Below are 110274 nucleotides of genomic sequence, written 5' to 3' on the forward strand. Positions count from 1 at the left end.
GGCCCCCACGACCAGAGTCGCAACCCCTTTTTTGTAAAAAACAGAAGTTTTTTCAAAAATATCAGTTTCCTCAACAAACAACGGTTATCGAGGGAAGGTTGTGTCTCGAAAGTGGTGGAAATTGATTTCAGGCACCTCCGAGCGGGTTGAGTTATGCGCCGGTCAGGCGGCTTGGTCAAGGGTTGCGTCGGCGACGGGCTGAGCGAGCGTTTCCCAGCCATCGACCTTTCGCATGACGATCTGCCCCGAGGCCATCAGAGCCCAAAGCAGCATCGGCACGGTCTCGGCGCATGGCAGCACGGTCTGGGTCTTGATGCGGCGGCGGAATTCCTCGTTCAGGCGTTCGATCGCATTTGTCGTTCTGGCCGATTTCCACTGGCCTTGTGGCAGACGCGTGAAGGTGAAAAGCTTATCTCCTGCTTCTTCCAAGCTGTCAGCGACGGCCTTGCATTTCAGCCGCCATTTTCGCAGAAATGCCTTGCGGCGGGTGGCGATTTCCTCGGGTGTTTTGGCGTAGATCATGTCGCGGTAATCTTCTGTCAACTCATCATGCATACGCTTGGGTGCCTTGGCCAGAAGGTTGCGGTGCTTGTGCACCGTGCACCTCTGGATCGGCAGATCTTCACCCCAGAGTGTGAATCGGCGTGCAAAACTGACCCACTTGGGTGGGTTATGAGCGAGTAAAATTGACCCACCTGTTTCGTTAACATCCGCGCAAAATTGTGCGGAGGAAAGAGCAGGTGATATTGATGGAAAGCGTATCGAAGATCCGGCGCTGGGTGCTGGTTGAAGGGCGCAGCATCCGGTCTGTGGCGCGGGCGACGGGACTGTCGCGGAACACGATCAAGAAGTATTTGAAGGACGAGAATCCGCCGAGCTACCAGCGCCATGCGCCGCCAGTTCGGCACAAACTGTGCAATGGGTTTGATCTTCGGCTGCAGGAACTGTTTGATCAGGACTCGAGGCGACCACGCCGGGAGCGGCGGACGGCCCAGAAGCTATACGAGCAGCTTGTGGCAGAGGGCTATACCGGGTCCTATTCGCCGGTTCAGCGTTTTGTTCGTGAGTTGAAGCGCGCCGGGGCCTGTTCGGGAGATGCGTTTATCCCGCTGCATTTTGCGGCGGGTGACGCGCTGCAATTTGACTGGAGCGAAGAACGGGTCGTACTGGGTGGTGTCGAGCAGAAGGTGAAGGTCGCTCATTTCCGCCTGTGTCACAGCCGCAAGCCTTTCGTGATTGCCTATCCCGGTGAAGCCCAGGAGATGGTGCTGGATGCTTTCGTGCAGGCGCTGTCCTTTTACGGAGGCGTTCCGCGCAGGGTGATCATCGACAACCCCAAGACCATGGTGACCTACGTTTCGCGCTCGAAGGAGCGGATATTCCATCCCCGGTTCCTGGCCTTGATGAACCACTATGTGATGGAGCCGGTGGCCTGCACGCCCGCTGCGGGCTGGGAGAAGGGACAGGTCGAGAACCAGGTCCAGTTCTTGCGGGGCCGGTTGTTCGTTCCCGAACCGGCCTTTGATGATCTCGAGGCGCTGAACGCGTGGCTGCGTCTGCGTTGCGAAGATCTGGCAGAGCGTCCCCATCCCGAGCAGCAGGATCGCACGATTACCGAAGTGTTCGAAGACGAGCGCGCCGAACTGCGCCCCCTGGGTCGGGCCTTCGACGGCTACGTGGAAAAGACCGTCCGTGTCCGCTCCACCTGCCTGGTTCAATATGCCAGCAATCGCTACAGCGTGCCCTCCCGCTTTGCCGGGCATCATGTGTCGCTACGCGCCTATGCCGGCCGGATCGTGGTGGTCTCCGGTCAGGATGTGATTGCCGAGCACAGGCGTCATTTTACCCGCAATATCAGCTATTTCGAGCCCTGGCATTACGTTCCCCTGCTGGACCGCAAGCCTGGTGCCCTGCGCAATGGCGCCCCCTTTGTGGGCTGGGAACTGCCCGAGGCCATGCATCGGATCAGGGAACATTACATGGCTGGTAAAGGCGGGGATCGGGAGTTCGTCGACCTGCTCCTGCTGGCACAGGATCACGGGATCGAGGTGGTCGAGACGGCCTGCAATCTGGCGGTGGCACAAAACACCCTGCGGCTGCCCGCCATCATCAATCTGATCAACCAGTTGGTGGAACCGGTCATCACACCGCTCAGCGATGCCTGCGCTTATCCGCAGCTGACCTTGCGGCCCGAAGCCGATTGCAAACGCTATGAGACCCTGTGCTCGGCTGAGGAGGTTGCCGTATGAATGCCTTGATCGACCAACTGACAGCCCTCAGGTTGCATGGAATGGCAGCTTGCGCCCATGATCTGCTGTCCGCGCGCAAGCCGCCAAGTCTGACCACAGCGATAAGGCAACTGATCGACGCCGAGACTGTAGAGCGCCGGGTGCGCTCCATCCAGTATCAAATGAGGGTTGCGAAGTTCCCCCATCACAAGGACTTCGCCACCTTCGATTACAGCGCCGCCGCCCTCACCCAGGCCCAGATCGAACCATTCTGCACCGGCCAGTTCACAGAGGAGGCCCATAACCTCATCCTGGTGGGCGGAACCGGCACGGGCAAAACCCACATCGCCATCGCGCTGGGAACGACGCTGATCAACAACGGCAAGAAGGCGCGCTTCTTCAACGCCGTCGATCTGATCAACGCCCTGATCAAGGAACAGGCCGACGGCAATGCAGGGAAGATCATCCGGCAGCTCTCGGCTTTGGACTGCGTCATCATCGACGAGCTGGGCTACATCCCGTTTCCCAAATCCGGTGGCGCGTTGCTCTTCCATCTGATCAGCAAGCTCTACGAGAAGACCAGCATCATCATCACAACCAACCTTGAGTTCGGTGAATGGGTCTCGGTCTTCGGGGATGCCAAGATGACAACCGCCCTTCTGGATCGCGTCACTCATCACTGCAACATCATCGAAACCGGCAATACCTCATACCGGTTCGCCCAGAGTAAACGCCGTAGAAAAAACTAGCCGTTCCGCAAGCAAAGCCCCCAGACGGACTCGCTACATGAAGGCGGCCCGACTGGGGGCTTTGCGCCACAAAGGGGGGGGCAAATTTAAATGCCGAAACCGGGTCAGTTTTAAATGCTCATTGACACTGCAAAAGAAGCCGGGGAAATTTTGAAAGGTAGTGTCGCGAGTTTGGTGGAAATTCGAGGACGGCGTAATCTCCGGGTGCATCGAAGCCACCCAACCGGCGGCTGGAACCGCCAAGGAGATCACGCCATGACAAAGAATACAGCAACATCGACATCCGCGCTACTGGCCAATGAAGCAGGCTATGACCCGATTGAAGACCGGCTGCGCCAGAACATCCGCGCGACGATCGAGGCGGTTTTCGAAGAGGAGCTGGAGCAGTTTCTGGGCCGTTGCCGGTATGGCCGCAGCGGCGGGGCAAAGGCCGGATACCGCCACGGGCATCGCGAGCGGCAACTGGTCGGAACATTTGGAACCGAAACGGTGCGCGTGCCGCGTGCGCGGATCACAGGCGAGGCCGGCAAGGCCAGAGAATGGCGCTCGAAGGCATTGCCCCGCTACCAGCGGCTGACGAAGAAGGCCGAGGCGCTGATCGCTGCTGTCTACCTTTCGGGCACCAACACACGGCGGGTAAAACGCGCCCTGTTCGGCCTGTTTCAGGGGGCGGTCAGCAAGGATGTGGTGAGCCGCGCCTGGCGCAAGGTGAAGGTGGACTGGCAGGCGTGGTGCGCCCGCAGCCTTGCGGATGAAGACATCGTGCGGCTGATCCTGGACGGCACCGTGATCAAAACGCGGATTGACAGGAAGGCCACCAATATCTCGGTTCTGGCCGCGATTGGCGTGCGCCGGGATGGGCAGAAGGTCTTGTTATCACTGATGAACATGGGCGGCGAAAGCACCTCCGCCTGGCGTCAGTTCATCAACGATCTGGATGCGCGCGGGTTGAAACGGCCCGAATTTGTCATCGTGGACGGGGCACCGGGACTTGAGGTCGCTCTCATTGCCCTCTGGGGTGAAGATCTGCCGATCCAGAGGTGCACGGTGCACAAGCACCGCAACCTTCTGGCCAAGGCACCCAAGCGTATGCATGATGAGTTGACAGAAGATTACCGCGACATGATCTACGCCAAAACACCCGAGGAAATCGCCACCCGCCGCAAGGCATTTCTGCGAAAATGGCGGCTGAAATGCAAGGCCGTCGCTGACAGCTTGGAAGAAGCAGGAGATAAGCTTTTCACCTTCACGCGTCTGCCACAAGGCCAGTGGAAATCGGCCAGAACGACAAATGCGATCGAACGCCTGAACGAGGAATTCCGCCGCCGCATCAAGACCCAGACCGTGCTGCCATGCGCCGAGACCGTGCCGATGCTGCTTTGGGCTCTGATGGCCTCGGGGCAGATCGTCATGCGAAAGGTCGATGGCTGGGAAACGCTCGCTCAGCCCGTCGCCGACGCAACCCTTGACCAAGCCGCCTGACCGGCGCATAACTCAACCCGCTCGGAGGTGCCTGAAATCAATTTCCACCACTTTCGAGACACAACCCAAATCTTTGCCGGAATGTAGATTATTGAGTGTAAGACGATCAACTTTGATCGATTACGCCAATTGGAAAACTATTGCGGATAAATCGGTCTGATTGCGTGCATTACCCCGGCAAATGTCTCGATTATGATCAAAGCGACTATTGCCCGCAATCGATTCTCACCCCCCCTAATGCAGCACCGCCCTCACCAGATACCCCTCGACCATCTCCTCGCCCAGCGCCTTTAGCGCCTCCAGCCGGTGCAGACCTTCGATCAGCACATAACCGTCCTTGGATTTGCGTTCCCGGATGGGCGTGGTCTGGCCCTCTTCCAGCATGCTTTCGGCGATTTGCTGCACCTTGGCGGCATCCAGCGTTTTGGCGCGTTTGACCGGCACGCGGATTTGGGCAACGGGGAAGAGTTCTTTTACTAACATATGGGGCCTCCTGCATAACAGTCTGACCACATTTCCACCTTGCGCAACCCCAAACATTGCTGAATGCTGTTCCCCTATGCGCACACCCGAATTCAACGCCTATATTGCCCCCGCCCGTCTGTATCCGCAAATCTGGCGGCTGGTCCTTGGCATCCTGCTGATCCTGTTTGTTTACTTCGGTTTCATTGCACTGGTGCTCTGGGCCGGGGTTATCGCCAACTTTCCGATGGGGTCTTTGCGCTGGGCCAACGCGGTGCTGACGGTGCAAGGCGCGGTGCCGACCCTGATCATGCTGTTTACCTTTACCGGCATGGCGCTGGGCCCGATCATCGCCGCCCCTGCCTGCCATATGCGCGGGCCGGGTACGTTGTTTGGCCCGCTGGATGTGACATTGCGCGGGTTTGTGACGGCGACCATCACGGTGTTGCTGATCATGGCCGCCTATAGCGCGGTTACGCTGTGGTTCCAGCCGGTGCAGCCCAACCTGCCGATGGAGGAATGGCTGCGCTACCTGCCCTATGCCATCCCGCTGATCCTGATCCAGACCAGCGCCGAGGAACTGATCTTTCGTGGTTATCTGCAACAACAGCTGGCTGCGCGGTTCAAATCGCCACTTGTCTGGATGATCCTGCCCGCTGCCCTGTTTGCCGCACTGCATTGGGATCCGGAGATGGGCAGCAACAAATGGCTGGTGGTCGGGGTGACCTTTGCGATGGCCCTGATTGCATCCGATCTGGTGCAAAGAACCGGCAGTCTGGGCGCCGCGATTGGCCTGCATTTTGCCAACAACATCTTTGCGCTGTTGTTTGTATCGGTTCAGAACACCATCACGGGGCTGGCCCTGTATGTGACACCGTTTGACAAGGCGGATACGGCCGAACTGCCTTTGGCGCTGGGCATGGATTTGCTTTTATTGCTGGTTATCTGGCGGATTTTGCGCATTGCGCTTGACCGCTGATTGCAATTTCCCCAAACGCAGCTTATCTCGGAAGTTAACAAAAACACTGCATAGGTGCCGACCCGATGAACTGGATCAACAACTACGTTCGCCCCACGATCAACTCGCTGTTTTCGCGTCGCGAAACGCCGGACAACCTGTGGACCAAATGCCCCGAATGCGGCACCATGCTGTTTCACCGCGAACTGAAGGAAAACCAGCAGGTATGTGGCGAATGTGGCCATCATATGCTGATTACACCGCGCGAACGGTTCGAACATCTGTTCGATGGCGGGATTTTTACCGAAATCGAAGTGCCGGATGTGCCGCTGGACCCGCTGACGTTCAAGGATCAGAAGAAATACCCCGAACGCATGAAGGCCGCGCAGAAAAAGACCGGTGAAAAGGATGCGATTCTGGTGGCCGAGGGCGAAATCGGCCGCACCCCCGTTGTCGCTGCCGCGCAGGATTTCAGCTTTATGGGTGGCTCGATGGGGATGTATGTCGGCAACGCCATCATCGCCGCTGCCGAACGCGCCGTGGCCACCAAGCGCCCCTTTATCCTGTTCTCCGCCGCCGGTGGTGCGCGGATGCAAGAGGGCATCCTGTCCCTGATGCAGATGCCCCGCACCACGGTCGCCGTGCAAATGCTGCGCGAGGCAGGTCTGCCCTATATCGTCGTGCTGACCCATCCGACCACCGGCGGTGTGACCGCGTCTTATGCGATGCTGGGGGATGTGCAGATTGCCGAACCCAACGCCCTGATCGGTTTTGCCGGTGCGCGGGTGATTGAACAGACCATCGGGGAAAAACTGCCCGAAGGCTTCCAGCGCTCGGAATACCTGCTGGACCACGGTATGCTGGATCGCGTGACCCACCGTAAGGATATGCGCGACGAACTGGTCACCATCGTGCGGATGCTGATGGGGATGAGCCCGCCTGTGATGGGCGATCTGCCCGCCCCTAAAGAAACCGCCGAAACCCCCGACCAACCTGCGGAAGAAAAGTGAGCACGCCGACCTCGGACATCATCCTCGAGCGGATGATGACGCTGCACCCCAAGGTCATCGACCTGACGTTTGACCGTATTGATCCGCTACTGGCCACCCTTGGCCATCCCGAACGCAACCTGCCCCCCGTGATCCACATCGCGGGCACCAATGGCAAGGGGTCAACCCAAGCGATGATCCGCGCGGGGCTGGAGGGGGCTGGGAAATCGGTCCACGCCTATATCTCGCCGCATCTGGCGCGGTTTCATGAACGCATCACGCTTGCAGGCAAACATATCACCGAACCCGCACTGACCGATCTGCTGGATCGCTGTTATACTGCCAACAACGGCGACACGATCACCTATTTCGAAATCACCACCGCCGCTGCCCTGCTGGCTTTTGCCGAAACACCTGCCGATTACACCCTGCTCGAAGTCGGCCTTGGCGGCAAGATGGACGCCACAAACGTGGTGGGCAAACCCGCGTTGACGGTGATCACGCCGGTGTCCATCGACCACACCCAGTTTCTGGGCGATACCCTGACCGAAATCGCGGGTGAAAAGGCGGGCATCATAAAACGCAGTGTGCCCTGCATTGTCGGACCGCAGCCGGACGAGGCCCTGGAGGTGATCGAGGTCACTGCTAACCGCCTTGGTGCACCGCTGATGGTGCATGGCCAGCACTGGCACGTCTGGGAAGAACGCGGTCGTTTGATCTATCAGGATGAAACCGGCCTGCTGGACCTGCCCCTGCCCGCCCTGATCGGCGCGCACCAGATCCAGAATGCCGGTATCGCCGTCGCCGCCCTGCGCCAGCTTAGCTTTGACGATACCGCCTGCGAGGCCGCTGTCACAAACGCCAAATGGCCCGCCCGCCTGCAACGCCTGCATCACGGCCCGCTGGTGGACGCCGCTGACACAGCCGAACTCTGGCTGGACGGCGGCCACAACCCCGCCGCCGGACATGCCCTGTCCGAGGCCCTGACCCGCCTGCCAACCCGCCCGCTGCACCTGATCTGCGGTATGCTGAATACCAAAGACATCACCGGTTATTTGCGCCCGCTGGCACAACATGCCAAATCCCTGCATGCGGTTTCCATCCCCGGCGAGGCCGCAACCCTGCCCGCCGCCGAAACCGCCAAAGCGGCAAAGCAGGTGGGCATGGAAACGCATATTGCTGACAACGTGCAATCCGCCATTGCCGACATCATCCAGACAGACCCGAACGCCCGCATCCTGATCTGCGGTTCGCTCTATCTGGCGGGAAATATCCTGCGCGAAAACGGATAGTATCCGTCTTAATCAAGCGCCATTTTTGTCCAAATTCGGTTCTGCTTAATCAGCAAGTTTGCCAACAAGATCAACTTACGCATGATAGCAGTAAACGCAACTTTTGCAGGTTTCCCTGAATTGATGAGTCTGTCGTAAAATTGCTTCATATCCGGATTGTGCCGCGCAGCAACAACCGCAGGCATATATAACGCATCCCGCAAATGCTTCCCGCCGCCTTAAATGAAGGCTTTACCCGTCCATCGCCCTGACTGGCGTGTCATTGGAGCAAGGCCCGCCAAACTAGCAACCTATTTCTCCTGTAGTGTTCCAAGTTCGGGCATTTCAATATGAAGAGCCGCAGCGCTGATCTTAGAGAGGCCTGGAGATTGGCAGAGAGGTGGTCCCACTTTTTTGACCAGTCAGCAGCCAGTTTAAGATGGATCAGGGTTTCATTTAGGCTGCCAAACTCATTGGTTTTGTTTTTCTGTCATAGGCTTCATCCGGGGTCAATATTCCGTGGGTGGAATGCGGGCGCTCGGTGTTGTAGTAAGCCAACCATTTCCCGATCCCGGCGCGGGTCTGCGAACCCGTTTCAAATGCGTTGAGGTAAATGCATTCGTATTTCAAGGATCGCCAAAGCCGCTCGATCATCCGGTTATCGACCCAGCGACCTTTGCCATCCATCGAGATTTTCACGTCGGCTTCTTTCAGCGCCTGCGTCCATTCAAACCCGGTGAACTGGCTGCCCTGGTCGCTGTTCATGATATCGGGCTTGCCGTATTTGGCCATAGCCTCTTTCAGGGCTTCAACGCAAAAATCTGCCTCCATGCTGTTTGACAATCTCCAGCTCAAAACCTTGCGGCTGTGCCAGTCCATGATCGCGACCAAATAGAGGAACCCGCGCTGCATCGGAATGTAGGTGATATCTACGCACCACACATGGTTTGGACGATCAATCGTCAGGTCTCGCAGCAGATACGGGTAGATCTTATGCTGCGGATGTTTCTTGCTCGTGTTGGGCGTCTGGTAGATCGGAACCAACCGCATCAGCCGCATCAAACGGCGGACCCTGTGGCGACCACACTTGTAACCTTGGCGCTGCATGTGCCGGGCCATTTGCCGTGATCCATACCACGGCGTCTGCAAGAATTGCTTGTCGATTATTGTCATGAACCGCAAATTTTCAGCACTTTCGCCTTTTGGCTGGTAATACAGGTTCGAGCGCGCCAGAGAAAGTAGCCCGCATTGTCGTCGCACACTCAGATCATGCTCACGGCTCACCATTTTTTGCCTCGCTTCCCGAGCAACTGTTGCGAGGCGTTGGCTAAAAAATCCCGTTCCACGACCAGCTGACCAATCTTGGAGTGCAGCTTCTCAATCTGGGCTTCATCAACCCGATCAGGATCACGGCCCCGTCTGGAAAATGCCGTGGCCATGTTTTCAATCGCTGCTCGTTTCCATGTGCCAATCTGGGTTGGATGCACACCATACTTCTTCGACAGCTCCGCCATCGTCATTTCCTCGCGGATTGCTTCAAGCGCAACGCGGGCTTTGAATTCGGGAGAATGGTTCTTTCGTTTCGTCATTTTGAATCGTCTTTCTCATAAGTCGATCCACCTTAACAACTGGTCCGAATTTCCGCGACCACCTCTTCCGTGTCCTATGCTTGTGAGCTATGCCCAAAAGTTGGTGACGCAGTAATCAGGCGGCATGTTTTTCCTGCTTGATCCCGTCCTTAAATTCAACCCCTTCGATGATTTCCGGCAATCGGAATGCGCCGTCGAGTTTACGCCATTTCTTCTTTGCCGACATCATCAGGCGGAAGGTCATTGCCAAGGCGGTCTTGCGCCCGAGGCAGCCTTTGGTCTTCTTCGTTCGGTGCCGCACGGTGGCAAATATGCTTTCGATGGGGTTGGATGTGCGGATGTGTTTCCAGTGCTCGGCAGGGAAGTCGTAGAAGGTCAGCAGCACGTCCCGGTCCTTGGTCAGCTTCCCCACGGCACGCTCGTATTTCACGCCATAGGCTTCGATGAAGAAATTGAACGCGGCCTCGGCGTCCCGTTTGTTCTCGGCCATCCAGATGTCCTGTAGATGGCCCTTGGCTTTGGCTTGCAGCGACTTCGGCATGGCATTCAGGACGTTGCCGGTTTTATGCACCCAGCAGCGCTGCTCCCGGGTCTCACCGAACACCTCCCGCAAGGCGTTCCAGAAGCCGAGCGCGCCATCACCAACGGCCAGATCAGGGGCTTTTCTGAGGCCACGACGTTGCAAGTCCAGCAGCAGTTCACGCCAGCTCTGGCTGCTTTCTCGATACCCGTCCACGAGGCCCAGAACATCCTTGTTACCCCACTCGTCCGCGCCGATGATCACCAGCATGCATTGCTTGTCAGCATCCGTGCGCGGCTTGAAATAAACCCCGTCGGCCCAGAAATACACATAGCGTTTGGCCGACAGGTCACGCCGGTTCCAACGCTCGTATTCTGCCCACCACTCCGCCTTCAGGCGCGAAATCGTGCTCGATGTCAAACCACCCGCATCAGGCCCCAGAAGGGCCGCCAGTGCTTCGCCGAAATCACCCGTGGAAATACCTTTGAGATAGAGCCAGGGCAACAACTCCTCGACCGACTTTGCCCGGCGCAGATACGGCGGCAGAAGCGTCGAGGTGAACCTGATCTTCTCCGCCCCCGTGCCACGATCACGCACCCGAGGCACATTCACCGGGACAGGGCCGATCCCCGTCATCACCTCGCGCTCCGGCAGGTATCCGTGGCGAACAAGGCGCTGGCGACCGGCCGAATCCCTCAAATGCGCGTGTTGCGCCATCAGATCACAAACCTCGGCCTCGACCGCCTGTGCCAACAGATCCCGCGCGCCTTTGCGCAAGATATCCGTCAGCGGATCAGGTGAAATTCCGGCTGGATCGGTAAACTCCAAAATAGTATCGTCTTCCATGTGGCATATCCTTTTCTCTCTGAGAATCGCGGCGCGTCAACACCGCCATGATATGCCACCCAATCACCCCATCACCAACTTTCGGGCATTACTCAACGGTGGTGACGTGAGACCAGAAGATCACGAAGAGGCAGGCCCGAGCCAAGCGCCCCTTTTGTGATCCTGACCGGTGCAAGTTCCGGATTGTCGCGTAATTTTGAAACCGGACAATTGCGCGCCCATAACCAGCGGATTTTCTGTGGACCATTGTCTTTGGTCATAACCGGATCACCGGGGCGCAAGTGTTCTATCCGGCGTGGGCCATCAGGTGTTTCAAACAACGTGCCCTGGGTGAAACAGACATTTGTGGTGCCCGGTGTCGGGGTGAGGTTGTGTCTCGAAAGTGGTGGAAATTGATTTCAGGCACCTCCGAGCGGGTTGAGTTATGCGCCGGTCAGGCGGCTTGGTCAAGGGTTGCGTCGGCGACGGGCTGAGCGAGCGTTTCCCAGCCATCGACCTTTCGCATGACGATCTGCCCCGAGGCCATCAGAGCCCAAAGCAGCATCGGCACGGTCTCGGCGCATGGCAGCACGGTCTGGGTCTTGATGCGGCGGCGGAATTCCTCGTTCAGGCGTTCGATCGCATTTGTCGTTCTGGCCGATTTCCACTGGCCTTGTGGCAGACGCGTGAAGGTGAAAAGCTTATCTCCTGCTTCTTCCAAGCTGTCAGCGACGGCCTTGCATTTCAGCCGCCATTTTCGCAGAAATGCCTTGCGGCGGGTGGCGATTTCCTCGGGTGTTTTGGCGTAGATCATGTCGCGGTAATCTTCTGTCAACTCATCATGCATACGCTTGGGTGCCTTGGCCAGAAGGTTGCGGTGCTTGTGCACCGTGCACCTCTGGATCGGCAGATCTTCACCCCAGAGGGCAATGAGAGCGACCTCAAGTCCCGGTGCCCCGTCCACGATGACAAATTCGGGCCGTTTCAACCCGCGCGCATCCAGATCGTTGATGAACTGACGCCAGGCGGAGGTGCTTTCGCCGCCCATGTTCATCAGTGATAACAAGACCTTCTGCCCATCCCGGCGCACGCCAATCGCGGCCAGAACCGAGATATTGGTGGCCTTCCTGTCAATCCGCGTTTTGATCACGGTGCCGTCCAGGATCAGCCGCACGATGTCTTCATCCGCAAGGCTGCGGGCGCACCACGCCTGCCAGTCCACCTTCACCTTGCGCCAGGCGCGGCTCACCACATCCTTGCTGACCGCCCCCTGAAACAGGCCGAACAGGGCGCGTTTTACCCGCCGTGTGTTGGTGCCCGAAAGGTAGACAGCAGCGATCAGCGCCTCGGCCTTCTTCGTCAGCCGCTGGTAGCGGGGCAATGCCTTCGAGCGCCATTCTCTGGCCTTGCCGGCCTCGCCTGTGATCCGCGCACGCGGCACGCGCACCGTTTCGGTTCCAAATGTTCCGACCAGTTGCCGCTCGCGATGCCCGTGGCGGTATCCGGCCTTTGCCCCGCCGCTGCGGCCATACCGGCAACGGCCCAGAAACTGCTCCAGCTCCTCTTCGAAAACCGCCTCGATCGTCGCGCGGATGTTCTGGCGCAGCCGGTCTTCAATCGGGTCATAGCCTGCTTCATTGGCCAGTAGCGCGGATGTCGATGTTGCTGTATTCTTTGTCATGGCGTGATCTCCTTGGCGGTTCCAGCCGCCGGTTGGGTGGCTTCGATGCACCCGGAGATTACGCCGTCCTCGAATTTCCACCAAACTCGCGACACTACCACTATTCCACCTTAGATGGTCCATCCTATAAGTGCTCGTTAGTCAATTGGCAATTCACTGACTCGCACTAGATCCGCCAAGAACCTATTAAACATCTGTGGCGAGACTATGGCGTCCATAACAGCCATCTCAACCTCGGGTCCACGCGTCAATTCGCCCCCCGTTTTCTGCCACTCAGTGTATGCTTTAAGACTGTGCTTTTCGTCCGCAGCAACTCTCAATGCGATCAAAATGTCATTTTCCCCGATTGCATCAGGATCCAACAAAATCGATCGATTTGGCGCGGCCTCTTTCAAAACCTGCTCCATAGCATCACACAATTTTTGCCGATTTGGCGTCTGATCAGGACAAGACAGGATAATCCTGTTTGACGGGGTTATTTCCGGTGTACTGCTCATAGCAACTGTTCCTTGTATTAAACCGATTTGGAGCGATGCAAATACGGCTAATCCCAAAATTTTCCGGGCCATTGTCAGCTCCTGTTTTTGTGCATTCCTGCATCTTTTACTTCGCTATTGATCCAACTAAACACTCGGTCTCCGAAATCAACCGTTTCTGGTTTGCATCTACAACCCCATGACCACACATTAGGAACACGCAAGGCCTATTTGACGTTGTTTACAGCATCATACCTTCAGATATCCATTGGAATCGGGATTTACAGGAACTCTCTTGAATGGGCCACCTAAGCATAATACTGCCTTTGCAATCCGGCAAAACACCGCTTAAATGTTCCTTCGGGTCGGCAAGAATAGCAGATGTTGAATTCTGTATCATTCATGGCGATCTTTGTATCAATTGCTGCCATCCATATCCTGACACCAGGCGGGGCATACGTAACAGAGTAAAGAGGATACCACGTATATGAAATCTGTCGTTGACCGGTTACTGGCTTTACTCTTGCTTGGCCCTGCGATGTTTCTTTGCATACCCGCAATGATCGCAATTCGTATTGAAAGTCGCGGGAATCCGTTATTTCTGCAAACCCGTGTCGGACGAAATCAAAAACCGTTCACCCTGTTTAAACTGCGAACAATGGCTCACGGAACAGGCGACAGGGGCAGTCACGAAGTTTCTGCTGCACAGGTCACTAGAATTGGGCAGCTGTTACGGCGCACCAAAGTCGATGAACTGCCCCAGATTATCAATGTGTTGATCGGGAACATGAGTTTCGTTGGTCCAAGACCCTGCTTGCCGAATCAATCCGAATTGATCGCCGAGCGGGATGCAAGGAATGTATTTTCTGTCCTGCCGGGGATTACCGGCCCTGCCCAGTTATCAGGGATAGACATGTCCACCCCGCGCGAACTGGCAATAGCAGATGCAGCATATATTTCAGAACGTTCACTACGAATGGATCTTGAGCTATGCCCAAAAGTTGGTGACGCAGTAATCAGGCGGCATGTTTTTCCTGCTTGATCCCGTCCTTAAATTCAACCCCTTCGATGATTTCCGGCAATCGGAATGCGCCGTCGAGTTTACGCCATTTCTTCTTTGCCGACATCATCAGGCGGAAGGTCATTGCCAAGGCGGTCTTGCGCCCGAGGCAGCCTTTGGTCTTCTTCGTTCGGTGCCGCACGGTGGCAAATATGCTTTCGATGGGGTTGGATGTGCGGATGTGTTTCCAGTGCTCGGCAGGGAAGTCGTAGAAGGTCAGCAGCACGTCCCGGTCCTTGGTCAGCTTCCCCACGGCACGCTCGTATTTCACGCCATAGGCTTCGATGAAGAAATTGAACGCGGCCTCGGCGTCCCGTTTGTTCTCGGCCATCCAGATGTCCTGTAGATGGCCCTTGGCTTTGGCTTGCAGCGACTTCGGCATGGCATTCAGGACGTTGCCGGTTTTATGCACCCAGCAGCGCTGCTCCCGGGTCTCACCGAACACCTCCCGCAAGGCGTTCCAGAAGCCGAGCGCGCCATCACCAACGGCCAGATCAGGGGCTTTTCTGAGGCCACGACGTTGCAAGTCCAGCAGCAGTTCACGCCAGCTCTGGCTGCTTTCTCGATACCCGTCCACGAGGCCCAGAACATCCTTGTTACCCCACTCGTCCGCGCCGATGATCACCAGCATGCATTGCTTGTCAGCATCCGTGCGCGGCTTGAAATAAACCCCGTCGGCCCAGAAATACACATAGCGTTTGGCCGACAGGTCACGCCGGTTCCAACGCTCGTATTCTGCCCACCACTCCGCCTTCAGGCGCGAAATCGTGCTCGATGTCAAACCACCCGCATCAGGCCCCAGAAGGGCCGCCAGTGCTTCGCCGAAATCACCCGTGGAAATACCTTTGAGATAGAGCCAGGGCAACAACTCCTCGACCGACTTTGCCCGGCGCAGATACGGCGGCAGAAGCGTCGAGGTGAACCTGATCTTCTCCGCCCCCGTGCCACGATCACGCACCCGAGGCACATTCACCGGGACAGGGCCGATCCCCGTCATCACCTCGCGCTCCGGCAGGTATCCGTGGCGAACAAGGCGCTGGCGACCGGCCGAATCCCTCAAATGCGCGTGTTGCGCCATCAGATCACAAACCTCGGCCTCGACCGCCTGTGCCAACAGATCCCGCGCGCCTTTGCGCAAGATATCCGTCAGCGGATCAGGTGAAATTCCGGCTGGATCGGTAAACTCCAAAATAGTATCGTCTTCCATGTGGCATATCCTTTTCTCTCTGAGAATCGCGGCGCGTCAACACCGCCATGATATGCCACCCAATCACCCCATCACCAACTTTCGGGCATTACTCCGGGCGGCATGGGTGGCGCGCACAAAGCTGTTGATCAACAAGATCGAGGGCAAGACAATCCTGCTGTGGTTTTCCGACCGTTCGCCGGACAGTCCACCGGTGCCAAACGGGCTGGGGCGTGATCCGCTGTTCGTCGATCGCAGCATGGTCGAGGAAATCCGCCCGCATGTATCCGAAGTGGTCGAAGTTGTGCCAGACACGCTGACGCTGGCCAAAGGGACCGAGGGGATGATCTATTCCCCGCTGGACGAATTGGCCGCCCGCGAGCTGATGGGGGTTGGTGCCCATGAACAAGTGGCCGCTGCATTGGTCGAACTACTGAAACATCTACTGTAAACAAAAAGGCCCGCCGGGAAGGGCGGGCCTTTCAGGTGATTTATTAATCGCTTACTGCGCGTCGATCAGCGCCGGAACCGCTTCGAACAGGTCGGCAACAAGCCCGTAATCGGCAACCTGGAAAATCGGCGCCTCTTCGTCCTTGTTGATGGCGACGATGATCTTGCTGTCTTTCATGCCGGCCAGATGCTGGATCGCACCGGAAATGCCAACTGCGATATATAGTTCGGGCGCAACCACCTTGCCGGTCTGGCCAACCTGCCAGTCGTTCGGGGCATAGCCCGAGTCAACCGCCGCACGGGACGCGCCAACGGCAGCGCCCAGTTTGTCGGCCAGTTTTTCGATCAGCGCAAAGTCGTCTTCCGACCCGACACCACGACCACCGGAAACCACGATACCGGCCGAGGTCAGCTCGGGACGGTCGCTTTCGGCTACCTTGTCTTCAACCCATTCGGACAGGCCGGGGTTGGCAACAGCAGGCGCTGCTTCGACTGGGGCCGAGCCACCTTCGCCAGCAACGTCAAAGGTTGTGGTGCGAACTGTCAGAACCTTTTTGCCATCGGTGGATTTCACCGTCTGGATCGCATTGCCCGCATAGATCGGGCGTTCAAAGGTATCGCCATCCACCACGCCGGAAATATCGGTGATCACCATCACATCCAGCAGGGCTGCAACCCGTGGCATCACGTTTTTCGCAGATGCCGTAGCGGGGGCGACGATGTGGTCGTAATCGCCAGCCAGCGCCACGATCAGATCGGCAACCGGTTCGGCCAGATCATGCCCATAGGCGGCATCATCGGCGCACAGCACCTTGGATACGCCGTCCAGTTTTGCCGCTGCCTCGGCCGCACCGGAACAACCGGCACCAGCGCACAGGATGGTCACATCGCCCAGCATTTTTGCTGCCGTCAGGGTTTTCGCAGTTGCATCAACAGCCAATTCGCCGCCGTTCACTTCTGCCAACAGTAATACAGCCATCAGACAACCCCCGCTTCTTTGAGTTTCGCAACAAGTTCGGCCACATCCGCCACCTTGACACCCGCAGCGCGGGCCTCGGGTTCGCCGGTTTTCACAACGGTCAGACGCGGGGTTACATCGACGCCGTAATCGGCGGCGGTTTTTTCATCCAGCGGCTTTTTCTTGGCCTTCATGATGTTGGGCAAGGATGCGTAGCGTGGTTCGTTCAAACGCAGATCAACGGTGATGATGGTAGGCATCTTGACCTTGATCGTCTGCAAACCGCCGTCCACCTCGCGGGTGACGGTGGCATGATCGCCGTCGATATCCACCTCGGATGCAAAGGTGGCCTGTGACCAACCCAGCAGCGCGGCCAGCATCTGGCCGGTGGCGTTCATGTCGTTATCGATCGCCTGTTTGCCTGCCAGAACCAGATCGGGCTTTTCTTCATCCACGATGGCCTTCAGGATTTTGGCAACGGCCAGCGGCTCGATGTCCTGATGCACATCATCGGCGGCAATCACCAGAATGGCACGGTCAGCGCCCATCGCCAAAGCGGTGCGCAGGGTTTCCTGTGCCTGTTTGACACCGATGGAAACGGCCACCACTTCTTCGACCTTGCCTGCTTCGCGCAGGCGGATCGCTTCTTCTACCGCGATTTCGTCAAAAGGGTTCATCGACATTTTGACATTGGCGAGATCAACACCCGATCCGTCCGCTTTGACGCGAACCTTCACGTTGTAGTCGATCACGCGCTTGACTGGCACTAGCACCTTCATCAGCGTATCTCTCCTATTAATTCCCCCACAAAGGGCGGAGTTGTCCAAGCTCTCGAAAGGTTGTTAGCCGAGTGTCACGGCGAAAAACAGAGCAAAATCGACATGAACAGTCATGGCGACGCCGCGTTTTGTGTTTTTCAGGGAATTATAGCGTCTCGCACCTGTTCGATTCGAGCATTTGCCGACCGACCGAGGCAGCGTTCGCATAAGCGAATGCGTTCGGTTGGTCGGCGAATTCGATTTGGTGCGACATGCTCTAACGGTTGGCGCCGGGTACCCAAAGCACATCTTTTGCACCGTTTTCATTGGCAACACGGCTGGCGACAAAGAACCAGTCGGACAGACGATTCAGATATTTCACCGCAGCCGGATTGACAGATTCGCCGGTGGCCAGTTCCACTGCCATCCGTTCGGCCCGGCGTGAAACGGTGCGGCACAGATGCAAATGCGCGGCCAGCGGGCTGCCGCCGGGCAGGATGAAAGAGCGCAGCGTGGCAAGATTGGCATTCATCGCGTCGATCTCGCCTTCCAGCCGCTCGACCTGAGATGCGGCCAGCCGCAGGGGCGGGTATTCGGCGTCTTTGTCTTTGTCCATTTCGGGGCGGCACAGATCGGCCCCCAGATCGAACAGATCATTCTGGATCAGCGCCAGCATATCGTCCATGTCGCCATTGGCGTGCAGGCGGGCAAGGCCGACAGTGGCGTTTACCTCGTCCACAGTGCCATATGCCGCCACACGCGGCGATGTTTTGGAAACACGCACACCGTTGCCCAGCGCGGTTTCGCCAGCATCGCCGGTTTTGGTGTAAATCTTGTTCAGAACGACCATGATCTAGCCTTTGCTACGGATATAGAGAAACAGCAGTAACAGCACCACGGCAATGGCCTGTGCATAGATGCGATACCGCATCAGCCGGTTGGCGTGTTTGCGGTTGAATTCACCGCCCTTGGCAAAGCCACCAATGCCCAGCATCAGGATAATCACCACCACCAGACAGGCAGCGGCAAGGGTCAGAAATAGAGGGTCTTGAAGCATGTCGCGTTTCCTTATGCTGCCGGTTTAGCCCTTTAGCAGGATCCAGTCAAAGGCGCGGGTCGACAGGATACGACGAAAGAAACCGGACAGATAGGTCGGCACGGTGACGTAATAACGCGGCTTCGGGCGTCTGGATTCCAGCGCGTGGATCAGCTTTTTCGTTACCGCCGATGGGGGCAGTTCGAATTTGTCAGGTTCGCCACTGGTATCATACAGGCGCGGACGCAGGCCGAATTCGTATAGTTTGCGCAGGGCCGAATTTTCCCAGTCGATCCACTTTTCAAAATGCGGTTGGGCATTGACGCGGATTTTCGTGGTGATCGGGCCGGGTTCGATCAGGATCACGTCGATCGGCTGGCTGTGCATTTCAAGGCGCAGCACATCGGTCAGCCCCTCCAGCGCGAATTTGGTCGAGACATAAGCCCCGCGAAACCGCAACCCGGCCATCCCCAGAACCGAGGAACAATTGATGATCCGCCCGTGCCCCTGCGCCCGCATCACCGGAATCACCTGATTGGTCAGATCGTGATAGCCGAACAGATTAACCTCGAATATCGCGCGCAGGGCGTCGCGGGGCAAATCCTCGACCGCGCCGGGGATGGCATAGGCGCCGTTATTATAAAGCGCATCCAGGGTGCCACCGGTGCGCGACAGGGTTTCGGTGACGGCGGCCTTGATCGAAGCCTCGTCAGCGTAATCCAGAACAAAGCTTTCCAGCCCTTCGCCGCGCAGACGTTCACAGACGGATTCCTGCCGGCAGGTGGCAAACACCCGCCAGCCGCGTTTGTGCAACGTGTGCGCCGCGTCATAACCGATGCCCGAAGAACACCCGGTGATCAGAATGGATTTTTTGCTCATTTTCCTGCCTTGTTATTATTCTGTGGGCGGTCCTAATCCTAGAAGTTAACCGTAACCCCTGGCAAATTCAGCGCCTTCATTAATTCGCGTAGTTCCTGACGGGCGGCGACATTGGAAATATTCATCTGCCCTTTGACGCCGATATCGCGTAAATCCAACAAGGTCAGGCCGCGCGGGAACAGTTCGCGGAAAATGACCCGCTCGCCAAAGCCGGGTGCGATGCGAAAACCGATGCGTTTTGACAGGGCATTCAGGGCCTGCTCCATCTTTTCCTTATTGTGCATCCGCTGTGCGGCCAGCCGGTTGCGCACCACAACCCAGTCAATAGAGGGCAATCCGGCCTGCGCCCGCAATTGCCGCGCGTTCCAGACCATTTCGGAATAGACCGAGGGGCTGAGGATTTTACCGCTGTCCGGATCCATATGTGCCAGCAGGTCGAAATCGACAAAACTGTCGTTCAGCGGGGTGATCAAAGTGTCGGCCAGTGAATGGGCCACCTGCGACAGACGAGTGTGTGACCCAGGGCAGTCGATCAGGATGAAATCATTATCCGGCTCTAGCGTGGCCACGGCGGCAGACAGGCGATGGTCATAGACATTTTCACCGGGCTTCAGCTTGGCACGGTCTACATCCGGCAGATCGTGGTAATCGGGCATTGGCAATTTGACGTCATGGGTTTCGCAATAGGTGCGACGGTTTTCAACGTAACGGCCAAAGGTGCGTTGCCGCAAATCCAGATCCAGCGCGCCGACGCTATGACCCATCCGGACCAGTGCCGTTGCCACATGCATCGAGGTGGTCGATTTGCCCGAGCCACCCTTTTCGTTCCCCACAACAATAATATGCGCCAAAACAATACACCCCGTTCATTCGCTAATACTGCGCCCCAGTGCGCTGAGGGCACTATATGCAGTGGCAATGCTTATGGGAAGCCGTGAATAGTGTCTGAAAACTTCAACTTGAAAAATCGGTACCGGGACATTTGATGGTAGTGTCGCGAGTTTGGTGGAAATTCGAGGACGGCGTAATCTCCGGGTGCATCGAAGCCACCCAACCGGCGGCTGGAACCGCCAAGGAGATCACGCCATGACAAAGAATACAGCAACATCGACATCCGCGCTACTGGCCAATGAAGCAGGCTATGACCCGATTGAAGACCGGCTGCGCCAGAACATCCGCGCGACGATCGAGGCGGTTTTCGAAGAGGAGCTGGAGCAGTTTCTGGGCCGTTGCCGGTATGGCCGCAGCGGCGGGGCAAAGGCCGGATACCGCCACGGGCATCGCGAGCGGCAACTGGTCGGAACATTTGGAACCGAAACGGTGCGCGTGCCGCGTGCGCGGATCACAGGCGAGGCCGGCAAGGCCAGAGAATGGCGCTCGAAGGCATTGCCCCGCTACCAGCGGCTGACGAAGAAGGCCGAGGCGCTGATCGCTGCTGTCTACCTTTCGGGCACCAACACACGGCGGGTAAAACGCGCCCTGTTCGGCCTGTTTCAGGGGGCGGTCAGCAAGGATGTGGTGAGCCGCGCCTGGCGCAAGGTGAAGGTGGACTGGCAGGCGTGGTGCGCCCGCAGCCTTGCGGATGAAGACATCGTGCGGCTGATCCTGGACGGCACCGTGATCAAAACGCGGATTGACAGGAAGGCCACCAATATCTCGGTTCTGGCCGCGATTGGCGTGCGCCGGGATGGGCAGAAGGTCTTGTTATCACTGATGAACATGGGCGGCGAAAGCACCTCCGCCTGGCGTCAGTTCATCAACGATCTGGATGCGCGCGGGTTGAAACGGCCCGAATTTGTCATCGTGGACGGGGCACCGGGACTTGAGGTCGCTCTCATTGCCCTCTGGGGTGAAGATCTGCCGATCCAGAGGTGCACGGTGCACAAGCACCGCAACCTTCTGGCCAAGGCACCCAAGCGTATGCATGATGAGTTGACAGAAGATTACCGCGACATGATCTACGCCAAAACACCCGAGGAAATCGCCACCCGCCGCAAGGCATTTCTGCGAAAATGGCGGCTGAAATGCAAGGCCGTCGCTGACAGCTTGGAAGAAGCAGGAGATAAGCTTTTCACCTTCACGCGTCTGCCACAAGGCCAGTGGAAATCGGCCAGAACGACAAATGCGATCGAACGCCTGAACGAGGAATTCCGCCGCCGCATCAAGACCCAGACCGTGCTGCCATGCGCCGAGACCGTGCCGATGCTGCTTTGGGCTCTGATGGCCTCGGGGCAGATCGTCATGCGAAAGGTCGATGGCTGGGAAACGCTCGCTCAGCCCGTCGCCGACGCAACCCTTGACCAAGCCGCCTGACCGGCGCATAACTCAACCCGCTCGGAGGTGCCTGAAATCAATTTCCACCACTTTCGAGACACAACCTCATCCCCCAATGCTTCTTTCACTTTTGCGACATTTACACCAATACCGGTGGTGCCCCACATGTAATTGACTGAATATTCGTTTCCGGGATCATATTGCGCGGTGCGTTCCTTGATCACGTCCCACAGGTTTACGGCATTGGGCAGTTTCGAGTAGTCCAGCTTCTGGAAGGCACCTGCTTGAATTTGACGCTGCAAAAAGCCGGCCGTCGGCACCACAACATCATAGCCCGACCCGCCAGCCAGCATTTTGGTTTCCAGCAATTCGTTTGAATCGAACACGTCATAAATCAGCGTAATGCCGGTTTCTTCCTGAAACTTGGTCAGCAGGCTTTCGTCGATGTAATCGGACCAGTTGTAAACATGCACTTCCTCGGCGATTGCCGCGCCCGCCCCAAGGGCCAGCACCGCTGTCATTGTCAGCAAATTCGTTTTCATTGATTGTTCTCCCATTGGTCGGGAGTCTTGGCTCCCGTCAAAATATTTGATCAAAAAAATTGACACAAAGCAATAAAAAGTTTCCACTAACAGCATCCGGACCGCTGTCATAATAGGGAATAACGTGGATAATTCGCCGCAAAACCTGCCTGTTCACGAGGTGGTCTATCGCCAGATCCGCGAAATGATCCTGCTGGGCGAATTTGCCCTAGGCCAGTCGGTCACCATTCAGGGGCTGGTGCAGGAGCTGGGCGTCGGCATGACGCCGGTGCGCGAGGCCATCCGCCGCCTGACCGCCGAAGGGGCGCTGGAATTTCAGGGTAACCGGCGGATCATACTGCCGCAAATGACACTGGCACAACTGGACGAAATCGCCTTTGCCCGCCTGTCAATCGAACCCCGATTGGCCTATTTGGCGACCAGCCGCATGTCAGGCGCCGACTATCAGGGGCTATATGACACTGATCAGGCCCTGAACGAGGCCATTGCGAAGGGCGATGTCGCGAATTATCTGAAATACAACTATCGGTTTCACCACGACCTGTATCAACTGTCCGAGGCCCACATCCTGCTGTCTATGGCGGCTTCGCTCTGGTTGCGGATCGGCCCGTCGTTGCGGGTGGTTCTGGGGCGGTACGGCACCGCCAACCTGCCTGACAAACACAAAGAAGCGCTGCAAGCTATGCGCGACGGCGACCCGCAAGCGGTGGCACAGGCGATAAAGGAAGACCTGCATCAGGGGCACGAGGCAATCCGTCAGTCGCTAGAAAAAGCATAAACGCAGCAATTCCATTTGACAGGAAATAATTTGATCATATTCTGCATCAAACCCGCTTCATCAGGAGATGCGTCATGAACATGATCACCAACCACCCGCCCACCAAAGAGCTTCAGAAACTTGATGCCGCGCATCATATGCACCCGTTTACCGCCGGCGCCGAACTGGCCGCCAAGGGTGCGCGGGTGATCACATCGGCCAAGGGTGTGACGCTGACCGATTCCGAAGGTGTGGAACTGCTGGACGCAATGGCGGGTCTGTGGTGCGTCAACATAGGTTATGGCCGTAACGAACTGGCCGAAGCCGCCGCGCGGTAAATGCGCGAACTGCCTTATTACAACACCTTTTTCCAGACCACCCATGTGCCCGCCGTGGCACTGGCTACCAAGCTGGCCGAACTGGTGCCTGGTGATCTGAACCAGGTATTTTTTGGCTGTTCGGGATCGGATGCAAACGACACCAACATACGCCTTGTGCGCCACTATTGGGCGGCCAAAGGCAAGCCCGACAAAAAGGTGATCATATCGCGCAAGAACGCCTACCACGGCTCGACCGTTGCGGCTGCCAGCCTTGGCGGAATGACAGCAATGCATGCACAAGGCGGGCTACCGATCCCCGATATCCACCATATAGACGAACCCAACTGGTATGCCCAAGGCGGTGATCTGTCGCCCGAGGAATTCGGTCTGGAACGCGCCCGCCAACTGGAGCAGGCGATTGCCGAAATCGGCGAAGACCGTGTCGCCGCCTTTATCGCCGAACCGATTCAGGGCGCGGGCGGGGTGATCATTCCACCCGAAACCTACTGGCCGGAAATCCAGCGGATTTGCGATGCGCATGAAATCCTGCTGATCGCGGACGAAGTGATCTGCGGCTTTGGGCGCACCGGCAACTGGTTCGGCTGCGATACCTTCAACATCCGTCCCGACATTATGACCATCGCCAAGGGTCTGTCCTCGGGCTATGCGCCGATCGGTGGCTCTATGGTGTCAGACGAGGTGGCCGAAGTGATCGCCAACGCCGGTGATTTTAACCACGGCTATACCTATTCCGCCCATCCGGTTTCCGCCGCCGTGGCACTGGAAAATCTGCGGATCATGGAAGAAGAAAAGATCGTCGACACCGTGCGCGATGTCACCGCCCCCTATCTGGCCAAACGCTGGGCCGAACTGGCGGATCACCCGATGGTCGGAGAAGCAAGCATCTGCGGTATGGTCGCTTCGGTCGCTATGTCCCCGGACAAGGCCAACCGGGCCCCGTTCGAGGCGCCCGCCGGCACCATCGGTCTGATGTGCCGTGATCGCTGTTTTGAAAACAAACTGGTGATGCGCCATGTGGGGGACCGGATGATCATCTCGCCACCGTTGATCCTGACCAAAGACGACATCGACACACTGATGGACCGCGCTTACCGCTCGATTGACGAGGCCTATCTGCAAGCCAAAAAGGAAGGGCTGTTCAAATAGCATTCAACCCCGTTCATCAGCGCCCATCCTGCGTTCCAGCCAACGCACAAAGGCGCTGATGATCAACACCAGCAGCAGATATTCGACGATCAGCAGGGTATTAATCTCCAGCGGCCGGTATTCCGTCACCACCAGTTCATTGGCGCGGCGCGTCAGTTCCTGCATACCGATGACCGAGGCAAAGGCCGACATTTTCACGATATAGATGAACTGGTTAGCCAGCGGCGGGAGGATGCGCCGGATTGCTTGGGGCAGGATCACGTAACGCATGTTTTGCGCGTTGGTCAGGCCGATGGTTTGCCCTGCCTCGACTTGCCCTTTCGGGATCGACTGAATCCCCGCACGATAGATTTCGGCGGTAAAGGCGCTGTCGGACACGGCCAAGGCGATGATCGCACCCCAGAACGGATCAATGCTGATTTTGATCCCCATCGATTTCAGCACAACCGGCAACCCGTAGAACACCCAGAACAGCATCGGCAGCAGGGGCACCGCCCGCACCAGCTCGATATAAACCCGTGACGGGATGCGCAGCCATCGACGCGGCGACATGCCCGGCAGGGCCACGATCAGCCCCAGCACCATCGACAATCCAGCCGCGATCAGGGATAGCAGAATGGTTGATCCAAACCCGCCCAGCAGGAATTTGATGTTGATCCAGCCCGCAGGCGTGCGCGGGTCAATCACGTACCAACCCCAGATGTTGGACTGACCACAGCCCGCGATAAGCAGGGGCAAAGACAGCAGGATCAGGGTTTTCAGTTTCATCACGCCCCCTAGTGCTGCAATATCTGGTTCAGGAACTTACGGCACCGCGCGGTTTTTGGTGCGGTAAAGAATTCCTCGGGCGGGGCGGATTCCAGTATCTCGCCCTTGTCCATAAACACCATCCGGTCGGCGGCCTTGCGGGCAAAGCCCATTTCATGGGTCACCACAACCATCGTCATCCCCTCATTGGCCAGATCAAGGATCACATCCAGAACCTCGGCAATCATTTCAGGATCCAGCGCCGAGGTGGGTTCGTCAAACAGCATCAGCTTGGGTTCCAGACACAGGCAACGGGCAATCGCCACCCGCTGTTGCTGCCCGCCCGACAGTTGGCCGGGCTTTTTGTCGGCCTGTTCGGGGATGTGCACCCGTTCCAGATAATGCATCGCGCGGGCTTCGGCCTCGGCCCGTGACAACCCGCGTGCCTTGATCGGTCCAAGGGTCAGGTTTTCCAGCACCGTCAGATGCGGAAACAGGTTGAACTGCTGAAACACCATGCCGATTTCCGAGCGGACCTGCGCGATGCTTGCCGCATCCTCGGTCAACTCGATCCCGTCGACCACAATCCGCCCCGTATCATGCGCTTCCAGCCGGTCGATACAACGCACCAGCGTGGATTTACCCGAACCGGACGGCCCGCAAATCACCAGTTTTTCACCAAATGGCACTGTCAGGGTAATATCCTTAAGCGCCTGATAATCGCCAAACCATTTACCCACACCGCTGATTTCAATCGCGTTTGCGCTGCCCTGCATCCTGCCTGCCCTGCCCGTTTCCCGTTCAACTTATTATTACCTGACCATCTATAAGGATCGGCTCGAAATGGTCGAAATCCTCGGGCAGCTGGTCAAATTCGAAGTTCTCGGGAATGCCGTCCATCCCCCAGGGCTTGGCATTCGGCTCAAATGCCCCCAGCAGAAACTTGCCCGCGTCTTCCTTGTAATAGGCGCATTCGTCCGGCACCCGCAGCACCGGCAGTTGCTCCAGCCCCTTGATCGGCTCGGTAACGATATAGAAATGCTCGCAGGCCTGTAGCGGCACATTTACCCCCGCCATGCGGCCCACTTCATGCCCCCACATACCGGCACAGTTCACCACATGATCAGCGGCAATAAACCCCTGCCCCGCATCCGTTTCCCATTCAACACCGGTTGCGCGCCCGCCCTCGGTGCGTATCCCCGCAACCCGCACCCGTTCCAGCACCTGTGCCCCGCGCATCCGTGCGCCCTTGGCCAGTGCCAGCGCGATGTTGGCAGGATCGCCCTGCCCGTCATCACGGATAAACACCCCGGCCAATACATCGTCAATATTCAGGTGCGGATAGCGGGTCTTCACCTCCTGCGCCGTGATTTCCTCGGCCGCCACCCCGAACGCCCGCGCCATGGCCGCGCCGCGAAACAGTTCCTCGCGCCGGTCTTCGGTCAGTGCAACCGAGATTGATCCGCAGGTTCGCAGCCCCGTCGCCACGCCGGTTTCTTCCTCCAGCGAGGCATATAAATCACGACTGTATTTTGCCAGCTTCGTCATATTGCTGGACGACCGCAATTGCCCGATCAGCCCCGCCGCATGCCATGTCGTACCGCTGGTCAGTTGTTTGCGCTCCAGCAGAACCACATCCTGCCAGCCCAGTTTCGCCAGATGATATGCAACCGAGCAACCGATGATCCCGCCGCCAATAATGACAACCCGTGCTTTCGTTGGGATTTCAGCCATAATCTGCTCCTTGTTAATAGACCGGCGGGGCAATCACCCAGATCGCCACGGCAGGCTCGTCATAGGGGTTGGACCAGCGGTGCATCTCGCCTTTGATGCGGAAACTATCGCCGGGGTGGATGGTGAATTTCCGGCCAGCAATCCATATATCCAGCATGCCGGATACCAGATAACCAACCTCCTGAGTGGAACGCGCAATGGCCTCTTTGGCCTTGGAACGGGGCTCAAAGGTGGAATGAACCACCTCGAAATCATTGGTCAGATCGGGCGAAAGCAGTTCCTCGACCAGTCCCGCCTCGCGGTTGCCAATACTGCGGCGCGCATGCTTTCGCACGACATAACCTTCTTCGCCCGCAGGGGCGGCGGCATGGGAAAACAGCATCGAGATTGGCACATCCAGCGCCGCGGAGATTTTGCGCAAATCATCAACAGACGGGTCCGACAAATCCCGCTCGACCTGTGACAACCAGCCGACAGATCGACCCAGCCGTTCCGCCAAATCCGTCAAGGTCACCCCGCGCGCCTTGCGGATCGCCCGCAGGTCTGCACCAAGGGTTTTTGCCCGTAACGGGTCGCTGTGTAACATTCGTGAAATACCTTATGAAATTTTCACATCTATTTTCACCATTGCCCGTAGGGAACCTCTAAAAATCCCCCAAAATCCGGCCTGACGGGGTAGAATCGTCATCAGGATGAAAATGATTCGACCGACGGGGTTTTGTCATGGGTCAGATGGGATTTTTTGATCTTTCCAGCCGATACGCGGGACTGGACAAATCTGGTGATCCGCTGGTGTTGCTCAACGACATGGTGCCGTTCGAGGATTACCGGGACGAGCTGAAGGCCATATGGCGCACGCCGCCCGAACAGCGCAAATCCAACGCTGGCCGCCCGCCTTGGGATGAGGTGCTGATATTCAAGACGATGGTTTTGCAGCAGCTCTACAACCTCTCTGACGATCAGATCGAGTATCAGATCCGCGACCGCCTGTCGTTCATGCGGTTTCTCGGCCTTGGCATTGAAGACAGCGTACCTGACGCCAAGACCATCTGGGCCTACCGTGAAAGGCTGGCCGGGGCCGGGAAGATGAAGGAGCTGTTTGACAAGTTCGATGCCTTTCTGCGCGAAAAGGGCTATCTGGCGATGGGCGGGCAGATTGTTGATGCGAGCATCGTTCCGGCGCCGCGCCAGCACAACAAAAGGGACGAGAACGAGAAAATCAAGGCGGGCGAAACGCCTGAAGAGTGGGAGGAAAAACCCCACAAGAAGCGCCAGAAGGACGTGGATGCGCGCTGGACGAAGAAGCACGGCAAGAGCTATTACGGCTACAAGAACCACATCAATGTCGACCGGCGGCACAAATTCATCCGCGCTTATGATGTCACCGATGCCGCCGTGCATGACAGCCAGGCGCTTGCCGGTCTGATTGATGCGAGCAACACCTCATCGGACCTGTGGGCCGACAGCGCCTATCGCTCGCAAAAGATCGAAAGCGAGCTGGAAGAGCGGGGGCTTCACAGCCATATCCATCACAAGGGCAGGCGCGGCAAGCCGCTTGGCGAGCGCCAGCAAAAGGCCAACCGGAGGCGCTCGAAAGTGCGGGTCCGGGTCGAGCATGTATTCGCTTTTCAGGAGCGCTCCATGGGCGGCAAGCTGATCCGCTCCATCGGCCTGAAGCGGGCGCGATTTCGCATCGGGATGATGAACCTGGTCTACAACATGAAGCGCTTCGTCCAGTTCGAATGCGGCCTGGCGGCGCCGGGATAAGGGTTCATGGGGTGAGGTGTGCCTGAAATACCCAAAACCGGCTTGAAACCGGTGAAAATGGGTTTATGATCCGAAGCAATCAGGCGGGACAGGCGAAAAACCGTCCACCCCGCCGCGAAGAAGGCGAAAACGGGAATTTACAGAGGTTCCCATGGGTCAGATGGGATTTTTTGATCTTTCCAGCCGATACGCGGGACTGGACAAATCTGGTGATCCGCTGGTGTTGCTCAACGACATGGTGCCGTTCGAGGATTACCGGGACGAGCTGAAGGCCATATGGCGCACGCCGCCCGAACAGCGCAAATCCAACGCTGGCCGCCCGCCTTGGGATGAGGTGCTGATATTCAAGACGATGGTTTTGCAGCAGCTCTACAACCTCTCTGACGATCAGATCGAGTATCAGATCCGCGACCGCCTGTCGTTCATGCGGTTTCTCGGCCTTGGCATTGAAGACAGCGTACCTGACGCCAAGACCATCTGGGCCTACCGTGAAAGGCTGGCCGGGGCCGGGAAGATGAAGGAGCTGTTTGACAAGTTCGATGCCTTTCTGCGCGAAAAGGGCTATCTGGCGATGGGCGGGCAGATTGTTGATGCGAGCATCGTTCCGGCGCCGCGCCAGCACAACAAAAGGGACGAGAACGAGAAAATCAAGGCGGGCGAAACGCCTGAAGAGTGGGAGGAAAAACCCCACAAGAAGCGCCAGAAGGACGTGGATGCGCGCTGGACGAAGAAGCACGGCAAGAGCTATTACGGCTACAAGAACCACATCAATGTCGACCGGCGGCACAAATTCATCCGCGCTTATGATGTCACCGATGCCGCCGTGCATGACAGCCAGGCGCTTGCCGGTCTGATTGATGCGAGCAACACCTCATCGGACCTGTGGGCCGACAGCGCCTATCGCTCGCAAAAGATCGAAAGCGAGCTGGAAGAGCGGGGGCTTCACAGCCATATCCATCACAAGGGCAGGCGCGGCAAGCCGCTTGGCGAGCGCCAGCAAAAGGCCAACCGGAGGCGCTCGAAAGTGCGGGTCCGGGTCGAGCATGTATTCGCTTTTCAGGAGCGCTCCATGGGCGGCAAGCTGATCCGCTCCATCGGCCTGAAGCGGGCGCGATTTCGCATCGGGATGATGAACCTGGTCTACAACATGAAGCGCTTCGTCCAGTTCGAATGCGGCCTGGCGGCGCCGGGATAAGGGTTCATGGGGTGAGGTGTGCCTGAAATACCCAAAACCGGCTTGAAACCGGTGAAAATGGGTTTATGATCCGAAGCAATCAGGCGGGACAGGCGAAAAACCGTCCACCCCGCCGCGAAGAAGGCGAAAACGGGAATTTACAGAGGTTCCCTATAGATGGAAATAGCCACGGTTGTGTCTCGAAAGTGGTGGAAATTGATTTCAGGCACCTCCGAGCGGGTTGAGTTATGCGCCGGTCAGGCGGCTTGGTCAAGGGTTGCGTCGGCGACGGGCTGAGCGAGCGTTTCCCAGCCATCGACCTTTCGCATGACGATCTGCCCCGAGGCCATCAGAGCCCAAAGCAGCATCGGCACGGTCTCGGCGCATGGCAGCACGGTCTGGGTCTTGATGCGGCGGCGGAATTCCTCGTTCAGGCGTTCGATCGCATTTGTCGTTCTGGCCGATTTCCACTGGCCTTGTGGCAGACGCGTGAAGGTGAAAAGCTTATCTCCTGCTTCTTCCAAGCTGTCAGCGACGGCCTTGCATTTCAGCCGCCATTTTCGCAGAAATGCCTTGCGGCGGGTGGCGATTTCCTCGGGTGTTTTGGCGTAGATCATGTCGCGGTAATCTTCTGTCAACTCATCATGCATACGCTTGGGTGCCTTGGCCAGAAGGTTGCGGTGCTTGTGCACCGTGCACCTCTGGATCGGCAGATCTTCACCCCAGAGGGCAATGAGAGCGACCTCAAGTCCCGGTGCCCCGTCCACGATGACAAATTCGGGCCGTTTCAACCCGCGCGCATCCAGATCGTTGATGAACTGACGCCAGGCGGAGGTGCTTTCGCCGCCCATGTTCATCAGTGATAACAAGACCTTCTGCCCATCCCGGCGCACGCCAATCGCGGCCAGAACCGAGATATTGGTGGCCTTCCTGTCAATCCGCGTTTTGATCACGGTGCCGTCCAGGATCAGCCGCACGATGTCTTCATCCGCAAGGCTGCGGGCGCACCACGCCTGCCAGTCCACCTTCACCTTGCGCCAGGCGCGGCTCACCACATCCTTGCTGACCGCCCCCTGAAACAGGCCGAACAGGGCGCGTTTTACCCGCCGTGTGTTGGTGCCCGAAAGGTAGACAGCAGCGATCAGCGCCTCGGCCTTCTTCGTCAGCCGCTGGTAGCGGGGCAATGCCTTCGAGCGCCATTCTCTGGCCTTGCCGGCCTCGCCTGTGATCCGCGCACGCGGCACGCGCACCGTTTCGGTTCCAAATGTTCCGACCAGTTGCCGCTCGCGATGCCCGTGGCGGTATCCGGCCTTTGCCCCGCCGCTGCGGCCATACCGGCAACGGCCCAGAAACTGCTCCAGCTCCTCTTCGAAAACCGCCTCGATCGTCGCGCGGATGTTCTGGCGCAGCCGGTCTTCAATCGGGTCATAGCCTGCTTCATTGGCCAGTAGCGCGGATGTCGATGTTGCTGTATTCTTTGTCATGGCGTGATCTCCTTGGCGGTTCCAGCCGCCGGTTGGGTGGCTTCGATGCACCCGGAGATTACGCCGTCCTCGAATTTCCACCAAACTCGCGACACTACCCTCAGTTATTGCAGCTAAGACAATGGGTTAAGCGTTACTTGAAGTAGTTATCTGGGTCAGCCCCCTCTGTTATTAAGTTAGCGATGTCAATTTGGTAGTGCATCTAGAAGAAATGGCAGTATCTTCAAGCTGCTGGATGAGAACCGTTCTCTTTGCTTTTGTTCGTAACAGAAAGATAATACATGACCGAAACACGCGCGGGCTTTGTTGCCCTGATAGGTGAGCCGAACGCCGGAAAGTCGACGCTGCTGAACCGGATGGTGGGGGCCAAGGTGTCCATTGTGACGCATAAGGTGCAGACTACCCGCGCCCGTATTCGCGGTGTCGCGATCGAGGGCGACACCCAGCTGGTGTTCGTCGACACCCCCGGCCTGTTCGCCCCGCGCCGCCGCCTGGACCGCGCCATGGTGGCTGCGGCGTGGAGCGGTGCTGCGGATGCCGATATCGTGGTTCTGCTGGTCGAGGCACACCGTGGCGTGACCGCCGGGGTCAAGGTTATTCTGGAGGCGCTGAACGAACGCGCCGGTGGCCGCCCCGTGGCGCTGGCCATCAACAAGATCGACAAGGTAAAGGCCGACAGATTGCTGGTGTTGACCAAGGAACTGAACGATCTTTATGATTTCACCGAAACCTTTATGATATCCGCCGAAAAGGGCCACGGTGTTGATACGTTGCGCAAATGGTTGGCAGCGGAATTGCCCAAAGGCCCGTGGTTGTACCCCGAAGACCAGATTGCCGATCTGCCGCTGCGCATGATCGCCGCCGAAATCACCCGCGAAAAGCTGACGTTGCGCCTGCATCAGGAATTGCCCTACCAGCTGACGGTCGAAACCGAAAACTGGGAGGATCGCAAGGATGGCTCGGTCAAGATTGACCAGCTGATCTATGTGATGCGCGACGGGCACAAGGGGATCTTGCTGGGTCACAAGGGTGAAACCATCAAGGGCGTGGGCAAAGCCGCCCGCGAGGAACTTGAGGAATTTCTGGGCCGCAAGGTGCATCTGTTCCTGCAAGTCAAAGTGCGCCCCAACTGGCTGAACGAGGCCGAGCGCTATTCCGAAATGGGGCTGAATTTCAAGGACGGCAATAAGTGACGCGGCTGACCACAGAATTCTGGGTTCAGGCCTATTTGCAACGGTTAAATCTGGCGAATATACCTGCGTTTGTCACCCAAAAGGGCGATCTGACAGCAGGGGCGGTGATCGTCAAGCTGAACACACTGGATGGCGATGCACAGGCGTTTGAACGCTCGTTCGATCTGGAAAAAGGGCAACGCGCGTGGATCGGTATGGCAGTCGGTTGCGAGGCCGAGGTGGATATGTCGATCCAGCGGCAGAAATCGTTCGATCCCGATCTATGGGTGATCGAGGTCGAGGACAAACAGGGCCGTCACCTGCTGGACGAACCGGGGCTGGCGTAATACGGTTCGCATATGGAATGGCGTGACCAAGGGGTTTTGCAGGCGGTGCGCAAGCACGGCGAAAACTCGGCTATCATCGAAGTATTCACCGCCGAACACGGGCGGCATGCGGGCGTTGTGCGCGGGGCATCCTCGCGCAAAATGGCGCCTGTATTGCAACCCGGTGCGCAACTGGCCGTCACATGGCGCGCCCGCCTTGCCGACCATCTGGGCAGTTACACCGTGGAACCCCTGCGCAGCCGTGCGGCGGCGGTGATGGCGGACCGGCTGACACTGTCGGCGCTGAATTCCATCTGTGCCCTGCTGGCCTTTGCCCTGCCCGAACGCGAGGCGCACCCGCTGCTGTACCAGCGCTCTGTCACCCTGTTCGATCTGCTGGGCAATACCGAAGGCTGGCCGCTGGCCTACTTGCGCTGGGAACTGGCGCTGCTCGAGGATCTGGGCTTTGGTCTTGATCTGCGCCGTTGCGCAGTGAACGGCAGCCGCGATGATCTGGCCTATGTTTCCCCCAAATCCGGCCGTGCGGTCAGTGCCGAAGGGGCAGGTGAATGGGCCGACCGTCTGCTGCCCCTGCCGCTGTGCCTGCTGGGCCAGGGTCCGGCGCCCGACAGCGAGATCATCGACGGGCTGCGACTAACAGGGCATTTTCTGACCCACTGGCTGGCCTATTCGCTGGGCAACAAACCTCTACCTGCCGCACGACAACGGTTTGTGGACGCCTATGTGCGGCATACTTAAGGCACCGCATTGAACACCATCTCGCGACCCGTATCATTGGACAAAACCAATACGTTCCCCAACACATCCATCAGAGTCATTTCCTCCAGTGCCTTGAAAAACTGCTGCTCTGCCGCCAGATCGGAGCAGGCCATTTTGGTGGATATCACCGGCCCCGCCTCGAACCACGGGCGCGGGGCGGACTGGGTGGCGGAATAGCGGTTGCAGGGGGCCTGGCCCGTGATTTTCCCCTTGGCTGGAAAGGCAATGGTTGCGCGGGCCGGAAAGGGTTTGCCATCCAGTTCGACCAGTGCCCATTCCGCCCGCTGATCCACATAGCCGGATATGGTTTCATCATATTTGCACCCCGTCAGGGTGAACATCAGCAGGGCAATCAGAAACCGCATCAAGGGGCCTTTCGGGGGTTACGGGTGTCCGGTGATGATATACACTCGGCAACAGATGTAAAATCACAAGAAAGCCAACACTATGCCCGCCACCCCTTTGTTGCTAATCTCGGGTCTGGCCTGCACGGATACCCTGTTCGCCGCGCAAACCCCTGTTTTGGCGCAGGACCGGCAGGTGATCATAGGCGACCACATGCAGCACGACAGCATGTCGGATATAGCCGCGCATATTCTGGTGGGGGCACCGGAGCGGTTCGCCCTGGCCGGTCTGTCGATGGGCGGCTATCTGTGCTTTGAAATCATGCGTCAGGCCCCCGAACGGGTGGAACGGCTGGCGCTGCTTGATACATCCGCCCGCCCAGATACGCCCGAAAAAACTGCGCTGCGGGTTGAGGCGCTGGAACTGGTGGCAGCGGGGAAATTCATGGCTGTATGTCATGCCACGCTGGACCTGAGCATCGCCAAATCGCGACACGATGATACCGTGCTGAAACAGGCGATCATTGATATGGCGGTGGATACGGGGCCGGATGTCTGGGCGCAACAAATCCACGCCATTATGGGGCGGGCGGAATCGGTGCCGATGCTTGAAAAAATCACCTGCCCGACACTGGTTGTTGTCGGGGAGGAAGATCAGTTAACCCCGCCCGATCTGGCTCAGGAGATGGTGGCAGGTATCCCCGATGCGCGACTGGAGGTGATCCCAGACTGCGGCCACATGTCGACAATGGAAAAGCCTGATCAGTTGACCGTGCTTTTGCAGGACTGGCTTGCGGGCTAATTGCTGCCCATCGCCTCGGGTGAGCCTTCGACAACGAATTTGTTGCCCGCATGGCACGCGGTGCAATTCAGCATCAGGTCGGCCAATCCTTTTTGCACCGCGACCGGATCGCCGCCCTGGGCTGTTTTGCCCAGCTCGGTGAACAGATCATGGGTGGCAAATCCAAGGCTTTTGAATTCGATCGGCAACTTGCCCATAAGCGAGGCCGACATATCCGGTTTTTGCGCGCCCGTTTCGGTCGCCAGTTCGGCAACGGTTTTCAGATCGCCCTCGGCGGTTGCCTCGACAATTCCCTGAACGGCCTCGAGGAATCCGCGCATTTCCCCAAGAATCATAATGCGTTCATCCGAGGTGACCAGAATGGCGGTGCGATCATCCTTGCTGGGGATGGTGTTGCCGGCAATGATGAATTTATTGGTCAGAAAGCCAAGTGCGGCCAGCAGGACCAGAATGACAAGCCAAAGGAATTTCGGGGATTTCAGCATGGGTGGGCCACCTTTTCAATTTCAATGCGCGTATCCTGCTTGGTATCGGCATCTGCCTGCATGGTCAACGTTCTGCGCCGGAAGGTTGGAACAGCCTACCCCAGCAACCGCCGTGCAATCACCTGCGCCTGAATTTCTGCGGCTCCCTCGAAAATGTTCAAAATGCGGGCGTCGCACAGGATGCGGCTGATCTGGTATTCCAGCGCAAAACCGTTGCCGCCGTGGATTTGCAGCGCGTTGTCGGCGGCTGCCCAGGCCACCCGTGCACCCAGCAGTTTGGCCATGCCGGCCTCCAGATCGCAACGCTGGTCGTGGTCCTTTTCCCATGCCGCGAAATAGGCCATCTGGCGGGCGATCATGATTTCCACCGCCATCATTGCCAGCTTGCCCGCAACGCGCGGGAAATGGATCAGGGATTTGCCGAATTGTTTGCGGTCGTTGGCGTATTGCATTCCGACCTCAAGCGCGTTTTGCGCCACGCCGATCGCGCGGGCGGCGGTCTGGATGCGGGCGGATTCAAAGGTCTGCATCAACTGCTTGAAGCCTTGTCCTTCGGCCCCGCCCAGCAGGTTTTCACCCTTTACCTTGAAACTGTCAAATCCCAGCTCGTATTCCTTCATGCCGCGATAGCCCAGAACCTCGATTTCGCCGCCGCTCATGCCAGGGGTCGGGAAGGGGTTTTCGTCGGTGCCCGGTGTCTTTTCGGCCAGAAACATCGATAGGCCCTTATAGTCGGTGGTGTCTGGATCGGTGCGGGCCAGCAAGGTCATCACATGGGTGCGGGCGGCGTGGGTGATCCATGTTTTGTTACCGGTGATGGTGTAATCATCGCCATTTTTCACAGCACGGGTGCGCAGTGACCCCAGATCGGACCCTGTATTGGGTTCGGTAAACACGGCTGTGGGCAGGATTTCGGCGCTGGCGATTTTCGGCAGCCAGTGTTGTTTCTGCTCTTCGGTTCCGCCACAAATAATCAGTTCCGCCGCGATCTCCGAACGCGTGCCCAGCGACCCAACCCCGATATAGCCGCGCGACAGTTCTTCGGACACCACGCACATGGATGCCTTGGACAGGCCGAACCCGCCGTATTCCTCGGGGATGGTCAGGCCGAACACGCCAAGGTCTGCCATTTCGGTGATGATCTCCATCGGGATCAATTCATCCTTCAGGTGCCATTCATGGGCGTTGGGCACCACGCGGTCATCGGCAAAACGGCGGAATTGTTCGCGGATCATTTCCAATTCGTCATCCAGCCCCGTCGCGCCAAAAGTGGCGTGGCCCGCGTTGTCCTGCATCAGGGCGATCAGATCCATGCGGGCCTCGGAGGTATTCCCTTCGGCCATCAAGGTGGCGATCTCGGACGTATCGGGCATGGTCAGTCCGAAATCCTGAAGGCGGGCAATTTCGCCCTGCGACATCGGGATACCGCCAGCGATCTGCGACAGGTATTCACCAAAGCCGATCTGCAGGATCAGCTGCTCCATCTGACCCAGCTTACCGTCGCTGTTCAGCCGATCGGCCCACGCGGCCATTTGGTGCAGCGCTTGCGAATAGGTCGCCAGCCAAGAAAGCGCGTGCGCTGCGTCCTGATGCAGCTCCAGCAGCGCGCCCGAAACCCGCCCGTCCGCAACCACCTTTTCCCGCAGGTTCGCGGTGGCATCATCCAGCAGGGTTTGCACCGCTGGCAGGGTGGATTTGGCAAGGGTCAGGATGTCGGAAATGGGCATGGCTTACGTCCTTTTGTCTGTCAGGATCGGCATAGGCGGAATAAGGCGGCCGCGCAACAAAAATACGTCAGAGTAGAGAAATTTGAACAAATATGACGCAAGGAAAAATACCTAGAGCATGTCGCACCAAATCGAATTCACCGCCCGACCGAACGCATTCGCTTACGCAAACGCTGCCTCGGTCGGGGCGGTGAATACTCGAATCTGGTCAGGCGCGACACGCTCTAACTGGTATAGGCATCGATATTGCACAGCTCTTTCAGATAGGTTGGCGCGTCCTCGGGGGCGATTACGTCAAATGAGATCCGGTAAAGCAGGGTGTCCCCCTGATAGGCCGCCAACGTCCATATGCCCGTGACCAGTTCCGAGGGCAGGTCAAAGGAATAGAGCTGTGCGGACAGGCGGTTTGCATCGATAAACCCTTGCCAGCTTTGTTTGGTTGTACCGGTTCCTATCAATGGCGGGTGGGTAACGTGGAAGATTACATCGTCAAGGTTAACATCGCCCATTGCGCGGGTTTTCACGCCAAAGGACAGGCCGGGGATGACCGGAACCAGGGTGCCGCTGGTTGAAAACTCGATCGTGCCTGAAATGATGTTGATTTCGCCGATGTCTGTATCGGGCTCTTTTGCCGAGCCGACAACATTTGTATCGCACACCAGACCATATTCGAACCCGTCGATCAGATCGGGGTTGGTATAAATATTATCCTGTGCCGCAGCAAAGGTTCCGGCGAAAGCGAGGGCCAGTATGAACCACAATATCGCTTTCGCCGGAGCTGTTATCATCCGATGACCACGGCTTTTACGTCGTCATCAACATAATCCATGTATTGGCCAAAGTTTTCGGCAAACATGCCAACCAGTTTTTGCGCCTGTGCGTCATAGGCATCTTTGTCGGCCCATGTATCACGCGGGTTCAGCAGGCTGTTGTCGACATCATGCACCGCAACCGGCACTTCAAAGCCGAAATTCGGATCCTTACGGAATTCGACGTCGTTAAGTGATCCGTCAAGCGCCACCGTCAGCAAGCCGCGGGTTGCCTTGATCGGCATACGTTTGCCAGTGCCATAGGCGCCGCCGGTCCAGCCGGTGTTGACCAGCCAGCAGGTGGCGTCATGATGGGCGATCTTGTCGCGCAGCAGATTGCCGTAGGCTTCGGGGCGGCGCGGCATGAAAGGGGCGCCGAAACAGGTTGAAAATGTCGGCTCCGGCTCGGTCACGCCGCGTTCTGTGCCGGCCACTTTGGCCGTAAAGCCGGACAGGAAGTGATACATCGCCTGCGCCGGTGTCAGGCGGGCAATCGGAGGCAGCACGCCGAATGAATCACAGGTCAGCATGATGATGTTTTTCGGATGCCCCGCCATCGAGGTTTCGGAAGCATTCGAGATATAATGCAGCGGATAGGCACACCGCATGTTGGCGGTCAGGCTGTCGTCGGTGAAATCCAGTTCGCGGGTTTCTTCGTCATAGACCATATTCTCGATGATGGTCGCGAATTTGGTTGTGGTGGCGTAGATTTCCGGCTCGGCTTCGGGGGACAGGTTGATGGTTTTGGCGTAACAGCCGCCCTCGAAGTTGAAAATACCGTTATCGGACCAGCCATGTTCATCATCGCCGATCAGGGTGCGTGACGGATCGGCCGACAGGGTGGTTTTACCGGTGCCCGACAGACCAAAAAACACGGCCGCATCATCGGGGTTGCCGTTGGCGTGGTTGGCCGAACAGTGCATCGCCATGATACCTTTGCCGGGCAGGATATAGTTCAGCAGGGTGAACACACCCTTTTTGATTTCACCGGCATATTCGGTATTGCCGATCAGGATCAGCTTCTTGTCGAAATTCAGCGCGATCACCGTTTCCGTGCGACAGCCGTGGCGGGCCGGATCGGCCTTGAAACTGGGGCTGGCGATGATGGTGAATTCCGCCTCGTATGTATCCAGTGCGGCGCGCTCGGGGCGGCGCAGCATGGTGCGGGAAAACAGGCTTTGCCAGGCCAGTTCGGTGATCACGCGCACATTCAGGCGGTTTGCCGGGTCGGCACCACCAAACAGGTCCTGTACGAAATAATCGCGGCCTTTCATGTGTTCCAGCATGTCGGCATGCAAAACATCAAACGCAGCCGCATCCATCGGCTGGTTGTTTTCCCACCAGATATGATCTTCTACCGAGGGGGTGCGAACGATGAATTTATCGTTGGGAGAGCGGCCGGTATATTGGCCGGTGCTAACCATAAAGGTGCCGCCGTTGCCAATGTGCCCTTCTTTGCGTAACACGGCCTGTTCAATCAGGTCGGGTTCCAGAATGTTGTAATATACGTTGCCCAGACCGGTGATCCCTTGATCTTCCAGTCTTTTGGCGGGGTTCACCCGTCCAGTCATCATTTGCAAGCTCCTGTTGCCGCCTGTCAGCGGCCATTGCGATGTGGAATTCGGCGCGAAAAGGCCAGCAACGCACCGGTCAGCGTTTGGCTGACAAAGGGGTCTTAACATGGGGTCCGGTTGAAAAAACAGGGCGGTTTGGCACAGTTAGCGCAACCAATTGCAATTAATGTGACAAGATTTGCCCCTTATGTGAGACATATTAGCCATTGGTGGCCTTTTTTGGCTGGAATAGAGGCAGGTCCAGCCAGCGATTCGCAGTTTACAGTTGAATTGAAAAGAAAGACGCGTGATTGTAATGTAAAAAAGGGGTTGACCCAGATAACTACTTCAAGTAACGCTTAACCCATTGTCTTAGCTGCAATAACTGAGCTGAAGGGTCACTGTTGTTGAAACGCCACTCGCATTCCTTCAAATATAGCCCAAATTGGGCCTTGGGGACACCGTTAAATCGGCGCATGTGGCGCTTGGCTTGGTTCCAGAAATTCTCGATGCCATTGATGTGGTTGTGACGGTCTGCAAAGAGCTTGGAATGGTTGATGCGAAAGTGGTGGAAGTCTGACACATCCAGCACATTATAACCGCGCCAACAATCGGAATAGACGATGGAATCCGGCACGACTTTGCGCTCTATGATCGGGATCAGAGTGGCGGATTTGGCGTCCGGGATGATCTTGGTGTAAACCTTCCCACCCCTTTTTAATATACCAAAAACGGGAATTTTACCTGCCGCACCACGCCCGCGTTTACCTTTGCGTTTGCCGCCAAAGTAGCTTTCGTCCACTTCTATTTCTCCGCCGAACATAGCTTGGCTTTCCGCCTCCAGCTCATAGGCGATTATCTCGCGCAGGCGTAGAAAATAAAACGCTGCGGTCTTGCGGTTTACACCACACAAACTGGCTGCTGTTCGTGCTGTCGATCCCGAAACAAAATGCTCCGTAAGACGGTCTTGCTTGTAGTGGCTCAGGCGACTCTTTCTCATGCTTCCCATCATAACCTCTTTTTAGGTTATCTGGGTCAGCCCCCTCTCTATTATATGGCCCATGCAAAGGAATATATATCGGGTAGACCACTTACACAGGATGTGTGGATTGCGGATGTTGTAGCCGAAAACTTAAGGGTTATTGCCATTGACCGCACTGAGACACCTGTTCCAGATCAACCATATGTTTGGAGGATGGTTCGGTTGGAAATAAACCCCCGAGATCGTATCGAGCGCATACGGAATACAGCCATTTTGTATGCCCCTTTAAGGGTTCCAGGCGCTAAATCTTCTATTGCTGAACGCACGATTGGGCTGACAGGTGATTACCCGCCAAACATTTGTGGTGACTGCATTGTTCTTTCTTGGGCGGATTATAAAGCCAAATATGAGCATGAGTGTAGCATCAGAATCAACAAAGGCGGCGAGGTGGTTGACCAGATTATTTCATGCCCGGATAAGTAGAAAATACATGCCTCTACTTCGCCTTGATCATATCCGCGATCTCTTTGGCCCATTCGCCGACAATCGGGATAAAGTCGATGTTGGATAGCGAATAAACCAGCAGATAGACAAGGAACGTCGCCCCGATCACCGAGCCAAGGCCGAAGGCCAGCCCGCGGATGAACTGGAACTGCACCAGCCGCCATGCGGAATTGTGGATGCGCACGAAACGGTGGGTGTTCAGGCGGTGCAGTTCCTGTTTCAGCTCCGCAATTTCGGTCTGAAGGTCGGGGGTTTTGTCATCTTCCGGAATACTGTCGGGCATCAATTACCTTGCGATTTTACTGTCGTTACCCGTCCCATAGCACAGGTTGCACCGCATAGGCGATATAAAGCGGGTGTTTGGGGTGGCCCGCTTTGGACAGCCCAAGGTGATAGAGCGGCAGGCCGGTGCCACGCATCAGGGTTTCGACCTGCGGGCCGCGTTTCAAATGTTCGCCGTGGGTGCCCCATGCGCAGATGATCTGATCGGCCCACTCACACCCCTCAAGGATAGCCGCGTCATTGGCGGGGCCAACGGGATCGGGTGCCTTGCGCATCTTGCGCGGGTCGGTGTCGCGCCATGCGAAAATATTGGCCACGCGAAACGCCCCGAAGCCCAGCGTGCGGGCACGGCGTTCGCAACGCTCGACAGTGGGATCGTTCTGCACCTCGGTCGCGGTCGAGGGGTTGAGCATGACAAAGAACGCCTTCTTCCCCTTTGGTTCCCAAATGCGGGTCAGGGAATAGCGGTATTTCTCGCAATCCGAATAGATGGCGGTCGAGTGGGCGTCGCCTTTTTGAAAGCTGCGGGTGATCATTCGCCGTATGGAACCCAGATGTTTTTGACTTCGGTCGCCTGTTGCAGGAATTCGCGCCCTTCACCGGCCTTGCCAAACCAGTCGCGCGCACGCGCATTGTTGACCCATGTGCGTTTCAGGTTGCCAGCCGAGGCATGTTCGATCTGCGCCGACAAGTCGGTCGAGGAAAAGCTCCAGACCGCATCCACGTCCAGATGCCCCGCCAACGGCCCTGCCAGATCGGCGTGATCGCCGGTCAGGATGTTGACCACGCCTGCCGGCACGTCCGAGGTGTCCAGTACCTGATAGAAATCGGTCGCTGCCAGAGGCGCGGCCTGACTTGCCGCAAGCACACAGGTGTTGCCCATTGCGATTGCGGGGGTCATGACGGAAATCAGGCCCAGCAAGGGGGCTTCATCAGGGCAGAGCGCGCCGATCACGCCAACGGGTTCTTTCATCGCCAGCGCGATGCCGCGAATGGGGACGCCATGCGCCTGACCGTCGTATTTATCGGCCCAGGCGGCATACGTGAACAGGCGGGACAGACTTGCATCCACCTCTTTTCGCCCGCCGGTTTTGCCGCTCATCTCGTTCAAACGATGGGCAAATTCGTCGCCCCGTGCCGACAGGTTTTCTGCAATGTAATACAGGATCTGCGCCCGCAAATGACCAGTGGTTTTGGCCCAGCCTTTGGCAGCGTGGGCAGCCTCGACCGCGTTGCGCACATCCTTGCGCGATCCTTGACCGACATGGCCCAGCAGCTTGCCTTTGGGCGACCAGATGGCGGTGGAATAGCCGCTGTCGGGTCGTGCCTGTTTGCCGCCGATATACATCTTGGCGGTGCGGTCCAGTTCGGCGATCTGTGCGTCCTTGGGGGCAGATACCGGTGCGACGGGATGCAGCGGTTTGCTGGCGGTTTTCGGTCTGGTATAGGCCGATAGCCCTTCCCAGCCGCCTTCGCGCCCAAAGCCGCTTTCGCGCACACCGCCAAAACCGGCCGCCGCGTCAAACAGGTTGGTCGCGTTGACCCAGACGATGCCCGCAACCAGTTTGGGCGCAATGTCCAGCGCAAGGTTCACATTCTCGCTCCAGACGCTCGCGGCCAGACCATAGCGGGTGTTGTTGGCCAGTAGCACGGCCTCGGCCGGGGTGCGGAAGGTGGTCGAGACCAGCACGGGGCCAAAGATTTCTTCCTGCATCAGAAAGGCAGCGGAATGCAGGCCGGTGATCAGGGTTGGCGGGTAATAGCAGCCCTGATTGGGCAGCTTGCATTTGGCGTGGTAAACCTCGCCCTCATGCCCGCCTTTAGCCACCATATCGGTGACGGTGGCGTGCTGCACTGGGTCCACCAGCGCGCCGATGTCGATGCATTTGTCCAATGGGTCGCCCATGCGCAAACCATCCATGCGCGCCTTTAGCTTGGCGTAGAATTCTTCGGCAATGCCTTCCTGCACCAGCAGGCGCGAGCCGGCACAGCAGACCTGCCCCTGATTGAACCAGATCGCATCAACCAGCCCTTCAACCGCGCTGTCGATATCGGCGTCTTCAAACACGATGTAGGGGGATTTGCCGCCCAGTTCCAGCGTCAGCGCCTTGCCGGACCCGGCGGTGGCTTCGCGGATGCGGCGGCCAACTGCGGTCGAGCCGGTAAAGGCGATTTTGTCAATGTCTTCGTGGGTGACGATCATTTCACCCACCGCGCCATTGCCGGTGACGATGTTGACAACGCCCTTTGGCAGCCCCGCCTGAACGCAGATTTCCGCAAACAGCAGCGCGGTTAGCGAGGTATATTCCGCCGGTTTCAGCACACAGGTGTTACCGGTGGAAATCGCAGGGGCGATTTTCCACGCCAGCATCAACAGCGGGAAGTTCCACGGGATGATCTGGCCGCAAACGCCCAGCGGCTCGGCGTCGGGCAGTTCGGACTCCATCAGTTGCGCCATGCCCGCGTGGTAATAGAAATGCCGCTGCACCAGCGGGATGACGATGTCGCGGCTTTCGCGGATCGGTTTGCCATTGTCCATTGTTTCCAGCACCGCAAACAACCGGCTGTGTTTTTGCAGCAGACGGGCGATGGCGTATAGCACCTTGGCCCGTTCATGGCCCGATGTGCGCGCCCATTTCTTTTGTGCCTTTGTGGCGGCGGTAACGGCGGCATCCACATCATCGCCACTGGCCTGTGTGACCAGCGCCAGAATTTCGCCGGTGGCTGGATTGCGGGATTCAAAGCCGTCGTGATGCGGGGTGAATTCGCCGTTGATGAACAGGCCGAATTTGCCGTCATGCTTGGCAATCCACGCCATCGCTTCGGATGTGCTTTCGGGGGCGGGGCCATAGTCCATGGTCTCGAAGATATCTTTTACAGTCATGTCAGACCTCTGTGAAAAGCGGCGATTTGGAGAAATGGCAGCGCCCGACCTGGGGGCGCATGGTGCCACATGGGATGGGGTTCCGGCCCTGGATGCAAATTGCGGCCTTGGCCGATGAAACGACCCTTGCAAAAGCGCCCTCCATGGGGAGGTCGGGCGCTGCCATTTTTTCAAAATGGCGGGGGTTTGGTGAAACCATGTTCATACTGCCCTATCCAATCGCGTGGCGGTAAGAGGCAGAGTAGTTGCCGGTCACATGGTGTTCCAGCTGGCGTTCCAGATCGCCCAGCAGGGACGAAGCACCGAAACGGAACATATCGGGCGAAAGCCAGCGGTCGCCCAATTCGTCCTTGAGCAGGGTCAGATAGGTGACCGCATCCTTGGCCTTGGAGATCCCGCCCGCCGGTTTATAGCCAACGCGGAATCCCGTGCGGGTGTGGTAGTCGCGAATGGCACGCATCATCACCAGTGAAACGGGCAGGGTGGCGTTGACAGCTTCCTTACCGGTCGAGGTTTTGATGAAATCGGCACCGGCCATCATGCACACCAATGACGCGCGGGCCACATTGCGCAGACTGCCCAATTCGCCGGTGGCAAGGATCGCCTTGACATGGGCATCGCCACAAGCGGCGCGGAATTCGCGCATTTCATTATAAAGGGCCTGCCAGTTGCCGGTCAGCACATGGCGCCGCGATATCACGATGTCGATTTCCGAGGCCCCTGCCTTCACGCTCTCGCCGATCTCGGCGACGCGCAGGTGGTAGGGGGACAGACCGGCAGGAAAACCGGTGGAAACAGCCGCCACGGGAATACCGGTGCCTTCCAGCGCGGCCACGGCGGTTTCGACCATCTCGTGATAGACGCAAACCGCGCCGGTGGTGATGCCTTCAACCCCCAATGCTTCCAATATATCGGCGCGCACGGGGTGGCGGGCCTTGGCGCACAGGCGGCGCACGCGGCCCGGTGTGTCGTCGCCCGACAGGGTGGTCAGGTCAATCATGGTGATTGCTTTCAGCATCCACGCTGCCTGATAATCCTTTTTCACCGACCGGCGACCGGGCAGCGATTTAACGCGGCGTTCAATGGCGGATGTGTTGGCCTGCGCCCCCATCACCCAGTCCATATCCAGTTCCATTCCGGAATTGCGCGGTTCATGCACCTGCGGCAGACCGGCGGTTTTTACGGGGGTGGAAACGGGCTGTGTTTTGCTTTGCAACTGTCTGGCTCCTTGATCACCTTGCAAGGTCTCACGTTCAGGGGGGTATTTGCAAGTTTTACCAAATGATCAAGAGGGAAATGATGCGGCCAATTGGTCAGGCCGCATCATTTGGCCGGATTTGGCCTACAGCGCTTTGCGTTTCATTTGAAACAAGCACCGGCAGGACCACCGAGGCAGCGATTGCCAGAGCAATGGCGTTCGGTGGGCCTGCCGGTTCAGATCAAACGCAAAGCGCTTTAAAGGCCCCATTTTTCGGCGGTTTGGGCAAAGAAGCCCTTGGCCTGCTTTAGCTTGATCCAGTTGTTCACATAATTGATCCAGACCTGATCATCCTGCGGCAGGATCATCGCGATCGGGGTGGGCGATTTGGCCTGCTTGACCGCGATCTGGTGCACATTGGGGAATTTGGCAATCAGGGTCGCCCCTTCGATGTTCGAGGTGATGAACACATCGGCACGTCCGGCCAGAACCTCTTGATAGCCACGGGCGGGGGCCTCGACCACTTTGATTTGTGCGTCGGGGAACCAGTCCTTGACCAGTTTTTCAAAGGTGGTGCCAAGGGTTGTTGCCACCACCACGCCGGGGTCGTTTATGGTGTCCCAGCCATCGAAACGGCCCAGTTTGTCGTCAGTGGTGAACGGGAAAATCTGCACCGACAGATAGCTTTCGGAAAATCCTGCCGCCTTCATCCGCGCCGGACTGATCGAGGCAGAGCCGGTGATGTGGTAATTCCCAGCCACCACGCCGTTAACCAGCGTTTTCCAGTCGGTCGGGACCAGTTCCAGTTCCACGCCCAGATCCTTGGCCAGTTCGGTCATGATGTCGATATCATAGCCCTTGTAGCTGTTGGTTGCCGGATCGCGCACCGACATCGGGTTCCAGTCACCGGTGGTGCCGACCTTGAGTGTGCCGGACGACAGGATGTCGTTTAGCGCCGATTGCGCAGTGGCGGGCAGGCCCAAAAGGGCGGTCAGAAAGGTTGCGATTGCGAATACTCTGAAAAATCTCATTTTTTGCGTTCCCTGCGAATTTACTGTTGTAACGGTCTTTTGTTTTAGCCCGCAGTGGTGGCTATGGTAGTGTCGCGAGTTTGGTGGAAATTCGAGGACGGCGTAATCTCCGGGTGCATCGAAGCCACCCAACCGGCGGCTGGAACCGCCAAGGAGATCACGCCATGACAAAGAATACAGCAACATCGACATCCGCGCTACTGGCCAATGAAGCAGGCTATGACCCGATTGAAGACCGGCTGCGCCAGAACATCCGCGCGACGATCGAGGCGGTTTTCGAAGAGGAGCTGGAGCAGTTTCTGGGCCGTTGCCGGTATGGCCGCAGCGGCGGGGCAAAGGCCGGATACCGCCACGGGCATCGCGAGCGGCAACTGGTCGGAACATTTGGAACCGAAACGGTGCGCGTGCCGCGTGCGCGGATCACAGGCGAGGCCGGCAAGGCCAGAGAATGGCGCTCGAAGGCATTGCCCCGCTACCAGCGGCTGACGAAGAAGGCCGAGGCGCTGATCGCTGCTGTCTACCTTTCGGGCACCAACACACGGCGGGTAAAACGCGCCCTGTTCGGCCTGTTTCAGGGGGCGGTCAGCAAGGATGTGGTGAGCCGCGCCTGGCGCAAGGTGAAGGTGGACTGGCAGGCGTGGTGCGCCCGCAGCCTTGCGGATGAAGACATCGTGCGGCTGATCCTGGACGGCACCGTGATCAAAACGCGGATTGACAGGAAGGCCACCAATATCTCGGTTCTGGCCGCGATTGGCGTGCGCCGGGATGGGCAGAAGGTCTTGTTATCACTGATGAACATGGGCGGCGAAAGCACCTCCGCCTGGCGTCAGTTCATCAACGATCTGGATGCGCGCGGGTTGAAACGGCCCGAATTTGTCATCGTGGACGGGGCACCGGGACTTGAGGTCGCTCTCATTGCCCTCTGGGGTGAAGATCTGCCGATCCAGAGGTGCACGGTGCACAAGCACCGCAACCTTCTGGCCAAGGCACCCAAGCGTATGCATGATGAGTTGACAGAAGATTACCGCGACATGATCTACGCCAAAACACCCGAGGAAATCGCCACCCGCCGCAAGGCATTTCTGCGAAAATGGCGGCTGAAATGCAAGGCCGTCGCTGACAGCTTGGAAGAAGCAGGAGATAAGCTTTTCACCTTCACGCGTCTGCCACAAGGCCAGTGGAAATCGGCCAGAACGACAAATGCGATCGAACGCCTGAACGAGGAATTCCGCCGCCGCATCAAGACCCAGACCGTGCTGCCATGCGCCGAGACCGTGCCGATGCTGCTTTGGGCTCTGATGGCCTCGGGGCAGATCGTCATGCGAAAGGTCGATGGCTGGGAAACGCTCGCTCAGCCCGTCGCCGACGCAACCCTTGACCAAGCCGCCTGACCGGCGCATAACTCAACCCGCTCGGAGGTGCCTGAAATCAATTTCCACCACTTTCGAGACACAACCGAATATTTGAAAGATTATTGGGAACCTCTGTAAATTCCCGTTTTCGCCTTCTTCGCGGCGGGGTGGACTTCGCGGCGGGGTGGACGGTTTTTCGCCTGTCCCGCCTGATTGCTTCGGATCATAAACCCATTTTCACCGGTTTCAAGCCGGTTTTGGGTATTTCAGGCACACCTCACCCCATGAACCCTTATCCCGGCGCCGCCAGGCCGCATTCGAACTGGACGAAGCGCTTCATGTTGTAGACCAGGTTCATCATCCCGATGCGAAATCGCGCCCGCTTCAGGCCGATGGAGCGGATCAGCTTGCCGCCCATGGAGCGCTCCTGAAAAGCGAATACATGCTCGACCCGGACCCGCACTTTCGAGCGCCTCCGGTTGGCCTTTTGCTGGCGCTCGCCAAGCGGCTTGCCGCGCCTGCCCTTGTGATGGATATGGCTGTGAAGCCCCCGCTCTTCCAGCTCGCTTTCGATCTTTTGCGAGCGATAGGCGCTGTCGGCCCACAGGTCCGATGAGGTGTTGCTCGCATCAATCAGACCGGCAAGCGCCTGGCTGTCATGCACGGCGGCATCGGTGACATCATAAGCGCGGATGAATTTGTGCCGCCGGTCGACATTGATGTGGTTCTTGTAGCCGTAATAGCTCTTGCCGTGCTTCTTCGTCCAGCGCGCATCCACGTCCTTCTGGCGCTTCTTGTGGGGTTTTTCCTCCCACTCTTCAGGCGTTTCGCCCGCCTTGATTTTCTCGTTCTCGTCCCTTTTGTTGTGCTGGCGCGGCGCCGGAACGATGCTCGCATCAACAATCTGCCCGCCCATCGCCAGATAGCCCTTTTCGCGCAGAAAGGCATCGAACTTGTCAAACAGCTCCTTCATCTTCCCGGCCCCGGCCAGCCTTTCACGGTAGGCCCAGATGGTCTTGGCGTCAGGTACGCTGTCTTCAATGCCAAGGCCGAGAAACCGCATGAACGACAGGCGGTCGCGGATCTGATACTCGATCTGATCGTCAGAGAGGTTGTAGAGCTGCTGCAAAACCATCGTCTTGAATATCAGCACCTCATCCCAAGGCGGGCGGCCAGCGTTGGATTTGCGCTGTTCGGGCGGCGTGCGCCATATGGCCTTCAGCTCGTCCCGGTAATCCTCGAACGGCACCATGTCGTTGAGCAACACCAGCGGATCACCAGATTTGTCCAGTCCCGCGTATCGGCTGGAAAGATCAAAAAATCCCATCTGACCCATGACAAAACCCCGTCGGTCGAATCATTTTCATCCTGATGACGATTCTACCCCGTCAGGCCGGATTTTGGGGGATTTTTAGAGGTTCCCGTTATCGAAACATGAAACACACGAGGTAATGTCATGAAACGCAATACAGCTCTTTCTCTTGGTCTTGTCGCCGCAATTGCAATGGGGGCCGCGATCTCGACACCTCTGTTTGCAGGTAGTGACCATGGTCAGCAAACCGGCAAAACCCAACAAGGTGCCATGATGGGAAATCAGGGCGGAATGATGGGTGGTAAATCCGGCATGATGGGTGGCCAGCAAGGCCATCAGGGCATGATGAAAATGATGATGAAAATGCACGGCCAGATGATGGGCGGCGGTCAGGGTATGATGGGCGGCGGAATGATGGGTGGCGGCCAAATGGGTGGCATGGGCTATTTGAAAGACATGGATGCCGATGGTGACGGAACCGTATCGCCGGATGAAATGCGCGCCGGTCTGGACGCCAAGATGAAGGAATTCGATGCCAATGGCGATGGCACCCTTTCAATTGGCGAATTCGAAGCCCTGCACAGTGCTGCAATCCGTGAGAAAATGGTCGACCGCTTCCAGATGCTGGACAGTGACGGCGACGGCATGGTGACCGCCGATGAAATGGCTGCCCCCGCAGACCGCATGGCAAAAATGATGGCAAAGCGTCAGGCCGCAATGGGTGCCGGTGGCGGCATGGGCATGGGGGCTGGTAACGGCACCATGATGCAAGACCAGGACAACTAGGGTCACGACCCTGACCCTCACATTCAAAGGAGTATCGAAATGATGGGCAATCAACTTGAAACCGGCATGGGTTATGGCATGGGCTGGGGCATGGGACTGGGCGGCATTGGAATGCTGCTGGTCGCCGCTGTCTTTGTTCTGGGGATCATCGCCCTGCTGAAATACATTCGCAGCTGACGGGTAAAGGAAACCGACAATGACTTATACAATCAACCGCTTGATCAAGGACGCCGATATTGACGCCGTCGAGGCCCGCGTCCGCGCTGCTTTGACGGGAAAAGGCTTTGGCGTTCTGACCGAGATCGACGTCAAGGCAACGATGAAGAAAAAGATCGATGTGGATATGGATCCTTACCGCATTCTCGGGGCTTGCAATCCGAAGATGGCCTATCACGCCATCGGGGTGGAACCACGGGTCGGGGCAATGTTGCCCTGCAATGTGATCCTGCGTCAGGTGGACGGCGGGATCGAGGTAAGTGCCATAAATCCGGTGGCCTCGATGCAGGCGATCGACAATGACGAATTGAAATCGGTTGCAGGCAAAGTTCGTGATCTGCTGGCTGAAGCCGTTAAAGCAGTCTAAATGGACACGCTGCGCCACTGGCGCCTTGCGCTATTGATTGCCGCCGCAATAGGTATTGCGGCGGCAGTTCTGTTTTTCCCGGGTTGGATCGCGGATCTGTTTAGCTGGGTTAACCGGGACCAAATCGCCCTGATGAGCCACCAGGCAGGCATTTGGGGACCGGTCCTGATCGTTACACTGATGCTTGCGGCGGTTGTTTTCAGCCCAATTCCCAGCGAGTAATGCCCGAAAGTTGGTGATGGGGTGATTGGGTGGCATATCATGGCGGTGTTGACGCGCCGCGATTCTCAGAGAGAAAAGGATATGCCACATGGAAGACGATACTATTTTGGAGTTTACCGATCCAGCCGGAATTTCACCTGATCCGCTGACGGATATCTTGCGCAAAGGCGCGCGGGATCTGTTGGCACAGGCGGTCGAGGCCGAGGTTTGTGATCTGATGGCGCAACACGCGCATTTGAGGGATTCGGCCGGTCGCCAGCGCCTTGTTCGCCACGGATACCTGCCGGAGCGCGAGGTGATGACGGGGATCGGCCCTGTCCCGGTGAATGTGCCTCGGGTGCGTGATCGTGGCACGGGGGCGGAGAAGATCAGGTTCACCTCGACGCTTCTGCCGCCGTATCTGCGCCGGGCAAAGTCGGTCGAGGAGTTGTTGCCCTGGCTCTATCTCAAAGGTATTTCCACGGGTGATTTCGGCGAAGCACTGGCGGCCCTTCTGGGGCCTGATGCGGGTGGTTTGACATCGAGCACGATTTCGCGCCTGAAGGCGGAGTGGTGGGCAGAATACGAGCGTTGGAACCGGCGTGACCTGTCGGCCAAACGCTATGTGTATTTCTGGGCCGACGGGGTTTATTTCAAGCCGCGCACGGATGCTGACAAGCAATGCATGCTGGTGATCATCGGCGCGGACGAGTGGGGTAACAAGGATGTTCTGGGCCTCGTGGACGGGTATCGAGAAAGCAGCCAGAGCTGGCGTGAACTGCTGCTGGACTTGCAACGTCGTGGCCTCAGAAAAGCCCCTGATCTGGCCGTTGGTGATGGCGCGCTCGGCTTCTGGAACGCCTTGCGGGAGGTGTTCGGTGAGACCCGGGAGCAGCGCTGCTGGGTGCATAAAACCGGCAACGTCCTGAATGCCATGCCGAAGTCGCTGCAAGCCAAAGCCAAGGGCCATCTACAGGACATCTGGATGGCCGAGAACAAACGGGACGCCGAGGCCGCGTTCAATTTCTTCATCGAAGCCTATGGCGTGAAATACGAGCGTGCCGTGGGGAAGCTGACCAAGGACCGGGACGTGCTGCTGACCTTCTACGACTTCCCTGCCGAGCACTGGAAACACATCCGCACATCCAACCCCATCGAAAGCATATTTGCCACCGTGCGGCACCGAACGAAGAAGACCAAAGGCTGCCTCGGGCGCAAGACCGCCTTGGCAATGACCTTCCGCCTGATGATGTCGGCAAAGAAGAAATGGCGTAAACTCGACGGCGCATTCCGATTGCCGGAAATCATCGAAGGGGTTGAATTTAAGGACGGGATCAAGCAGGAAAAACATGCCGCCTGATTACTGCGTCACCAACTTTTGGGCATAGCTCATTCCCAGCGCCCCGATCGCGCTGGCAGCGGGGGCAACATACGGTCACTATCTGGGGGCTGTGTATATCGTTATCGGGGCCGAAGCAGGTGCATTGATTGCCTTCGGACTGGCCCGAAAACTGGGACGAAACACTATTCGCAGATGGTTCGGAGACAGGCTGTCGCCAATAAAGCTCCTTGGATCGCAAGGTGTCCTGATGTGGGCCGTTTTTGCCAGCCGGTTGATGCCTTTCGTTTCGTTTGATCTGGTCAGTTATGCGGCGGGTCTAAGCAATTTGACATTCTGGCGTTTCGCTTTGGCAACTCTCGCAGGGATCATTCCGGCCAGTTTCTTGCTGGCGCATTTCGGGGGCGAGATGGCGAATGGGAAACTCGGCAATGCTGCCTGGATTGCTTTGGGGTTGGGTATCATGACCGGTACATCAATTCTTTGGGCGGTACGGCAAGGCAAGAGAAAACGCCCTCATGTCTTTTCTGATGAAAGCCGCGATGGCCCCTAATATCATTACGCCATGTACACACCCAGGAATGCTATAATAGGCTGAAATATTTATATAATTCATGATTTCACAACAAATGTCACGCAGGCCTTGACCTTCCAGTTACTAGAAGGATTAGGTTAAGGACAGACGCCAACCCAAGAGGGAACAAAATGTCAAACGCGCATAACCCGGATACAAATTCTTCGCCCCATGATCATCACAACCACAGCCATGGAAAATCGAAAATTCCAATTGACGGCAACGTCGCCGTTGATCCGGTTTGCGGTATGCAGGTGGCGATGGACGCGGGCAAGCCAACGGAATTCTGGCAGGATCAGACGTTTCATTTTTGTAGCGACAAATGTCATGGGAAATTTACCGGTGATCCGTATTTCTATGCGTCCGGCAACAGTCAACTTAAGAAAGACGAAGTTAGCCAAACAATTGACTACACCTGCCCGATGCATCCCGAGATCGTGCAACAAGGCCCAGGCGCTTGCCCGATCTGCGGCATGGCACTGGAGCCGATTACAGCAACCGGCGAGGAAAAGAACGAGGAGCTTGAGGATTTCACCCGCCGTATGTGGATCAGCGCTGCTGCTGCCGTGCCATTGGTGATTATGACAATGGGGCCGCTGGTTGGCCTGCCGGTGCGCGAATGGATCGGCGAAAGGGCGTCTGTCTATCTGGAATTTATCCTTGCCACCCCCATTGTGCTGTGGGCGGCCCAACCCTTTTTTGTGCGTGGCTGGAATTCGATCCGCACCATGAACCCCAATATGTGGACGCTGATTTCGCTGGGGGTGGCGGCGGCCTATATCTATAGCCTGGTGGCAACCTTCCTGCCCGGGGTGTTCCCCGAGGCCTATAGCGAAGGTGGCAATGTCGGCACCTATTACGAGGCCGCTGTGGTGATCGTTACCCTGATCTTTGTCGGGCAGGTGCTGGAGCTGCGCGCCCGCGAACGGACCGGTGACGCGATCAAGGCCTTGCTGGATCTGGCCCCCAAAACCGCGCGGCGCATTCTGTCAAATGGCGATGAATACGATGCCCCGCTTGAAAATATCCTTGAAGGTGATTTGCTGCGAGTGCGCCCCGGTGATGCGGTGCCGGTGGACGGTGTGGTGATCGAGGGCACAACCGCAATTGACGAAAGCATGCTGACGGGGGAATCCCTGCCGGTTACCAAAGGGCCGGATGATCCGGTGACAGGCGGCACGATCAACAAGAACGGCTCGCTTGTGATCAAAGCCGCCCGCGTGGGGGCCGATACGGTGCTGTCGCAGATCGTGGAAATGGTGGCCGGGGCCAAACGGTCACGCGCGCCCATTCAGGGGATGGCGGACAAGGTTTCGTCGATCTTTGTACCGCTGGTGGTGCTGATTGCGATCACGGCCTTTGTCGTCTGGTTTTTCTTCGGCCCCGACCCTGCGCTGATCTTTGCCGTGGCCTCGGCCGTTTCGGTGCTGATCATCGCCTGCCCCTGTGCCTTGGGTCTGGCGACCCCCATCTCCATCACCACAGCCGCCGGCCGCGGGGCACAGGCGGGCGTGTTGATCAAGGATGCCGAAGCACTGGAACGCATGGCCGGTGTGGATACGCTGATTGTCGACAAAACCGGCACCCTGACCGAAGGCAAGCCAAAGCTGACCGATACGCTGGCGCTGGGGGATGTGAAAGAAGATGAACTGCTGTCCCTTGCCGCAGCGCTTGAAAAAGGGTCGGAACATCCCCTGGCCGAAGCCATCGTGGCCGGTGCACAGGACAAGGGGCTTGAGGTTGGCAAAATTGCCGATTTTGAAGCGATCACGGGCAAAGGTGTTCAAGGCGTGATCGGCAAGCGCAAGGTGGCCCTTGGCAACAAGGCGATGATGGCCGCTATCGGCCTGACAACCGAAACTGCCGACGCACAGGCCGACACCCTGCGCGCCGAGGGTAAAACCGCAATGTATGTGGCAGTTGATAGCGAACTTGCAGGCATTGTGGCCGTGGCCGACCCGATCAAGGGCAATGTCGCCGACACCATCAAGGCACTGCATGGCGTGGGTTTGCGGATCATCATGGCCACCGGCGATAACGAACGCACAGCGCAGGCCGTAGCATCCCAACTGGGCATTGACGAAGTGCGCGCCGGGGTGATGCCCGAAGACAAAAAGGATCTGGTCGAGGAGTTGCGCAGGGCTGGCCATTCCATTGCCATGGCCGGTGACGGGGTAAACGACGCCCCCGCCCTTGCGGCTGCAGATGTGGGGATTGCCATGGGCACCGGTGCGGATGTGGCGGTTGAAAGTGCCGGCATCACCCTGCTGGGCGGTGATCTGTCGGGGATTGTGCGGGCGCGCAAACTGGCCAAGGCCACGCTGCGCAATATCAAACAGAACCTGTTCTTTGCCTTTGCCTATAATGCGGCTGGTGTGCCTGTGGCGGCCGGTATCCTTTACCCGCTGACAGGCACCCTGCTGTCACCAATGATCGCGGCCGCGGCGATGAGCCTTTCATCGGTATCGGTGATCAGCAATGCGTTGCGGCTAAGGAAGGTTGGGTTTTGAATGCGCGTCCATCCTTGGTCTGGCGGCTGTTTCGACGGGCCATGTATGCAACGCTGAAACGCGCGGCTGGGCGTGTGCTACTGTCGCGCAACTTCGGAACCTCGGATGGTACAACGCGCTGGTTGCGGGCCGATTTTCACCATTTTGATATGCTCATGCGAGAAGAACTGCTCCGGCTGCGCCCGATTGCCAAATTGCATAAGCTGACAAAGCTGGGCAACCGAATCATGGTCGAATTGGGTGATGGCGGTGAACTCAAGGCCTTTTTGAAAGCTGGCACACATATGACTGGCCCGGCGCCGATATCATTGCGGGAGACGGAATGCGGAACCATTCCCAACGCAATAGCACACTTTCGAAGGGTGATCAGTATTGTCATATGTGCTGGAAGTCATCCAACCCCAACAGTCGCGTCTGAAAAAACATAAAAAGGACAATGGCGCCCTTTCAAGAAGATTTTATGCAAGATCGACTATTCCTGAACCGTCAGAACCATCCCTTCGGAATTACGGTATTTATTGCCGCCAAGATGTTCAAAGGTTACACAGGTTTCGCCTTTTCTCGGACCATTTGTCATATTCATGCAAATCCCGTCATCGCTGTATTTCCAGGTACCGCCGCCGCCTGACATTATAAATGCTTTCATCCGCACGGTGCCGTCGGTGTTATACTGAAGGTGCACCGTCATTCCCTTGCGCGATGTGGTCAGGGTTTTACCCACAATTTCCTTTGCGATTCTGTCTTGGGACATAATTTCGGCCGTGGCCGGAAGGGCTGTTACAGTCATTGCGGCGATCGAAATGGCGGCGGCTGTGGTGAATTTTCGCATAGCAAGTCTCCTGATGGGTTTAAGCGGGTAGAATTATTCCATTGCTTTGCTTGAATTAAGTTATTGTCCTATTACTTGCAAGGTGTGATTAAGAAAACAACGTAAAATCGAGGGATCACCATGAAGATCAGTTTTCTAGGAGCCGCCCGCGAAGTCACGGGATCATGTTATCTGGTTGAAACCGGTACCGGCCGTTTTCTGGTGGATTGCGGCATGGTTCAAGGAAGTCGTGAAGCGATGGCGCGCAACCGCGAACCCTTTGCTTTTGATGTGGGCACGATTGATTTCGTGCTGCTGACCCATGCCCATATCGACCACAGCGGGCTGTTGCCCAAACTGGCCCGCGATGGGTACGAGGGGCCAATCTATACCACCGCTGCCACAGTGGATCTGTTGCAGGTTCTGCTGCCCGACAGCGCCTATATTCAGGAATCCGATGCCAAACGCGCGCGGCGCCATGCCCATGGCAAAAAGGTGGATGACGCCACCCCCGCCTATACCATCGATGATGCCAAATCCGCGCTGACCCTGTTGCAGCCGGTGGATTACGACACCGAAGTCACCCCACGCAGCGATGTGCGTTGCCGCTACCATGATTCCGGGCATATTCTGGGCTCGGCCATTATCGAGGTCTGGGTGACCGAGGGTGACAAAGAAACCAAAATCTTGTTCAGCGGCGATCTGGGCCAACCCCACCGCCCGATCCTGCGCGACCCTACCCCGATCGAAGATGCCGACATCCTGTTTATCGAATCCACTTACGGCAACCGGATGCACAAAAGCCATGATGATACCCTGAAAGAACTGGCCGAGGTGGTGGACAACACGCTGAACGTCAAAGGCGGCAATGTAATCGTGCCTGCCTTTGCCGTGGGACGCACGCAGGAGATCCTGTATCACCTGCACCGCCTGACCCGTCAGAGCCGCCTGCATGATCTGAAGATATTTGTCGACAGTCCGATGGCCTCGAAGGCGACCGAAATCACCAAAAAGCATTTCGAGCTGTTTGACGAACAAGCCCGCGATCTGGTCGGCTGGCATGACGAGGGCGCAGACCTGCCCTATCTGCATTTCACAGCCAGCGTTGATGAATCCAAAGCCCTGAACCAGATCCGTTCCGGCGCGATCATCATTTCCGCCAGCGGCATGTGCAACGCGGGGCGCATCCGCCACCACCTGCGCAATAATCTGGCGCGACCACAGTGCAGCATACTGATCACCGGTTATCAGGCCGAGGGCACTTTGGGCCGCCGGTTGGTCGATGGCGCCCCGTTTGTGCGCATTTTCGGTGATGAGATTCCGGTCAATGCCAGCATCCACACCCTGAACGGCTTTTCCGCCCATGCGGATCAGGCGGCGTTGCTGGAATGGGCCAGCTATTTCAAAGCCGCACCCAAACAGGTCTTTGTGGTGCATGGCGAGGCCAAAGCCGCCGAGGAATTTTCCGGTCTGCTGAAAAACCGCTATGGTTGGAAAACACTGGTCCCAGAACACGGGCAGACCGTTACGTGGAATCCGCAAACTTAAAGGCTTGAATCATGAGCTACAGTGACTGGAGCAAAGCGCTGCAAGAGGAAATCATGCAGAACCCGTCTTACAAGCTGGCCTATGAGGATATAGACCTGTTGGCCGACGATGATCTGCGCCCGCTGCGCCTGCAACTTGAACTGCTGAAGCCCGAACGTGGGCTGCATGAACACGGGATCACTTCAACCGTGGTTGTGTTTGGCAGCGCCCGCACCCTGCCCTTGCAAGAGGCAAAACAGCGCCTTGAGCAGGCCGAGCAATCCAGTGCTGCGGATCCCGACAATCCTACAAAGAAAAACACGCTGAACGTGGCCATCCGCCAACACCGTCAGGCCGGGTATTATGAGCAGGCCCGCGAATTTGCCACGCTGGTTTCCAAACGGTTCCAGCAGGAAAAACGGCGCGATTTCGTGGTGATCACCGGCGGCGGCCCCGGCATTATGGAGGCCGCCAACCTTGGCGCCTACGAGGCCGAGGCGCGATCAATCGGGCTGAACATCACCCTGCCCCGTGAACAAAAGCCAAACCCGTTCATCACCCCCGATTTGGCGTTCCGGTTCCACTATTTCGCCATCCGCAAGATGCATTTCCTGATGCGGGCCAAGGCGCTTGTCGCCTTTCCCGGCGGCTTTGGCACTTTTGACGAATTGTTCGAGGCCCTGACCCTGATCCAGACCCGCAAGATGCAGCGTGTGCCGGTGGTGCTGTTTGGTGCGGAATTCTGGCAACGGGCGGTTGATTTCGACTTTTTGATTTCCGAAGGGGTGATAGCACCCGAAGACCGCGATCTGTTCGCTTTCGTCGAAAGCGCCGAACAGGCCGTTCAGGTTCTGCACGATTTCTATCAGGGGAAGCCGCCAAAATGATGACCCGCCCCCAAAGCAACACGCCCCAAGGAGTAACACCATGACCCGCAAATTTTCCGTCTTTCTGGTCCTCGCCGTGATTGCGGCGTTCATGGGCTATGCCGCCTGGAAGGTGCTGCTGGCCCCGAGTGATCTACCCCCCGAAGGGTTCGCCCGCGGCAATGGCCGGATCGAGGCCGATCTGATCGACGTGTCCGCCCGCCTGCCCGGACGGGTCAAAACCATCAATGTGCGCGAAGGCGACATGGTAAAACCCAGTGATTTACTTGCGATAATGGACACTGCCGAACTGGAAGCGCAGCGGTTGCGTTCGTTGGCAGCTGTTGCCAGCGCCCAAGCCGCTGTGGCCGTGGCCGAGGCAGGCGTTTCGCAAGCCGAAGCCAAGCTGGCCCTTGCCAAAAGCGAGGTGAAGCGGTCCGAAGAGTTGAACCGCAAGGGTGTGGTTTCACAAGAAGCGCTGGACATCAAACGCACCGAGGCCCAACTGTCCGAGGCCGGTCTGGCCGCCGCCAAGGCCGGTGTCGAGGCCCAGAAACGTGCTGTGGACGCTGAAAAGGCCGCATTGCAACAGATCGAAACCCAGATTGCCGACAGCACGCTTTATGCCCCCGCTGTTGGCCGTGTTCTGTATCGTCTGGCCCAGCCGGACGAAGTGGTGGGCAGTGGTGGCAAGGTGCTGACGCTGGTTAGTCTGGAAGATGTCTATATGGAATTCTTCCTGCCCGCGAGTGCCGCGGTCCGCCTTAAACTGGGGGATCAGGCGCGGATTGTGGTGGATGTCATGCCCGACGTTTCAATTCCTGCCGTGGTGACTTTTGTCGCCCCGCAGGCGCAGTTCACCCCGAAACAGGTGGAAACGCTGGCAGAACGCGAAAGCCTGATGTTCCGCATCCGTGTGCGCATCCCGCCCGAACTGGTTCAAAACCAGATCGACCGTGTGAAAACCGGCGTGCGTGGCGTGGCGTGGGTGCGGCTTGCCTCCAAGGCCGGTCTGCCCGACTGGCCCGAAGGGCTTACCCCGCCATTGATGAGCGAACTGCCTGATCCGGCTGCCGGAGGCACAAGCAATTGACCCAAGCCCCGACCCAGTCGCAAGCCGCGGCAAAGCTGACATCGGTCAGTCACGCCTATGGCAAGGTGATGGCGTTGCAGGACGTCACCCTGACTCTGCCCGCCGGTAAAATGGTTGGCTTGCTGGGGCCGGACGGGGTGGGGAAATCCACCCTGATGGGACTTGTGGCCGGCGCCAAGCGGCTGCAAAGCGGTGCGATTGAAACGCTGGGCGGGGATATGTCCAATGCCCGCCATCGCACACAGATCGGCCGCCGGCTGGCCTTTATGCCGCAAGGGTTGGGGCGCAACCTGTATCACGATCTCAGCCTGCTGGAAAATCTTGAATTCTTTGGAAAACTTTTCGGTCTGGACGCAGCTGAACGCAAATCCCGCATCACTCGTCTAACCCGCGCAACGGGCCTTCATCCGTTCCTTGACCGTCCCGCCGGCAAACTGTCGGGCGGGATGAAACAAAAGGTGGGCCTGTGTGCCGCGCTGATCCATGATCCCGATTTCCTGCTGCTGGATGAACCCACCACCGGCGTTGATCCGCTGTCGCGCCGACAGTTCTGGGATCTGATCGACAACATCCGCGCCGACCGTCCGCAAATGAGCGTGCTGGTGTCCACCGCATATATGGAAGAAGCCGCATTGTTCGACCATCTGTTTGCGATGAACGAGGGCCGCGTGCTGGCACAGGCCAGCCCCGCCGATCTGATGGCGCAAACCGGCACCGACACGGTCGAGGCCGCCTATGTGTCCCTGCTGACCGGGGATGAGCCACAAGACGAGGCCGCCAAACCCGCCGTTGCCCCGCCTGCTGCCACCCCCCTGCCTGCCGGTGCAGAACCCGCCATCCGCGCCCGCAACCTAACCCGCCGCTTTGGCGATTTTACCGCCGTTGACAACGTCAGTTTCGACATTGCCAAGGGCGAAATCTTTGGCTTTCTCGGCTCGAACGGCTGCGGCAAAACCACCACGATGAAAATGCTGACCGGCCTGCTGCCCGCCTCGGATGGCGAAGCATGGATTTTCGGCAATCCAGTCGATGCGCAGGACATCAGCACCCGCAACCGCGTCGGCTTTATGTCGCAATCCTTTTCCCTGTATGGCGAACTGACGGTACGCGAAAATCTGGTGCTGCACGCGCGTCTGTTCCATCTGGGCGCAGCGAAAACCAAACGGCGCATGGATGAACTGGTGCCGCGGTTCGGGCTGGGGCCCTATATGGATCAACGGGCATCCGAACTACCGCTGGGCCTGCGCCAGCGCCTGTCGCTGGCCGTGGCGGTGATTCACGAGCCTGAGATCCTGATTTTGGACGAACCCACCTCGGGCGTGGACCCGCAAGCGCGCGATGCCTTTTGGGATCTGCTGCTGGAACTGGCGCGGCGCGACGGGGTGACGATCTTTATCTCGACCCACTTTATGGACGAAGGCATGCGTTGTGACCGTATTTCCCTGATGCACGCGGGTCAGGTTCTGGTCACGGACGAGCCGCAAAAACTGATCGAAAAACGCGGTGCCGATAATCTGGAAGAGGCGTTCATCGCCTATATCACAGACGTTCTGCCACCCGAAGACACCAGCGACGAAGGCCTGCTGAACAGCGCCGAGGATAGCGAAAACAAAGCCCCCGAAAGCGGCTTTAGCCTGCGCCGCCTGCTGGCCTATACCTCGCGCGAGGCGATGCAGGTGCGGCGCGATCCGGTGCGGCTGGCCTTTTCCTTTATCGGCAGTGCCATCCTGTTGCTGATCATGTCGTTCGGAATCTCGCAAGAGGTGCGCAGCATTCCCTATGCGGTCTATGATCTGGACCAGACCCCCGAAAGCCGCGCCTATCTGTCCACCTTTGGCGACACCGGCTGGTTTGAAAAACATGCCCCGATCTATAGTGCTGACGAGCTGGGCCAACGCATGAAAAGCGGGGAACTGGCACTGGCGCTGCAAATCCCGCCCGATTTCGGCCGCAGCCTGCGACGCGGGGAAACCGCGCAGGTTTCGGCGCGGATCGACGGCACCGATACCCAGCGGGCTGGCACGGTGGAAAGTTACGTCAGCGGGGCGCATGGCCATGTTCTGGCTCAGGGATACGACGGTGCGCTGGCGCTGGATGTGATCGCTGTGCCGCGCAGCCCTGACGCAAAATTGCCAGCCCAACTGGTGCCGCGATTCCGCTATAATCCGGCAATGGAGAGCCTGCCGGCCATCGGCCCATCCATCCCGCCGCTGTTGTTGTTGCTGTTTCCCGCCATCCTGATGGCGGTCAGCGTGGCGCGGGAAAAGGAAATCGGCACCATCACCAATTTCTATGTCACCCCCACCAGCCGGATCGAATTTCTAGTTGGCAAACAGCTGGTCTATATCGCCATCACCCTGCTGAATTTTGCCATCATGACCGCGCTGGTGGTCACGGTGCTGGGCGTGCCCCTGCGCGGGGATCCGATGGCGCTGGTATTCGGCGCGCTGCTCTATGCGGTGGCGGCTACAGGATACGGGCTAATCATATCCACTCTGGCCAAAACACAGGTCACTGCCGTCTTCGCCGCCGCTATCCTTTCGGTCATGCCCACCTTGCAGTTTTCCGGCATGATCACCCCCGTTTCGTCGCTTGAGGGGGCTGCGCATATCATGGGCACCCTGTGGCCGACCACATGGTATATGGGCGTCAGTGTGGGCGTGTTCACCAAGGGTCTGGGGCTGGCGGAACTGTCGGGCCACATCGCGCGGCTAGCGCTGTTTGGCCCCATCCTGACCGGCATCGCTGTGCTGGCCCTGCGCAAACAGGAGAAATGATCATGCGGCGGCTGACAAATATTTTCTGGCTTTCGGGCAAAGAGCTAAAAAGCGTGCTGGGTGATCCGGTGATGGTGATCCTGATCATGTGGTCCTTTGTGGTTGCAGTGTTGCTTGAGGCCAGCGGCGCGGGAGATACCGTTTATAATGCGGCAATCGCCATTCTGGACGAGGACAATTCAACCCTGACCCGCCATCTGGCCGGGGCCTTGGGGCCGCCGTGGTTCCAACTGCCGGTGATGATCACCCCCGATCAGGTTACACCGGAAATGGACGCCGGACGGATTATGTTCGTGCTGGGCTTTCCGCCAAATTTCGAGGCCGATGTGATCGCGGGCCTGTCCCCCGTGGTGCAGCTCGAGGTGGACGCCACCGCCGTGTCCCAAGCCCAATTGGGCACCGATTACATCGCCAACATCCTGCAAGCCGAATCCCGCGCCTTTCTGACAGGCACCCCATTGGGGCCCGAGCCTCCGATCACGCTGGAACTTCGCCAAGCCTTTAACCCGAACGCCAATCCGGTCTGGTTCAAATCGGTGTCATCCCTGTTGAATCAGCTATCGCTACTGACCATCGCCCTGACCGGTGCGGCCATGCTGCGGGAACGGGAAATGGGCACGATTGAACACCTGATGGTGATGCCCCTGACCCCGATTGAAATTGCCCTATCCAAGGTGACAGCCAATATCGTGGTGGTGCTTGTGGCCTTTACCCTGTCGCTGATGTTCGTGGTGCAGGGGCTGTTGAAGGTGCCGGTCACGGGTTCAATCCCGCTGTTGCTGTTTGGCACGGCGACTTATCTGGCGGCGGCGGCGGCGATTGGCATGTTGATGGGCACACTGGCCCGCAGCATGGCGCAATTCGCGCTGCTGGTAATCATGGTGATCATCCCGATCATCATGCTGTCCGGCGGCATGGGCGCGATCGAAAGCCAACCCGATGTTGTGCGCAAACTGACCAATATCCTGCCTTCGCGCCACTTTCTGGCCTTCGCCAAGGCGGTGGTGTTCCGCGGGGCGGGCATTGATACCGTCTGGCCGCAACTGGCGCTGATGGCCGGTCTGGGGGCGACGTTCTTTGCCGCCAGCCTTGCACTGTTTCGCCGTTCGATGAGCCTGTAGCGTAAGCTATTTGGGAAATTCATACGGACCCAACAATGGAGGTGACTGCAGGGCCAGCGCTTTGCGGCGGTTTGATCCAGTAACCGCTCTTGGCCCAATCATTCCGTCAGTTCAAAGTTGTGATGCAATAAGTCAAACATGCTTGGTGTTTTGTATGAAAGGGTAATGGTGCACCCGGCACGATTCGAACGTGCGACCCCCTGATTCGTAGTCAGGTACTCTATCCAGCTGAGCTACGGGTGCATAACCAGTGCGGATTTAGCGACCCTTGCGATGGTTTGCAAGCGCTATTCACACTGAAAGTGTATCTAAATCGATTTCGCCCTTGGGCAGGCAGATTTCAAACTGTGTTCCGGTATCATCCGTGCGCTTCAGGTCCAGCCGCCCGCCATGACCGCGCACCAGTTCGGCGGCAATCGACAGGCCCAGCCCCGTGCCCCCCTTACGCACCCCGCCCTGAAACGGCGTGAACAGATGTTCGCGCGCCTTGGGGGGCAGGCCCGGGCCGGTGTCGGTGATGGTGATGATCCAGTTATCCTCGTCCTCGCGGGCGCGGATGTTGATTTCACCTTCCTTACCGGTTGCGACAATCGCCTGACGTGCATTGCGCACGATGTTGGAAACCACACGATAAAGCTGTTCAGGATCCGCCCGCAGTGTCAGCCCTGCCGGTATGTCCTCGCTATAGCTGATGTCGCTGTCACCGGCCGCCAGACGCTCGCCGTCGATCACATCGTTGACGATGCCCACCAGCGGCACACGGGTCAGGGCCGGGGCGGATTCTTCGGCTTTACCAAAGGCCAGCGTGCTTTCGCACAGGTTTACGGCGCGCGACATGGAGGCCACCAGTTTGGGCGCGGCGCGTTGCACCATCGGGTCATTGCTGCCTTCCATCCGGTCGACGAACAATTGCGTCGTGGTCAGGATATTGCGCAAATCGTGACTGATCTTGGCCACCGCACCGCCCATCTGGGCCAGGTGTTCTTTTTGCTTTAGCGATCCGGTTAGCTGGGTTTGCATGGATTGCAGCGCCTCTTCGGCTTCGCGCAGCTCCAGAACGCTGGCGTTTGGCTCGATGATGCGGCGGGCGTCTTCGGGGGCTTCGGCGTAGGATTTGATGTGCCGGATAACACGGTGGATCGGTTTTAACAGGAACCCCCGCACGGCCAGAAACAGCAACACCGCCGTGATCACGGAAATCACCGCCGACAGCAGCAAAATCCGCAAACCGTAGTCCACCATTGCATCGCGCAGGGGCATCGTGGGCATGGTCACCTCGATCAACAACCCAGCCCCGCGCACCGGCTCGCCAATCACGCGGATCACGCGATCCTCGGTGTCCAGAAGGCGCAGCACAGCGTCACGGATCAATTCATACGGGGTGGAGCTGCGCAGGTCGTAGGTGTCAGAGATCATATCCGGGAGGGGGGATGATAACATCAGTTGGCGCATTTCATCGCGGCGCAGCACCACATTATACACGCCGGCATTTTTCAACAGTTCGCTTTCCAGATCATTGTCGATCATATCATCCGCCAACAGCGCCAACGCGGCAATCTGCGATTTCTCAAGACGCAACAGCAGGTAATCCTCGCGGAACCGCGCAACGGAGGGGACGAAGATCAACACCTCGGCCAGCATGACGAACACCGTCGTCAGCACCAGAAACCGGCCAGAAAGCGAATTCATAAACATATCAACCCTTTCAATGCCCGATCATGGCAGGAACCGCTGAACAAAGCCAACCACGCGTTTGACATTGGCGTTTTCAAACAGTCTGGGGGTAAAATAGGCACCAGCCGCGCGTTTGTTAACCTCGTTCACTGTGGGATAGGGCAAAACCGTCGCGGCGATCTGGCCCATCTTCAGGTTGTTGGCCAGCGCCATCGCCCAGAACCCGATCAACTCGCCCGCTAACGGGCCTGCAATCGAGACCCCCACAGGCCGCCCCTTGGCCACCATCAGTTTGATCAACCCCTTGGCCTTGCCCTCGGCAATCAGGCGGTCATTGCCCGCGAAATCGAACCGGATCACTTCCAGCTTGCCGCCATGTTGTTCGCGCGCTTGCGCTTCGGTCAGGCCGACCTGCGCCAGTTCGGGGTCCGTATAGGTGGCCCAGGGGATATGTGCGGTTTTTGCCTTGGAGGGCAGGCCGAACAGCATGGATTTGATCACCACACCGGCGTGGTATCCGGCCACATGGGTAAATTGCAACCCGCCGGCCACATCGCCCACCGCATAGACCCGCCGGTTGGTGCTGCGCAGGTTGGTGCCCACTTTGACGCCTGTGCGATCATGCTCAACGCCTGCCACCTCCAGATTCAGCCGATCAATATTCGGTTTGCGCCCAACCGCCATCAACAGATGGCTGCCCTTGAACACCCGTCCGTCCTGCACCTCGATTTCAATCGCCCCCTTCTTGCCGCGAACCTCCTTGGCCATCGCGTCTTCGGCAATCTCGATGCCCTCGACCCGCAGGTTTTCCAGCACAATTGCGGCCAATTCCGGATCATCCTTGCCCAGCGCCTTCATGCCTTCGATCACGGTTACCTCGCAGCCCAGCCGCCGGTGCGCCTGCGCCATTTCCATACCGATTGGACCACCACCAACCACCAGCAGGTGCTTTGGTTTCATGCGGTTTTCGAAAATCGTTTCGTTGGTGTCATATGGCACCGTATCCAGCCCCGGAATTGGCGGCACAAAGGGGGACGAGCCAGTGGCGATCACAAAACGGCGCGCGGTGATTACAGTGTCGCCCGCCTGCACCTCAGTCGGGGAAATGAAATGACCGTATTCGGTGATAACCTGCACCCCCAGCCCCTCGAACCGCTCGACGCTGTCATGCGGGGCGATGGTGTCAATCGCGCTTTGCACATGGTCCTTGGCCTTGCCGAATGCCAACCCCATCTTGCCCGCCGCCAGCAGCGCCTTTGAGGGCACGCAGCCGTAGTTCAGGCAATCGCCGCCCATCTTGTGCCCTTCCAACAGCACCACTTTGGCGCCCATCTGCACCGCACCGGCGGCAATCGACAACCCGCCTGATCCTGCACCGATGATGCAGATGTCTGTTTTGATCTTGTTCATGGGGGAATGTCCTATTTCTTAAACAGTTTCAGCACCATCGGTAATGCGGCCAGCGCGCACAAGCCAAGGATGGGGAGCAATATCTGTGGCTCGAATATAATGCCAAGGTTCGGAGTTTCACCACGGGCAAACACATCGCCAAGGCCAGCGCCGACCGATGTGTAAACCACCGCGCCCGGAATGATCCCCAGAAAGGTGGAAATCACGAAACGGTGCATCGGCACACCCACCATCGCGGGCACCAGATTGGCAACAAAGAATGGCACAGCAGGGACCAAACGGATCAGAAACAGCATCGACCACTGGTTTTCATCAATCCCGTCTTTGATCTTTTTCACCGCCCCGTCGGATGCTTCCATCTTGGCTGCCAGTTTTTCACCCATGCCCCAGCGGGCCGCCAGAAAGATCAGCGTCGCGCCCATCGTAGCGGCAGCGATGTTGAACAGCGCACCAGGGAAAGTGGCAAACAGGAACCCGCCGGTAATCGAGGCAATCGCTGCCCCCGGCAATGAAAAGGTGACAATCGCGGTATAGGCGGCGATGAACACCAGCACCGTCAGCAGGTAGTTGTTATCCCGAAAGGCAATCAGCGCCTCGCGATTATCGCGCAGCGCCTAGAACGACAGGTAATCACGCAGGGTAAAGGCCCCGATCACCGCCGCCGTGAAAATCGCGATCAGCGGCAGATATCGCACCAGCCCGCTTTTCCGTGTCTCTGTCATGTCGCTCATCTTGCCTTTGTCCGTTCTTGCACCCCGCACCAACAACATGCCTATGATTGGCGCGCAGGCATACCCCGATCACGCCGCCTTGATCACCGGTGATGGGATGTTTCACTTTGAACAGGGGTTCGGGGCGGTTTTGAAACATATCAACCGGCAATTTCCCCCGAATGTTGCACTTTTGGCGCGAATGATGAATTGACTTACCCTGACCAAGCGCCTAAATCACGGGCTTCGAACACATATGACCTACGAATCCTTTTCGGGTGCAGGTCCAAACCAGACGGAGACGGGCGATGAAACGCACATTCCAACCATCGAACTTGGTTCGCAAACACCGCCACGGTTTTCGTGCGCGTATGGCCACCAAAGCAGGCCGCAAGATTCTGAACGCACGTCGTGCCAAGGGTCGTGCCAAACTCAGCGCTTAATACCCGCTGCTATCAGGTGAATAGATATGACACCGCCGGAGGCACCCGTGACAGGCAATACGCCAGAGGTCACGCGCGGGCCACCGGCGGTTTTCGCATGTCCGATGACATTAACCAAACGCGCCGATTTCCTGCGGGCCGCGCGGGCAAAACGGCAGGCGACCAAAGGGTTGATCCTGCAGGCGCGCAAACGTGCCAGTGGCGAGGCCAGCCCCGATCTGATCCGCGTTGGCTATACCTGTTCCAAAAAGGTGGGCAATGCCGTGAAACGCAACCGTGCCAAACGCCGCCTGCGCGCCATCGCCCGCGAATTGCTCTGCGCCAAGGGGCAGCCGGGCTGGGACTATGTGCTGATCGGCCGCGCTGGTGCGACGGTGGATCGACCCTATATAGATCTGGTGGGCGATCTGGCCTACGCGCTGAAAGTAATCCACGGGAAACGCAAATGACTCCGCTTGCCCATATCGTTGCCGTTCCGGTGCGCCTGTATCGGCTGCTGTTTTCGCCGTGGGTCGGCAATTCCTGCCGCTATCAACCCACATGCAGCGCCTATGCAATGGAAGCGCTGGAAAAACACGGCGCGATCAAAGGCAGCTGGATGGCCGCCAAACGCATTGGCCGCTGTAACCCGTGGGGCGGCTGTGGCTATGATCCGGTCGAGGGCTCCGATTGCGACCACGACCATTCCCATGATGAGCAGGCCTGAGCGCATGTCCGACGCCCCCCTTGATGACATCCACCCGCTATTCCACGGCGCACCTTCGACCACCGAGTTCAAGAAACTGCGCAAGCGCATCGTGCGCTATACCCGCGAGGCAATCGAGCAATACGGCATGATCGAGCGCGGCGCGCGCTGGCTAGTTTGCCTGTCCGGCGGCAAGGATAGCTATACCTTGCTGGCGGTTCTGTATGAATTGAAATGGCGCGGCTTGCTGCCTGTTGAACTGGTCGCCTGCAATCTGGATCAGGGACAGCCGAATTTTCCGGCCACCGTGATCCCCGAGTTTCTGGAACGTATGCAGGTCCCACACCGGATCGAATACGAGGACACCTATTCCATCGTCACCGACAAAATCCCCGAGGGGCGAACCTTTTGTTCCCTGTGTTCACGCCTGCGTCGTGGCAACCTCTATCGTATCGCCCGCGAGGAAGGTTGTTCCGCCATCGTGCTGGGGCATCACCGCGACGATATTCTGGAAACCTTTTTTATGAACCTGTTTCACGGCGGGCGGCTGGCCACCATGCCACCAAAACTGTTGAACGAAGAGGGCGATCTGTTCGTCTATCGCCCCCTTGCCCATGTGGCCGAGGCCGATTGCGAAAAATTCGCCAAGGCGATGAACTACCCCATTATCCCCTGCGATCTGTGTGGCTCGCAAGATGGGTTACAACGCCAACAGGTCAAAGCGATTCTGGATGGCTGGGAAAAGAATGCACCGGGTCGGCGGCAGGTGATGTTCCGCGCCCTAATGAATGCGCGGCCCAGTCATCTGCTGGACCCGAAACTATATGATTTTGCTGGATTAATGCGTGATCCAAAGGCAGATACAGACAATTCTAAGCAAATTCCCGTGCTGCGTTAATACTCCAATAGGCTTCGCGATTTAGCGTCCTGCTGAACCCTGTGTGGCCCTGGCCGCGCACAGCAAAAGGATGCCCCGCAATGCCGCCACTGGCCGGATTTTCCAACGCCCTGTCCCGCCGGACCATCCTGAATATCTTCAATGGGCCACAGGCATTGGCATTCCTGCCTGCCCTGACTTTGGCCAGCTTCTGGATTGGTGGCGAAGGGGCGTTATTGGGCCTTGCCCTGTTGTTGCCAGCCGTGGTTGCGCTGGCCGGACAAAAGGAACTTGCAAGCGGTGCGCATCCCCCGGCGGAAACCAACGGGTTGGGGCAACGGGCGCGGCTGGAAAAGACGCTGGACAACATTTTGCAGATTGCCCGTCCGAATGGGCGCACAACCGCTTGCATGGTGGTTGAGCTGGATGACTATGCCATGCTATTGGCGCGGCTGGGTCATAAGGCCGCCGATGATATCCTACGCCGCACTGTCGACAGGCTGCGCGGTGTTCTGCGGGACAATGATCTGATCGTACGTCTGGACGGAGCCGAATTTGCCATTGCCCTTGCGCCGGTGCGGCGGGCCGATCTGGAATCCCTAATCCAGATCTCGGCGCGGCTGCAATCAGCGGTTTCCGAGCCGGTCAGTCTGGACACAACCACCGTCTATGTGTCCTGTTCGATCGGGTTTTGCCTGAGCACCCGTGCGCCCGATATAACTGGCGAGGCCATGCTGGAAGCCGCCGAGCAAGCCCTGAACAACGCCAAAGAAGATGGCCCTGGCACCATTCGCGGCTATTCCCCTGAAATGCAGCACAAGGCCAAGGCGCAAAACGCCTTGATTCAGGATGTAACACAGGCGCTTGAGGACGGGCATATTATTCCGTGGTTCCAGCCGCAAATCTCGACCGACACGGGCGAGGTTTCGGGGTTCGAGGCGATGGCACGCTGGCACCACCCTGAACGCGGTATGATCTCTCCTGGCGATTTTTTACCAGCAATCGAGCAGGCGGGCATGTTCGAACGTCTGGGGGAAGTGATCCTTTACCATTCCCTTACATGCTTGAAAAAATGGGACAAAGCCGGGTTCAAAGTGCCGCAGGTCGGGGTGAATTTTTCAGAGCATGAACTGCGCAACCCTAAACTTGTTGATAAAATCCGCTGGGAACTGGACCGGTTTGACTTGGCCCCCAACCGTCTGAATGTTGAAATTCTGGATACCGTAATTGCCGAGGCAGATGATGATGTCATCACCCGCAACATTGCCGGTCTGGCCACCCTTGGCTGCGCTATTGATCTGGACGATTTCGGCACCGGACATGCTTCGATCTCGAATATCCGCCGGTTTGCCGTGGAACGGATCAAGATTGACCGCTCGTTTGTGACGAAAGTCGACACGGATCCCGAACAACAGCGCATGGTTTCAGCCATTTTGACGATGGCGGAACAGTTGAATCTGAAAACTCTTGGTGAGGGGGTGGAGACCGCAGGAGAACACGCCATGCTGGCACAATTGGGCTGCACCCATGTGCAGGGGTTTGGCCTTGGGCGGCCTATGCCCTATGCCGATACGCTGAACTGGATGCAAAAACATCGTGAAAAACTGGCTGAAACCCCGAAAATCGGCCGCGGCATAGGGTAGTTTTCACCTTGAAAAACAGGAAAACCGCTTGACCTTTGGCCCCCCGCCCTGTTGAACCACTTTGACCAATTTCAGTGACAGGGTGTGTCCCACATGGACGATCAGAACAAGAACCTCATTCTTGCAGTTTTTCTCAGCGGCATGGTAATGCTGGTCTGGAGCATATGGTTCCAGCCCCCGCCACCCCAGCCTGACCTGACCCTGCCGCCTGATGCAGTACAAACCGCCGACGGTACTGGCGTGGCCACACCTCCTGCGGCGACGACAGGTTCGGCGAGCCAGTCCGCCCCCGCTGTGCCGACCAGTTCCCACGCCGAGGCGCTGGAAAAAGCGCCGCGCGTCACAATCGATACCCCCAAGCTGAGTGGCTCGTTCTCGTTGATGGGTGGTCGTATTGATGATCTGAAACTCAAGGCCTATCGCGAAACGCTTGATCCCGATTCCCCGCTTGTCACCTTGCTGACCCCGTTTGGTGGCGAAAATCCCTATTACACCATCTATGGCTGGGGTCGCACCGGCGATATGCCCGCCGATTCTGTACCTGGCCCCGACACCATGTGGACCGTGGAAAGCGGTGATACCCTGACACCCGCCACACCTGTAACCCTGCGTTGGGACAATGGTGACGGCCTGATTTTCCGCCGCACGATCTCGGTTGATGACCACTATATGTTCTCGGTCAAGCAGTCGGTAGAAAACGCCGGCACCACCGCACGCCGCCTGTTCCCATACAGTATTGTTGCGCGTTACGGCCAACCCAAAACACGCGGGTTCTTTATTCTGCACGAAGGTATCGTGCGGATGTCGGATGGCGAATTGCAGGAAATCAAATACAAAAAGATCCCCGGTCTGGATGTTGTCGCCACCGAGGGCGCCAATGCCGAATTGATTGACGTAAAAGAGAACGGCTGGATCGGTTTTACCGACAAATACTGGATGACAAGTATCATTCCCGCCAACGGCCAGCCTTTCACTTCGGTCGCCAAGTACATTCCCGGCAGCGATATCTACACCGCCGAAACCCGGATGCCGATCCAGACGGTCGAACCCGGAGCAACAAATGATATCACAACCCGCGTTTTCGCTGGTGCCAAGGAATGGGAAACCATCCGCATGTACCAGAACGAAGAAGGCGTGGACCGTTTTGTCGATTCGATCGACTGGGGCTGGTTTTTCTTCCTGACCAAACCGATCTTCTGGTTGCTGCACACCCTGAAAGGCCTGATCGGGAACATGGGCTTTGCCATTATCGCCCTGACGGTGATCCTGAAAGCATTGCTGTTGCCACTGGCCTACAAATCCTATGTTTCCATGGCAAAAATGAAGGCGTTACAGCCAGAAATGGAAGCCCTGAAAGAACGCTGTGGTGATGACAAACAACGCCAGCAAAAGGAAATGATGGCGCTTTACAAGAAGGAAAAGGTCAATCCTGCCGCAGGGTGTTTGCCGATCCTGATGCAGATCCCGATCTTTTTCTCGCTCTATAAAGTTATCTTTGTAACGCTGGAATTGCGCCATGCGCCATGGATCGGTTGGATTCGCGATCTGTCGGCACCTGATCCGTCATCCATCCTGAATCTGTTTGGCCTACTCCCGTTTGCAGCTCCCGGTCCGGATTCATTCCTTTCCATCATTTCACTAGGCCTGTTGCCGATCCTGCTGGGCATTTCAATGTGGCTGCAGCAAAAGCTGAACCCGACCCCAACAGACCCGACCCAGAAAATGATCATGACGTGGATGCCATGGGTGTTTATGTTCATGTTGGGCCGGTTTGCCTCGGGTCTGGTGCTGTACTGGATCACCAACAACACAATTACCTTTACCCAGCAGTATATGATCATGCGCAGCCAAGGCGCCAAACCGGATGTGTTTGGTAACATCATCGCCGGTTTCAAGCGCAAGAAACCGGATGATAAATGACCAGCCACCTGACCCATATCTGGCGCCACCCGATCAAGGCGCACGGGGTCGAGGCGTTGCAAACTGTTGATCTGTGGACAGGCAAAACCCTGCCGTGGGATCGTGCCTGGGCCGTGGCGCATGAATTGTCACAGGTGGACGGGTCCGAGTGGGTGCCTTGCGGGAATTTCTCGCGCGGGGCCAAGGCACCGTCATTGATGGCGCTAAAAGCCATACTGGACGAGGCAACGGGGAAGATCACCATGACCCACCCCGACCTGCCCGACATCACCTTTAATCCCGACACGGATTCGGATGTCTTTATCGACTGGGTGCGCCCGATCATGCCGCCTGAGCGCACCCCATCGGCGCGTATCGTGCGTGCGCAGGCCCGTGGTATGACCGACACGGATTTCCCGTCGATCAGCCTGAACAATCTGGCAACCAACCGTGCGCTGGGTGAAAAGATGGGTGCGGACCTGTCGCCACTGCGCTGGCGTGGCAATCTGTGGTTTGACGGGCTAAAGCCATGGCAGGAATTCGACTGGGTCGGCAAACAGCTGCGCATTGGCGGGGCTGTTTTGGAGATTCGCGAACGCATCACCCGCTGTATGGCTACCACGGTTAACCCTGATACCGGCAAACGCGACGCCGCCACGCTGGACACGTTACAGGATAATTGGGGCCACAAACAGTTCGGGGTTTATGGTGTAGTTGTCAAAGACGGGCAAATCGCCCTTGGTGATGAAATCGAGGTGCTATGATGGAAATTCCATTTACAATTGCCGAAGATCCCGATGCGGATGCCAAAGAGCGCGGTCGCAAGCTGTTTGCAGGCAATACCGAATTTCTGAAAGGCGTGGTGGCCATGGATGGCCTGCCGCCCCCCGACCGGCTGGAAGTATGTTTCGCGGGCCGCTCGAACGTGGGGAAATCCACCCTGATCAATGCGCTGACCGGCCGCAAGGGGCTGGCGCGGGCATCCAACACGCCGGGCCGCACGCAGGAAATCAACTATTTCACCACGCTGAACGGTCCCTATCTGGTTGATCTACCCGGCTATGGCTATGCCAATGCGCCGCTGCCGGTGGTGGAAAAATGGCAGCGTCTGCTAAAGAATTACCTGTCGGGTCGCCAAACCCTGCGCCGCGCTTTTGTGCTGATTGATGCTCGTCACGGGGTGAAAGACGTGGACGAGGAAATCCTGAAACTGCTGGACCGGTCAGCGGTGACTTTTCAGGTGGTGATGACCAAGCTGGACAAGGTCAAGGACAAGGACCGCACAAAAGTGCTGGAACAGGTGCGCAAAGCCATTTCCAAACACCCTGCGGCCTATCCCGAACTGGTGCTGACGTCGTCCGAAAAGGGCGAAGGCATTCCGATCCTGCGCAGTATCATCGCCGATCTGGTTTAATTCCTAAACGTGCTGTGCGCCGTTCACTTCCAGTTCGGTGCCGGAAATATAGGACGATTCGTCCGAACACAGGAAATAGATCGCCGCAGCCACCTCTTCCGGCTGGCCCAGCCGGCGCAGCGGCAGTTGGTCGACAATTTTCTCGGTGCCGGGGCTAAGGATTGCTGTTTCCACCTCGCCCGGTGCGATCGCGTTTACCCGAACACCTAACGGTCCGAAATCATGCGCCATTTCGCGCGTCAGGGCCGCCAGCGCCGCCTTGGAGGTGGCATAGGCCGCGCCTGCGAACGGATGCACCCGCACGCCCGCAATCGACGTTACATTCACAACCGAGCCTTTGGCCGCTGCCAATTCGTCCTTTAGACCACGCGCGAGCACAACCGAGGCAAAGAAATTCACATGGAACACATGGCCCCATGTGGCCAGATCCGTATCAAGCGTGTTCAACCGCTCGCCATTCGGTCCTTTTGGGGAAATACCGGCGTTGTTCACCAGCGCATCCAGCTTGCCATCCAGTTTGGTGCGGATTTCCTCAATTGCCTCGATGGTTTTGCGCGGGTCGGCCAGATCAATCTGCACATGGTTTTCCTGACCACCACCCCAAGGGCATTTTTCCGGAAACGGATGGCGTGAACAGGTGATCACCCGCCAGCCCTTGGCGCTGAAATATTGCACGGTTGCATGGCCGATGCCACGGCTGGCACCGGTCAGCAGCATGGTTTTGCGTCTGTCATTCTTGGCCATTTTGATCCCCGATCATTGCTTGCCTTGAACCTATGCACAGCAGCCAAGAAATACAATCACTTGGCACAGCCGCGCCCAGCGATTAACACGGTATGGAACGAGGGATAAATCAGATGAAGAAACAAGACGCCATGAACCGTGACTGGATTGCCACCGCCCGCACCCTTTCCCATGCGCTGCCGTTGTTGCAACGCTATGGCGGGGCCACTGTCGTTGTGAAATTCGGCGGTCATGCGATGGGCGATGATGAGGAAATGGATAGTTTCGCCCGTGACATCGTACTGATGCAGCAGGTCGGGGTGAACCCCGTGATCGTGCATGGCGGCGGGCCGATGATCAACCAGATGCTGGAACGGCTGGGCGTCAAATCGGATTTTGTCGATGGCAAACGGGTGACCGATGCCGCCACTGTCGAAGTTGTGGAAATGGTGCTGTCGGGCCGTGTGAATAAACGTATTGTGCAGGCGATCAACGATCAGGGTGGCAAGGCCGTGGGCCTGTCGGGCAAGGATGCGGGCCTGATCACTTGCGAGCAGACCAATCCGGCGCTTGGCTTTGTCGGCACCCCGACGCAGGTCGATCCCAGCGTGCTGCATACCCTGTTTGCCGCCGATACCATTCCAGTGATTGCGCCGCTTGGGGCCGGTCGCAAGGGGGAAACCTTCAACATCAACGGCGATACAGCGGCGGGCGCGATTGCGACGGCGCTAAAGGCAGATCGTTTGTTGCTGTTGACCGATGTCGCCGGCGTCAAGGATGCAGGTGGCGAGGTGCTGACAGAGCTGACCCCTGAGCAAATCCGCAATCTGACCGATGACGGGGTGATTGCGGGCGGTATGATCCCGAAAACCGAAACCGCGCTGGCCGCGATTGATGGTGGTGTTCGCGGGGTGGTTATTCTGGACGGGCGCGCACCGAATGCCTGTTTGCTGGAACTTTATACCGACCACGGTGCAGGGTCGTTGATCCGTGCCGAACGGCCCGCCACCTGACACGATTGTGCACCCTGCGGGGTTTACAACGCGGATGCGTGTCGGTTTAGGTTTACGTCATGGAAAACGAAGCACAAATCCGACTGGGCATCTTTATCGCCCTGTTCCTGATCTTTGCGGCTATCGAGACTGTCGTCCCACGCCGCCCCCGCACTGAAACACGGCAGCGGCGCTGGTTCACAAATTGGGCGATTGTCATCATCGATTCCCTGACGCTGAAACTTATGGCAATTGCCATGCCATTACTGGCCGTCGGGGCCGCGATTGATGCAGGGCGACTTGGATGGGGATTGTTCAACCATCTGGACTGGCCATTCTGGCTGGAAACCCTGCTGACAGTTCTACTGCTGGATTTTGCCATCTGGCTGCAACATCTGATCACCCACAAAATCCCGATCCTGTGGCGCCTGCACCGCGTTCACCATGCAGACCGTGACATAGACGTGACCACCGCCATCCGGTTTCACCCCGTCGAAATCGCCCTGTCGATGCTGCTGAAAGTTGGGCTGGTTTACCTGCTTGGGCCATCCGCCTTTGCCGTGATCCTGTTTGAAATCATCCTGAACGGCACCGCGATGTTCAACCACGCCAATATCAAACTGCCGCTGAAACTGGATGCGATTGTGCGCAAGGTTCTGGTCACCCCCGACATGCACCGCGTGCATCATTCCGACATTCGCGAGGAACACGACAGCAACTATGGCTTTGCCTTGTCGATCTGGGACCGGTTGTTTGGCACTTACATTGCACAGCCGAAAAAGGGCCACGATGATATGACCATCGGATTGCAATGGCAGGATGATCGCCCGTCCAACCTTGCCTGGATACTGGCGCTTACGTTCTTTCGAAAATGAGTTACACAGAGCTGCAATCCTCGTTGCAAGAGCAGCATCTGGATATCTTCGGGGCCTTCCACCCCACGCCGCAGGATCAGGCGCCAGAGGGCTGCAAAACCCTGTTGCTGATCGGCCCGTATAAGCCGGGTTTCTGGGGCACCTTCAAAGCCTCGCCCGAATTTTCTGACGGGTTGCCCGACCCGCTAGATCGCTGGTCAAAACGTATCATCACGCCATGGGCCACAGCCCGGAATTCAACTGCATTGTTCCCCTCGAACGGGCCGCCCTATGCGCCGTTTCTGGATTGGGCCCAAAGCGGGCGGGCGTGGGTATCGCCCGTCGGGATGCTGGTACATGACCTCGCAGGCCTGTTCATATCCTATCGCGCTGCCATTGCCCTTCCCGTGAAAATCACCCTGCCCCATACCGGACCGAACACCTGTGACAGCTGTGATGCCCGCCCTTGCCTTGCGGCTTGTCCAGTCGATGCGTTGTCTGACACCTATGATGTATCCACATGCGAAGCCTATCTAAACACCCCAAACGGGCGCGATTGCATGGAAACAGGTTGTTTAGTGCGCCGCACTTGCCCAGCAGGGCACAACTATGCCAGACTGCCGGAACAATCCGCATTTCATATGGCTGCATTTAACCCGTAATGACCCTTCGTTTAATCCTTACCCGCCACGCAAAATCCAGTTGGGACAACCCGGCGCTTGATGATCACGACCGCCCGTTAAACCCGCGCGGATATGCGGCAGCCAAGGCGATTGGCGGATGGCTCAAAAAACATGACTATTGCCCTGAAAGCGTAATTTCATCGACAGCACGGCGCACCGCCCAAACATGGGCAGAAATCGCACCAGCCTGCGCTGATACCGACAAGGTGCAATTCACCTCGGCGCTTTATATGGCCTCGCCACAACGGATGATGACCATCCTGCAAGGGTGCCGCGCGCAATCAACTATGCTGCTGTCCCACAATCCCGGCACAGCCATGCTGGCTGAGGAACTGGTTAGCGTACCTCCCAAGCATCCAAAGTTTCACCAATACCCATCAGCGGCCACAACCGTAATCAGTTTTGACGCCGATAGCTGGGCGGACATCACCCCGAATTCAGGACAGGTCGAAGCCTTTGTGGTGCCAAAAGATCTGATATAGAGCGCATCCAATCTAATACTGTCGGAATTCGTAAGGGCCATCCATATCACGGACCGCCACCGCATGGGTGATCAACGTTTTTTCCGGTGTCCAGTGATGCAATAGATATCCTGGATCTGTCAGGCAAAATCGAGATGGCCGTGCCTGCGTCAGATCCAGCGTTAACTGCATCCCCATGCTGGGGGCCGTTGTGACCACAGTGCCGTTCCAGCGGGCGTGGGTCAGCAGATGAATATGGCCACACAGGATGCGCTGAATGTTGGGATAGTCAGCCACAATCGCGCCCAGCATATCCGCCCCGTCAAATCCGTCGTGATCAGTTTCCGGTACACCGCATTTAAGTGGCGGGTGGTGCATGAAAATGATGGTGGGCTGATCACCCCCCTCTGCCAGTGTGGTCCGTAGCCATGCCGCGCGAGTTTTGCAAAATGCCCCGCCGGATTGCCCTTGCGCCACCGTATCCAACGCAATGATACGCAAGTCGGGACCATCTATCACATAGTTGACAAACCCGTCCGCGCGAGCCGGAATGGCACCGCCACCAAACACATCCCACAACACATCACGGTCATCATGATTGCCTGGAACCAGATATAGCGGGCTGTGCAAACCGGTCAGAATTTCGGCTGCGCGCTGTGCCTCGTCACGGGTGAGATCATTGGTTACATCACCGGACAACAAAACCAAATCTGGACGCATTGTCAGTGCGTTAATAGCCGTCACACAACGTTCCAGATTTTCCGCCATTGGTGCGATACCGTTGGTTTTCAAACCCGGGCCCGCAATATGCGTATCGCTAATATGGGCAATAAGCATCCCCGTCCCCCTTCGCGGTCAGGGTCACCGCAACCGGTGACCCCTTAGCTTAGTTGCCTTCATCATTATCCAGATTGGTCGGGGCAAATACACCACCAAAGGCGCCACTGCCACCCGAAGGTTTTTCCGCTTCAGGCTCTTCGGTATCCGCATCATCAGACAGGTTGCCCGGAGCGAACACACCACCAAAAGCACCACTGGGTTTGCCACCGGTGTCTTCTTCAGGTGCACCAAAAATATCCGGCCCTTGGCGCGCTTCGGATTGCGACTTGATCAGGCGTTGTTCTTGCAGCTCTTTGATGCGCCGCTGGATTTCGGCCTGTTTAGCCTCGCGCACCTGGATCTTGCACTCTTCGGGGCTGTATTTCTGGGCAGTACCAATCATGACAATCGCCACAAAGGCCAGCAGAACAAATACAATTGCCGCAGGATTGCCCGTCATGAAGGACGGCAGGATGCCACCGGATTTCACCTTGGCCTTGCCCTGTTTTACCGCTTCCTGGCGTGCCTGATTGCGGCGGTAGGCCTCGAATGCCAGAGCAGCGAACACCGTCAGGGTGATGATGATAAACGCCAAAGCCGAAATTGACGGGTTGATCCCCAATCGCACTTTTTGCGCCAGAACTACCGTCAGAGTTTTATAGTCAAGAATGGTAAAGGTGGTGGTGTTATAGTTCTCGAACGAGGCCAGAAACGCCAGCACGGAAGCCGAAGCGATCGCTGGCCGCATGAACGGCAACAGGATTTTGCGGAACGCCTGTGTGTGGGTCGCCCCAAGGTCCAACGCAGCCTCGGTCAGGCCGGGATCGAACCGCTGCAGACGGGCAACGAACACCAGCATCGCATAAGATGCAATAAACGAGGACTGGCCAAGGATGGTCAGAAAAATCCCGTTGTGGAAAAGTTTACCCAGCATCGATCCATCGCCGGCCCCCAGAAATGCGCCAAACCGGTCCCAAAACACCAGTGTGGAAATTCCCAGAACAACGCCGGGCACCAGAATTGGTGCGATGATCAGCGTGTAATATGTGGATCTGAATTTCGCCCAAACCTGTGTCAGCACAATTGATGCGGCCAGGCCCATCGAAACAGACAGGGCAACCGTACCAAGGCCGATAATCACACTATAAAAGATACCTTCGCGGATGGCGCTGTCATTCCACAACACATTGAACCACTCAAAGGTAAAACAGGCCCATGGGGAAACCGACGGAAAGCCGGATGAGTTGAAGGCGGTCAGACTCATCACCACCAGCGGTCCCAGAAGGTAGCTGAAGAAGATGATCAGATAGACGCCAAAGGCGATGCGGATAAGGGATTTCGAGGTCATTTGCCGATATCCCCCATATTCACTTTGAAGATGCGCATCACCGTCAGAACGATGATAATGGTGGAAACCAGCAGAACAATCGCATAGGCCGCCCCCTGATGCCAGTTAAGCGACTGGAAGAACCACTGGTAAACCAGCTGGGTAAACCACAGGCTGCTTGGCCCGCCCAGAATTTGTGGCGCGGCCAGCGCACCGGCGGACAGCATAAACACCATTGTGGCGCCTGAAACAATGCCCGGTTTGGCGTGTGGAATTACGATCCGGCGGTGGATACGCGGCCAACTTGCCCCCATATCGCGCGCTGCCTCGATCTGGTTACGGTCCAGGCTTTCGATCACGTTATACATCGGAAACAGCATCAGCAGGATATAGGCATAGCCCAGACCGGCATAAAGCGCGATATCCTGACGGATAAAATCAATCGGTTCTCTGGTCAGATGCAGGAACATCAGGGCTTCGTTCAGCAACCCGCTGTCGCCAAAGATAATCCGCAGCGCAAAGGCGCGCAGGATTTCGTTGATCCAGTAAGGGATGATAAGCAGCACAACCAACAGCCGGACAAACCCCGAACCTTTGGATTGCCCCAGAAAGTATGCCAGCGGATAACATAGGAAGATATTGAAGATCGTTACAGCCATTGCGGCAATAATCGTGCGCACGAACACCATCAAATCAACCGTGTTATAGGTCTGATGCGTCGCATCGGATCCGTATATCAGATGCTGATAGTTGCTAAGTGTGTAGACATCCTTTGGACCGCCCACATCGGCAGGAGGAAGGTTGAATTTAAATGAATAGTCGAGCATCGAAAGCTGTGGCAGGATCACCAGAAAGATCAGCCAGAACCCGACCAGCCCCATTAATAGGCTACCCATCACAACACCGTTGTTCCTGAAGAACTCGGAAAAGATCATTTTCTTTTTCATGATGCGCCCCTATTCCGACGCCAGTTCGCCAGCAGGCATAACCACTGCGTTATTCACATCGTAATGCAGCGACAGATTTTCACCCCTGCCCGTAATATGGTCCTGCCCGACATTGGGAACCGCCATTTTGATCAGCTTGCCGCCGTCCCCTTCCAGGAACACGCTAAAGGAATTCCCCTCGAATTCTTCGTTCACCACATTGGCGGATATTGTGGTTTTGTCGTTCCCGGTCGCCACACCCAGCTCCAGCGCCTCGGGGCGGATGAACATCATCGCCTCATCGCCAACGCCCAGTTTGCCCACTTGTGTCGGGGTAACCCGCGCCAGCAAATCGCCAGAGCGGTTGGTGCTGATGATAGCTTCTTCGCCACTTATGGATTTAATCGTGCCGCGGAACACGTTGTTCTCGCCCACAAAGGAGGCAACAAACGGGGTTGACGGATTGTCGTAAACATTGTGACCCGTGTCGATCTGGTCAATCACACCGGCTTTCATCACCGCAACACTATCCGACATGGTCAAGGCCTCGCCCTGGTCATGGGTGATATAGATAAAGGTAATGCCAACCCGCTGCTGGATTTCCCGCAGCTCGGTGCGCATGTGCTGGCGCAGCTTCAGGTCAAGCGCAGACAAAGGCTCGTCCAGCAACAAAACATCGGGGTTGGCGCACAAAGCACGGGCAATCGCCACACGCTGTTTCTGACCGCCCGACAATTCGCTTGGCAGCTTGTCGCCCTGCCCGTCCAGCGCGATCATGTCCAGCAATTCGTCCGCCCGCTTGCGGCGCTCTTTGGCGCTTGCACCGGTCACTTCCATTGAAAAGGAAATGTTTTCCCAGACCTTCATCAATGGAAACAGCGCTAGGTTTTGAAAGATCAGCGCGGTTGGGCGTTTGTTCGGACCGATACCCGCCATATCATTCCCACCAATCATGACGCGACCGTCGGACGGTTCGAGAAAGCCGGAGACCGCACGCAGGATGGTGGTTTTCCCGCAGCCCGAAGGACCAAGGAACGAGAAGAATTCACCGCCGTTGATGTGAACATTTGCCTCGCGAACCGCGACAAAATCTCCGAATTTGATCCAGACATTTTCCAGATCAACAGCTACACCAGAACTCATGTGATTATCCCCGTTTTGAATTCATTAATTGGACCACTTCGGGCCCTTTATGTCAGGCGCAAGCCTGAAAATAGGTGCCCGGCCACACATAGTGCAGCCGGACAAGATTTTCATATCGCTTACGAGCTTTGGAACTTGTTCACAAACTCGGTGCGGATGTTGGCATACCAAGGGGCCTCGGCAGGCCATGCATTCAGGTTTGCCAGCGCATCGCCAGGATAGGCCTCGGAGAAGTTTTTGGCATAATTTGCAGAAGCAAACTTGTCAGCGCCCAGAATCGGAGAGTTGTAGCCATGCTTGTCGATTGCCTTACCGGCATTCTCGGGGTTGTAGGCGAACTTGATCAGTTCATAAACCTGATCAATGTTCTTGGCGCCCTTGGGCATTGCCAAGCCATCAACCCAAGCCATCGCACCTTCGGCAGGTGCCTGATAGGTTACCGGCTCGCCAGCAGTTTTCAGCGCCAGCGGCGGGCCATCCCAGGTCTGACCAACAACAACACCATCATTCAACAGGCCGTTCTTCTGGCTGTCGGCGTCGTTCCAGATCAGTTTCAGGTTGCCTTTGCGGGCGATACACCAATCGGTGATCTTGGCCCATGTCTTGCGCATGTTCTCTTCGGACTCGTATGCAGCCCAAACCGAACCAGGATCCATCTGACCGGATGCTTCCATGAACAGACCGGCACACAGCATACCCGAGTGCGCGCGAATCATGGTTTTGCCAGCATTGGCATCATCCCATATTTCGCCATAGGACGGTACACCGGATGCATCGGCGGGTGCCCATTTGTCAACACGCCACGCCATGCCTTCTGTACCCCAGATGTGCGGGATCCATGTGTTGCCTTTGCCGCCAAAGTCCCATGCGTCAGGACCGATTTTGGCCATAGCTGGGTTCGCAGCGTCAATGTTGATGCGGCTCATGTCAAAGGGCTGCACCAGATCCAGTGGACCCCACTGCAAAGACCGGTTGTTGGTTGGACCGATCAAGTCAGCGCCGGCGCCGTTCGATGCTTTCATCTTGTTGATCAGTTCTTCGTTTGAACCGATACCGATGTAGTTCACTTTAATACCGGTTTCGGATGTGAACTGGGCCAGCATTTCTTCGGGCCAGTAATCCGACCAGTCCATCAGCGTCATTTCACCTGACGAGGCAAGCGCCTTGGAAACCAAAGCAGGTGTGGCCAGTGCAGCAGCACCGACAGCCGTGCCTGATTTCAAAAATGAACGGCGATTGAAAGTTGAGTTGGTTTTCGTCATGTAGTTTCTCCCTCCCGGAGAATTACGGGCGGATCAATTCGATACACCCTCGGTTAACAGTCTAACGCGTTCTTTGCTATTTATGGACTTTACGTCTCGTTTTTGTAACAGCGCAGCGGCAAGAACGAAAAACGCCACGCAAAACAGAAATAGTTTAACAGCAATAGGACATGCGTATATGTCCAGTTTTAACGCGTCATATATCCAGTTTTGGATTTGGGCAATTTAGGCCGGAATGAATCCCGCCCAGATTGATTATTACATCATAGCACCCATCGCAAATATCGCCTAATACTCCTTAATTGCTTGGGAAATACGACGAATCCCTTCAGGAATCCGTTCGGACGAGATCGACGAATAGGCCAAACGGAAAAAATTCCGTGGCGAATCCTCACCGGCAAAAAAAGGGTTTCCGGCCTCGATCAAAACCCCGTTATCGGCCAGCCTGTGGCGTAGCACTTCGGTATCGACTCGTTTGGGTGCCTTAACCCAGAAACCCGACCCGCCAAATGATGCACGACCGGCCACTTTCATCTCGGTTTTCTCCAGCGCCTGCGCTGTTACCAACCGCCTTTTCTGGTAAACGCTGCGCATCCGTTTGATCATCGCATCATAATGCCCCAGACCCAAAAAATACGCCGTGGTACGTTGCATATACCCCGGCGGATGCCGCAAGGATGCTAACCGTAACGCCCGCGCCTGCTCGATGAACGGCTCGGACCCAACCAGATAACCCAACCGCAAACCGGGGAATAACGACTTGGAAAAACTGCCGACATAGATAACCCGCCCGTCCTCATCCAGTGATTTTAGCGCGGGCGACGGGGCCTTCAGAAAACTCATCTCGAATTCGTAGTCATCCTCGACAATCAGAAAATTGCGCTCATTCGCCAGCCGCAGCAATTCGCGCCGCCGGTCCATCGGCATGGTGGTGGTTGTCGGGCATTGGTGGCTGGGCGTGATGAACAGCGCGTTAATGTCCGGTGGCAGTATATCCGGCGGCAGCCCCTGATCGTCAATTTCCACCGGAAACTGGGTGCAACCTGTATGGCGCAAAATCTCGCGGATACCGTGATAGCCGGGGTTCTCATAGGCTGCGGCGCGTCTCTCGTTCAGCAAAATCTGCGCCGCCATCCACAGCGCATTCTGCGCCCCGACCGTCACCAGTATCTGTTCCGGCCGCGCCAGAATCCCGCGCCGTGGCAGCGTGTGTCGGGCGATGAAATTGATCAACTCGGGGTCATCCTGTTCGGCGTAATCCGAGGTCAGACTGTCGAATTCCTTTTTCACCAGTGCCTGCATCGCGCACAACCGCCAACTGGCCTGATTGAACAGGTCAGGGTCCGGCTGCCCATACATGAACGGGTAGGGATAACTTCGCCAATTGTAGTTTTTCTTGACCGTCTTGCCGCCGGTAAAATCGCGCTGCACCGCTTTGGACCAATCCACTGTGTCCTTGTGCATCTCGCCTTTGATCGCGGGCAAGGGCACCATCGGCGCAGTTTCGGATACGTAATAGCCCGACCGGTTGGCCGATTTGATGTAATCATCCGCCACCAGTTCATGATAGGCCAGCGTTACCGTGATCCGGGAAATTCCCAAATGTTCCGCCAGCTTACGCGATGATGGCAGCTTTTCCCCCGCCTGCAAACGCCCCGCCAGAATGGCCGAGGCAACAATCTGCTGGATCTGGCTTTGCAAGGTGCCCTGAAAATTCGGGTCCAGAAAAAAGGTGTCTTCAACTAACGGCATGTCGGGTTCATCTGGCCTTATATTCAGTTTTCAACTGGCCCTATGGAATTCACAGCCTGCTCCTAATGTCAAATCCGAAATTCGGCGCAAGCGCGTGCCACACCCCATTACAATTCGACGATAAGGACCCGATCATGGCTTTTGACGTGAAAACAAATTCGCTCGCGGAATACTGGATGCCGTTTACCGACAACAAGGGTTTCAAGGAAAACCCGCGCCTGATTACACAGGCCAGCGGTGTCTATATGACTGACCACAAAGGCGGCACCGTGATTGACGGCTCAAGCGGTTTGTTCTGCAGCCCCGCCGGCCATTGTCACCCGAAAATCATCGAAGCAGTGCATGATGCAATGCAGATGACAACCTATGTCTCGCCATTCGGGTCGTCTCATCCACTAAGCTTTGCACTGGCCGAAAAACTGTCGCGCCTGCTGCCCGAAGATTTCAACCACGTCTTTTCCGTCAATTCCGGCTCCGAGGCCGTGGATACCGCGTTGAAAATGGTGATGGCCTATCATTCGGCCATGGGCAATGATCGCACTCGGTTCGTATCGCGCGAACGGGCCTATCACGGGGTGAACATCGGCGGCGTGTCGCTGTCGGGGCTGGTGAACAATCGCAAGTCCTTTCCGGCTGTGATGCCCAACATTGTGATGATGCGTCATACATGGAACGCGGACGAGTTGATGGTGCGCGGCCAGCCGCAAACCGGCGTGGAACTGGCCGAGGATTTACAGCGCGCCGTGGATACATTTGGCGGGCAGACCATTGCCGCCTGTTTTGTCGAACCCGTGGCAGGGTCCACCGGCATCCTTGCCCCGCCGGTTGGTTATCTGGAACGGCTGCGACAGATTTGTGATGAAAACGGAATCCTGCTGGTGTTTGACGAGGTGATCACAGGCTTTGGCCGGATCGGTGGAAAATTTGCTGCCGATGCCTTTGGTGTGACGCCCGACATCATGACAATGGCCAAGGCGCTGACCAATGGATCCATCCCGATGGGTGCGGTTGCTACGACCGATCACATCCATGATGTGATTTCCGACAAATCCGCGCCAGGCGCGATCGAGTTTTTCCACGGCTACACCTATTCCGGCCACCCTGCCGCCTGTGCCGCCGGTCTGGCCGCGCTGTCGATTTACGAGGACGATGATCTGTATGGCCGCGCCGCCGATATGTCGCCCTATTTTCTGGACTCGGTTTACCAGCTAAAGGATCACCCGATGGTCAAAGACATCCGCGGCATCGGTATGGCTGCGGGGGTGGAATTGATTGGCAAAGGTGCGCAGGCACAGATTGATCTGTTCTGGAACGGGATGCATGTGAAATTCACCGGCGATTGCGGAATCCTGTCACCGATGTTCATTTCCGAAAAAGCCCATATCGACGAGATGATGGAGAAGCTGAAGAAAACGCTGGACGGGTTGGCATAACCCGCCACTGCCATAACGCAAAAAGCCCCGCGCATTTCGCACGGGGCTTTTTGTTTGGTTTGCTTGTTCCTAGTGGCCCAGAATCTGGCTGAGGAACAGTTTTGTGCGATCCGATTGCGGGTTGTTGAAGAACTCTTTCGGTTCGTTCTGCTCCACAATCTGCCCTTGGTCCATAAAGATAACGCGGTTTGCCACAGCTTGGGCAAAGCCCATTTCGTGGGTCACACAGATCATCGTCATACCTTCTTCGGCCAACTCGATCATCGTATCCAGAACCTCTTTGATCATCTCGGGGTCCAGTGCCGATGTCGGCTCGTCAAACAGCATGATACGCGGCTTCATACACAGCGAGCGGGCAATCGCCACACGTTGTTGCTGACCACCGGACAATTGACCGGGGTATTTGTCGGCCTGCTCGGGGATCTTCACCTTTTCAAGGAAATGCATCGCTGTTGCTTCGGCTTCGGCCTTGGGTGTCTTGCGAACCCAGATCGGTGCCAATGTGCAGTTTTCCAGAATGGTCAGATGCGGGAACAGGTTGAAGTGCTGAAAGCACATGCCAACCTCGGACCGGATCTTGTCGATGTTTTTCAGATCCGAGGACAGCTCGGTTCCGTCAACGATGATCGACCCTTCCTGATGTTCCTCAAGCCGGTTGATGCAGCGGATCAATGTGGATTTGCCCGACCCCGAAGGGCCACAAACCACGATCCGTTCACCGCGATGAACCGTCAGGTTGATGTCTTTCAGAACGTGAAAGGCACCATACCATTTGTTCATATTGGTGATTTCGATTGCCACCTCGTCCGAAATGGACATCTGGGCGCGTGCGGTTGCGGATTCAGACATTTACGTCACTCCTTTAATTAATGACCAGTCTGAAGCTTGCGCTCCAGATACATGGAATAGCGGGACATGGAGAAGCAGAAGATAAAGAACACGAAGGCAACAAAGCCGTAGAGTTCCCAAATGATGCCATTCCAATCGGAATCGGACTGGATGAATTTCACCCACTGGATCGGGTCAGCCATCGCAATGATCGAAACCAGGGTGGTATCCTTGAACAACCCGATAAAGGTTGAAACGATACCAGGGATCGAAATCTTCAATGCTTGCGGCATAATGATCAGACGCTGTGCCTGCCAGTAATCAAGACCCAGCGCATCGGCTGCCTCGTATTGACCTTTCGGCAGAGCAGCCAGACCACCACGGATTACCTCGGCCATATAGGCAGCGGCAAAAATGGTGACCATGATCATAACCCGCAGAATGATGTCAAACTCGGTGCCTTTGGGCAGGAAGTACTGCAACAACACAGATGCCACGAACAACAGAGTGATCAGCGGCACACCGCGGATAAACTCGATAAACCCGACACACAGCGATTTAACGATGATCAGATTTGACTGCCGCCCAAGCGCCAGAACAATCCCCAGCGGGAAGGAAAGCGTAATCCCTGTAATCCCCAGCAGGATCGAAAGCATAAATCCACCGAATTTCCGGCTTTCGACACTTTCAATTGCTAACGGGATGATGCTTTGCAGGAAATCCCCGACGGGCCCCATAAGGAACAGCCACCAGATAATTGCAGCCAGAACACCCAGGATCAGACCAAGTAGAGGGCTGATTGCAACCGATACAAACTTGTGCACCAGATATCCAACGACGAAACCAAGGAACGCAGTAACAGGTACCCAGATAGAGCCCCCCCACAACAACCAAGGTGCGATGAAAGGAACAGCAACCGACACCAGCAGAAACTTCTTGGGCAGATTGCCGAACAGAATTGGTGCTAACCCTACAAAGAGAAGGATCAGGGCCAGATTTGGACGCCAATAGAGATATTCAGGATAGAACCCGTACATCAACTGCCAAAAGCGTTCATGGATCACACCCCAACAGGCACGGTTTTGGGATTCACCGTAAACTTCGATGATTTTTGCGCGGCATTCAGTCAGCGAATTCGCATTCCAGAAGCCTCCGAAAACCCAGGGGATCAGGAAGGATAGAACCGAATAGGCGATATAGAGTGCCATTAGTGTCAAAATTGCATCCAGCCAAGTGGCAAACAGATTTTTCCTTATCCATCCGATAATCCCGACGTTGGTTACAGGTGGCGCCTTTTCCGGAAGCATTTCCGAGCGCACATATGATTGCGTACTATTCATAGTCATATCAGCGCTCCTTCAGCTTTGTGCGTTCGTTGTAGTAATTCATCACCGAAGAAACTGTCAGCGAGATGATCAGATAGACCAACATCAGTAGTAAAACAGTTTCAAGCTCGCGACCGGTCTGGTTCAGGGTAATTCCCCCCAGTGTGCCGGTGATATCCATATAGCCAACCGCAATCGCCAGTGACGAGTTTTTGGTCAGGTTTAGATATTGCGAAATCAACGGCGGAACGATAACACGCAGCGCTTGCGGCAGAACAACCAGACTCATAATCCGGTTTTGGCGCAAACCAAGTGCAGCAGCCGCTTCGGACTGGCCTTTGGAAATTGCCATGATGCCGGCGCGCACGATTTCAGCGATAAACGCAGCCGTATAGAGTGACAGAGCAACCCAAAGCGCCAACAGGGACGAGCGCATGTGTATGCCGCCCTTGAAGTTAAATCCCTTCAGTTCAGGATATCCCAGATAAAACCCAAGGATATACAAAACTACCAGCGTCGGCAGGAATACAACAGCCAATCGCGAATACCATGTAACAGGGCGAATGCCCGTATCTTTCTGTATCTGGTCCGCGCGTGTCTTGATCAGTTTGCTGGTAATCAGACCGGCAAACAGAACGGCAAGAATTGCCACCAGATCGATGCTGATCTGGAAGGTGCCGCAGAATTTCGCCAATTTGGCCGTCGCAGGTGTTCCATCTGGATTGTAAAAGGCCTGACAGGCTTTTGATTCTTTATCCGGGAATACGGGCAGATCGCCCAACCCTCTGGAAAACAGCGGTTCAGGCAAATACACACCGCGGTTTGTAATTGCCACGCTATCAAAAACCTTCATCGTTGCAGCAGGGTTGTCACCGCGAAAATCTTTGGGGGCAGGCAACTGGTGTGATGTGGCGGCCATGATCAGAACGATCCACAAAAGTACAGGAACATTGCGCAAGGTTTCGACGTAAACAGCCGCCAATCGGGAAATGACCCAGTTCTTGGACAAGCGAAGAACACCTATGATCACGCCTATTATGGTGGCTGCAATACACCCCATAACGGCCACGAGCAGCGTATTCATCAAGCCAACAACAGCCGCCCGCATATGCGACGACTGCGAATTATAGGCAATCAGTTTCTGGTTGATGTCGTATCCAGAGGATTCTTTGAGAAATCCATAGTCGAAGGTTTTCCCCGCGACTGCCAGATTAACGATAACATTGTTGATCAGCCAAGCTGCGCCCAACATGAACCCCAGCAACGCCACAACCTGAATGGTGGTTGAACGATAGCGGGTATCATAGAGCAGCATAGATAGGCGGAACGACTCCTTCGGAGGGTCGGTCAGTGTTGTCATAAGAGACATCCCCATGCTCCCTGGCCTGTTTTAATGGCGCGGTTTTTCCCGCTGCCCCGGCTCAGGTGTTTTAATTAAAATAGTTAAGATGTGAAAAGGGCGCGGGGATAAACCCGCGCCCAGCTCGTTAGGATCCTAGCGGAAAGGAGGCGAGTAAATCAGGCCGCCTTCGGTCCACTGTGCGTTCAGGCCACGGGCCAGACCGATTGGTGTCTTTTCACCAATGTTGGCTTCAAAGATTTCACCAATGTTACCTTCGGATGCAATCGCACGTTTTGCCCAGTCAGCGTCCAGACCCAGCATTTCGCCCAGGTTGCCTTCTGTACCAAGGATACGATTGATTTCAGGGTTGTTGGTGCCTTTGCTCAGCTCTTCGATATTGGCCGAAGTGATGCCCAGCTCTTCAGCCGAGATCAGCGCGTTCAGAGTCCAGCGAACTGTGTCGCCCCACTCGTTGTCGCCATGACGTACCAGCGGACCCAGAGGCTCTTTCGAAATGATTTCCGGCAAAATGATGTGATCGCCGGGGTTTTCGAATGCAGCGCGCGTCGCAGCCAGACCGGATGCGTCTGTTGTCAGCGTGTCACATGCACCGGACAGGTACTGTTGCTGTGCTTCAGCGTTGTTTTCCACAGGTACGGGCTCGTAAGAGATGCCGTTTGTGCGGAAGAAGTCAGCCAAGTTCAGTTCGGTTGTTGTACCGGTCTGAATACAAACAGTTGCGCCGTCCAGATCTTTGGCCGATGTTACACCCAATGCTTTGGGAACCATGAAGCCTTGGCCGTCGTAATAGTTTACGCCAACGAAGTCCAACTTCAGGTCAACGTCGCGCGAGAATGTCCATGTGGTGTTACGAGCCAGCATATCAACTTCGCCAGAAGCCAGCGCGGTGAAGCGTGTTTTCGAGCTGAGCGGAACGAATTCAACAGCAGTGTTGTCGCCCAGAACGGCGGCTGCAACGGCACGACATACAGCAACGTCGTAGCCTTCCCATTTGCCGTTTGCATCTGGCGATGCAAAGCCAACCAGACCAGTGGACACACCACAGTTCAATTTGCCGCGTGCTTTCACGTCATCAAGTGTGCCAGCAGCTGCAATCCCAGCTGTAAGGCTGGCAACTGTCAGAGCGCCAAGAAATACGGATTTTTTCATGTTTACCTCTTCCTGATAGTCCGTCCCTCATGGAACGGTTTATTCGGCCCGAAAGGACCGAGAGCGATACGGTAGAAAGGCAGTGCCTTCCCAACGGGCACTAGTTTGGGCCAATATTTAAGAAAACGTCAAGGGTGGTTTCGGAATTAAGCCCTTATCGGACCTGCTTTTTCGCATGAATCGAAAAGGCAAGGGGGTAATTGCGAAATTTATAACCAAATTAGCCATTATTAACCATAAAATAGAATCGGGCCGCGTGTTCAAACCCCCCCCGCTTTCCCGCTTCGGTTGTGGCCGCTTCTTCATCCTCGCCCCATTGTTCGATTTGCCAGTCCTCGTCGATTCTTGAACGACGCCATAATTCGGGCACCGGCAAGAAGCGGTGTATTACGGCAAAACCGATAATCAGCGATCCCGACATGCCAACCAGATCGTGAAATGCGGCCAACTTGAATTTGTCCATGTCCGAAACCCGTCCGGCAAGGCTTGCCAGTACGGCGGCATCCTGTTTTACATGCACGATTCCCGTGGTTGTTTTCAGCGGGGCGTTCAAAGTTCCGGCTGCCCATTCCAGCAACGGATCCCAGGCTTCACTTTGCCGTTTGACCAGTCCTTTGGGCGATTCTGCGCGGTAACACAGCAGGTCGGTGTCGCCATATTCCGCCACCAGCGCCGCGACTTCGGCGTGCATCGGGCCGACTTTGTCGATTGCCGCATTGGCCGACCGTGTGACAGGCATGGTCATCGGGTCAATCTTTTCTTCCTGCGCATCCCATTCGGCGGCAATCGCCTCGGCCATTTCGCGGCTGGGCACGATCAGTTCGCTTTTCACCGGCGTGCGCAATTTGCGCCCGTCCAGCAGCACCTGATAGCCATCGCCCACATTTTCAACCGTTGCCTTTTCCCAAAACCGTTTTGCAGCCCATTCCGCCATGCTCTATCCCCAAAGTTCCGTCAGCAGCGCAGCCAGCGCCACCGTATCATCCACAATATGTGCAGCCCCTGCCGCGCGCAGGCGGCCCACATCGTGATACCCCCACGACACACCGATACTGACCATACCGGCGGCACGTCCCATTTCCATATCAAACGTGGTGTCCCCAATCATCACCCCGTGTTGTCCCGCAACCCCCGTTTCCGACAGCGTGGCATGTAACATCGATGGGTGCGGTTTGGACGGGTGATCATCCGCCACCTGTGCGGTGACGAACATCTTTTCCAGCCCGTGAACCCGCAGCATGGCATCCAGCCCACGCCGCGATTTGCCGGTGGCAACGCCCAGCAACAGGTGATCATCCTGCGCCAACCTATCCAGCAGGTCACGGACACCCGCATAAAGCGGCGCACTCTGCCCTGCCTCGCGTTTATTTCTGAAAGTCGCTTTATAGCCTTCTACCAGCGCATCGTATTGCACATCTGTCAGATCAGGCGAAAGCTGCCGCATCGCGTGGGGCAGTAACAGACCGATAATCCCGCGCACCTGTTCCAGCGGCGGGCCGTCCATCCCCTCGGCCGTATAGGTCTGCGCCATCGCAGCAGCGATGTGGTGCTGGCTGTCTACCAGTGTGCCGTCCACGTCGAACACCGCCAAACGCAACGGCTGGCTCATAGAAATTCCTCGAACGGGTCATCCGCCACGTCGCGTTCATCCCATGCAAAGGTTTCCCATGTCTGTTTCATATGGGCTGGCATCGGCGCGATAATTTTCACCATCTTGCCGGTCATAGGGTGTGGAAACGACAGGCTGCGGGCGTGCAGATGCATTTTGCGGCTGATCTCGCCCCCCAATTGCGCGCCCCAGCCATCGCCCTGATTTTCCTGACCCGAGCCACCGTATTTGCCATCACCGATAATCGGGTGGCCCATTTCGGCCATATGCGCCCGTAACTGGTGCGTGCGCCCCGTAATCGGCACCAGCGCGACCCACGCACACCGCTTGGCGGCACTGTCCAGCACCATGTAATCCGTGGTCGAGCGTTTGGCCCCGTCCGTATGCGCCACATCGTCAGGATGGATGCAGACCATCTTTTCGTGGCCATGCCCGCCCGCCTTTAGCAGCCCGTATTTGATTGTACCCATCTTGGGTGTTGGGCAACCGGCAACGGCGGCCCAGTAAATCTTGCGGGTCTCGCGGGAACGGAATGCTTCGGTCAAGGTGGATGCCACCTGCCGCGTGCGGGCCAGCAGCAGGATGCCAGAGGTATCCTTGTCCAGCCGGTGCACCAGCCGCGGTTTCTGGTCATAGCCAAAGCGCAGGGCATCGGCCAGCATATCCACATGGCGGGTCTGCTTGCTGCCACCCTGCGTTGGCAGGCCCGGTGGCTTGTTGATCGCAATCAGGTAATCGTCACGATACAGAACCGCGTCCTGCATCATTTCAACGTCGGCATTGCTGATCATGTCATAGGTTTTGGCCCGCGCGGTAATTTCATGCGGATCCGGCAATGGCGGCACCCGTACCACCTGCCCCGACTGCACGCGCGTGCTGGCCTTTACACGGCCACCATCCACACGGATATCGCCCTTGCGGCACATCTTCTCGATCCGCCCCTGTGCGATATGCGGAAACATCCGGCGGAACCAGCGGTCCAGCCGCTGATCGCCATCATCATCAGTCACTTCAATTTTCTGAACACCACTCATGACCAAAACGTCCTTGCTGCATAAAGCCCTAAAATTATTGCCGCCAGCGACAGGAACACAGACGCCGCCGCATATAATGCCGCTTGTGTCGTATCTCCGCGTTCATACATCGTCAGCACATCCAGCGAGAACGCCGAAAACGTGGTAAACCCGCCCAGCATCCCTGTCATCAGAAACGGCGCCATCTGGCGCGTCATTCCTTTGTGGGCCAGCGTCACCACGACAACGCCCATAATGAATGACCCGACCACATTAACCACAAACGTCCCCCAAGGCAGACCGGGACCAAATAGACGGATGGTACCAACGCCGGTCATATAGCGCAGGCTGGCACCGATTGCGCCGCCAAGGGCGACTTGAAGAAGTGTTATATAAGACATGCAGGTTCTTTCATGCCACGGGGCCTATTTGTCAACCGCCCTGCCGTTTGGCGCGCAGTTTGGCAAAGTAATCCAGCCGCTTTTTCAACTCGCGCTCGAACCCGCGCTCAACGGGCTGATAGTAAACCCCGTGCTTCATGCTGTCGGGGAAATAGTTCTGGCCGGAAAATCCGTCTTCGGCGTCGTGATTATAGGCATAGCCATCACCATAGCCCTGATCCTTCATCATCGACGTTGGCGCATTCAGGATATGTTTGGGCGGTGGCTCGGATCCGGTTTTCTTGGCCGCCGCCATCGCCGCCTTAAACGCCACATATGCGGCATTCGATTTCGGGGCCAGCGCCAGATAGGTCACCGCCTGCGCCAAGGCCAGCTCGCCTTCGGGACTGCCCAGCCGTTCATAGGTTTCCCATGCGTGCAGGCAAACAGCATGCGCTTGCGGGTCAGCCAGACCGATGTCTTCGACCGCCATGCGTGTGATCCGGCGCGCCAGATAGCGGGGGTCTTCGCCCCCCGTAAGCATCCGCGCCATCCAGTAAAGCGCGGCGTCAGGATCGGACCCGCGTACCGATTTATGCAAGGCGGAAATCAGGTTGTAATGCTCGTCACCACTTTTGTCATAGATCGCCGCGCGGCGCATCAGGCGGGTGGACAGCGCATCGACATCCATTTTTTTGTCGCCCTTCCACGCCATCACCTGTTCGATCAGGTTCAGCAAGGCCCGCCCGTCCCCGTCAGCCATCTCCAATAACGCCTCGCGGGCCTCACCGGTCAGTGGCAAGCCACGGTCCAGTTCTTTTTCCGCCCTCTGTGCCAACCGCTCTAGATCGGCCAAGGTCAGGCGGTTCAACACCAACACCTGCGAACGCGACAACAGCGCAGAGTTCAATTCAAACGAGGGGTTTTCAGTCGTAGCCCCGACCAAAATGATGGTGCCGTCCTCCATATGCGGCAGGAATCCGTCCTGCTGAGCCTTGTTGAAACGGTGGATTTCGTCAACGAACAGCAAGGTGCCCTTGCCATTCTGCCGCCGGATTTTCGCGGATTCGAATACTTTTTTCAGATCGGCAATACCGGTAAAAATGGCGCTAATCTGCACAAACGCAAGATCGGTTTCATCCGCCAGAAGGCGCGCAATGGTGGTTTTGCCCACACCGGGAGGACCCCACAGGATAAGCGACGACAGGCTGCCCGCAGCCAGCATCATACCCAATGGCGCATCCGGCCCGATCACCTGTTCCTGTCCGATCACTTCGGACAGGGTGCGCGGGCGCAACCGGTCGGCCAACGGACGTTGGGCGTCCATTTCCGGTGCTTCGGGCGCGGTGTCGAATAAATCTACCATATGGCAAACCTATTCCTCCGCGCCCAAAGAGAAAAGCGAAATGGACCTCCCGAACAAACGGAAGGCCGTTTCCTAGTGCAGGTTCGAGGCAAAGTTCATCGAAACCACCTGATTGTTGATGCCGTCGATCTCCATCACCGGTCCCATGGCCGTCATATCCACACCAACCCGTTTGGCCCAACGTGGCCAATTGGCGTTCAGCAGGGTCAAACACTGGGTCGCCCCAAGATTCCGGGCAGCTTTGGCCAGTTCAAACACCAACTGTGCATGAACACGGCGACGCAGGCGGGCCGGCACATCATGTGACACGAACAAACGCGAGCTTTCCCATACATTCTCCGAAACGGGGGCCTCATTAAACAGCAGGTTTGAGGGAATGGTATCCAGCAACCCGCGCTGAGCATCGCGAATCATATAGCTGTAGATGCCGCAATGCGCGGTGGTCGGGGTTAGGCGGTTGCCCGCCAGAACCTTGCCCAGTTTGTCGTGAACAACCACCCAGCGGCTCGCGGGTGTGTCATACTGGTCGTATTCCATTCCCATAGCTTCGGGTAGGTCCCATTTGTTCTGAACAATGAACAACTCGCGACGGGCACGGAACATATTGGCGAATAATTCGCCGTTTTGGTGGATGTTTTCGAACGAAAGTGTAGTGGTCTGCATGGCAGCCTCCTGCAGGTTAGTGGTTGGGACCTTGCGGAAGGCATCGTCATTCAGATCAGGCCATAGTCCTTGGCACGCTGAATGGCTTCGGCAGTGGTGCGGGCCATAAGCTTTTGACGAGCAGACGTCAGTCGAGCCTTGAGCGCACTTTCCGAAATTCCTAAAGGGGCTGACCCAGATAACTACTTCAAGTAACGCTTAACCCATTGTCTTAGCTGCAATAACTGAGCTGAAGGGTCACTGTTGTTGAAACGCCACTCGCATTCCTTCAAATATAGCCCAAATTGGGCCTTGGGGACACCGTTAAATCGGCGCATGTGGCGCTTGGCTTGGTTCCAGAAATTCTCGATGCCATTGATGTGGTTGTGACGGTCTGCAAAGAGCTTGGAATGGTTGATGCGAAAGTGGTGGAAGTCTGACACATCCAGCACATTATAACCGCGCCAACAATCGGAATAGACGATGGAATCCGGCACGACTTTGCGCTCTATGATCGGGATCAGAGTGGCGGATTTGGCGTCCGGGATGATCTTGGTGTAAACCTTCCCACCCCTTTTTAATATACCAAAAACGGGAATTTTACCTGCCGCACCACGCCCGCGTTTACCTTTGCGTTTGCCGCCAAAGTAGCTTTCGTCCACTTCTATTTCTCCGCCGAACATAGCTTGGCTTTCCGCCTCCAGCTCATAGGCGATTATCTCGCGCAGGCGTAGAAAATAAAACGCTGCGGTCTTGCGGTTTACACCACACAAACTGGCTGCTGTTCGTGCTGTCTATCCCGAAACAAAATGCTCCGTAAGACGGTCTTGCTTGTAGTGGCTCAGGCGACTCTTTCTCATGCTTCCCATCATAACCTCTTTTTAGGTTATCTGGGTCAGCCCCTTCCTAAATATGCAGCCGCAGCTGCATGCCTGTGACCATCCGCAATTAATTTAAGCGCCTCAGTCTGTGCTTTTGTAAGCCGGTGTGGCGGTTCGGTCATGAGCTATGCCCAAAAGTTGGTGACGCAGTAATCAGGCGGCATGTTTTTCCTGCTTGATCCCGTCCTTAAATTCAACCCCTTCGATGATTTCCGGCAATCGGAATGCGCCGTCGAGTTTACGCCATTTCTTCTTTGCCGACATCATCAGGCGGAAGGTCATTGCCAAGGCGGTCTTGCGCCCGAGGCAGCCTTTGGTCTTCTTCGTTCGGTGCCGCACGGTGGCAAATATGCTTTCGATGGGGTTGGATGTGCGGATGTGTTTCCAGTGCTCGGCAGGGAAGTCGTAGAAGGTCAGCAGCACGTCCCGGTCCTTGGTCAGCTTCCCCACGGCACGCTCGTATTTCACGCCATAGGCTTCGATGAAGAAATTGAACGCGGCCTCGGCGTCCCGTTTGTTCTCGGCCATCCAGATGTCCTGTAGATGGCCCTTGGCTTTGGCTTGCAGCGACTTCGGCATGGTATTCAGGACGTTGCCGGTTTTATGCACCCAGCAGCGCTGCTCCCGGGTCTCACCGAACACCTCCCGCAAGGCGTTCCAGAAGCCGAGCGCGCCATCACCAACGGCCAGATCAGGGGCTTTTCTGAGGCCACGACGTTGCAAGTCCAGCAGCAGTTCACGCCAGCTCTGGCTGCTTTCTCGATACCCGTCCACGAGGCCCAGAACATCCTTGTTACCCCACTCGTCCGCGCCGATGATCACCAGCATGCATTGCTTGTCAGCATCCGTGCGCGGCTTGAAATAAACCCCGTCGGCCCAGAAATACACATAGCGTTTGGCCGACAGGTCACGCCGGTTCCAACGCTCGTATTCTGCCCACCACTCCGCCTTCAGGCGCGAAATCGTGCTCGATGTCAAACCACCCGCATCAGGCCCCAGAAGGGCCGCCAGTGCTTCGCCGAAATCACCCGTGGAAATACCTTTGAGATAGAGCCAGGGCAACAACTCCTCGACCGACTTTGCCCGGCGCAGATACGGCGGCAGAAGCGTCGAGGTGAACCTGATCTTCTCCGCCCCCGTGCCACGATCACGCACCCGAGGCACATTCACCGGGACAGGGCCGATCCCCGTCATCACCTCGCGCTCCGGCAGGTATCCGTGGCGAACAAGGCGCTGGCGACCGGCCGAATCCCTCAAATGCGCGTGTTGCGCCATCAGATCACAAACCTCGGCCTCGACCGCCTGTGCCAACAGATCCCGCGCGCCTTTGCGCAAGATATCCGTCAGCGGATCAGGTGAAATTCCGGCTGGATCGGTAAACTCCAAAATAGTATCGTCTTCCATGTGGCATATCCTTTTCTCTCTGAGAATCGCGGCGCGTCAACACCGCCATGATATGCCACCCAATCACCCCATCACCAACTTTCGGGCATTACTCTTCGGTCATATCATGAAGCCGAAGAGCGATGGCTTGCACCTCTTCAATCTCGACATCTTCAAATTCCCGATCTGCCCGCGCCACACTGACAATTGTCCTAGAACGGATTGGCCCACAAGAGATCGTTGCCCCGTAGGTTAACCCGAACCTTGCTGCCTCTTTGAAGATGCCAAAAGGGTCGGGGATGATTCGATTGCTCCACCGGGTCCAGCCTGTGGTGCAGAAACCCCAGGCTGTCATCGGATCGCGCAATACATATCCGTTTTCAGTATAATGATCCGTCCAGGCCGGATCATACGTTTGAAAAGACATCAAAGCCGATGTGAATCGAATATGCAGGCCAACGAAGTAACCTTTTGGGGCCAAATCCCCCAATTTTCGCAACTCTTGATCAAACACAGTCTTTTCGAACATGTCCTTTTAGACAAGTTGAATCAATTGGCGTCAACCTTAAATTGATACCTAATGAGTCGTATTAAAAGAAGAAGGTTATCGTGAACACTATAGATCCAGATCTTTTCGCCAAGTTGATGTCTCTTCCAGACGGGGACCGTACGGACCTGCTGGAATTTTTAGGGGCCACTCCTGTCGGTCAAGAACAGTTGAATACCTTGATCGGCGAGATTGAAAACTCAATTATGGATAAACGCAACGCGCGTGTCGCTGCGTTAAACTAATCAAAAAGCCCCGCCAGTTTGGCGGGGCTTTTGTTTATTCAATTATTTGCTGACTATTATTCGTCGGCAGCAGCTTCTTCAGCAGCAAGGCGCGCTTTGTCCGCCGCACCTTTGGCCGAAACATTGCGGTCAACGAATTCGATGATCGCCATCGGCGCCATATCACCATAACGGTAACCGGCTTTCAAAACGCGCACATAACCGCCGTTGCGGTCTTTGTAACGGGGGCCAAGCACGTCAAACAGTTTGGCGACATACTGATCTTCTTTCAGGCGGCTTGCGGCCTGACGACGGGCGTGCAGATCGCCGCGCTTGCCCAGTGTGATCAGTTTTTCCACGATGCGGCGCAGCTCTTTGGCTTTGGGCAGGGTGGTTTTGATTTGTTCATGTTCAATCAACGAACCCGCCATGTTGGCAAACAATGCCTTACGGTGTTCGTGAGTACGGTTCAGGCGACGATAGCCTCTCGCGTGGCGCATTTTTTTAGTCCTTCTTCAGGTTTATACTTTGTCTGGCCTCCCATGCGTGTGGGCGGCTCTCCTTGGGGCGGTATTGCCCGGCTTTCCCCGCTATATGCGGGCATTGAAACGGAGCGGACCAAAGCCCGCTCCGCATATTCCTAGAACTGGTCTTCGAATTTCTTCGCCAGATCTTCGATGTTCTCTGGTGGCCAGTCTTCGACGTCCATACCCAGATGCAGACCCATGCCCGACAGCACTTCTTTGATCTCGTTCAAAGATTTGCGGCCAAAGTTCGGGGTGCGCAGCATTTCTGCTTCGGTTTTCTGGATCAGATCACCGATGTAAACGATGTTGTCGTTCTTCAGGCAGTTTGCCGAACGGACAGACAGTTCCAACTCGTCCACTTTCTTCAGCAGCAGCGGGTTGAACTCCAGACCATCGTCTTCTTCCTGACGGCTGGCGGCTTCTGGCTCGTCGAAGTTCACGAAAATCGACAGCTGGTCCTGAAGGATACGTGCGGCAAAAGCCACGGCATCTTCGGGTGTGATCGAACCGTCTGTTTCCAGTTTCAACGTCAGTTTGTCATAGTCCAGAACCTGACCTTCGCGGGTCGGCTGAACGTCATAGGCAACCTTTTTAACCGGCGAATAGATCGCATCGATCGGCAGCAGGCCGATGGGCGCATCTTCGGGGCGGTTTTTATCGGCAGCGACATAGCCTTTGCCGGTGTTGACGGTCAGTTCCATGAACAGATCGGCGCCATCGTCAAGCTGACAGATAACGTGGTCCTTGTTCAGGATTTCAATGCCGGCGCTTTCCGAGATGTCGCCAGCGGTGACAACCATCGGGCCTTTGGCCGAAATCGACAGGCGCTTGGGCCCTTCGACTTCCATCGACAGGGCAACGCCTTTCAGGTTCAAAACGATGTCGGTGACGTCTTCACGCACACCTGCAACGGTCGAAAATTCGTGCAATACGTTGTCAATCTGAACGCTGGTGATGGCCGCGCCCTGTAGGCTCGACATCAGCACGCGACGCAGCGCATTGCCCATGGTCAGACCGAAACCGCGCTCCAGTGGTTCAGCCACAACAGTGGCCTGCGTAGCAGGATTCGCGCCCGGTGTGACCACCAGTTGCGTTGGCTTAATCAGTTCTTGCCAGTTTTTGTGGATCATGTGTGTCGCCTCCATTCAAGTTTTCGGATCATGTCCCAAGTCCGAAAACGCCCGAGGTAAAAAATGACGAACCCGGACCACCGAAAACCGGCGGCCCGAGCGTAGTAATAATAACTAAACGCGGCGGCGTTTAGGAGGCCGACAGCCATTGTGGGCAATCGGGGTTACGTCACGGATAGACGTGATGTTCAGACCCAGAGCCGCCAAAGCGCGCAGTGCCGATTCACGACCCGAACCGGGGCCCTGAACTTCGACTTCCAGCGTTTTAACACCGTGTTCCTGTGCTTTTTTGCCTGCATCTTCGGCAGCCATCTGTGCGGCGTAAGGTGTCGATTTACGCGACCCCTTGAACCCCATTGTGCCAGCCGAGGACCATGCAATCGCATTGCCCTGAACGTCCGAAATCAGAATCTTGGTGTTGTTGAATGACGAATTAACGTGTGCAACACCGGATGCAATGTTCTTGCGGACCTTGCGCTTCGTTTTTGTTTTATCGCGTGCCATTGATCAAACCCTCCTATTTCTTCTTACCGGCAATGGCCTTTGCGGGGCCTTTGCGGGTACGAGCGTTGGTGTGGGTACGCTGACCGCGTACAGGAAGGTTGCGGCGATGACGCAGACCGCGGTAGCAGCCAAGGTCCATCAGACGCTTGATGTTCATTTGAACTTCGCGACGCAGGTCACCTTCAACAGTCAGGTTGGCATCGATGTATTCGCGGATGGCCAGAACCTCGGCATCCGACAGCTCGTTAACGCGACGGGTTGCATCGATTTTAACAGCTTCACAGATGGCCTCGGCAGTCGTGTTACCAATTCCGGTGATGTAAGTCAGGGCGATCGGGACCCGTTTATGGGTCGGGATATTTACGCCGGCAATACGTGCCACGTGTCGTTTTCCTTTTTCGTTGCGGCTCCGTAATCCCAGAGCCTTTTTTCACAACCAAAGCCCGAAGGGATTAACCTTGCGGGCTGACGCTGAATTCAATTTTATGCAAAGCGGACCGTCGCCCGGTTAAGCATGTTGATTCTCTTGCGAGATGAGGTGATCTATGGTGTTTTTAAGGGTGCGTCAAGGGATGTTACGACTTATCCCAACGCCTTGGCGATAGATGCCGCCACTTCGTCGATTTCACCCAGTCCGTTTACCGACCGCAACTTGCCTTTGGCATAGTAGTATCCGATCAGCGGTGATGTCTTTTTGTAGTATTCCATCAGCCGTGTGCGCAGGGATTCCTCGTTGTCATCGGCGCGGCGTTTCATGTCGCTTTCGCCACAAACATCGCAAACACCGTCAACTTTGGGGCGCTTGGTTTCGTCGTGATAAACCTCGCCGCAGTTGCCGCATGTGAAACGGCCGGTGATCCGGCGCACCAGTGCGTCGTCATCCACCCGCATTTCGATCACGGCATCCAGCGTCTTGCCGTATTTTTTTAACAATTCCCCCAACGCATCGGCCTGTGCCAAAGTGCGCGGGAAGCCATCAAAAATGAAGCCGCCGCCGTTGTCGCCCTTCAGCTTTTCCTCGATCAGGCCGATCACGATTTCATCGGTAACCAATTCGCCTGCGTCCATGACCTTGGCTACGCGCTTGCCCATTTCGGTGCCACTATCCTTGGCTTCCCGCAGCATATCGCCAGTGGATAACTGGATCATGCCGCGTTCTTCTACCAGACGTCGTGCTTGTGTGCCTTTGCCGGCACCCGGTGGCCCTAAGAGGATGATATTCATTTTCTACCTGAGGATCTTTTGCGGCGCTTTTTACCACGCAGTTGGGATTTTTCAATCAGGCCTTCGTATTGATGGGCCAACATATGCGACTGCACCTGCTGGATCGTATCCATCGTCACCGAAACCACAATCAGAACCGATGTCCCGCCAAAGTAAAAAGGAATGGCAAATTGACTGCGCAGTAACTGAGGCAGCAGAGCAACCGCCGCTAGATAAAGCGAACCAAGCACCAACAGGCGGGTGACCACATATTCCAGATACTCGGCTGTTTTCTTACCCGGACGGATGCCGGGAATAAAGCCATTCTGGTTTTTCAGATTATCGGCTACATCATCCACTTTGAAGGACACGTTGTATGTATAGAAGAACGTGAAAAAGATGATCATAACCGTGAAAAACAGCAGATACAGCGGCTGACCGGGGCCAAAGTAAGCCAGAATAGTCGACATCAACGGACTGGTTTGCTGGCCCGAGAATGTTGCAATCGTCGTGGGCAACAACATCAGACTGGATGCAAAAATTGCAGGGATCACACCGGCGGGGTTTACCTTAACTGGCAGATGTGAATTGCTTCCGTCATACACCTTCATACCAACCTGACGCCGTGGATACTGGATGTGGATCTTACGCAAGGCACGCTCCATGAATACCACAAAGGCAATCACAGCAACGACCATTATCAGCACCATTACAATCACACCGGGACTGATCGCACCGGAACGTCCCTGAGCAAGGAATTGCGCAATAGCTGCAGGAACCCTGGCAACGATACCGACAAAAATAATCAAGGAAACGCCATTCCCGATACCGCGTGCGGTGATCTGTTCGCCCAGCCACATCAGGAACATGGTGCCACCAACCAGCGTAATCACGGTTGCAGCTTCGAAATACAGGCCCGGGTTTGTCACCAGATCACCGGCTTCCAGCGATTTTGCCAGTCCGTAGGCCTGGAATGTCGCCAACAGCACAGTGCCGTAACGGGTGTATTGGTTAATCTTCTTGCGGCCCTGCTCGCCTTCCTTCTTCAACTGTTCCAGCGGTGGCCACATGGCCGACAGCAACTGAACAATGATGGAAGCAGAAATGTAAGGCATGATCCCGAGGGCAAAAATACCCATCCGGCCAAGCGCACCACCAGTAAACATTTGAAGCAAGCCACCAATACCTTGCGATGCCTTGTCCATAAACTCCCGAAGGGCAACACCATCAATCCCGGGAACCGGAATATAGGTGCCAAGACGGTAAACGATCAACAAACCGATGGTAAAAAGAATACGGCTGCGTAGCTCGCCCGCCTTACCGAAGGCGCTCCAGCTCATGTTCGCTGCCATTTGCTCTGCTGCAGATGCCATTTAGGGCCTCGTTGTTAATGAAAGCGCCGCCAAACCGTTCTCCGGTTGGCGGCGCTTGGAAAACTTAAAATCTATGTAAGCAGACTAGGGCCTGCTCACAAGGTCTATTTCGCCGCCGCTGCCGGAGATTTGACTGTCAGTTTACCGCCAGCCTTCTCAACCGCCTCGATTGCGGCCTTGGATGCGCCGGTTACTTCCAGATTTACCTTGGATGTGATCTCGCCTTTGGCAAGGATTCGCACACCGTCCAGAATACGGCGCACAACGCCGGCTTCCAGCAGGGCCTCTTCTGTGATCGCCTTTTTGGCGTCCAGTTTCTTGGCGTCGATGAATTTCTGCAGGATGTTCAGGTTTACAACGGCATAGCTCTTGCGGTTACGGCTGTTGAAGCCCCGCTTTGGCAGACGTTGGTAGAGGGGCATCTGGCCACCCTCGAAACCCTTGATCGCAACACCCGAACGGGATTTCTGACCTTTGATACCACGGCCACCTGTTTTACCAGTGCCCGAACCGGGACCACGGCCGATACGCTTGCGGGATTTTGTTGCGCCGGGATTGTCGCGCAGTTCATTCAATTTCATATCGCTCTCTCCTTGCCGGATATGGTCACGAGCGAAAGGACCAACCACGGCTTAAATGTTGAATTTCGCAGCAAAAGGACTCGCCACCGGGCGCGTATAGACCCAAGCGGCGGCAGGATCAAGCCAAACCTACTGTGCTTCGCGTGCGGTCATTGCAGCCAGCGTATCTTTCTCGCGTTCAACCGCTGCCATAACGATTTTTGCCGTTTCGGGCGGCATATCCAGCGCCAAAGCGGCCTGATGCCCGTGGCTGGACATTTTGCGCAGGGTCTTGCCAACAATGTCGATCAGCTTGTCGTCATCGTAATGTGGGAATTTGGCGACAAATTCATCCCAGTAATAGGCCAGAAAAACCACATCCACGACGTTTTCCAGCGCCTGCGAATCCGCCTCGCGTTTTAGCCGCTCTTTGCGCAGGTAAGATCCGACCAGCGCGATATCCTCGTCGCTATAACCGTTTTCCCGCATGATCCCGCCCACCAGATCGGCATGTAGCTGACGCATCTCCAGGCGCCACTTCTGATAGCCCTCGCGATTGCGCGGATAGGTATCTCGCGGGATTTGCCAGCGGCGGATATGCTGGGCACGGGCGGCAATGCGTAACAGCTCGGACGCGTCGGGGTACATCCGCTCCAGCGTTTCGGTCATCCGGTCGGCGTAGACGGTTTCATAGGGATACTCGGCGCCATCGACCATGATTTTGCGGGGGTCTTCGGCATTTACCGCGTCGATCGCTGCAATCACAGCGTTGAATTGTTCTGTGGGGGTAAAAGGCATTGTGATTTCTCCTGATTCTGCGCGGATGGGCATTATACCCATTCACACACCACAAGAAACAGCCGAGCCGTCACCAAGTGGAAAATGCTTGAACCGGATCAATCCAATGCGTCGATCATCTTTGACAGATGCGCGATGCGTTCATTGAATTCGCTGTTCAATTCCGCCAACTCCTGCTGAAGGCTCTGTTTGGTCGCGGTCAATTGCTTCTGATCCGCCAACAGGGTATCCAGCTCGGCCGTGGCACGAGCCAGAATCGGGGAAATCTCGTAACGGAACACCTGCTCGCCCTTCAATTCATTCCCGGGCATGGGCTTACTCATCCGTTTGAATTCATACCGGCGGCGCTTTGGCAAAAACGAATTCTTGGGGCGGCGGTAATTGATCTTCAATACATCCATATCATCAGCAACATGAACGACAGAATAATCGGTGATCTGGTCCGGATTCATTACGCCCATTTCAGTCAGGTTAGGTGTTTTCGTTTTCATTTGTGCGCCCTGTAATGTTATTTTCGTTAATTGGCTTGAGCAAACAGTAACCCGTTTTTCCAGCGAAACAACCGGAAATTGGCAAATGCTCCATTCCGACATAACCACCAACGAAAAACGCCCCGAGTTTCCCCGAGGCGCTTTCAATTCTTGTATCAAAGATCGGGGCGTTAGCCGCGTTCCTCGATGATCTCGACCAGATGCGGGATCTTGGCGACCATGCCGCGGATTGCTGGTGTATCGTTCAGCTCGCGGGTTTTGTGCATCTTGTTCAGGCCCAGACCAATCAGCGTCTGACGCTGTTTTTCCGGGCGGCGGATCGGAGAACCGATTTGCTTTACAACGATTGTTTTAGCCATCTGTCCGCTCCCTTACGCTTCTGCCGGTGCGTCAGCCGCAGGGGCTTCGGCAGGTTTACCAAGGATATCGGCAACCTTTTTACCACGACGCTGGGCCACATTGCGGGGGCTGGATTCTTTTTTCAGCCCGTCGATGGTGGCGCGGATCATGTTGTAAGGGTTTTGCGAACCAAGCGACTTGGCCACAACATCCTTAACACCCAACATTTCAAACACGGCACGCATCGGACCACCGGCAATAATACCGGTCCCTTCAGGTGCTGTGCGCATCACAACCTTGCCGGCACCGTGACGGCCCTGCATGTCGTGGTGCAATGTGCGGCCTTCGCGCAGGGGCACACGGATCAGCTGACGCTTGGCAGCTTCTGTTGCCTTGCGGATCGCTTCGGGTACTTCTTTGGCTTTACCTTTGCCAAAGCCGACGCGGCCCTTTTGGTCACCGACAACCACAAGTGCGGCAAAGCCAAAACGCTTACCACCTTTTACGGTCTTGGAAACCCGGTTGATCGCAACAAGACGATCGGCGAATTCCGGATTTTCATCGCGATCGCGACGATTACCCCGATTGTTATCTCTAGCCATCTAATCGTCTCCTAAAACTTGAGGCCGCCTTCACGGGCAGCATCGGCCAAAGCCTTTACCTTCCCATGAAAGAGGAAGCCGCCGCGGTCGAAGTAACACTCGGTCACTTTGGCTTTTTTCGCACGTTCTGCAATCGCAGCGCCAACTTTGGCGGCTGCTTCGACGTTGTTCTTGCCGACAACACCCAGATCTTTTTCCATAGTGGAAGCCGATGCCAGTGTGACGCCATTTACATCGTCGATCAGCTGAACGCTGATGTTTTTGTTGCTGCGGTGAACCGATAGGCGCGGACGCCCTGCTGCGGTTTTGCGCAGTTTGTTCCGAACGCGCAGGCGGCGTTTCAGAAACAGGTCTCTTTTGCTGTTTGCCATGCCTTTGGTCCTTACTTCTTCTTACCTTCCTTACGGAAGATATATTCATCTTTATACTTGATGCCTTTGCCCTTGTAGGGCTCGGGTTTACGCCAAGCGCGAATTTCGGCAGAAACCTGACCAACACGTTGTGGGTCGATGCCCTCAACAATGATCTCGGTTTGCTTTGGAACCGTCACCGTCACATCGCTGGGAATAGCGAAATCAACGTCATGCGACAGACCCAATGTCAGCTTCAGGGTGTTGCCCTGCAACTGCGCACGATAACCAATACCGTTCAGCTCCAGCTCTTTCTTGAAGCCGGTCGTAACGCCGGTCACCATATTGGCGACCATTGTGCGGCTCATGCCCCACTGCTGGCGCGCCCGTTTGGATGATCCGCGCGGGGTTACGGATACGGTTTCGCCATCAATGGTGATGGTTACATCGTCGGTTGCCGTAAAGCTAAGGGTGCCTTTCGGACCCTTCACTTCGATGGTCTGACCTGACATTGATGCGCTAACACCGCTTGGCAGGTCGACCGCTTTTTTACCAATTCTCGACATATCAGTCCCCCTAGAATACGGTGCAGAGCACTTCGCCGCCAACATTGGCATTGCGTGCAGCAGCATCCGACATCACACCCTTAGGTGTGGAGACAATCGAGACACCCAGGCCCTGACGGACCGAAGGGATCTCCTTGACGCCCATGTAAACGCGACGACCGGGTGTTGAAACCCGCTTCAACTCGCGAATGACAGGAGTGCCATCGAAATATTTCAGGCTGATTTCAATCGCCGAATGGCCATCGGCCCCGGTGGTTGCTTCATAGCCACGGATGTAGCCTTCATCAGCCAGCACGTCCAGAACCCAGGCACGAAGCTTGGAAGCAGGAGTGATAACAGTGGATTTACCGCGCATTTGGGCGTTCCGAATACGGGTAAGCATATCGCCGATAGGATCATTCATATCGTCTCTCCCTTACCAGCTCGATTTAACCATGCCGGGGATCTGGCCATTACTGCCAAGTTCCCGCAACGCGATCCGCGATACCTTCAGCTTACGATAGTAAGCGTGGGGACGACCCGTCAGCTGACAGCGGTTGTGCAACCGTGTCGCCGAGGAATCACGCGGCAGTTTTGCAAGCTTCAGGGTCGCCTTAAAGCGCTCTTCCATCGGTTTGCTCTCGTCTCTTACGATCTCTTTCAGCGCAGCACGCTTGGCGGCATATTTTGCTACCAGCTTCTGACGCTTCAGTTCACGTTCGATCATTGCTTTTTTAGCCATGTTCTCTCTCTCCCCGCGCTCAGCTTGTGAAAGGCATGTTGAGTGCTTTCAACAATGCCTCCCCTTCCGCATCAGTCTTTGCGGTGGTCGCGATTACGATGTCCATTCCCCAGATCTCATCGACTTTATCATAGTCGACTTCGGGGAACACGATGTGCTCTTTCAGGCCCATTGCATAGTTGCCGCGGCCGTCGAACGACTTGGCGGAAATACCGCGAAAGTCGCGGATGCGGGGCATTGCAATGGTGATCAGGCGGTCCAGAAAATCATACATCCGGTCGCCACGCAGCGTAACCTTGACACCCATGGGCATATCTTCGCGCACCCGAAAGGACGCAACCGATTTCTTGGCCCGTGTGATGACGACCTTCTGGCCGGCAATCGCGGTCAATTCGGCTTCGGCCGATTTGATCTTTTTGGTGTCTTTAACAGTTTCGCCGATGCCCATGTTCAGCACGATCTTGTCGAGCCGGGGGATCATCATGTCATTTTTGTAGTTGAACTGTTCTTTCAACGCGGCACGAACGGTATCTTTATATACCGTTTTCAAACGCGGGGTGTATTTTGCATCATCCAGCATTATACAGTCTCCCCTGTTGTTTTGGCATAACGAACCTTCTTGCCGTCTTCCACACGAAAGCCAACGCGGGTTGGTTTGCCTTTGCTATCAACAAGCGCCAGATTGGACAGGTCGATCGGCATCGCTTGCGGGACGCGGCCACCCTGTGTGTTCTGGGACTGGCGAACGTGGCGGATCGAAATATTCATACCGTCCACGATGGCTTTGCCGGCAGCGGGATTTACAGAAACGATGTCGCCCTGTTTGCCCTTGTCTTTGCCGGCCAGCACGACGACCTTGTCGCCCTTTTTCAGTTTTGCAGCCATGTTACAGAACCTCCGGAGCAAGCGAGATGATCTTCATGAAGTTCTTCGCGCGCAGCTCGCGAACCACTGGCCCGAAGATACGGGTGCCCATTGGCTCGTTTGCATTGTTCAGGATAACTGCAGCATTACGGTCAAACCGGATTGCTGTGCCGTCTTCACGACGGACTTCTTTGGCGGTGCGAACGACGACGGCCTTGCGGACGTCCCCTTTTTTCACACGGCCACGCGGAATGGCTTCTTTCACCGATACAACGATGATGTCACCCACGGACGCGTAACGACGGTGCGAACCGCCGAGAACCTTGATGCACTGAACACGGCGAGCGCCGCTGTTGTCAGCAACATCCAGATTGGTCTGCATCTGGATCATTTGGTTTCTCCCGACCTTTGGGGGGCTTCATTGCCTACGTCCCCAGGGTTTCGTTAAAACTGAAAAGGTACAGGCCTAGCTGGCCAGCACTTCCCAGCGTTTCGTTTTCGAAATCGGTGCACATTCCTGAATGCGGACTGTATCGCCAACCTTGAATTCGTTCTTGGGATCGTGAGCCCGGTATTTTTTGGACTTACGAATGGTTTTCTTCAGAACAGGGTGTGTAAAGCGACGTTCAACCGAAACCGTTACGGTTTGTTCGTTCTGGTCACTTGTTACGGTGCCTGTGAGAATACGTTTGGGCATATCTAAAGGCTCCTATTCGTCAGCAGCTGCGGCTGCTGCTTTTTCGTTCAATATGGTCTTAACACGGGCTGCGTCACGGCGAACCGAACGCATACGCGACGTGCTTTCCAATTGCCCGGTGGCCTGTTGGAAGCGCAGGTTAAACGCTTCCTTCTTCAGGCTTGCCAGCTCTTCTTGCAGCTGGTCAGGCGTTTTGTCTCTTAGTTCCTGGGCGTTCATCGCCTATTCCTTTTTTTTCAACATCACCAGAAGGCCCCCTGACGGGTCACCCTGATTCCGGTGGAGTGCGTGGTGAAGTTGGCCGTATACGCAGGATTCGCGTGTATGGCAACCCTTCATATAAACAAACCCCCGCCAACATCGGCGGGGGTCTGAAACTATCCCGTAGGGCGGGGTTCACCCCGCCACCACTTTACCAGTCTTCGCGAACGATCGTGCGGGTTTTCACCGGCAGTTTC

General features: G+C 56.6%; 117 protein-coding genes, 1 tRNA gene and 8 pseudogenes (1 of these 126 cut by a window edge). 46 read left to right on the forward strand and 80 right to left on the reverse strand.

Annotated features, from left to right (window positions below):
• Nucleotides 1-162: 162 nt before the first annotated feature.
• A pseudogene (locus tag ACQY4M_RS19925) lies at nt 163-633 on the reverse strand (transposase); the annotation flags it as partial.
• A 116-nt stretch (nt 634-749) separates the two neighbouring features.
• Between ACQY4M_RS19925 and istA the strand changes: the two are divergent.
• From istA to ACQY4M_RS19940, 3 genes are all read left to right on the forward strand, one after another.
• A complete protein-coding gene (gene istA / locus ACQY4M_RS19930) occupies nt 750-2249 on the forward strand; it encodes an IS21 family transposase (RefSeq protein ID WP_428539289.1) in 1500 nt (499 codons plus the stop codon).
• Nucleotides 2246-2977, forward strand: coding sequence for an IS21-like element helper ATPase IstB (gene istB, locus ACQY4M_RS19935; RefSeq protein WP_428539322.1), 732 nt, complete (start codon nt 2246-2248; stop codon nt 2975-2977). The genes istA and istB overlap by 4 nt, the downstream gene beginning before the upstream one ends.
• Nucleotides 2978-3232: 255 nt before the next feature.
• Complete coding sequence (locus tag ACQY4M_RS19940; RefSeq protein WP_428539582.1) at nt 3233-4459, forward strand: IS256 family transposase; 1227 nt, start codon at nt 3233-3235, stop codon at nt 4457-4459.
• A gap of 234 nt (nt 4460-4693) precedes the next feature.
• Here the strand turns inward: ACQY4M_RS19940 and ACQY4M_RS19945 are convergent, their stop codons facing one another.
• Entirely contained in the window at nt 4694-4942 is a 249-nt protein-coding gene (locus tag ACQY4M_RS19945; protein WP_428547809.1) for a ParB N-terminal domain-containing protein, read from the reverse strand.
• A gap of 76 nt (nt 4943-5018) precedes the next feature.
• Between ACQY4M_RS19945 and ACQY4M_RS19950 the strand changes: the two genes are divergently transcribed.
• From ACQY4M_RS19950 to ACQY4M_RS19960, 3 genes are all read left to right on the forward strand, one after another.
• Nucleotides 5019-5900 carry a lysostaphin resistance A-like protein gene (locus tag ACQY4M_RS19950; RefSeq protein ID WP_428547812.1) on the forward strand — a complete coding sequence of 294 codons (882 nt, stop codon included), beginning with the start codon at nt 5019-5021 and terminating at the stop codon, nt 5898-5900.
• 65 nt (nt 5901-5965) lie between these two features.
• The gene (accD, locus tag ACQY4M_RS19955; RefSeq protein WP_428547815.1) at nt 5966-6889 is read left to right on the forward strand and encodes an acetyl-CoA carboxylase, carboxyltransferase subunit beta; all 924 of its coding nucleotides are present in this window, start codon (nt 5966-5968) and stop codon (nt 6887-6889) included.
• The gene (locus ACQY4M_RS19960) at nt 6886-8160 is read left to right on the forward strand and encodes a bifunctional folylpolyglutamate synthase/dihydrofolate synthase (protein WP_428547818.1); all 1275 of its coding nucleotides are present in this window, start codon (nt 6886-6888) and stop codon (nt 8158-8160) included. The genes accD and ACQY4M_RS19960 overlap by 4 nt, the downstream gene beginning before the upstream one ends.
• An 8-nt stretch (nt 8161-8168) precedes the next feature.
• On the opposite strand, the gene ACQY4M_RS19965 is transcribed toward ACQY4M_RS19960, so the two are convergent.
• The 6 genes and pseudogenes from ACQY4M_RS19965 to ACQY4M_RS19990 all read right to left on the reverse strand — a co-directional run bounded on the left by ACQY4M_RS19965 (nt 8169) and on the right by ACQY4M_RS19990 (nt 13323).
• Nucleotides 8169-8363 (reverse strand): hypothetical protein, encoded by a 195-nt coding sequence (locus ACQY4M_RS19965; RefSeq protein ID WP_428547821.1) that lies wholly within the window; start codon nt 8361-8363, stop codon nt 8169-8171.
• 232 nt (nt 8364-8595) lie between these two features.
• Nucleotides 8596-9728, reverse strand: a protein-coding gene (locus ACQY4M_RS19970; RefSeq protein ID WP_428539245.1) for an IS3 family transposase whose coding sequence is annotated in 2 segments (ribosomal slippage) — nt 8596-9476 and nt 9476-9728 — 1134 coding nt in all. Because the reading frame shifts where the segments join, the coding sequence is not laid out codon by codon here.
• 115 nt (nt 9729-9843) lie between these two features.
• Entirely contained in the window at nt 9844-11094 is a 1251-nt protein-coding gene (locus tag ACQY4M_RS19975; protein WP_428539230.1) for an IS256 family transposase, read from the reverse strand.
• A 92-nt stretch (nt 11095-11186) separates the two neighbouring features.
• A pseudogene (locus ACQY4M_RS19980) lies at nt 11187-11423 on the reverse strand (Hint domain-containing protein); the annotation flags it as partial.
• A gap of 104 nt (nt 11424-11527) precedes the next feature.
• Nucleotides 11528-12754, reverse strand: coding sequence for an IS256 family transposase (locus ACQY4M_RS19985; protein ID WP_428539582.1), 1227 nt, complete (start codon nt 12752-12754; stop codon nt 11528-11530).
• A 137-nt stretch (nt 12755-12891) separates the two neighbouring features.
• Nucleotides 12892-13323 (reverse strand): hypothetical protein, encoded by a 432-nt coding sequence (locus tag ACQY4M_RS19990; protein ID WP_428547824.1) that lies wholly within the window; start codon nt 13321-13323, stop codon nt 12892-12894.
• Between the two features lie 394 nt (nt 13324-13717).
• Here ACQY4M_RS19990 and ACQY4M_RS19995 point away from each other — a divergent pair, with 394 nt between their 5' ends.
• Nucleotides 13718-14272 carry a sugar transferase gene (locus tag ACQY4M_RS19995; RefSeq protein ID WP_428547827.1) on the forward strand — a complete coding sequence of 185 codons (555 nt, stop codon included), beginning with the start codon at nt 13718-13720 and terminating at the stop codon, nt 14270-14272.
• Here ACQY4M_RS19995 and ACQY4M_RS20000 read toward each other — a convergent pair.
• The gene (locus ACQY4M_RS20000; RefSeq protein ID WP_428539230.1) at nt 14247-15497 is read right to left on the reverse strand and encodes an IS256 family transposase; all 1251 of its coding nucleotides are present in this window, start codon (nt 15495-15497) and stop codon (nt 14247-14249) included. The two genes, ACQY4M_RS19995 and ACQY4M_RS20000, sit on opposite strands and share 26 nt — an antisense overlap.
• Nucleotides 15498-15549: 52 nt before the next feature.
• On the opposite strand from ACQY4M_RS20000, the gene ACQY4M_RS20005 reads away from it, so the two are divergent.
• Nucleotides 15550-15927, forward strand: coding sequence for a DUF6473 family protein (locus ACQY4M_RS20005; RefSeq protein ID WP_428547830.1), 378 nt, complete (start codon nt 15550-15552; stop codon nt 15925-15927).
• A gap of 51 nt (nt 15928-15978) precedes the next feature.
• Here ACQY4M_RS20005 and ACQY4M_RS20010 read toward each other — a convergent pair whose 3' ends face one another.
• From ACQY4M_RS20010 to ACQY4M_RS20035, 6 genes are all read right to left on the reverse strand, one after another.
• A complete protein-coding gene (locus ACQY4M_RS20010; protein ID WP_428547833.1) occupies nt 15979-16905 on the reverse strand; it encodes an electron transfer flavoprotein subunit alpha/FixB family protein in 927 nt (308 codons plus the stop codon).
• A complete protein-coding gene (locus ACQY4M_RS20015) occupies nt 16905-17663 on the reverse strand; it encodes an electron transfer flavoprotein subunit beta/FixA family protein (RefSeq protein ID WP_428547836.1) in 759 nt (252 codons plus the stop codon). Before ACQY4M_RS20015 ends, ACQY4M_RS20010 begins: the two co-directional genes overlap by 1 nt.
• Before the next feature lie 256 nt (nt 17664-17919).
• Nucleotides 17920-18492, reverse strand: coding sequence for a cob(I)yrinic acid a,c-diamide adenosyltransferase (locus ACQY4M_RS20020; RefSeq protein WP_428547839.1), 573 nt, complete (start codon nt 18490-18492; stop codon nt 17920-17922).
• Nucleotides 18493-18495: 3 nt separating this feature from the next.
• Nucleotides 18496-18699 (reverse strand): twin transmembrane helix small protein, encoded by a 204-nt coding sequence (locus ACQY4M_RS20025; protein ID WP_428547842.1) that lies wholly within the window; start codon nt 18697-18699, stop codon nt 18496-18498.
• 24 nt (nt 18700-18723) lie between these two features.
• Nucleotides 18724-19557: an SDR family NAD(P)-dependent oxidoreductase gene (locus tag ACQY4M_RS20030; protein ID WP_428547845.1), complete on the reverse strand. Its 834-nt coding sequence runs from the start codon at nt 19555-19557 to the stop codon at nt 18724-18726.
• A 38-nt stretch (nt 19558-19595) separates the two neighbouring features.
• Nucleotides 19596-20408, reverse strand: a complete 813-nt coding sequence (locus ACQY4M_RS20035) for a division plane positioning ATPase MipZ (protein ID WP_428547848.1) — start codon at nt 20406-20408, stop codon at nt 19596-19598.
• Nucleotides 20409-20643: 235 nt separating this feature from the next.
• On the opposite strand from ACQY4M_RS20035, the gene ACQY4M_RS20040 reads away from it, so the two are divergent.
• Nucleotides 20644-21870, forward strand: coding sequence for an IS256 family transposase (locus tag ACQY4M_RS20040; protein WP_428539582.1), 1227 nt, complete (start codon nt 20644-20646; stop codon nt 21868-21870).
• Between the two features lie 47 nt (nt 21871-21917).
• Here the strand turns inward: ACQY4M_RS20040 and ACQY4M_RS20045 are convergent.
• Nucleotides 21918-22373, reverse strand: a pseudogene (locus ACQY4M_RS20045) (extracellular solute-binding protein); the annotation flags it as partial.
• A 124-nt stretch (nt 22374-22497) separates the two neighbouring features.
• Between ACQY4M_RS20045 and ACQY4M_RS20050 the strand changes: the two are divergent.
• Nucleotides 22498-23151, forward strand: coding sequence for a GntR family transcriptional regulator (locus ACQY4M_RS20050; RefSeq protein WP_428547851.1), 654 nt, complete (start codon nt 22498-22500; stop codon nt 23149-23151).
• Nucleotides 23152-23225: 74 nt separating this feature from the next.
• A pseudogene (locus ACQY4M_RS20055) lies at nt 23226-24617 on the forward strand (aspartate aminotransferase family protein).
• A 3-nt stretch (nt 24618-24620) separates the two neighbouring features.
• Here the strand turns inward: ACQY4M_RS20055 and ACQY4M_RS20060 are convergent.
• The 4 genes and pseudogenes from ACQY4M_RS20060 to ACQY4M_RS20075 all read right to left on the reverse strand — a co-directional run bounded on the left by ACQY4M_RS20060 (nt 24621) and on the right by ACQY4M_RS20075 (nt 27684).
• Nucleotides 24621-25385: an amino acid ABC transporter permease gene (locus tag ACQY4M_RS20060; protein WP_428547854.1), complete on the reverse strand. Its 765-nt coding sequence runs from the start codon at nt 25383-25385 to the stop codon at nt 24621-24623.
• A gap of 8 nt (nt 25386-25393) precedes the next feature.
• On the reverse strand, nt 25394-26140 hold the full coding sequence (locus ACQY4M_RS20065) for an amino acid ABC transporter ATP-binding protein (protein WP_428547857.1): 747 nt from the start codon (nt 26138-26140) through the stop codon (nt 25394-25396).
• A 52-nt stretch (nt 26141-26192) separates the two neighbouring features.
• Nucleotides 26193-27098 (reverse strand): annotated as a pseudogene (locus tag ACQY4M_RS20070) (NAD(P)/FAD-dependent oxidoreductase); the annotation flags it as partial.
• 13 nt (nt 27099-27111) lie between these two features.
• Nucleotides 27112-27684, reverse strand: a complete 573-nt coding sequence (locus ACQY4M_RS20075; RefSeq protein WP_428547860.1) for a helix-turn-helix domain-containing protein — start codon at nt 27682-27684, stop codon at nt 27112-27114.
• Between the two features lie 137 nt (nt 27685-27821).
• Between ACQY4M_RS20075 and ACQY4M_RS20080 the strand changes: the two genes are divergently transcribed.
• The 3 genes from ACQY4M_RS20080 to ACQY4M_RS20090 all read left to right on the forward strand — a co-directional run bounded on the left by ACQY4M_RS20080 (nt 27822) and on the right by ACQY4M_RS20090 (nt 30284).
• Nucleotides 27822-28865: an IS5 family transposase gene (locus tag ACQY4M_RS20080; protein ID WP_428539227.1), complete on the forward strand. Its 1044-nt coding sequence runs from the start codon at nt 27822-27824 to the stop codon at nt 28863-28865.
• A gap of 151 nt (nt 28866-29016) precedes the next feature.
• Nucleotides 29017-30060, forward strand: a complete 1044-nt coding sequence (locus tag ACQY4M_RS20085; protein ID WP_428539227.1) for an IS5 family transposase — start codon at nt 29017-29019, stop codon at nt 30058-30060.
• 65 nt (nt 30061-30125) lie between these two features.
• Complete coding sequence (locus tag ACQY4M_RS20090; RefSeq protein WP_428547863.1) at nt 30126-30284, forward strand: hypothetical protein; 159 nt, start codon at nt 30126-30128, stop codon at nt 30282-30284.
• Nucleotides 30285-30296: 12 nt separating this feature from the next.
• Here ACQY4M_RS20090 and ACQY4M_RS20095 read toward each other — a convergent pair whose 3' ends face one another.
• Nucleotides 30297-31523 carry an IS256 family transposase gene (locus ACQY4M_RS20095; RefSeq protein ID WP_428539582.1) on the reverse strand — a complete coding sequence of 409 codons (1227 nt, stop codon included), beginning with the start codon at nt 31521-31523 and terminating at the stop codon, nt 30297-30299.
• A 281-nt stretch (nt 31524-31804) separates the two neighbouring features.
• On the opposite strand from ACQY4M_RS20095, the gene era reads away from it, so the two are divergent.
• Genes era through recO form a run of 3 tightly spaced genes read left to right on the forward strand, consistent with a single transcriptional unit; the run spans nt 31805 to nt 33780 of the window.
• On the forward strand, nt 31805-32716 hold the full coding sequence (gene era, locus ACQY4M_RS20100) for a GTPase Era (protein WP_428547866.1): 912 nt from the start codon (nt 31805-31807) through the stop codon (nt 32714-32716).
• Nucleotides 32713-33042, forward strand: a complete 330-nt coding sequence (locus tag ACQY4M_RS20105; RefSeq protein ID WP_428547869.1) for a DUF1491 family protein — start codon at nt 32713-32715, stop codon at nt 33040-33042. The genes era and ACQY4M_RS20105 overlap by 4 nt, the downstream gene beginning before the upstream one ends.
• Before the next feature lie 12 nt (nt 33043-33054).
• Nucleotides 33055-33780: a DNA repair protein RecO gene (gene recO / locus ACQY4M_RS20110; protein ID WP_428547872.1), complete on the forward strand. Its 726-nt coding sequence runs from the start codon at nt 33055-33057 to the stop codon at nt 33778-33780.
• Here recO and ACQY4M_RS20115 read toward each other — a convergent pair.
• Complete coding sequence (locus tag ACQY4M_RS20115) at nt 33777-34166, reverse strand: META domain-containing protein (protein WP_428547875.1); 390 nt, start codon at nt 34164-34166, stop codon at nt 33777-33779. The genes recO and ACQY4M_RS20115 overlap by 4 nt on opposite strands.
• An 82-nt stretch (nt 34167-34248) precedes the next feature.
• Between ACQY4M_RS20115 and ACQY4M_RS20120 the strand changes: the two genes are divergently transcribed.
• Complete coding sequence (locus tag ACQY4M_RS20120) at nt 34249-34947, forward strand: alpha/beta fold hydrolase (RefSeq protein WP_428547878.1); 699 nt, start codon at nt 34249-34251, stop codon at nt 34945-34947.
• Here ACQY4M_RS20120 and ACQY4M_RS20125 read toward each other — a convergent pair.
• The 10 genes from ACQY4M_RS20125 to ACQY4M_RS20170 form a co-directional block, all read right to left on the reverse strand.
• A complete protein-coding gene (locus ACQY4M_RS20125; RefSeq protein WP_428547881.1) occupies nt 34944-35432 on the reverse strand; it encodes a hypothetical protein in 489 nt (162 codons plus the stop codon). The two genes, ACQY4M_RS20120 and ACQY4M_RS20125, sit on opposite strands and share 4 nt — an antisense overlap.
• Nucleotides 35433-35527: 95 nt before the next feature.
• On the reverse strand, nt 35528-37159 hold the full coding sequence (locus ACQY4M_RS20130; RefSeq protein WP_428547884.1) for an acyl-CoA dehydrogenase family protein: 1632 nt from the start codon (nt 37157-37159) through the stop codon (nt 35528-35530).
• 224 nt (nt 37160-37383) lie between these two features.
• Nucleotides 37384-37920 carry a DUF3859 domain-containing protein gene (locus ACQY4M_RS20135; protein ID WP_428547887.1) on the reverse strand — a complete coding sequence of 179 codons (537 nt, stop codon included), beginning with the start codon at nt 37918-37920 and terminating at the stop codon, nt 37384-37386.
• Between the two features lie 23 nt (nt 37921-37943).
• Nucleotides 37944-39542, reverse strand: coding sequence for a phosphoenolpyruvate carboxykinase (locus ACQY4M_RS20140; RefSeq protein WP_428547890.1), 1599 nt, complete (start codon nt 39540-39542; stop codon nt 37944-37946).
• A gap of 322 nt (nt 39543-39864) precedes the next feature.
• Complete coding sequence (locus tag ACQY4M_RS20145; protein ID WP_428539609.1) at nt 39865-40521, reverse strand: IS1595 family transposase; 657 nt, start codon at nt 40519-40521, stop codon at nt 39865-39867.
• A 478-nt stretch (nt 40522-40999) separates the two neighbouring features.
• Nucleotides 41000-41290, reverse strand: a complete 291-nt coding sequence (locus ACQY4M_RS20150; protein WP_428547893.1) for a DUF5665 domain-containing protein — start codon at nt 41288-41290, stop codon at nt 41000-41002.
• A 25-nt stretch (nt 41291-41315) separates the two neighbouring features.
• Nucleotides 41316-41825: a DUF1643 domain-containing protein gene (locus ACQY4M_RS20155; protein ID WP_428547896.1), complete on the reverse strand. Its 510-nt coding sequence runs from the start codon at nt 41823-41825 to the stop codon at nt 41316-41318.
• On the reverse strand, nt 41822-44173 hold the full coding sequence (locus ACQY4M_RS20160; protein ID WP_428547899.1) for an aldehyde dehydrogenase family protein: 2352 nt from the start codon (nt 44171-44173) through the stop codon (nt 41822-41824). The genes ACQY4M_RS20155 and ACQY4M_RS20160 overlap by 4 nt, the downstream gene beginning before the upstream one ends.
• A gap of 211 nt (nt 44174-44384) precedes the next feature.
• On the reverse strand, nt 44385-45389 hold the full coding sequence (deoC, locus tag ACQY4M_RS20165; protein ID WP_428547902.1) for a deoxyribose-phosphate aldolase: 1005 nt from the start codon (nt 45387-45389) through the stop codon (nt 44385-44387).
• 239 nt (nt 45390-45628) lie between these two features.
• On the reverse strand, nt 45629-46402 hold the full coding sequence (locus tag ACQY4M_RS20170) for a transporter substrate-binding domain-containing protein (RefSeq protein ID WP_428547905.1): 774 nt from the start codon (nt 46400-46402) through the stop codon (nt 45629-45631).
• A 164-nt stretch (nt 46403-46566) separates the two neighbouring features.
• Between ACQY4M_RS20170 and ACQY4M_RS20175 the strand changes: the two genes are divergently transcribed.
• On the forward strand, nt 46567-47793 hold the full coding sequence (locus tag ACQY4M_RS20175) for an IS256 family transposase (protein ID WP_428539582.1): 1227 nt from the start codon (nt 46567-46569) through the stop codon (nt 47791-47793).
• A gap of 253 nt (nt 47794-48046) precedes the next feature.
• Here the strand turns inward: ACQY4M_RS20175 and ACQY4M_RS20180 are convergent, their stop codons facing one another.
• On the reverse strand, nt 48047-49090 hold the full coding sequence (locus ACQY4M_RS20180) for an IS5 family transposase (protein ID WP_428539227.1): 1044 nt from the start codon (nt 49088-49090) through the stop codon (nt 48047-48049).
• Between the two features lie 120 nt (nt 49091-49210).
• Between ACQY4M_RS20180 and ACQY4M_RS20185 the strand changes: the two genes are divergently transcribed.
• The 8 genes from ACQY4M_RS20185 to ACQY4M_RS20220 all read left to right on the forward strand — a co-directional run bounded on the left by ACQY4M_RS20185 (nt 49211) and on the right by ACQY4M_RS20220 (nt 55487).
• Nucleotides 49211-49852 (forward strand): EF-hand domain-containing protein, encoded by a 642-nt coding sequence (locus tag ACQY4M_RS20185; RefSeq protein WP_428547908.1) that lies wholly within the window; start codon nt 49211-49213, stop codon nt 49850-49852.
• 39 nt (nt 49853-49891) lie between these two features.
• Nucleotides 49892-50029, forward strand: a complete 138-nt coding sequence (locus tag ACQY4M_RS20190) for a hypothetical protein (protein ID WP_428547911.1) — start codon at nt 49892-49894, stop codon at nt 50027-50029.
• Between the two features lie 19 nt (nt 50030-50048).
• Complete coding sequence (locus tag ACQY4M_RS20195) at nt 50049-50435, forward strand: DUF302 domain-containing protein (protein WP_428547914.1); 387 nt, start codon at nt 50049-50051, stop codon at nt 50433-50435.
• Complete coding sequence (locus tag ACQY4M_RS20200) at nt 50436-50657, forward strand: hypothetical protein (RefSeq protein ID WP_428547917.1); 222 nt, start codon at nt 50436-50438, stop codon at nt 50655-50657.
• An 88-nt stretch (nt 50658-50745) separates the two neighbouring features.
• Nucleotides 50746-51996: an IS256 family transposase gene (locus tag ACQY4M_RS20205; protein WP_428539230.1), complete on the forward strand. Its 1251-nt coding sequence runs from the start codon at nt 50746-50748 to the stop codon at nt 51994-51996.
• Between the two features lie 31 nt (nt 51997-52027).
• Nucleotides 52028-52528 carry a TVP38/TMEM64 family protein gene (locus ACQY4M_RS20210; protein ID WP_428548323.1) on the forward strand — a complete coding sequence of 167 codons (501 nt, stop codon included), beginning with the start codon at nt 52028-52030 and terminating at the stop codon, nt 52526-52528.
• Between the two features lie 152 nt (nt 52529-52680).
• Nucleotides 52681-55059: a heavy metal translocating P-type ATPase gene (locus tag ACQY4M_RS20215; protein WP_428547920.1), complete on the forward strand. Its 2379-nt coding sequence runs from the start codon at nt 52681-52683 to the stop codon at nt 55057-55059.
• Nucleotides 55060-55100: 41 nt separating this feature from the next.
• Nucleotides 55101-55487 carry a hypothetical protein gene (locus tag ACQY4M_RS20220; RefSeq protein ID WP_428547923.1) on the forward strand — a complete coding sequence of 129 codons (387 nt, stop codon included), beginning with the start codon at nt 55101-55103 and terminating at the stop codon, nt 55485-55487.
• 44 nt (nt 55488-55531) lie between these two features.
• Here the strand turns inward: ACQY4M_RS20220 and ACQY4M_RS20225 are convergent, their stop codons facing one another.
• Entirely contained in the window at nt 55532-55888 is a 357-nt protein-coding gene (locus ACQY4M_RS20225; protein ID WP_428547926.1) for a hypothetical protein, read from the reverse strand.
• 120 nt (nt 55889-56008) lie between these two features.
• Here ACQY4M_RS20225 and ACQY4M_RS20230 point away from each other — a divergent pair, with 120 nt between their 5' ends.
• The 5 genes from ACQY4M_RS20230 (at nt 56009) to ACQY4M_RS20250 (ending at nt 63251) form a co-directional block, all read left to right on the forward strand.
• Nucleotides 56009-57415: an MBL fold metallo-hydrolase RNA specificity domain-containing protein gene (locus tag ACQY4M_RS20230; protein WP_428547929.1), complete on the forward strand. Its 1407-nt coding sequence runs from the start codon at nt 56009-56011 to the stop codon at nt 57413-57415.
• 11 nt (nt 57416-57426) lie between these two features.
• Complete coding sequence (locus ACQY4M_RS20235; RefSeq protein WP_428547932.1) at nt 57427-58281, forward strand: LOG family protein; 855 nt, start codon at nt 57427-57429, stop codon at nt 58279-58281.
• A 40-nt stretch (nt 58282-58321) separates the two neighbouring features.
• Nucleotides 58322-59353: an HlyD family secretion protein gene (locus ACQY4M_RS20240; protein ID WP_428547935.1), complete on the forward strand. Its 1032-nt coding sequence runs from the start codon at nt 58322-58324 to the stop codon at nt 59351-59353.
• A gap of 68 nt (nt 59354-59421) precedes the next feature.
• On the forward strand, nt 59422-62130 hold the full coding sequence (rbbA, locus tag ACQY4M_RS20245; protein ID WP_428548326.1) for a ribosome-associated ATPase/putative transporter RbbA: 2709 nt from the start codon (nt 59422-59424) through the stop codon (nt 62128-62130).
• A gap of 2 nt (nt 62131-62132) precedes the next feature.
• Nucleotides 62133-63251, forward strand: coding sequence for an ABC transporter permease (locus ACQY4M_RS20250; protein WP_428547937.1), 1119 nt, complete (start codon nt 62133-62135; stop codon nt 63249-63251).
• A gap of 166 nt (nt 63252-63417) precedes the next feature.
• On the opposite strand, the gene ACQY4M_RS20255 is transcribed toward ACQY4M_RS20250, so the two are convergent.
• The 4 genes and pseudogenes from ACQY4M_RS20255 to ACQY4M_RS20270 all read right to left on the reverse strand — a co-directional run bounded on the left by ACQY4M_RS20255 (nt 63418) and on the right by ACQY4M_RS20270 (nt 67066).
• Nucleotides 63418-63494: transfer RNA gene (locus tag ACQY4M_RS20255), tRNA-Arg, on the reverse strand.
• A gap of 48 nt (nt 63495-63542) precedes the next feature.
• Entirely contained in the window at nt 63543-64940 is a 1398-nt protein-coding gene (locus tag ACQY4M_RS20260; protein ID WP_428547940.1) for a sensor histidine kinase, read from the reverse strand.
• 27 nt (nt 64941-64967) lie between these two features.
• Entirely contained in the window at nt 64968-66335 is a 1368-nt protein-coding gene (locus ACQY4M_RS20265) for a dihydrolipoyl dehydrogenase family protein (protein WP_428547943.1), read from the reverse strand.
• An 11-nt stretch (nt 66336-66346) separates the two neighbouring features.
• Nucleotides 66347-67066: pseudogene (locus tag ACQY4M_RS20270) on the reverse strand (TVP38/TMEM64 family protein).
• Nucleotides 67067-67353: 287 nt separating this feature from the next.
• On the opposite strand from ACQY4M_RS20270, the gene rpmH reads away from it, so the two are divergent.
• The 8 genes from rpmH (at nt 67354) to yihA (ending at nt 74006) form a co-directional block, all read left to right on the forward strand.
• Nucleotides 67354-67488: a 50S ribosomal protein L34 gene (rpmH, locus tag ACQY4M_RS20275; protein WP_118941270.1), complete on the forward strand. Its 135-nt coding sequence runs from the start codon at nt 67354-67356 to the stop codon at nt 67486-67488.
• A 26-nt stretch (nt 67489-67514) separates the two neighbouring features.
• Complete coding sequence (gene rnpA, locus ACQY4M_RS20280; protein ID WP_428547947.1) at nt 67515-67937, forward strand: ribonuclease P protein component; 423 nt, start codon at nt 67515-67517, stop codon at nt 67935-67937.
• Nucleotides 67934-68194 (forward strand): membrane protein insertion efficiency factor YidD, encoded by a 261-nt coding sequence (gene yidD, locus ACQY4M_RS20285; RefSeq protein ID WP_428547950.1) that lies wholly within the window; start codon nt 67934-67936, stop codon nt 68192-68194. Before rnpA ends, yidD begins: the two co-directional genes overlap by 4 nt.
• Before the next feature lie 4 nt (nt 68195-68198).
• A complete protein-coding gene (gene ttcA, locus ACQY4M_RS20290; RefSeq protein ID WP_428547953.1) occupies nt 68199-69071 on the forward strand; it encodes a tRNA 2-thiocytidine(32) synthetase TtcA in 873 nt (290 codons plus the stop codon).
• Nucleotides 69072-69151: 80 nt separating this feature from the next.
• Complete coding sequence (locus tag ACQY4M_RS20295) at nt 69152-70693, forward strand: putative bifunctional diguanylate cyclase/phosphodiesterase (RefSeq protein WP_428547956.1); 1542 nt, start codon at nt 69152-69154, stop codon at nt 70691-70693.
• A gap of 93 nt (nt 70694-70786) precedes the next feature.
• Complete coding sequence (gene yidC / locus ACQY4M_RS20300) at nt 70787-72613, forward strand: membrane protein insertase YidC (RefSeq protein WP_428547959.1); 1827 nt, start codon at nt 70787-70789, stop codon at nt 72611-72613.
• A complete protein-coding gene (locus ACQY4M_RS20305) occupies nt 72610-73356 on the forward strand; it encodes an MOSC domain-containing protein (RefSeq protein WP_428547962.1) in 747 nt (248 codons plus the stop codon). The genes yidC and ACQY4M_RS20305 overlap by 4 nt, the downstream gene beginning before the upstream one ends.
• The gene (yihA, locus tag ACQY4M_RS20310; RefSeq protein WP_428547965.1) at nt 73356-74006 is read left to right on the forward strand and encodes a ribosome biogenesis GTP-binding protein YihA/YsxC; all 651 of its coding nucleotides are present in this window, start codon (nt 73356-73358) and stop codon (nt 74004-74006) included. Before ACQY4M_RS20305 ends, yihA begins: the two co-directional genes overlap by 1 nt.
• 3 nt (nt 74007-74009) lie before the next feature.
• Here the strand turns inward: yihA and ACQY4M_RS20315 are convergent, their stop codons facing one another.
• Nucleotides 74010-74750 carry an SDR family NAD(P)-dependent oxidoreductase gene (locus ACQY4M_RS20315; protein ID WP_428547968.1) on the reverse strand — a complete coding sequence of 247 codons (741 nt, stop codon included), beginning with the start codon at nt 74748-74750 and terminating at the stop codon, nt 74010-74012.
• Between the two features lie 113 nt (nt 74751-74863).
• Between ACQY4M_RS20315 and argB the strand changes: the two genes are divergently transcribed.
• From argB to ACQY4M_RS20335, 4 genes are read left to right on the forward strand one after another with little or no spacing between them, the layout of a single operon-like run.
• A complete protein-coding gene (gene argB, locus ACQY4M_RS20320) occupies nt 74864-75742 on the forward strand; it encodes an acetylglutamate kinase (RefSeq protein ID WP_428547971.1) in 879 nt (292 codons plus the stop codon).
• A gap of 59 nt (nt 75743-75801) precedes the next feature.
• Nucleotides 75802-76596 (forward strand): sterol desaturase family protein, encoded by a 795-nt coding sequence (locus ACQY4M_RS20325; protein WP_428547974.1) that lies wholly within the window; start codon nt 75802-75804, stop codon nt 76594-76596.
• A complete protein-coding gene (locus ACQY4M_RS20330) occupies nt 76593-77237 on the forward strand; it encodes a ferredoxin (protein ID WP_428547977.1) in 645 nt (214 codons plus the stop codon). Before ACQY4M_RS20325 ends, ACQY4M_RS20330 begins: the two co-directional genes overlap by 4 nt.
• Nucleotides 77237-77740, forward strand: coding sequence for a SixA phosphatase family protein (locus ACQY4M_RS20335; protein ID WP_428547980.1), 504 nt, complete (start codon nt 77237-77239; stop codon nt 77738-77740). The genes ACQY4M_RS20330 and ACQY4M_RS20335 overlap by 1 nt, the downstream gene beginning before the upstream one ends.
• 12 nt (nt 77741-77752) lie before the next feature.
• On the opposite strand, the gene ACQY4M_RS20340 is transcribed toward ACQY4M_RS20335, so the two are convergent.
• The 6 genes from ACQY4M_RS20340 to ACQY4M_RS20365 all read right to left on the reverse strand — a co-directional run bounded on the left by ACQY4M_RS20340 (nt 77753) and on the right by ACQY4M_RS20365 (nt 84948).
• Nucleotides 77753-78556, reverse strand: a complete 804-nt coding sequence (locus ACQY4M_RS20340) for a phosphodiesterase (protein WP_428547983.1) — start codon at nt 78554-78556, stop codon at nt 77753-77755.
• Between the two features lie 49 nt (nt 78557-78605).
• Nucleotides 78606-79886: an ABC transporter permease gene (locus ACQY4M_RS20345; protein WP_428547986.1), complete on the reverse strand. Its 1281-nt coding sequence runs from the start codon at nt 79884-79886 to the stop codon at nt 78606-78608.
• Complete coding sequence (locus ACQY4M_RS20350) at nt 79883-80761, reverse strand: ABC transporter permease (RefSeq protein ID WP_428547989.1); 879 nt, start codon at nt 80759-80761, stop codon at nt 79883-79885. The genes ACQY4M_RS20345 and ACQY4M_RS20350 overlap by 4 nt, the downstream gene beginning before the upstream one ends.
• 60 nt (nt 80762-80821) lie before the next feature.
• Nucleotides 80822-81934: an ABC transporter ATP-binding protein gene (locus ACQY4M_RS20355; RefSeq protein WP_428547992.1), complete on the reverse strand. Its 1113-nt coding sequence runs from the start codon at nt 81932-81934 to the stop codon at nt 80822-80824.
• A 119-nt stretch (nt 81935-82053) separates the two neighbouring features.
• A complete protein-coding gene (locus ACQY4M_RS20360) occupies nt 82054-83196 on the reverse strand; it encodes a substrate-binding domain-containing protein (RefSeq protein WP_428547995.1) in 1143 nt (380 codons plus the stop codon).
• 288 nt (nt 83197-83484) lie between these two features.
• Nucleotides 83485-84948 (reverse strand): PLP-dependent aminotransferase family protein, encoded by a 1464-nt coding sequence (locus ACQY4M_RS20365; RefSeq protein ID WP_428547998.1) that lies wholly within the window; start codon nt 84946-84948, stop codon nt 83485-83487.
• 134 nt (nt 84949-85082) lie between these two features.
• Between ACQY4M_RS20365 and ACQY4M_RS20370 the strand changes: the two genes are divergently transcribed.
• Nucleotides 85083-86381 (forward strand): aminotransferase class III-fold pyridoxal phosphate-dependent enzyme, encoded by a 1299-nt coding sequence (locus tag ACQY4M_RS20370; protein ID WP_428548001.1) that lies wholly within the window; start codon nt 85083-85085, stop codon nt 86379-86381.
• Nucleotides 86382-86450: 69 nt separating this feature from the next.
• Here ACQY4M_RS20370 and ACQY4M_RS20375 read toward each other — a convergent pair whose 3' ends face one another.
• From ACQY4M_RS20375 to ACQY4M_RS20440, 14 genes and pseudogenes are all read right to left on the reverse strand, one after another.
• Entirely contained in the window at nt 86451-87230 is a 780-nt protein-coding gene (locus tag ACQY4M_RS20375; RefSeq protein WP_428548004.1) for an amino acid ABC transporter ATP-binding protein, read from the reverse strand.
• A gap of 17 nt (nt 87231-87247) precedes the next feature.
• A complete protein-coding gene (locus ACQY4M_RS20380) occupies nt 87248-88555 on the reverse strand; it encodes an amino acid ABC transporter permease (RefSeq protein ID WP_428548007.1) in 1308 nt (435 codons plus the stop codon).
• Between the two features lies 1 nt (nt 88556).
• Nucleotides 88557-89894 carry an amino acid ABC transporter permease gene (locus ACQY4M_RS20385; protein WP_428548010.1) on the reverse strand — a complete coding sequence of 446 codons (1338 nt, stop codon included), beginning with the start codon at nt 89892-89894 and terminating at the stop codon, nt 88557-88559.
• Nucleotides 89895-90029: 135 nt separating this feature from the next.
• Complete coding sequence (locus tag ACQY4M_RS20390) at nt 90030-91046, reverse strand: amino acid ABC transporter substrate-binding protein (RefSeq protein ID WP_428548013.1); 1017 nt, start codon at nt 91044-91046, stop codon at nt 90030-90032.
• 220 nt (nt 91047-91266) lie between these two features.
• A complete protein-coding gene (locus ACQY4M_RS20395; RefSeq protein ID WP_428548016.1) occupies nt 91267-91980 on the reverse strand; it encodes an ATP12 family chaperone protein in 714 nt (237 codons plus the stop codon).
• Between the two features lie 3 nt (nt 91981-91983).
• Entirely contained in the window at nt 91984-92655 is a 672-nt protein-coding gene (locus tag ACQY4M_RS20400) for an HAD-IA family hydrolase (protein WP_428548019.1), read from the reverse strand.
• Complete coding sequence (locus ACQY4M_RS20405) at nt 92652-93689, reverse strand: RluA family pseudouridine synthase (RefSeq protein WP_428548022.1); 1038 nt, start codon at nt 93687-93689, stop codon at nt 92652-92654. Before ACQY4M_RS20405 ends, ACQY4M_RS20400 begins: the two co-directional genes overlap by 4 nt.
• The gene (crcB, locus tag ACQY4M_RS20410) at nt 93686-94069 is read right to left on the reverse strand and encodes a fluoride efflux transporter CrcB (RefSeq protein ID WP_428548025.1); all 384 of its coding nucleotides are present in this window, start codon (nt 94067-94069) and stop codon (nt 93686-93688) included. Before crcB ends, ACQY4M_RS20405 begins: the two co-directional genes overlap by 4 nt.
• Before the next feature lie 31 nt (nt 94070-94100).
• On the reverse strand, nt 94101-95414 hold the full coding sequence (locus ACQY4M_RS20415; RefSeq protein ID WP_428548028.1) for a replication-associated recombination protein A: 1314 nt from the start codon (nt 95412-95414) through the stop codon (nt 94101-94103).
• Between the two features lie 72 nt (nt 95415-95486).
• A complete protein-coding gene (locus ACQY4M_RS20420) occupies nt 95487-96077 on the reverse strand; it encodes an acyl-homoserine-lactone synthase (protein ID WP_428548031.1) in 591 nt (196 codons plus the stop codon).
• A 50-nt stretch (nt 96078-96127) separates the two neighbouring features.
• Nucleotides 96128-96241 (reverse strand): annotated as a pseudogene (locus tag ACQY4M_RS20425) (LuxR family transcriptional regulator); the annotation flags it as partial.
• Between the two features lie 18 nt (nt 96242-96259).
• A pseudogene (locus ACQY4M_RS20430) lies at nt 96260-96916 on the reverse strand (IS1595 family transposase).
• A 174-nt stretch (nt 96917-97090) separates the two neighbouring features.
• Nucleotides 97091-98341 carry an IS256 family transposase gene (locus ACQY4M_RS20435; protein WP_428548033.1) on the reverse strand — a complete coding sequence of 417 codons (1251 nt, stop codon included), beginning with the start codon at nt 98339-98341 and terminating at the stop codon, nt 97091-97093.
• Nucleotides 98342-98429: 88 nt separating this feature from the next.
• Nucleotides 98430-98849, reverse strand: a complete 420-nt coding sequence (locus ACQY4M_RS20440; RefSeq protein WP_428548036.1) for an autoinducer binding domain-containing protein — start codon at nt 98847-98849, stop codon at nt 98430-98432.
• A gap of 80 nt (nt 98850-98929) precedes the next feature.
• On the opposite strand from ACQY4M_RS20440, the gene ACQY4M_RS20445 reads away from it, so the two are divergent.
• Nucleotides 98930-99112 (forward strand): hypothetical protein, encoded by a 183-nt coding sequence (locus ACQY4M_RS20445; RefSeq protein WP_118941241.1) that lies wholly within the window; start codon nt 98930-98932, stop codon nt 99110-99112.
• Nucleotides 99113-99168: 56 nt separating this feature from the next.
• On the opposite strand, the gene rplQ is transcribed toward ACQY4M_RS20445, so the two are convergent.
• The 21 genes from rplQ to rplP all read right to left on the reverse strand — a co-directional run.
• The gene (gene rplQ, locus ACQY4M_RS20450; RefSeq protein ID WP_428548040.1) at nt 99169-99591 is read right to left on the reverse strand and encodes a 50S ribosomal protein L17; all 423 of its coding nucleotides are present in this window, start codon (nt 99589-99591) and stop codon (nt 99169-99171) included.
• Between the two features lie 140 nt (nt 99592-99731).
• Complete coding sequence (locus tag ACQY4M_RS20455) at nt 99732-100748, reverse strand: DNA-directed RNA polymerase subunit alpha (RefSeq protein ID WP_428548043.1); 1017 nt, start codon at nt 100746-100748, stop codon at nt 99732-99734.
• A 114-nt stretch (nt 100749-100862) separates the two neighbouring features.
• Nucleotides 100863-101252 carry a 30S ribosomal protein S11 gene (gene rpsK / locus ACQY4M_RS20460; RefSeq protein ID WP_428548046.1) on the reverse strand — a complete coding sequence of 130 codons (390 nt, stop codon included), beginning with the start codon at nt 101250-101252 and terminating at the stop codon, nt 100863-100865.
• Nucleotides 101253-101265: 13 nt separating this feature from the next.
• A complete protein-coding gene (gene rpsM, locus ACQY4M_RS20465; RefSeq protein ID WP_428548049.1) occupies nt 101266-101634 on the reverse strand; it encodes a 30S ribosomal protein S13 in 369 nt (122 codons plus the stop codon).
• A 200-nt stretch (nt 101635-101834) separates the two neighbouring features.
• On the reverse strand, nt 101835-102476 hold the full coding sequence (locus ACQY4M_RS20470; RefSeq protein ID WP_428548052.1) for an adenylate kinase: 642 nt from the start codon (nt 102474-102476) through the stop codon (nt 101835-101837).
• Nucleotides 102473-103828 carry a preprotein translocase subunit SecY gene (secY, locus tag ACQY4M_RS20475; protein WP_428548055.1) on the reverse strand — a complete coding sequence of 452 codons (1356 nt, stop codon included), beginning with the start codon at nt 103826-103828 and terminating at the stop codon, nt 102473-102475. Before secY ends, ACQY4M_RS20470 begins: the two co-directional genes overlap by 4 nt.
• 104 nt (nt 103829-103932) lie before the next feature.
• The gene (rplO, locus tag ACQY4M_RS20480; RefSeq protein WP_428548058.1) at nt 103933-104409 is read right to left on the reverse strand and encodes a 50S ribosomal protein L15; all 477 of its coding nucleotides are present in this window, start codon (nt 104407-104409) and stop codon (nt 103933-103935) included.
• 129 nt (nt 104410-104538) lie between these two features.
• Nucleotides 104539-105186, reverse strand: a complete 648-nt coding sequence (locus ACQY4M_RS20485; protein ID WP_428548061.1) for a DUF4202 domain-containing protein — start codon at nt 105184-105186, stop codon at nt 104539-104541.
• 98 nt (nt 105187-105284) lie between these two features.
• Nucleotides 105285-105779 (reverse strand): DUF3461 family protein, encoded by a 495-nt coding sequence (locus ACQY4M_RS20490; RefSeq protein WP_428548329.1) that lies wholly within the window; start codon nt 105777-105779, stop codon nt 105285-105287.
• Nucleotides 105780-105847: 68 nt separating this feature from the next.
• Nucleotides 105848-106036: a 50S ribosomal protein L30 gene (gene rpmD / locus ACQY4M_RS20495; protein ID WP_118941231.1), complete on the reverse strand. Its 189-nt coding sequence runs from the start codon at nt 106034-106036 to the stop codon at nt 105848-105850.
• A gap of 12 nt (nt 106037-106048) precedes the next feature.
• A complete protein-coding gene (gene rpsE / locus ACQY4M_RS20500) occupies nt 106049-106618 on the reverse strand; it encodes a 30S ribosomal protein S5 (protein WP_428548065.1) in 570 nt (189 codons plus the stop codon).
• A gap of 11 nt (nt 106619-106629) precedes the next feature.
• Nucleotides 106630-106989, reverse strand: coding sequence for a 50S ribosomal protein L18 (gene rplR, locus ACQY4M_RS20505; RefSeq protein WP_428548068.1), 360 nt, complete (start codon nt 106987-106989; stop codon nt 106630-106632).
• Nucleotides 106990-107000: 11 nt separating this feature from the next.
• Complete coding sequence (gene rplF / locus ACQY4M_RS20510) at nt 107001-107534, reverse strand: 50S ribosomal protein L6 (protein ID WP_428548071.1); 534 nt, start codon at nt 107532-107534, stop codon at nt 107001-107003.
• 10 nt (nt 107535-107544) lie between these two features.
• A complete protein-coding gene (rpsH, locus tag ACQY4M_RS20515) occupies nt 107545-107937 on the reverse strand; it encodes a 30S ribosomal protein S8 (protein WP_428548074.1) in 393 nt (130 codons plus the stop codon).
• A 12-nt stretch (nt 107938-107949) separates the two neighbouring features.
• Nucleotides 107950-108255, reverse strand: coding sequence for a 30S ribosomal protein S14 (rpsN, locus tag ACQY4M_RS20520; RefSeq protein WP_118941226.1), 306 nt, complete (start codon nt 108253-108255; stop codon nt 107950-107952).
• 19 nt (nt 108256-108274) lie between these two features.
• A complete protein-coding gene (gene rplE / locus ACQY4M_RS20525; RefSeq protein WP_428548077.1) occupies nt 108275-108835 on the reverse strand; it encodes a 50S ribosomal protein L5 in 561 nt (186 codons plus the stop codon).
• Nucleotides 108835-109140 (reverse strand): 50S ribosomal protein L24, encoded by a 306-nt coding sequence (rplX, locus tag ACQY4M_RS20530; protein ID WP_428548080.1) that lies wholly within the window; start codon nt 109138-109140, stop codon nt 108835-108837. Before rplX ends, rplE begins: the two co-directional genes overlap by 1 nt.
• Before the next feature lies 1 nt (nt 109141).
• Entirely contained in the window at nt 109142-109510 is a 369-nt protein-coding gene (gene rplN, locus ACQY4M_RS20535) for a 50S ribosomal protein L14 (protein WP_428548083.1), read from the reverse strand.
• 75 nt (nt 109511-109585) lie between these two features.
• A complete protein-coding gene (rpsQ, locus tag ACQY4M_RS20540) occupies nt 109586-109816 on the reverse strand; it encodes a 30S ribosomal protein S17 (RefSeq protein ID WP_428548086.1) in 231 nt (76 codons plus the stop codon).
• A 12-nt stretch (nt 109817-109828) separates the two neighbouring features.
• A complete protein-coding gene (gene rpmC / locus ACQY4M_RS20545) occupies nt 109829-110035 on the reverse strand; it encodes a 50S ribosomal protein L29 (RefSeq protein ID WP_428548089.1) in 207 nt (68 codons plus the stop codon).
• 193 nt (nt 110036-110228) lie between these two features.
• On the reverse strand, nt 110229-110274 hold the final stretch of the coding sequence (gene rplP, locus ACQY4M_RS20550) for a 50S ribosomal protein L16 (RefSeq protein ID WP_118941220.1). The gene runs 368 nt beyond the window's last position; the window shows 46 of its 414 coding nt (coding positions 369-414); the start codon falls outside the window, past its right edge; it ends in the stop codon at nt 110229-110231.

The sequence above is a fragment of the Profundibacter sp. genome (assembly GCF_965277155.1).
In the GTDB taxonomy this organism is placed as follows: Bacteria; Pseudomonadota; Alphaproteobacteria; order Rhodobacterales; family Rhodobacteraceae; genus Profundibacter.

What these genes read in the sequence shown, in the direction of transcription:
- ACQY4M_RS20225 (WP_428547926.1), bottom strand. Translation starts at nt 55,888, where the DNA reads ATGCGAAAATTCACCACAGCCGCCGCCATTTCGATCGCCGCAATGACT.
- ACQY4M_RS20080 (WP_428539227.1), top strand. Translation starts at nt 27,822, where the DNA reads ATGGGTCAGATGGGATTTTTTGATCTTTCCAGCCGATACGCGGGACTG.
- ACQY4M_RS20325 (WP_428547974.1), top strand. Translation starts at nt 75,802, where the DNA reads ATGGAAAACGAAGCACAAATCCGACTGGGCATCTTTATCGCCCTGTTC.
- rpsQ (WP_428548086.1), bottom strand. Translation starts at nt 109,816, where the DNA reads ATGCCCAAACGTATTCTCACAGGCACCGTAACAAGTGACCAGAACGAA.
- rplN (WP_428548083.1), bottom strand. Translation starts at nt 109,510, where the DNA reads ATGATCCAGATGCAGACCAATCTGGATGTTGCTGACAACAGCGGCGCT.
- ACQY4M_RS20115 (WP_428547875.1), bottom strand. Translation starts at nt 34,166, where the DNA reads ATGCGGTTTCTGATTGCCCTGCTGATGTTCACCCTGACGGGGTGCAAA.
- ACQY4M_RS20155 (WP_428547896.1), bottom strand. Translation starts at nt 41,825, where the DNA reads ATGATCACCCGCAGCTTTCAAAAAGGCGACGCCCACTCGACCGCCATC.
- ACQY4M_RS20215 (WP_428547920.1), top strand. Translation starts at nt 52,681, where the DNA reads ATGTCAAACGCGCATAACCCGGATACAAATTCTTCGCCCCATGATCAT.
- argB (WP_428547971.1), top strand. Translation starts at nt 74,864, where the DNA reads ATGAAGAAACAAGACGCCATGAACCGTGACTGGATTGCCACCGCCCGC.
- rplX (WP_428548080.1), bottom strand. Translation starts at nt 109,140, where the DNA reads ATGGCTGCAAAACTGAAAAAGGGCGACAAGGTCGTCGTGCTGGCCGGC.
- ACQY4M_RS20095 (WP_428539582.1), bottom strand. Translation starts at nt 31,523, where the DNA reads ATGACAAAGAATACAGCAACATCGACATCCGCGCTACTGGCCAATGAA.
- istB (WP_428539322.1), top strand. Translation starts at nt 2,246, where the DNA reads ATGAATGCCTTGATCGACCAACTGACAGCCCTCAGGTTGCATGGAATG.
- ACQY4M_RS20085 (WP_428539227.1), top strand. Translation starts at nt 29,017, where the DNA reads ATGGGTCAGATGGGATTTTTTGATCTTTCCAGCCGATACGCGGGACTG.
- ACQY4M_RS20125 (WP_428547881.1), bottom strand. Translation starts at nt 35,432, where the DNA reads ATGCTGAAATCCCCGAAATTCCTTTGGCTTGTCATTCTGGTCCTGCTG.
- ACQY4M_RS19990 (WP_428547824.1), bottom strand. Translation starts at nt 13,323, where the DNA reads ATGGCCCGGAAAATTTTGGGATTAGCCGTATTTGCATCGCTCCAAATC.
- ACQY4M_RS20010 (WP_428547833.1), bottom strand. Translation starts at nt 16,905, where the DNA reads ATGGCTGTATTACTGTTGGCAGAAGTGAACGGCGGCGAATTGGCTGTT.
- accD (WP_428547815.1), top strand. Translation starts at nt 5,966, where the DNA reads ATGAACTGGATCAACAACTACGTTCGCCCCACGATCAACTCGCTGTTT.
- ACQY4M_RS20455 (WP_428548043.1), bottom strand. Translation starts at nt 100,748, where the DNA reads ATGATCCACAAAAACTGGCAAGAACTGATTAAGCCAACGCAACTGGTG.
- ACQY4M_RS20365 (WP_428547998.1), bottom strand. Translation starts at nt 84,948, where the DNA reads ATGCCGTTAGTTGAAGACACCTTTTTTCTGGACCCGAATTTTCAGGGC.
- rpmD (WP_118941231.1), bottom strand. Translation starts at nt 106,036, where the DNA reads ATGGCTAAAACAATCGTTGTAAAGCAAATCGGTTCTCCGATCCGCCGC.
- ACQY4M_RS19975 (WP_428539230.1), bottom strand. Translation starts at nt 11,094, where the DNA reads ATGGAAGACGATACTATTTTGGAGTTTACCGATCCAGCCGGAATTTCA.
- ACQY4M_RS19945 (WP_428547809.1), bottom strand. Translation starts at nt 4,942, where the DNA reads ATGTTAGTAAAAGAACTCTTCCCCGTTGCCCAAATCCGCGTGCCGGTC.
- ACQY4M_RS20360 (WP_428547995.1), bottom strand. Translation starts at nt 83,196, where the DNA reads ATGACGAAAACCAACTCAACTTTCAATCGCCGTTCATTTTTGAAATCA.
- ACQY4M_RS20145 (WP_428539609.1), bottom strand. Translation starts at nt 40,521, where the DNA reads ATGAGAAAGAGTCGCCTGAGCCACTACAAGCAAGACCGTCTTACGGAG.
- ACQY4M_RS20335 (WP_428547980.1), top strand. Translation starts at nt 77,237, where the DNA reads ATGACCCTTCGTTTAATCCTTACCCGCCACGCAAAATCCAGTTGGGAC.
- ACQY4M_RS20400 (WP_428548019.1), bottom strand. Translation starts at nt 92,655, where the DNA reads ATGAGCCAGCCGTTGCGTTTGGCGGTGTTCGACGTGGACGGCACACTG.
- istA (WP_428539289.1), top strand. Translation starts at nt 750, where the DNA reads ATGGAAAGCGTATCGAAGATCCGGCGCTGGGTGCTGGTTGAAGGGCGC.
- ACQY4M_RS20000 (WP_428539230.1), bottom strand. Translation starts at nt 15,497, where the DNA reads ATGGAAGACGATACTATTTTGGAGTTTACCGATCCAGCCGGAATTTCA.
- ACQY4M_RS20140 (WP_428547890.1), bottom strand. Translation starts at nt 39,542, where the DNA reads ATGATGACTGGACGGGTGAACCCCGCCAAAAGACTGGAAGATCAAGGG.
- ACQY4M_RS20385 (WP_428548010.1), bottom strand. Translation starts at nt 89,894, where the DNA reads ATGACAACACTGACCGACCCTCCGAAGGAGTCGTTCCGCCTATCTATG.
- ACQY4M_RS20415 (WP_428548028.1), bottom strand. Translation starts at nt 95,414, where the DNA reads ATGGTAGATTTATTCGACACCGCGCCCGAAGCACCGGAAATGGACGCC.
- ACQY4M_RS20150 (WP_428547893.1), bottom strand. Translation starts at nt 41,290, where the DNA reads ATGCCCGACAGTATTCCGGAAGATGACAAAACCCCCGACCTTCAGACC.
- ACQY4M_RS20020 (WP_428547839.1), bottom strand. Translation starts at nt 18,492, where the DNA reads ATGGTCGTTCTGAACAAGATTTACACCAAAACCGGCGATGCTGGCGAA.
- ACQY4M_RS20490 (WP_428548329.1), bottom strand. Translation starts at nt 105,779, where the DNA reads ATGTCGGAATGGAGCATTTGCCAATTTCCGGTTGTTTCGCTGGAAAAA.
- ACQY4M_RS20420 (WP_428548031.1), bottom strand. Translation starts at nt 96,077, where the DNA reads ATGCAGACCACTACACTTTCGTTCGAAAACATCCACCAAAACGGCGAA.
- ACQY4M_RS20040 (WP_428539582.1), top strand. Translation starts at nt 20,644, where the DNA reads ATGACAAAGAATACAGCAACATCGACATCCGCGCTACTGGCCAATGAA.
- rplR (WP_428548068.1), bottom strand. Translation starts at nt 106,989, where the DNA reads ATGGCAAACAGCAAAAGAGACCTGTTTCTGAAACGCCGCCTGCGCGTT.
- ACQY4M_RS20470 (WP_428548052.1), bottom strand. Translation starts at nt 102,476, where the DNA reads ATGAATATCATCCTCTTAGGGCCACCGGGTGCCGGCAAAGGCACACAA.
- ACQY4M_RS20235 (WP_428547932.1), top strand. Translation starts at nt 57,427, where the DNA reads ATGAGCTACAGTGACTGGAGCAAAGCGCTGCAAGAGGAAATCATGCAG.
- ACQY4M_RS20205 (WP_428539230.1), top strand. Translation starts at nt 50,746, where the DNA reads ATGGAAGACGATACTATTTTGGAGTTTACCGATCCAGCCGGAATTTCA.
- ACQY4M_RS20230 (WP_428547929.1), top strand. Translation starts at nt 56,009, where the DNA reads ATGAAGATCAGTTTTCTAGGAGCCGCCCGCGAAGTCACGGGATCATGT.
- ACQY4M_RS20350 (WP_428547989.1), bottom strand. Translation starts at nt 80,761, where the DNA reads ATGGGTAGCCTATTAATGGGGCTGGTCGGGTTCTGGCTGATCTTTCTG.
- yihA (WP_428547965.1), top strand. Translation starts at nt 73,356, where the DNA reads ATGGAAATTCCATTTACAATTGCCGAAGATCCCGATGCGGATGCCAAA.
- rbbA (WP_428548326.1), top strand. Translation starts at nt 59,422, where the DNA reads ATGGCGTTGCAGGACGTCACCCTGACTCTGCCCGCCGGTAAAATGGTT.
- ACQY4M_RS20200 (WP_428547917.1), top strand. Translation starts at nt 50,436, where the DNA reads ATGGACACGCTGCGCCACTGGCGCCTTGCGCTATTGATTGCCGCCGCA.
- ACQY4M_RS20315 (WP_428547968.1), bottom strand. Translation starts at nt 74,750, where the DNA reads ATGGCCAAGAATGACAGACGCAAAACCATGCTGCTGACCGGTGCCAGC.
- rplE (WP_428548077.1), bottom strand. Translation starts at nt 108,835, where the DNA reads ATGCTGGATGATGCAAAATACACCCCGCGTTTGAAAACGGTATATAAA.
- rpsH (WP_428548074.1), bottom strand. Translation starts at nt 107,937, where the DNA reads ATGAATGATCCTATCGGCGATATGCTTACCCGTATTCGGAACGCCCAA.
- ACQY4M_RS20485 (WP_428548061.1), bottom strand. Translation starts at nt 105,186, where the DNA reads ATGCCTTTTACCCCCACAGAACAATTCAACGCTGTGATTGCAGCGATC.
- era (WP_428547866.1), top strand. Translation starts at nt 31,805, where the DNA reads ATGACCGAAACACGCGCGGGCTTTGTTGCCCTGATAGGTGAGCCGAAC.
- ACQY4M_RS20295 (WP_428547956.1), top strand. Translation starts at nt 69,152, where the DNA reads ATGCCGCCACTGGCCGGATTTTCCAACGCCCTGTCCCGCCGGACCATC.
- rpsN (WP_118941226.1), bottom strand. Translation starts at nt 108,255, where the DNA reads ATGGCTAAAAAAGCAATGATCGAACGTGAACTGAAGCGTCAGAAGCTG.
- yidD (WP_428547950.1), top strand. Translation starts at nt 67,934, where the DNA reads ATGACTCCGCTTGCCCATATCGTTGCCGTTCCGGTGCGCCTGTATCGG.
- ACQY4M_RS20220 (WP_428547923.1), top strand. Translation starts at nt 55,101, where the DNA reads ATGTATGCAACGCTGAAACGCGCGGCTGGGCGTGTGCTACTGTCGCGC.
- ACQY4M_RS20075 (WP_428547860.1), bottom strand. Translation starts at nt 27,684, where the DNA reads ATGTTACACAGCGACCCGTTACGGGCAAAAACCCTTGGTGCAGACCTG.
- ACQY4M_RS20395 (WP_428548016.1), bottom strand. Translation starts at nt 91,980, where the DNA reads ATGGCGGAATGGGCTGCAAAACGGTTTTGGGAAAAGGCAACGGTTGAA.
- ACQY4M_RS20065 (WP_428547857.1), bottom strand. Translation starts at nt 26,140, where the DNA reads ATGCAGGGCAGCGCAAACGCGATTGAAATCAGCGGTGTGGGTAAATGG.
- ACQY4M_RS20260 (WP_428547940.1), bottom strand. Translation starts at nt 64,940, where the DNA reads ATGAATTCGCTTTCTGGCCGGTTTCTGGTGCTGACGACGGTGTTCGTC.
- ACQY4M_RS20250 (WP_428547937.1), top strand. Translation starts at nt 62,133, where the DNA reads ATGCGGCGGCTGACAAATATTTTCTGGCTTTCGGGCAAAGAGCTAAAA.
- ACQY4M_RS20440 (WP_428548036.1), bottom strand. Translation starts at nt 98,849, where the DNA reads ATGTTCGAAAAGACTGTGTTTGATCAAGAGTTGCGAAAATTGGGGGAT.
- ACQY4M_RS20060 (WP_428547854.1), bottom strand. Translation starts at nt 25,385, where the DNA reads ATGAAACTGAAAACCCTGATCCTGCTGTCTTTGCCCCTGCTTATCGCG.
- ACQY4M_RS20090 (WP_428547863.1), top strand. Translation starts at nt 30,126, where the DNA reads ATGATCCGAAGCAATCAGGCGGGACAGGCGAAAAACCGTCCACCCCGC.
- rplF (WP_428548071.1), bottom strand. Translation starts at nt 107,534, where the DNA reads ATGTCGAGAATTGGTAAAAAAGCGGTCGACCTGCCAAGCGGTGTTAGC.
- rpmH (WP_118941270.1), top strand. Translation starts at nt 67,354, where the DNA reads ATGAAACGCACATTCCAACCATCGAACTTGGTTCGCAAACACCGCCAC.
- secY (WP_428548055.1), bottom strand. Translation starts at nt 103,828, where the DNA reads ATGGCATCTGCAGCAGAGCAAATGGCAGCGAACATGAGCTGGAGCGCC.
- rpmC (WP_428548089.1), bottom strand. Translation starts at nt 110,035, where the DNA reads ATGAACGCCCAGGAACTAAGAGACAAAACGCCTGACCAGCTGCAAGAA.
- ACQY4M_RS20170 (WP_428547905.1), bottom strand. Translation starts at nt 46,402, where the DNA reads ATGAGATTTTTCAGAGTATTCGCAATCGCAACCTTTCTGACCGCCCTT.
- ACQY4M_RS19940 (WP_428539582.1), top strand. Translation starts at nt 3,233, where the DNA reads ATGACAAAGAATACAGCAACATCGACATCCGCGCTACTGGCCAATGAA.
- ACQY4M_RS20015 (WP_428547836.1), bottom strand. Translation starts at nt 17,663, where the DNA reads ATGAAGGTGCTAGTGCCAGTCAAGCGCGTGATCGACTACAACGTGAAG.
- ACQY4M_RS20130 (WP_428547884.1), bottom strand. Translation starts at nt 37,159, where the DNA reads ATGCCCATTTCCGACATCCTGACCCTTGCCAAATCCACCCTGCCAGCG.
- ACQY4M_RS20120 (WP_428547878.1), top strand. Translation starts at nt 34,249, where the DNA reads ATGCCCGCCACCCCTTTGTTGCTAATCTCGGGTCTGGCCTGCACGGAT.
- ACQY4M_RS20175 (WP_428539582.1), top strand. Translation starts at nt 46,567, where the DNA reads ATGACAAAGAATACAGCAACATCGACATCCGCGCTACTGGCCAATGAA.
- ACQY4M_RS20370 (WP_428548001.1), top strand. Translation starts at nt 85,083, where the DNA reads ATGGCTTTTGACGTGAAAACAAATTCGCTCGCGGAATACTGGATGCCG.
- ttcA (WP_428547953.1), top strand. Translation starts at nt 68,199, where the DNA reads ATGTCCGACGCCCCCCTTGATGACATCCACCCGCTATTCCACGGCGCA.
- ACQY4M_RS20190 (WP_428547911.1), top strand. Translation starts at nt 49,892, where the DNA reads ATGATGGGCAATCAACTTGAAACCGGCATGGGTTATGGCATGGGCTGG.
- ACQY4M_RS20305 (WP_428547962.1), top strand. Translation starts at nt 72,610, where the DNA reads ATGACCAGCCACCTGACCCATATCTGGCGCCACCCGATCAAGGCGCAC.
- yidC (WP_428547959.1), top strand. Translation starts at nt 70,787, where the DNA reads ATGGACGATCAGAACAAGAACCTCATTCTTGCAGTTTTTCTCAGCGGC.
- ACQY4M_RS20180 (WP_428539227.1), bottom strand. Translation starts at nt 49,090, where the DNA reads ATGGGTCAGATGGGATTTTTTGATCTTTCCAGCCGATACGCGGGACTG.
- rpsE (WP_428548065.1), bottom strand. Translation starts at nt 106,618, where the DNA reads ATGGCTAGAGATAACAATCGGGGTAATCGTCGCGATCGCGATGAAAAT.
- ACQY4M_RS19995 (WP_428547827.1), top strand. Translation starts at nt 13,718, where the DNA reads ATGAAATCTGTCGTTGACCGGTTACTGGCTTTACTCTTGCTTGGCCCT.
- ACQY4M_RS20435 (WP_428548033.1), bottom strand. Translation starts at nt 98,341, where the DNA reads ATGGAAGACGATACTATTTTGGAGTTTACCGATCCAGCCGGAATTTCA.
- crcB (WP_428548025.1), bottom strand. Translation starts at nt 94,069, where the DNA reads ATGTCTTATATAACACTTCTTCAAGTCGCCCTTGGCGGCGCAATCGGT.
- ACQY4M_RS20185 (WP_428547908.1), top strand. Translation starts at nt 49,211, where the DNA reads ATGAAACGCAATACAGCTCTTTCTCTTGGTCTTGTCGCCGCAATTGCA.
- ACQY4M_RS20025 (WP_428547842.1), bottom strand. Translation starts at nt 18,699, where the DNA reads ATGCTTCAAGACCCTCTATTTCTGACCCTTGCCGCTGCCTGTCTGGTG.
- ACQY4M_RS20375 (WP_428548004.1), bottom strand. Translation starts at nt 87,230, where the DNA reads ATGTCTGAATCCGCAACCGCACGCGCCCAGATGTCCATTTCGGACGAG.
- ACQY4M_RS19985 (WP_428539582.1), bottom strand. Translation starts at nt 12,754, where the DNA reads ATGACAAAGAATACAGCAACATCGACATCCGCGCTACTGGCCAATGAA.
- rplQ (WP_428548040.1), bottom strand. Translation starts at nt 99,591, where the DNA reads ATGCGCCACGCGAGAGGCTATCGTCGCCTGAACCGTACTCACGAACAC.
- ACQY4M_RS20030 (WP_428547845.1), bottom strand. Translation starts at nt 19,557, where the DNA reads ATGAGCAAAAAATCCATTCTGATCACCGGGTGTTCTTCGGGCATCGGT.
- ACQY4M_RS20160 (WP_428547899.1), bottom strand. Translation starts at nt 44,173, where the DNA reads ATGACTGTAAAAGATATCTTCGAGACCATGGACTATGGCCCCGCCCCC.
- ACQY4M_RS20380 (WP_428548007.1), bottom strand. Translation starts at nt 88,555, where the DNA reads ATGACTATGAATAGTACGCAATCATATGTGCGCTCGGAAATGCTTCCG.
- ACQY4M_RS20345 (WP_428547986.1), bottom strand. Translation starts at nt 79,886, where the DNA reads ATGACCTCGAAATCCCTTATCCGCATCGCCTTTGGCGTCTATCTGATC.
- ACQY4M_RS20240 (WP_428547935.1), top strand. Translation starts at nt 58,322, where the DNA reads ATGACCCGCAAATTTTCCGTCTTTCTGGTCCTCGCCGTGATTGCGGCG.
- ACQY4M_RS20390 (WP_428548013.1), bottom strand. Translation starts at nt 91,046, where the DNA reads ATGAAAAAATCCGTATTTCTTGGCGCTCTGACAGTTGCCAGCCTTACA.
- ACQY4M_RS19950 (WP_428547812.1), top strand. Translation starts at nt 5,019, where the DNA reads ATGCGCACACCCGAATTCAACGCCTATATTGCCCCCGCCCGTCTGTAT.
- ACQY4M_RS20195 (WP_428547914.1), top strand. Translation starts at nt 50,049, where the DNA reads ATGACTTATACAATCAACCGCTTGATCAAGGACGCCGATATTGACGCC.
- ACQY4M_RS20405 (WP_428548022.1), bottom strand. Translation starts at nt 93,689, where the DNA reads ATGAGTGGTGTTCAGAAAATTGAAGTGACTGATGATGATGGCGATCAG.
- rnpA (WP_428547947.1), top strand. Translation starts at nt 67,515, where the DNA reads ATGACACCGCCGGAGGCACCCGTGACAGGCAATACGCCAGAGGTCACG.
- ACQY4M_RS20330 (WP_428547977.1), top strand. Translation starts at nt 76,593, where the DNA reads ATGAGTTACACAGAGCTGCAATCCTCGTTGCAAGAGCAGCATCTGGAT.
- rplO (WP_428548058.1), bottom strand. Translation starts at nt 104,409, where the DNA reads ATGAAATTGAATGAACTGCGCGACAATCCCGGCGCAACAAAATCCCGC.
- rpsK (WP_428548046.1), bottom strand. Translation starts at nt 101,252, where the DNA reads ATGGCACGCGATAAAACAAAAACGAAGCGCAAGGTCCGCAAGAACATT.
- ACQY4M_RS20265 (WP_428547943.1), bottom strand. Translation starts at nt 66,335, where the DNA reads ATGAACAAGATCAAAACAGACATCTGCATCATCGGTGCAGGATCAGGC.
- ACQY4M_RS20355 (WP_428547992.1), bottom strand. Translation starts at nt 81,934, where the DNA reads ATGAGTTCTGGTGTAGCTGTTGATCTGGAAAATGTCTGGATCAAATTC.
- ACQY4M_RS20340 (WP_428547983.1), bottom strand. Translation starts at nt 78,556, where the DNA reads ATGCTTATTGCCCATATTAGCGATACGCATATTGCGGGCCCGGGTTTG.
- ACQY4M_RS20005 (WP_428547830.1), top strand. Translation starts at nt 15,550, where the DNA reads ATGCCACCCAATCACCCCATCACCAACTTTCGGGCATTACTCCGGGCG.
- recO (WP_428547872.1), top strand. Translation starts at nt 33,055, where the DNA reads ATGGAATGGCGTGACCAAGGGGTTTTGCAGGCGGTGCGCAAGCACGGC.